Annotated in this window: 107 protein-coding genes and 1 tRNA gene (2 of these 108 running past the window's edge); 60 read left to right on the top strand and 48 right to left on the bottom strand. The window is 66.6% G+C overall.

The annotated features are described in order from the left end of the window. The 3 genes in view from ACP15H_RS09755 to ACP15H_RS09745 are tightly spaced (at most 49 nt apart) and all read left to right on the top strand, a layout consistent with a single transcriptional unit that may run on beyond the window. Positions 1-304 carry the end of a glutathione S-transferase family protein gene (locus ACP15H_RS09755; RefSeq protein ID WP_425065999.1) on the top strand. 371 nt of this gene lie to the left of the window's left edge, so the window shows 304 of its 675 coding nt (coding positions 372-675); its start codon lies beyond the left edge, outside the window; the stop codon is at positions 302-304. 49 nt (positions 305-353) lie between these two features. Further along, complete coding sequence (locus ACP15H_RS09750) at positions 354-1,214, top strand: alpha/beta fold hydrolase (RefSeq protein ID WP_425065998.1); 861 nt, start codon at positions 354-356, stop codon at positions 1,212-1,214. Beyond that, positions 1,211-1,657, top strand: coding sequence for a cupin domain-containing protein (locus ACP15H_RS09745; protein WP_425065997.1), 447 nt, complete (start codon positions 1,211-1,213; stop codon positions 1,655-1,657). Before ACP15H_RS09750 ends, ACP15H_RS09745 begins: the two co-directional genes overlap by 4 nt. Position 1,658: 1 nt before the next feature. Here ACP15H_RS09745 and ACP15H_RS09740 read toward each other — a convergent pair whose 3' ends face one another. Next, positions 1,659-2,987 carry an NAD(P)/FAD-dependent oxidoreductase gene (locus ACP15H_RS09740; protein WP_425065996.1) on the bottom strand — a complete coding sequence of 443 codons (1,329 nt, stop codon included), beginning with the start codon at positions 2,985-2,987 and terminating at the stop codon, positions 1,659-1,661. Between the two features lie 98 nt (positions 2,988-3,085). Between ACP15H_RS09740 and ACP15H_RS09735 the strand changes: the two genes are divergently transcribed. The 3 genes from ACP15H_RS09735 (at position 3,086) to ACP15H_RS09725 (ending at position 6,722) form a co-directional block, all read left to right on the top strand. Further along, positions 3,086-4,297 carry an acyl-CoA dehydrogenase family protein gene (locus tag ACP15H_RS09735; RefSeq protein ID WP_425065995.1) on the top strand — a complete coding sequence of 404 codons (1,212 nt, stop codon included), beginning with the start codon at positions 3,086-3,088 and terminating at the stop codon, positions 4,295-4,297. 109 nt (positions 4,298-4,406) lie between these two features. Then, on the top strand, positions 4,407-5,621 hold the full coding sequence (locus ACP15H_RS09730; RefSeq protein ID WP_425065994.1) for an acyl-CoA dehydrogenase family protein: 1,215 nt from the start codon (positions 4,407-4,409) through the stop codon (positions 5,619-5,621). 12 nt (positions 5,622-5,633) lie between these two features. Next, positions 5,634-6,722, top strand: a complete 1,089-nt coding sequence (locus ACP15H_RS09725) for a hypothetical protein (protein ID WP_425065993.1) — start codon at positions 5,634-5,636, stop codon at positions 6,720-6,722. On the opposite strand, the gene ACP15H_RS09720 is transcribed toward ACP15H_RS09725, so the two are convergent. Then, positions 6,703-7,674, bottom strand: a complete 972-nt coding sequence (locus ACP15H_RS09720) for a MerR family transcriptional regulator (protein WP_425065992.1) — start codon at positions 7,672-7,674, stop codon at positions 6,703-6,705. The genes ACP15H_RS09725 and ACP15H_RS09720 overlap by 20 nt on opposite strands. Positions 7,675-7,813: 139 nt before the next feature. Here ACP15H_RS09720 and ACP15H_RS09715 point away from each other — a divergent pair, with 139 nt between their 5' ends. Further along, entirely contained in the window at positions 7,814-8,836 is a 1,023-nt protein-coding gene (locus ACP15H_RS09715) for an aldo/keto reductase (RefSeq protein ID WP_425065991.1), read from the top strand. Positions 8,837-9,162: 326 nt separating this feature from the next. On the opposite strand, the gene ACP15H_RS09710 is transcribed toward ACP15H_RS09715, so the two are convergent. Then, complete coding sequence (locus ACP15H_RS09710) at positions 9,163-9,573, bottom strand: cupin domain-containing protein (RefSeq protein WP_425065990.1); 411 nt, start codon at positions 9,571-9,573, stop codon at positions 9,163-9,165. A gap of 167 nt (positions 9,574-9,740) precedes the next feature. On the opposite strand from ACP15H_RS09710, the gene ACP15H_RS09705 reads away from it, so the two are divergent. Continuing rightward, the gene (locus tag ACP15H_RS09705) at positions 9,741-10,571 is read left to right on the top strand and encodes a hypothetical protein (RefSeq protein ID WP_425065989.1); all 831 of its coding nucleotides are present in this window, start codon (positions 9,741-9,743) and stop codon (positions 10,569-10,571) included. A 7-nt stretch (positions 10,572-10,578) separates the two neighbouring features. Here the strand turns inward: ACP15H_RS09705 and ACP15H_RS09700 are convergent, their stop codons facing one another. The 4 genes from ACP15H_RS09700 to ACP15H_RS09685 form a co-directional block, all read right to left on the bottom strand. After that, positions 10,579-11,865: a hypothetical protein gene (locus tag ACP15H_RS09700; RefSeq protein ID WP_425065988.1), complete on the bottom strand. Its 1,287-nt coding sequence runs from the start codon at positions 11,863-11,865 to the stop codon at positions 10,579-10,581. 5 nt (positions 11,866-11,870) lie between these two features. Then, on the bottom strand, positions 11,871-12,749 hold the full coding sequence (locus ACP15H_RS09695; protein WP_425065987.1) for a TauD/TfdA dioxygenase family protein: 879 nt from the start codon (positions 12,747-12,749) through the stop codon (positions 11,871-11,873). 13 nt (positions 12,750-12,762) lie between these two features. Next, positions 12,763-13,515 carry an SDR family oxidoreductase gene (locus ACP15H_RS09690; RefSeq protein ID WP_425069877.1) on the bottom strand — a complete coding sequence of 251 codons (753 nt, stop codon included), beginning with the start codon at positions 13,513-13,515 and terminating at the stop codon, positions 12,763-12,765. 118 nt (positions 13,516-13,633) lie between these two features. Continuing rightward, positions 13,634-14,446: an enoyl-CoA hydratase/isomerase family protein gene (locus tag ACP15H_RS09685; RefSeq protein ID WP_425065986.1), complete on the bottom strand. Its 813-nt coding sequence runs from the start codon at positions 14,444-14,446 to the stop codon at positions 13,634-13,636. A 109-nt stretch (positions 14,447-14,555) separates the two neighbouring features. Here ACP15H_RS09685 and ACP15H_RS09680 point away from each other — a divergent pair, with 109 nt between their 5' ends. Next, complete coding sequence (locus tag ACP15H_RS09680) at positions 14,556-16,130, top strand: ABC transporter substrate-binding protein (RefSeq protein ID WP_425065985.1); 1,575 nt, start codon at positions 14,556-14,558, stop codon at positions 16,128-16,130. A 44-nt stretch (positions 16,131-16,174) separates the two neighbouring features. Next, positions 16,175-17,551, top strand: coding sequence for an amidohydrolase family protein (locus ACP15H_RS09675; protein WP_425069876.1), 1,377 nt, complete (start codon positions 16,175-16,177; stop codon positions 17,549-17,551). A 99-nt stretch (positions 17,552-17,650) separates the two neighbouring features. Here the strand turns inward: ACP15H_RS09675 and trpE are convergent, their stop codons facing one another. Together trpE and ACP15H_RS09665 are read right to left on the bottom strand one after the other, a co-directional pair. Next, a complete protein-coding gene (gene trpE, locus ACP15H_RS09670) occupies positions 17,651-19,183 on the bottom strand; it encodes an anthranilate synthase component I (protein WP_425065984.1) in 1,533 nt (510 codons plus the stop codon). A 10-nt stretch (positions 19,184-19,193) separates the two neighbouring features. Then, a complete protein-coding gene (locus ACP15H_RS09665) occupies positions 19,194-21,122 on the bottom strand; it encodes a peptidyl-prolyl cis-trans isomerase (RefSeq protein WP_425065983.1) in 1,929 nt (642 codons plus the stop codon). A gap of 139 nt (positions 21,123-21,261) precedes the next feature. On the opposite strand from ACP15H_RS09665, the gene tpiA reads away from it, so the two are divergent. From tpiA to ACP15H_RS09640, 5 genes are all read left to right on the top strand, one after another. Further along, complete coding sequence (gene tpiA / locus ACP15H_RS09660; protein WP_425065982.1) at positions 21,262-22,017, top strand: triose-phosphate isomerase; 756 nt, start codon at positions 21,262-21,264, stop codon at positions 22,015-22,017. Between the two features lie 52 nt (positions 22,018-22,069). After that, on the top strand, positions 22,070-22,459 hold the full coding sequence (secG, locus tag ACP15H_RS09655; RefSeq protein WP_425065981.1) for a preprotein translocase subunit SecG: 390 nt from the start codon (positions 22,070-22,072) through the stop codon (positions 22,457-22,459). A gap of 99 nt (positions 22,460-22,558) precedes the next feature. After that, on the top strand, positions 22,559-24,187 hold the full coding sequence (locus tag ACP15H_RS09650) for a CTP synthase (protein WP_425065980.1): 1,629 nt from the start codon (positions 22,559-22,561) through the stop codon (positions 24,185-24,187). Between the two features lie 61 nt (positions 24,188-24,248). Continuing rightward, positions 24,249-25,010 (top strand): hypothetical protein, encoded by a 762-nt coding sequence (locus tag ACP15H_RS09645; RefSeq protein WP_425065979.1) that lies wholly within the window; start codon positions 24,249-24,251, stop codon positions 25,008-25,010. 1 nt (position 25,011) lies between these two features. Continuing rightward, positions 25,012-25,929: a peptidoglycan-binding domain-containing protein gene (locus tag ACP15H_RS09640; RefSeq protein WP_425065978.1), complete on the top strand. Its 918-nt coding sequence runs from the start codon at positions 25,012-25,014 to the stop codon at positions 25,927-25,929. Between the two features lie 77 nt (positions 25,930-26,006). Here the strand turns inward: ACP15H_RS09640 and ACP15H_RS09635 are convergent, their stop codons facing one another. Both ACP15H_RS09635 and ACP15H_RS09630 read right to left on the bottom strand, forming a co-directional pair. Further along, positions 26,007-27,083 (bottom strand): tartrate dehydrogenase, encoded by a 1,077-nt coding sequence (locus ACP15H_RS09635; protein ID WP_425065977.1) that lies wholly within the window; start codon positions 27,081-27,083, stop codon positions 26,007-26,009. Positions 27,084-27,096: 13 nt separating this feature from the next. Next, the gene (locus tag ACP15H_RS09630; RefSeq protein WP_425065976.1) at positions 27,097-28,101 is read right to left on the bottom strand and encodes a tripartite tricarboxylate transporter substrate binding protein BugD; all 1,005 of its coding nucleotides are present in this window, start codon (positions 28,099-28,101) and stop codon (positions 27,097-27,099) included. A 100-nt stretch (positions 28,102-28,201) separates the two neighbouring features. Here ACP15H_RS09630 and ACP15H_RS09625 point away from each other — a divergent pair, with 100 nt between their 5' ends. Then, positions 28,202-29,113, top strand: a complete 912-nt coding sequence (locus tag ACP15H_RS09625) for a LysR family transcriptional regulator (RefSeq protein ID WP_425065975.1) — start codon at positions 28,202-28,204, stop codon at positions 29,111-29,113. Positions 29,114-29,213: 100 nt separating this feature from the next. Here ACP15H_RS09625 and nthB read toward each other — a convergent pair whose 3' ends face one another. Further along, complete coding sequence (gene nthB / locus ACP15H_RS09620; protein WP_425065974.1) at positions 29,214-29,831, bottom strand: nitrile hydratase subunit beta; 618 nt, start codon at positions 29,829-29,831, stop codon at positions 29,214-29,216. 15 nt (positions 29,832-29,846) lie between these two features. Then, positions 29,847-30,443, bottom strand: coding sequence for a nitrile hydratase subunit alpha (nthA, locus tag ACP15H_RS09615; protein WP_425065973.1), 597 nt, complete (start codon positions 30,441-30,443; stop codon positions 29,847-29,849). 120 nt (positions 30,444-30,563) lie between these two features. Here nthA and eno point away from each other — a divergent pair, with 120 nt between their 5' ends. From eno to ACP15H_RS09565, 10 genes are all read left to right on the top strand, one after another. Beyond that, positions 30,564-31,841: a phosphopyruvate hydratase gene (eno, locus tag ACP15H_RS09610; RefSeq protein ID WP_425065972.1), complete on the top strand. Its 1,278-nt coding sequence runs from the start codon at positions 30,564-30,566 to the stop codon at positions 31,839-31,841. Between the two features lie 305 nt (positions 31,842-32,146). Next, positions 32,147-33,076, top strand: a complete 930-nt coding sequence (locus ACP15H_RS09605; protein ID WP_425065971.1) for a bifunctional helix-turn-helix transcriptional regulator/GNAT family N-acetyltransferase — start codon at positions 32,147-32,149, stop codon at positions 33,074-33,076. Next, positions 33,073-33,960, top strand: coding sequence for a DMT family transporter (locus ACP15H_RS09600; protein WP_425065970.1), 888 nt, complete (start codon positions 33,073-33,075; stop codon positions 33,958-33,960). The genes ACP15H_RS09605 and ACP15H_RS09600 overlap by 4 nt, the downstream gene beginning before the upstream one ends. A 157-nt stretch (positions 33,961-34,117) precedes the next feature. Next, the gene (locus ACP15H_RS09595; RefSeq protein ID WP_425065969.1) at positions 34,118-34,411 is read left to right on the top strand and encodes an FtsB family cell division protein; all 294 of its coding nucleotides are present in this window, start codon (positions 34,118-34,120) and stop codon (positions 34,409-34,411) included. A gap of 202 nt (positions 34,412-34,613) precedes the next feature. Continuing rightward, positions 34,614-35,657 (top strand): pyruvate dehydrogenase (acetyl-transferring) E1 component subunit alpha, encoded by a 1,044-nt coding sequence (pdhA, locus tag ACP15H_RS09590; RefSeq protein WP_425065968.1) that lies wholly within the window; start codon positions 34,614-34,616, stop codon positions 35,655-35,657. Between the two features lie 4 nt (positions 35,658-35,661). Continuing rightward, positions 35,662-37,035, top strand: coding sequence for a pyruvate dehydrogenase complex E1 component subunit beta (locus ACP15H_RS09585; RefSeq protein WP_425065967.1), 1,374 nt, complete (start codon positions 35,662-35,664; stop codon positions 37,033-37,035). Positions 37,036-37,050: 15 nt separating this feature from the next. Then, a complete protein-coding gene (locus ACP15H_RS09580) occupies positions 37,051-38,349 on the top strand; it encodes a pyruvate dehydrogenase complex dihydrolipoamide acetyltransferase (protein WP_425065966.1) in 1,299 nt (432 codons plus the stop codon). Positions 38,350-38,358: 9 nt separating this feature from the next. Beyond that, positions 38,359-39,771, top strand: coding sequence for a dihydrolipoyl dehydrogenase (lpdA, locus tag ACP15H_RS09575; protein ID WP_425065965.1), 1,413 nt, complete (start codon positions 38,359-38,361; stop codon positions 39,769-39,771). Between the two features lie 6 nt (positions 39,772-39,777). Further along, a complete protein-coding gene (gene lipA, locus ACP15H_RS09570) occupies positions 39,778-40,746 on the top strand; it encodes a lipoyl synthase (protein WP_425065964.1) in 969 nt (322 codons plus the stop codon). Between the two features lie 7 nt (positions 40,747-40,753). Next, on the top strand, positions 40,754-41,236 hold the full coding sequence (locus ACP15H_RS09565; protein ID WP_425065963.1) for a type II toxin-antitoxin system RatA family toxin: 483 nt from the start codon (positions 40,754-40,756) through the stop codon (positions 41,234-41,236). 87 nt (positions 41,237-41,323) lie between these two features. Here the strand turns inward: ACP15H_RS09565 and ACP15H_RS09560 are convergent, their stop codons facing one another. Both ACP15H_RS09560 and ACP15H_RS09555 read right to left on the bottom strand, forming a co-directional pair. Then, positions 41,324-41,815, bottom strand: coding sequence for a CinA family protein (locus ACP15H_RS09560; protein ID WP_425065962.1), 492 nt, complete (start codon positions 41,813-41,815; stop codon positions 41,324-41,326). 7 nt (positions 41,816-41,822) lie between these two features. Beyond that, a complete protein-coding gene (locus tag ACP15H_RS09555; protein WP_425065961.1) occupies positions 41,823-42,986 on the bottom strand; it encodes a bifunctional 2-C-methyl-D-erythritol 4-phosphate cytidylyltransferase/2-C-methyl-D-erythritol 2,4-cyclodiphosphate synthase in 1,164 nt (387 codons plus the stop codon). A 123-nt stretch (positions 42,987-43,109) separates the two neighbouring features. On the opposite strand from ACP15H_RS09555, the gene dusB reads away from it, so the two are divergent. From dusB to ACP15H_RS09500, 11 genes are all read left to right on the top strand, one after another. Next, positions 43,110-44,117 (top strand): tRNA dihydrouridine synthase DusB, encoded by a 1,008-nt coding sequence (gene dusB / locus ACP15H_RS09550; RefSeq protein ID WP_425065960.1) that lies wholly within the window; start codon positions 43,110-43,112, stop codon positions 44,115-44,117. A 29-nt stretch (positions 44,118-44,146) separates the two neighbouring features. After that, positions 44,147-45,226, top strand: a complete 1,080-nt coding sequence (locus ACP15H_RS09545) for a two-component system sensor histidine kinase NtrB (protein WP_425065959.1) — start codon at positions 44,147-44,149, stop codon at positions 45,224-45,226. Beyond that, positions 45,223-46,698, top strand: a complete 1,476-nt coding sequence (gene ntrC / locus ACP15H_RS09540; RefSeq protein ID WP_425065958.1) for a nitrogen regulation protein NR(I) — start codon at positions 45,223-45,225, stop codon at positions 46,696-46,698. Before ACP15H_RS09545 ends, ntrC begins: the two co-directional genes overlap by 4 nt. A 43-nt stretch (positions 46,699-46,741) precedes the next feature. Continuing rightward, on the top strand, positions 46,742-48,934 hold the full coding sequence (locus ACP15H_RS09535; RefSeq protein WP_425065957.1) for an ATP-binding protein: 2,193 nt from the start codon (positions 46,742-46,744) through the stop codon (positions 48,932-48,934). 32 nt (positions 48,935-48,966) lie between these two features. Further along, positions 48,967-50,373: a sigma-54-dependent transcriptional regulator gene (locus tag ACP15H_RS09530; RefSeq protein WP_425065956.1), complete on the top strand. Its 1,407-nt coding sequence runs from the start codon at positions 48,967-48,969 to the stop codon at positions 50,371-50,373. Positions 50,374-50,388: 15 nt separating this feature from the next. Beyond that, positions 50,389-51,252, top strand: a complete 864-nt coding sequence (gene dat, locus ACP15H_RS09525; RefSeq protein WP_425065955.1) for a D-amino-acid transaminase — start codon at positions 50,389-50,391, stop codon at positions 51,250-51,252. Beyond that, the gene (locus tag ACP15H_RS09520; RefSeq protein ID WP_425065954.1) at positions 51,249-51,905 is read left to right on the top strand and encodes an HAD family hydrolase; all 657 of its coding nucleotides are present in this window, start codon (positions 51,249-51,251) and stop codon (positions 51,903-51,905) included. The genes dat and ACP15H_RS09520 overlap by 4 nt, the downstream gene beginning before the upstream one ends. Before the next feature lie 105 nt (positions 51,906-52,010). Then, complete coding sequence (gene hfq, locus ACP15H_RS09515; RefSeq protein WP_068189217.1) at positions 52,011-52,256, top strand: RNA chaperone Hfq; 246 nt, start codon at positions 52,011-52,013, stop codon at positions 52,254-52,256. Between the two features lie 52 nt (positions 52,257-52,308). Next, the gene (gene hflX / locus ACP15H_RS09510) at positions 52,309-53,616 is read left to right on the top strand and encodes a GTPase HflX (protein WP_425069875.1); all 1,308 of its coding nucleotides are present in this window, start codon (positions 52,309-52,311) and stop codon (positions 53,614-53,616) included. A 69-nt stretch (positions 53,617-53,685) separates the two neighbouring features. Continuing rightward, a complete protein-coding gene (locus tag ACP15H_RS09505; protein WP_425065953.1) occupies positions 53,686-53,973 on the top strand; it encodes a co-chaperone GroES in 288 nt (95 codons plus the stop codon). Between the two features lie 5 nt (positions 53,974-53,978). Continuing rightward, positions 53,979-54,812 (top strand): inositol monophosphatase family protein, encoded by an 834-nt coding sequence (locus tag ACP15H_RS09500; RefSeq protein WP_425065952.1) that lies wholly within the window; start codon positions 53,979-53,981, stop codon positions 54,810-54,812. Positions 54,813-54,815: 3 nt separating this feature from the next. Here the strand turns inward: ACP15H_RS09500 and mazG are convergent, their stop codons facing one another. From mazG to ACP15H_RS09450, 10 genes are all read right to left on the bottom strand, one after another. Continuing rightward, the gene (gene mazG, locus ACP15H_RS09495; RefSeq protein ID WP_425065951.1) at positions 54,816-55,646 is read right to left on the bottom strand and encodes a nucleoside triphosphate pyrophosphohydrolase; all 831 of its coding nucleotides are present in this window, start codon (positions 55,644-55,646) and stop codon (positions 54,816-54,818) included. Positions 55,647-55,717: 71 nt separating this feature from the next. Further along, positions 55,718-56,380, bottom strand: coding sequence for a hypothetical protein (locus tag ACP15H_RS09490; protein ID WP_425065950.1), 663 nt, complete (start codon positions 56,378-56,380; stop codon positions 55,718-55,720). A gap of 84 nt (positions 56,381-56,464) precedes the next feature. Next, positions 56,465-57,235, bottom strand: a complete 771-nt coding sequence (locus ACP15H_RS09485; RefSeq protein WP_425065949.1) for an MBL fold metallo-hydrolase — start codon at positions 57,233-57,235, stop codon at positions 56,465-56,467. Then, complete coding sequence (locus ACP15H_RS09480; protein ID WP_425065948.1) at positions 57,226-58,014, bottom strand: TatD family hydrolase; 789 nt, start codon at positions 58,012-58,014, stop codon at positions 57,226-57,228. The genes ACP15H_RS09485 and ACP15H_RS09480 overlap by 10 nt, the downstream gene beginning before the upstream one ends. Before the next feature lies 1 nt (position 58,015). Continuing rightward, on the bottom strand, positions 58,016-59,620 hold the full coding sequence (metG, locus tag ACP15H_RS09475) for a methionine--tRNA ligase (RefSeq protein ID WP_425065947.1): 1,605 nt from the start codon (positions 59,618-59,620) through the stop codon (positions 58,016-58,018). A 169-nt stretch (positions 59,621-59,789) separates the two neighbouring features. After that, entirely contained in the window at positions 59,790-60,920 is a 1,131-nt protein-coding gene (locus tag ACP15H_RS09470; protein ID WP_425065946.1) for a DNA polymerase III subunit delta', read from the bottom strand. Positions 60,921-60,923: 3 nt separating this feature from the next. Beyond that, positions 60,924-61,559: a dTMP kinase gene (gene tmk / locus ACP15H_RS09465; RefSeq protein ID WP_425065945.1), complete on the bottom strand. Its 636-nt coding sequence runs from the start codon at positions 61,557-61,559 to the stop codon at positions 60,924-60,926. After that, positions 61,556-62,848, bottom strand: a complete 1,293-nt coding sequence (locus ACP15H_RS09460; protein WP_425065944.1) for a D-alanyl-D-alanine carboxypeptidase family protein — start codon at positions 62,846-62,848, stop codon at positions 61,556-61,558. Before ACP15H_RS09460 ends, tmk begins: the two co-directional genes overlap by 4 nt. Further along, positions 62,832-63,836 carry a septal ring lytic transglycosylase RlpA family protein gene (locus ACP15H_RS09455; protein WP_425065943.1) on the bottom strand — a complete coding sequence of 335 codons (1,005 nt, stop codon included), beginning with the start codon at positions 63,834-63,836 and terminating at the stop codon, positions 62,832-62,834. The genes ACP15H_RS09460 and ACP15H_RS09455 overlap by 17 nt, the downstream gene beginning before the upstream one ends. A gap of 118 nt (positions 63,837-63,954) precedes the next feature. After that, the gene (locus ACP15H_RS09450) at positions 63,955-64,839 is read right to left on the bottom strand and encodes a lytic murein transglycosylase (RefSeq protein WP_425065942.1); all 885 of its coding nucleotides are present in this window, start codon (positions 64,837-64,839) and stop codon (positions 63,955-63,957) included. Between the two features lie 183 nt (positions 64,840-65,022). On the opposite strand from ACP15H_RS09450, the gene msrB reads away from it, so the two are divergent. The 5 genes from msrB to ACP15H_RS09425 all read left to right on the top strand — a co-directional run bounded on the left by msrB (position 65,023) and on the right by ACP15H_RS09425 (position 67,216). Beyond that, a complete protein-coding gene (gene msrB / locus ACP15H_RS09445; RefSeq protein ID WP_425065941.1) occupies positions 65,023-65,472 on the top strand; it encodes a peptide-methionine (R)-S-oxide reductase MsrB in 450 nt (149 codons plus the stop codon). Then, positions 65,469-65,978 (top strand): peptide-methionine (S)-S-oxide reductase MsrA, encoded by a 510-nt coding sequence (gene msrA / locus ACP15H_RS09440; RefSeq protein WP_425065940.1) that lies wholly within the window; start codon positions 65,469-65,471, stop codon positions 65,976-65,978. Before msrB ends, msrA begins: the two co-directional genes overlap by 4 nt. 75 nt (positions 65,979-66,053) lie before the next feature. Next, positions 66,054-66,599 (top strand): thermonuclease family protein, encoded by a 546-nt coding sequence (locus ACP15H_RS09435; RefSeq protein ID WP_425065939.1) that lies wholly within the window; start codon positions 66,054-66,056, stop codon positions 66,597-66,599. A gap of 208 nt (positions 66,600-66,807) precedes the next feature. After that, a complete protein-coding gene (locus ACP15H_RS09430; RefSeq protein WP_425065938.1) occupies positions 66,808-67,149 on the top strand; it encodes a hypothetical protein in 342 nt (113 codons plus the stop codon). After that, a tRNA-Ser gene (locus ACP15H_RS09425) sits at positions 67,127-67,216 on the top strand. The genes ACP15H_RS09430 and ACP15H_RS09425 overlap by 23 nt, the downstream gene beginning before the upstream one ends. 116 nt (positions 67,217-67,332) lie before the next feature. Here ACP15H_RS09425 and ACP15H_RS09420 read toward each other — a convergent pair. Beyond that, on the bottom strand, positions 67,333-67,887 hold the full coding sequence (locus ACP15H_RS09420; protein WP_425065937.1) for a hypothetical protein: 555 nt from the start codon (positions 67,885-67,887) through the stop codon (positions 67,333-67,335). A gap of 128 nt (positions 67,888-68,015) precedes the next feature. On the opposite strand from ACP15H_RS09420, the gene ACP15H_RS09415 reads away from it, so the two are divergent. The 3 genes from ACP15H_RS09415 (at position 68,016) to ACP15H_RS09405 (ending at position 70,034) form a co-directional block, all read left to right on the top strand. Then, complete coding sequence (locus ACP15H_RS09415) at positions 68,016-68,948, top strand: LysR family transcriptional regulator (RefSeq protein WP_425065936.1); 933 nt, start codon at positions 68,016-68,018, stop codon at positions 68,946-68,948. A 191-nt stretch (positions 68,949-69,139) separates the two neighbouring features. Beyond that, entirely contained in the window at positions 69,140-69,739 is a 600-nt protein-coding gene (locus ACP15H_RS09410) for a TetR/AcrR family transcriptional regulator (RefSeq protein ID WP_425065935.1), read from the top strand. Between the two features lie 10 nt (positions 69,740-69,749). Continuing rightward, positions 69,750-70,034 (top strand): YciI family protein, encoded by a 285-nt coding sequence (locus ACP15H_RS09405; RefSeq protein WP_425065934.1) that lies wholly within the window; start codon positions 69,750-69,752, stop codon positions 70,032-70,034. A 7-nt stretch (positions 70,035-70,041) separates the two neighbouring features. Here the strand turns inward: ACP15H_RS09405 and ACP15H_RS09400 are convergent, their stop codons facing one another. Further along, a complete protein-coding gene (locus ACP15H_RS09400) occupies positions 70,042-70,686 on the bottom strand; it encodes a DUF4303 domain-containing protein (protein WP_425065933.1) in 645 nt (214 codons plus the stop codon). 34 nt (positions 70,687-70,720) lie between these two features. On the opposite strand from ACP15H_RS09400, the gene ACP15H_RS09395 reads away from it, so the two are divergent. Continuing rightward, positions 70,721-72,130 (top strand): carbohydrate porin, encoded by a 1,410-nt coding sequence (locus tag ACP15H_RS09395; RefSeq protein ID WP_425065932.1) that lies wholly within the window; start codon positions 70,721-70,723, stop codon positions 72,128-72,130. Between the two features lie 54 nt (positions 72,131-72,184). Here ACP15H_RS09395 and ACP15H_RS09390 read toward each other — a convergent pair whose 3' ends face one another. The 3 genes from ACP15H_RS09390 to ACP15H_RS09380 form a co-directional block, all read right to left on the bottom strand. Continuing rightward, entirely contained in the window at positions 72,185-72,346 is a 162-nt protein-coding gene (locus tag ACP15H_RS09390; protein WP_425065931.1) for a hypothetical protein, read from the bottom strand. A gap of 158 nt (positions 72,347-72,504) precedes the next feature. Next, complete coding sequence (locus ACP15H_RS09385; protein WP_425065930.1) at positions 72,505-73,389, bottom strand: alpha/beta fold hydrolase; 885 nt, start codon at positions 73,387-73,389, stop codon at positions 72,505-72,507. A 30-nt stretch (positions 73,390-73,419) separates the two neighbouring features. Next, positions 73,420-74,442, bottom strand: a complete 1,023-nt coding sequence (locus tag ACP15H_RS09380; protein WP_425065929.1) for a TauD/TfdA family dioxygenase — start codon at positions 74,440-74,442, stop codon at positions 73,420-73,422. A gap of 235 nt (positions 74,443-74,677) precedes the next feature. Here ACP15H_RS09380 and ACP15H_RS09375 point away from each other — a divergent pair, with 235 nt between their 5' ends. From ACP15H_RS09375 to ACP15H_RS09365, 3 genes are all read left to right on the top strand, one after another. Beyond that, complete coding sequence (locus tag ACP15H_RS09375) at positions 74,678-75,463, top strand: ABC transporter ATP-binding protein (RefSeq protein WP_425065928.1); 786 nt, start codon at positions 74,678-74,680, stop codon at positions 75,461-75,463. Continuing rightward, on the top strand, positions 75,460-76,293 hold the full coding sequence (locus ACP15H_RS09370) for an ABC transporter permease (protein WP_425065927.1): 834 nt from the start codon (positions 75,460-75,462) through the stop codon (positions 76,291-76,293). Before ACP15H_RS09375 ends, ACP15H_RS09370 begins: the two co-directional genes overlap by 4 nt. A 148-nt stretch (positions 76,294-76,441) precedes the next feature. Then, a complete protein-coding gene (locus tag ACP15H_RS09365) occupies positions 76,442-77,332 on the top strand; it encodes an ABC transporter substrate-binding protein (protein WP_425065926.1) in 891 nt (296 codons plus the stop codon). Positions 77,333-77,377: 45 nt separating this feature from the next. On the opposite strand, the gene ACP15H_RS09360 is transcribed toward ACP15H_RS09365, so the two are convergent. From ACP15H_RS09360 to ACP15H_RS09345, 4 genes are all read right to left on the bottom strand, one after another. Beyond that, positions 77,378-78,124, bottom strand: coding sequence for a GntR family transcriptional regulator (locus ACP15H_RS09360; protein WP_425065925.1), 747 nt, complete (start codon positions 78,122-78,124; stop codon positions 77,378-77,380). Continuing rightward, positions 78,111-78,851, bottom strand: coding sequence for an SDR family NAD(P)-dependent oxidoreductase (locus tag ACP15H_RS09355; protein WP_425065924.1), 741 nt, complete (start codon positions 78,849-78,851; stop codon positions 78,111-78,113). Before ACP15H_RS09355 ends, ACP15H_RS09360 begins: the two co-directional genes overlap by 14 nt. Continuing rightward, on the bottom strand, positions 78,848-79,786 hold the full coding sequence (locus ACP15H_RS09350) for an NAD-dependent epimerase/dehydratase family protein (protein WP_425065923.1): 939 nt from the start codon (positions 79,784-79,786) through the stop codon (positions 78,848-78,850). The genes ACP15H_RS09355 and ACP15H_RS09350 overlap by 4 nt, the downstream gene beginning before the upstream one ends. A gap of 185 nt (positions 79,787-79,971) precedes the next feature. After that, positions 79,972-82,545 carry a tetratricopeptide repeat protein gene (locus ACP15H_RS09345; protein ID WP_425065922.1) on the bottom strand — a complete coding sequence of 858 codons (2,574 nt, stop codon included), beginning with the start codon at positions 82,543-82,545 and terminating at the stop codon, positions 79,972-79,974. Positions 82,546-82,717: 172 nt separating this feature from the next. On the opposite strand from ACP15H_RS09345, the gene ACP15H_RS09340 reads away from it, so the two are divergent. Beyond that, positions 82,718-83,710, top strand: a complete 993-nt coding sequence (locus ACP15H_RS09340; protein ID WP_425065921.1) for a Bug family tripartite tricarboxylate transporter substrate binding protein — start codon at positions 82,718-82,720, stop codon at positions 83,708-83,710. A gap of 35 nt (positions 83,711-83,745) precedes the next feature. Further along, complete coding sequence (locus ACP15H_RS09335; protein ID WP_425065920.1) at positions 83,746-85,383, top strand: thiamine pyrophosphate-dependent enzyme; 1,638 nt, start codon at positions 83,746-83,748, stop codon at positions 85,381-85,383. Positions 85,384-85,462: 79 nt separating this feature from the next. Here the strand turns inward: ACP15H_RS09335 and ACP15H_RS09330 are convergent, their stop codons facing one another. Then, a complete protein-coding gene (locus tag ACP15H_RS09330) occupies positions 85,463-86,044 on the bottom strand; it encodes a hypothetical protein (protein WP_425065919.1) in 582 nt (193 codons plus the stop codon). Between the two features lie 15 nt (positions 86,045-86,059). Between ACP15H_RS09330 and ACP15H_RS09325 the strand changes: the two genes are divergently transcribed. Next, a complete protein-coding gene (locus tag ACP15H_RS09325; RefSeq protein ID WP_425065918.1) occupies positions 86,060-87,199 on the top strand; it encodes an alanine racemase in 1,140 nt (379 codons plus the stop codon). A gap of 101 nt (positions 87,200-87,300) precedes the next feature. Here ACP15H_RS09325 and ACP15H_RS09320 read toward each other — a convergent pair whose 3' ends face one another. Then, positions 87,301-88,068 carry an SDR family NAD(P)-dependent oxidoreductase gene (locus ACP15H_RS09320; protein ID WP_425065917.1) on the bottom strand — a complete coding sequence of 256 codons (768 nt, stop codon included), beginning with the start codon at positions 88,066-88,068 and terminating at the stop codon, positions 87,301-87,303. 59 nt (positions 88,069-88,127) lie between these two features. Here ACP15H_RS09320 and ACP15H_RS09315 point away from each other — a divergent pair, with 59 nt between their 5' ends. The 5 genes from ACP15H_RS09315 (at position 88,128) to ACP15H_RS09295 (ending at position 92,727) form a co-directional block, all read left to right on the top strand. Beyond that, complete coding sequence (locus tag ACP15H_RS09315; RefSeq protein ID WP_425065916.1) at positions 88,128-88,889, top strand: SDR family NAD(P)-dependent oxidoreductase; 762 nt, start codon at positions 88,128-88,130, stop codon at positions 88,887-88,889. Positions 88,890-88,939: 50 nt separating this feature from the next. Next, positions 88,940-90,085, top strand: coding sequence for a CynX/NimT family MFS transporter (locus ACP15H_RS09310; protein ID WP_425065915.1), 1,146 nt, complete (start codon positions 88,940-88,942; stop codon positions 90,083-90,085). Next, the gene (locus ACP15H_RS09305) at positions 90,082-90,741 is read left to right on the top strand and encodes a DsbA family oxidoreductase (protein ID WP_425065914.1); all 660 of its coding nucleotides are present in this window, start codon (positions 90,082-90,084) and stop codon (positions 90,739-90,741) included. The genes ACP15H_RS09310 and ACP15H_RS09305 overlap by 4 nt, the downstream gene beginning before the upstream one ends. Positions 90,742-91,048: 307 nt before the next feature. Then, positions 91,049-91,972 carry an IS110 family transposase gene (locus ACP15H_RS09300; protein ID WP_425065913.1) on the top strand — a complete coding sequence of 308 codons (924 nt, stop codon included), beginning with the start codon at positions 91,049-91,051 and terminating at the stop codon, positions 91,970-91,972. 83 nt (positions 91,973-92,055) lie between these two features. Further along, positions 92,056-92,727 carry a TetR family transcriptional regulator gene (locus tag ACP15H_RS09295; RefSeq protein WP_425065912.1) on the top strand — a complete coding sequence of 224 codons (672 nt, stop codon included), beginning with the start codon at positions 92,056-92,058 and terminating at the stop codon, positions 92,725-92,727. Here the strand turns inward: ACP15H_RS09295 and mfd are convergent. Both mfd and ACP15H_RS09285 read right to left on the bottom strand, forming a co-directional pair. Beyond that, the gene (mfd, locus tag ACP15H_RS09290) at positions 92,621-96,118 is read right to left on the bottom strand and encodes a transcription-repair coupling factor (RefSeq protein WP_425065911.1); all 3,498 of its coding nucleotides are present in this window, start codon (positions 96,116-96,118) and stop codon (positions 92,621-92,623) included. The genes ACP15H_RS09295 and mfd overlap by 107 nt on opposite strands. Then, positions 96,118-96,387 (bottom strand): succinate dehydrogenase assembly factor 2, encoded by a 270-nt coding sequence (locus tag ACP15H_RS09285; RefSeq protein ID WP_425065910.1) that lies wholly within the window; start codon positions 96,385-96,387, stop codon positions 96,118-96,120. The genes mfd and ACP15H_RS09285 overlap by 1 nt, the downstream gene beginning before the upstream one ends. On the opposite strand from ACP15H_RS09285, the gene recG reads away from it, so the two are divergent. Next, entirely contained in the window at positions 96,277-98,553 is a 2,277-nt protein-coding gene (gene recG, locus ACP15H_RS09280) for an ATP-dependent DNA helicase RecG (RefSeq protein ID WP_425065909.1), read from the top strand. The genes ACP15H_RS09285 and recG overlap by 111 nt on opposite strands. Here recG and ACP15H_RS09275 read toward each other — a convergent pair whose 3' ends face one another. From ACP15H_RS09275 to ACP15H_RS09235, 9 genes are all read right to left on the bottom strand, one after another. Continuing rightward, entirely contained in the window at positions 98,554-100,587 is a 2,034-nt protein-coding gene (locus ACP15H_RS09275; protein ID WP_425065908.1) for a DUF4139 domain-containing protein, read from the bottom strand. A 189-nt stretch (positions 100,588-100,776) separates the two neighbouring features. Further along, a complete protein-coding gene (locus ACP15H_RS09270) occupies positions 100,777-101,184 on the bottom strand; it encodes an iron-sulfur cluster assembly scaffold protein (RefSeq protein ID WP_425065907.1) in 408 nt (135 codons plus the stop codon). Next, positions 101,181-102,401 carry an aminotransferase class V-fold PLP-dependent enzyme gene (locus ACP15H_RS09265; protein WP_425065906.1) on the bottom strand — a complete coding sequence of 407 codons (1,221 nt, stop codon included), beginning with the start codon at positions 102,399-102,401 and terminating at the stop codon, positions 101,181-101,183. The genes ACP15H_RS09270 and ACP15H_RS09265 overlap by 4 nt, the downstream gene beginning before the upstream one ends. A gap of 10 nt (positions 102,402-102,411) precedes the next feature. Continuing rightward, on the bottom strand, positions 102,412-104,064 hold the full coding sequence (locus ACP15H_RS09260; RefSeq protein WP_425065905.1) for an NTP transferase domain-containing protein: 1,653 nt from the start codon (positions 104,062-104,064) through the stop codon (positions 102,412-102,414). Beyond that, positions 104,061-104,789 (bottom strand): XdhC family protein, encoded by a 729-nt coding sequence (locus tag ACP15H_RS09255; protein ID WP_425065904.1) that lies wholly within the window; start codon positions 104,787-104,789, stop codon positions 104,061-104,063. Before ACP15H_RS09255 ends, ACP15H_RS09260 begins: the two co-directional genes overlap by 4 nt. Positions 104,790-104,793: 4 nt before the next feature. Then, a complete protein-coding gene (locus ACP15H_RS09250) occupies positions 104,794-105,114 on the bottom strand; it encodes an XdhC family protein (RefSeq protein WP_230548836.1) in 321 nt (106 codons plus the stop codon). 3 nt (positions 105,115-105,117) lie between these two features. After that, complete coding sequence (locus ACP15H_RS09245; RefSeq protein WP_425065903.1) at positions 105,118-106,380, bottom strand: vWA domain-containing protein; 1,263 nt, start codon at positions 106,378-106,380, stop codon at positions 105,118-105,120. After that, the gene (locus ACP15H_RS09240) at positions 106,380-108,272 is read right to left on the bottom strand and encodes a tetratricopeptide repeat protein (RefSeq protein ID WP_425065902.1); all 1,893 of its coding nucleotides are present in this window, start codon (positions 108,270-108,272) and stop codon (positions 106,380-106,382) included. The genes ACP15H_RS09245 and ACP15H_RS09240 overlap by 1 nt, the downstream gene beginning before the upstream one ends. Before the next feature lie 12 nt (positions 108,273-108,284). After that, complete coding sequence (locus ACP15H_RS09235) at positions 108,285-109,208, bottom strand: AAA family ATPase (protein WP_425065901.1); 924 nt, start codon at positions 109,206-109,208, stop codon at positions 108,285-108,287. A 107-nt stretch (positions 109,209-109,315) separates the two neighbouring features. Between ACP15H_RS09235 and ACP15H_RS09230 the strand changes: the two genes are divergently transcribed. Together ACP15H_RS09230 and ACP15H_RS09225 are read left to right on the top strand one after the other, a co-directional pair. Continuing rightward, on the top strand, positions 109,316-110,059 hold the full coding sequence (locus ACP15H_RS09230; RefSeq protein WP_425065900.1) for an SDR family NAD(P)-dependent oxidoreductase: 744 nt from the start codon (positions 109,316-109,318) through the stop codon (positions 110,057-110,059). Next, positions 110,059-111,462: an amidase gene (locus ACP15H_RS09225; RefSeq protein ID WP_425065899.1), complete on the top strand. Its 1,404-nt coding sequence runs from the start codon at positions 110,059-110,061 to the stop codon at positions 111,460-111,462. The genes ACP15H_RS09230 and ACP15H_RS09225 overlap by 1 nt, the downstream gene beginning before the upstream one ends. A gap of 79 nt (positions 111,463-111,541) precedes the next feature. Here ACP15H_RS09225 and prpB read toward each other — a convergent pair whose 3' ends face one another. After that, a protein-coding gene (gene prpB / locus ACP15H_RS09220) for a methylisocitrate lyase (protein WP_425065898.1) crosses the window boundary here: on the bottom strand, positions 111,542-112,361 show its 3' portion. Its footprint extends 104 nt past the window's final position; the window shows 820 of its 924 coding nt (coding positions 105-924); its start codon lies off the right edge, out of view; it ends in the stop codon at positions 111,542-111,544.

The raw sequence follows: 112,361 nt of genomic DNA, 5'->3' as shown, positions 1-112,361 counted from the left end.
GTTCGAGGCGCAGCGTCACTGGGGCATCCTCGACGCCCGTCTCGGCAAGCAGCAATTCATGTGCGGCGACAGTTTCAGCATCGTCGACATGGCGGTGTGGGGCTGGTCGCGCCTGATCCCCTTCGTGCTCGGGGCCGAGGCGCCGAAGCAGTTCCCCAACGTCCAGCGTCACCTTGCCGAGATCAACGCGCGCCCGGCGGCGGTTCGGGCGCTCGCGCTGAAGGACAAGCACAGCTTCAAGGCGGAGATGGACGAGGCGGCGAAACTCGCGATGTTCCCGCACCTCGGCAAGAAGGTCGCCTGACCCCGGATTGTCTCTCGACATCGGCACGCGCCGGGCGCAAATCGGTTCGATGACCGAATCGAGCGTACCGGCGCTGCCGGCCGGATTTCGTGCGCAGCAGATCGCCACGAAAGGTGCAGACATCCACGTGTGGGTGGGCGGCAAGGGACCCGCGGTCCTGCTGCTTCACGGCTACGGCGAGACCAGTGAGATGTGGGGGCCGATGGCCGCCGCGCTGATGGCCAAGCGAACGGTGATTGCGCCGGATCTGCGCGGGCTTGGCCTCTCGTCCAAGCCCGACTCCGGCTACGACAAGGCAACCCAGGCGCAGGACATCCGAACGGTCCTGCAGACGCTCGGTGCGGGGCGCACCGAGATCGTCGCGCACGACATCGGCAACATGGTCGCCTACGCCTATGCCGCGCAGTATCGCAACGACGTGGCCAAGCTCGTCGTCATCGATGCGCCGCTGCCCGGCATCGGCCCGTGGGAGCAGATCCTGCGCAGCCCGCTGCTCTGGCACTTCAATTTCCGCGGCCCCGATGCCGAGCGGCTGGTCGAGGGACGCGAGCGCATCTACCTCGACCGCTTCTGGAACGAGTTCTCCGCCGATCCGGCGAAGTTCGGCGAGGCGGCGCGCGAGTTCTACGCCGCGCGCTACGCCCAGCCCGGCGGCATGCGCGCCGGCTTCGCCCAGTTCGCGGCCTTCGCCCAGGACGAGATCGACAACAAGCGGTTCGCCGAGACCAAGCTCGCCATGCCGGTGCTGGCGCTGGGCGGCGAGAAGTCGTTCGGACCGACGATGGCCGCCGTGATGCGCTTCGTTGCCAGCGACGTGACGGAAGGCATCGTGCCGAACGCCGGGCACTGGATCATGGAAGAGAATCCCGACGCGACCGTCGCCCTCGTGACGAAGTTCTTCGGCGTATGAAGGGCGCTCTTCTCGCGACCGCGCTGACGCTGTTTGCGACCGCCGCGCTGGCCGATCCGCCGGTCCAGCAACGCAAGCCGCCGGCCGAGTTCGATTTCTCGACCGCCGCGTCGGCCGGGGCGGGCACCTCGGGCATCGCCGCGATCCAGACGATCGTGCTCAAGGGCGATCCGACCAAGCCCGGCCTCTACACGATCATGCTGCGCATCCCGGCCAACACCCGGATCGCCGCCCATACGCACCCCGACGACCGCATCGGCACGGTGATCTCCGGCACCTGGTACTTCGGCTACGGCAAGGTCTTCGATGCCGCCGCGCTGAAGGCCCTGCCGCCGGGCAGCTTCTACACGGAACCCCCGTCCGACCCGCACTTCGCGGAGACGCGCGAAAGTCCGGTGGTGCTGCAGATCACGGGCTACGGGCCGACCGGCACCACCTACTGAGCTACATCATCCCGGGCGCGCCGAGATCGGTGCCGTCGATCATGCGGCTGTAGCGGAAGGGCGTGGGATCGACGATCGGCGGGTCGCCGGCGATGAGGTCGGCGGCCAGCCGACCCGCGCCGGGACCGATGCCGAAGCCGTGGCCGGTGTAGCCGGTCGAGAGGAAGAGGCCGGGCAGGGGATTGACGGCGGAGATGACGGGGATGCCGTCGGGCGTCGAATCGATCAGGCCGCCCCAGGCGTGTGCCACCTTCAGGCCCTTCAGCGCCGGATAGTGATCTGCGAGGCGCGTGAGGCCGCGCTCGACCAGCAGCGGATCGGCGGCGGGATCGAGCGTGCGCTGGCGTTCGAACGGCGATTCCAGATCGAACGACCAGTTGGCGAAGGATTCAGGTCCTTCGAGGAAGGAGGGGCCGACGCCGAAGGTGAGGCCGGCGCGGCGCTTCCTGAAGGTCGGCCAGAACTGTCGGGCATAGATCAGGCCCTGTGGCGACAGCTCGACGAGGCCGCGGCCGCCCAGTCCGACCGTGTAGCCGCCGTCGAGGCGGCGGCGGATCGTGACGTCGGGCATCGACAGGCCGCCGCCGGTGACCTCGGGCGCCGCCATCGTGGCGAAGGAGGTCGAGCGCACGCTGGCCTGGGCCAGGCGCAGATTGTGGCGGCGGCAGAAGAGGGAGCTCCAGGCACCGCCGGCCAGAAGCACGGTCCGGGTGCGGATGGTCCCATGCTCGGTGATGACGCCGGCGACCTTGCCGGCTTCGATGTCGAGCCCGCGCGCCGCACAATTCTGGTGAAGCGTGGCCCCGAGCTTGCGTGCGGCCTCGGCGATGGCGGGCCCGGCCAGCGACGGCTCGGCGCGGCCGTCGGTCGGCGAATGGACGCCGCCGATCCACTGGCCGGTGCTGCCGGGCGTGAGCTCCTTGGCCTCGGCGCCGCTCAGCACTCGGCTGTGCATCTGGTACTCGCGTGCCTTGAGGGTCCATTCCTCCCACTGCGCGAAGTCTTCCGGGCGATCCGTGACATAGGTGAGGCCGGTGCGGCGAAAGCCGGTCTCGGCGCCCAGCTCACGGGACAGCTCGCCCCAGATCTCCAGGCTCTTCATGGCGAGCGGCAGTTCGCGCAGGTCGCGATGCTGCTGGCGGCACCAGCCCCAGTTCCGGCTGGTCTGCTCGCCACCGATCACGCCCTTGTCGAGTAGCGCGACTCGGTGACCGCGTTTCGCCAGCCAATAGGCGGCGGTGCTGCCCGCGATGCCGGCGCCGATCACCACGATCTCGGCGGAAGGAGGGAGCTTTTCGTCGCTGACGACGGGTTGGACGGGTGGGGACATCGGCTTCCTGGGGCTGTACGCGCTGCGGAACAGTGTATCGCACGCTTTACGCGCCGGAACCCGGCGCGGTACCTTCCGGACCCTAAAAGGAGCCCCCAATGGACCTGACGTTCGGCAAGGAAGAACTCGCCTTCCAACAGGAAGTACGCGACTGGCTGAAGGAGAACCTGACGCCCGAGATCCAGGGCGAGATCAAGGTCGGCCGAAACGCCTACATGCCGAAGGAGCGGCTGATCGACTGGCAGAAGCGGCTGGCCAAGAAGGGCTGGCTCTGCACCGGCTGGCCCAAGGAATTCGGCGGCCCGGGCTTCACGACGACGCAGAAGTACATCTTCGAGATGGAGATGGCGAAGGCCGGCGCGCCCGGCACCTCGCCGTTCGGCCCCAAGATGTGCGCGCCCGTGATCATGAAATACGGCTCGGCCGAGCAGAAGGCGCGCCACCTGCCGCCGATGCTGAACTCCGACCTGATCTGGTGCCAGGGCTATTCCGAGCCGGGCTCGGGCTCCGACCTCGCCTCGCTGCGCACCAAGGCGGTGCGCGAGGGCGACTTCTACATCGTCAACGGCCAGAAGACCTGGACGACGCTCGCCCAGACCGCCGACTGGATCTTCTGCCTGGTGCGCACCTCCAACGAGGGCAAGCCGCAGGAGGGCATCTCCTTCCTGCTGATCGACATGAAGACACCGGGCATCTCGGTCGAGCCGATCATCACCGCCGACGGCAACCGTGCCGGCACGCAGGAAGTGAACTCGGTCTTCTTCACCGACGTGAAGGTGCCGGTCGAGAATCGCGTGGGCGAGGAGAACAAGGGCTGGACCTACGCCAAGTACCTGCTCGAGTTCGAGCGCGGCGGCAATCCCTACAGCCCGCGCCTGCGCTCGGGCTTCGAGCGGCTGAAGCGGCTGGCGCAGTCGATGCCGGAAGGCGACGATTCGATCATGGCCGACTCCGCCTGGCGCGAGAAACTCGCGCGCATGGACATCGAGATCTCCGGCCTCGAGATGTTCGAGCAGGAGTTCTATTCCAAGCTGGCATCCGGCCAGAATCCGGGCCCGCTCTCGTCGATGATCAAGCTGCGCGGCACCGAGGTGATGCAGCAGGTTCAGGAATACGCCGTGGAGGCCGCGGGCTACTACAGCCAGCCGTTCCCCGAGCAGCGCGCCTGGAACGCCAATGTCGAGCCGATCGGGCCCGAGGGCGCCGACGTGCTGGCGCCGCGCTACTTCAACGGCCGCAAGATGACGATCTACGGCGGCTCGTCGGAAGTGCAGCGCGGGATCATGTCGAAAGTGATGCTGGGGCTTTAAACAGTGTCGTCCTGAGCGAAGAAGCGAAGGACCTCACGGAACGATCACAGTACCCTGTCGAAGTGTTAGATCCTTCGCTTCGCTCAGGATGACAAGATAGGGCAAGGAAATGCGTCTAGCCTTCAGCGATCAGGAACTGGCCTTCCAGCAGGAAGTGCGCGAGTGGATCAGCGCCAACATGCCGCCGGAAGTGGCGGAAGAAAGCCGCCGCAGCCGCACCAGCCATGTCTCCAAGGAGCGGCTGGTCCAGTGGCAGAAGAAGCTGGCGAGCAAGGGCTGGCTCTGCCCGAACTGGCCCAAGGAATATGGCGGCACGGGCTGGACCTCGACCCAGAAGTTCATCTTCGAGATGGAAATGGCGCGCGCCGATTCGCCCTATCTCTCGTCGTTCAGCATCAAGATGGTGGCACCCGTCCTGATGAAGTTCGGCAGCGAGGCGCAGAAGAAGCGCTTCCTGCCCAAGATCGCCGCGGCCGAGGAGCTGTGGTGCCAGGGCTATTCCGAACCGGGCTCGGGGTCCGATCTCGCCAGCTTGCGCACCAGGGCCGAGCGGCAGGGTGACCACTACGTCGTGAACGGCCAGAAGATCTGGACGACCAACGCGCATTTCGCCGACTGGATCTTCTGCCTCGTCCGCACCTCCAACGAGGGCAAGCGCCAGGAGGGCATCTCCTTCCTGCTGATCGACATGAAGACGCCGGGCATCACGCTCGATCCGATCTACATGGTCGACGGCACGCGCACGCCGATGCGGCATGAGATCAACCAGGTGTTCTTCACCGACGTGAAGGTGCCGGTCGAGAACCTCGTCGGTGAGGAGAACAAGGGCTGGACCTACGCCAAGTACCTGCTCGAATTCGAGCGCGGCGGCCAGGCCTTCGGCCCGCGGCTGCGCAAGGCCTTCCGCCATCTGCAGACCCTGTCGAAGACCCAAATGACCGGCGGCGAGCCGCTGTCGGCCAATCCGAGCTGGCGCGAAAAGATGGCTGCGCTCGAGATGGAGATCGACGCCGTCGAGATGAACGAGCTGATGTTCTATTCGAGCCTCAAGACCGGCGACGCGCCGGGCAACATGGGCTCGGTCGTGAAGATGCGCGGCACCGAGGTCGGCCAGAAGGTGACCGAGCTCGCGGTCGAGGCGGTCGCCTGGTACGGCACGCCGTTCACCGAGCTGCGGAACTACGACAGCAACATCGTGCCGGTGGGCGGTGAGTATGTCGACGACGTCTCGCCGCGCTACTTCAACACCCGCAAGACCACGATCTACGGCGGCTCGTCGGAAGTGCAGCGCAACGTCCTGGCCAAGGCGATGCTCGGCCTCTGAGTCGAGCGGCACGTGAGCGGCCCGAAGAAGGCGATCTTCTACGCGATCCTGGCGGCCATCGTGCTGGTCGCGCTGGAGATCGGCTCTTCGGCGTTCCTCTACGCCGTCAACAAGGACAGGATTGCCGCTCTGCCGGGGCCGCCGTCGGAGCCGGCGCTTCTGCTCGCGTTGCGCACGGGCCTGAGCTGGCTGCTGCCCGGATCGTTTCCCGATCCGGCGACCTACCGGCGCATGACGCGGCTGCCGGCGGGCTTCTTCGCCGAGGATGCCGAGCAGGGGTATCGCGCCAACCCCGGGCGATACATCTTCCGCTACAGCGGCATGCGGCAGGGAAAGGTCGAGCATCTCGACGCGGTCGTGACGATCAAACCTGACGGAACGAGGTTCACGGGCCACGCGCCCGCCGCTGCGGCGCGCAGGATCTTCGTGCTGGGCGATTCCTACGTGTTCGGCGACGGCGTCAACGACCAGCAGACCTTCGCTTTCCTGCTGCAAACGGAATTTCCCGGCGCCTCCGTGCAGCTCCATGCACTGGCCGGATACTCCTGGGCCAATGCGCTGGTGACGATGCAGCGGATCAAGGACCAGATCCGCCCCGGCGACGTCGTCATCCTGGGCTATGCGCAGTACTACAAGGAACGCCATGTCGCCGCGCCCGCCCGGCTGCGCAGCATCCGCGACTGGATGGCCTCGACTTTCCCCGAGGTCGACCTCGACCCGAAGGACAGGGTGATCCGGGCCCGGCTCGACACGAGCAACCGGCTGGCCCTCGACACGATCCCGATGCACTGCAAGTTCGATCCGGCCTATTGCGCCGGGCGGGAGCCCGCTCCCGACTATGTGGACAGGGTGTCGAGCGAACTCCTGCGGGCGATTGCGGTGAGCACCGCCGAGAAGATCCATCTCCTGCACATGTTCGGCGCGAAGAATGATCCGGTGCTGCAGAACCTGCCCGGCAATGTCGAGATCGTTGCCGCCACCCCGCAGGACTTCAGCTACGTCATGCAGGACAACATCATGGGCCTCGACGATCATGGCGGGCCCTATTGGCACTACGCCATGTACTCGAAGCTGAGGCCGGTCATCGCCGCACGGCAATGACGCCTTCGCTGCGCGCCCGGACTTCCGGTGTCGCCAGGCAGGAAGCCAGCGCCTCGTGGCCCGGCGTGCCGGGGTAGGGCGCGACGCGGAACGGCGGCGCATGGTTGGCCGGGCAGAAGAGGACCATCTCGTCGGGGCCGAGCGCATCGAGATCGAGGATCGAACTGGAGCGCGTCATCACGAACAGCGGCGGCGCGCCGCGACCACGTCGGCGCAGATGGGCGATCACCGCTTCCTGCGTCGCCCTGTCGAGGCCCTGTTCGACGAGGTCGACGACGACGGGCCGGGATGCTTCGAGGCCGGTGAGAAGCGCCCTGAGGGCCGGCGTATCGGTGGCGCCGTCCTGTATGAGCAGGCCGACCGTCAGCTCGATCTTCGACTGAAGCGCTCGATCGGCCGCGCGATCGAGGCCGAGGAAGACACCGTCGAGTTCGTCGGCAATCCGCATCGCCAGCCGGGTCTTGCCGCTGCCCAGGGGGCCGGTGATATAGGTGAGGGGACGGATGTCGCGCAGTTCGAAACGCTCGCCGCCCCATGGCCAGGGAAGCTCGAACGCGAGGTGGAGCCCGGGCGTCGGGACCAGCGTGCGCGCGAGGTCGGATGCGGTCGGCGCGCCGCCGCGCGCGAGGTCGCCACGCAGGGCACGCACGCCCTCCAGCGCCGCGACCACCTCGCGCAGACGCGCCTCGAGCGTCGCCTCGTGGCCGGCCAGCGCCGGCTCCAGGCCGCTTGCATCGCCTTTCAGGAGGCGCGCCACCTGCGCGAGGCTGAAGCCCAGTGCCCGCAGGGCGACGATCTCGGCGGCGCGCTCCAGGTCCGCCGGCCCATAGGCCCGCCAGCCTGCGTCCGAGCGGACGGGCGCGAGCAGGCCGCGCTGCTCGTAGAGGCGCAGTGCCTTGGTGGAGATGCCGAGACGCCGGGCGGCGTCGGATGCGTTCAGGAATTGGCTCACGATCGACCTCGTCTGATGTTGACCGTTCGCCTTATGAGGGCGGTCCCTGGGGCCGGGTCAATATGCTTTTCCAGGCACGCTCATTCCTTCGTCATGGCAGGACGGCGTAGTCTCGGTCTCGGATGACGGAGGAAAGCGCATGGACTACCGCAATCTCGGCCGTGCCGGCCTGAAAGTCTCGGAGATCTGCCTGGGCACCATGACGTTCGGCAACGGCGCCGACCAGGAGGGCGCCACCGCGATGGTGAACGCCGCGCTGGATGCGGGCGTCACCTTCTTCGACACGGCCAATTCCTATGTCGGCGGCACATCCGAGACGATGCTGGGCGTGGCGCTGAAGGGCCGGCGAGCCGACGCCATCGTCGCCTCGAAGTTCTTCAATCCGATGGGTGGCCGGCCCAACGATTCGGGCATGTCGCGGCTGCACATCAAGCAGCAGATCGAAGGCTCGCTGAAGCGCCTGCAGACCGACTACATCGACGTCTACTACATCCATCACGTCGACCATCAGACGCCGCTCGAGGAGATGCTGCGCGCCCTCGACGATCTCGTGCGCGACGGCAAGATCCTCTACACGGCCTGCTCGAATTTCGAAGCCTGGCGCCTGATGGAGGCGCTGTGGATCAGCGACACCAGGGGCTGGGAGCGTTTCGCGGCCTACCAGCCGCAATACAGCCTCGTGGTGCGCGACATCGACGAGGAGATCGTGCCGGCGCTGCAGCTGAAGGGGCTGGGTTGCGTGGCCTGGTCGCCGCTCGGCAGCGGCTATCTCACCGGCAAATACACGCCGGTCAACCTGAAGGTCCAGGGCAGCCGCTCGGCCGAGGGCTGGGGCTTCCAGAGCAAATTCTTCGCGCCCAACCACGGCGAGATCCTGCAGACGCTGATCGACACGGCAAAGCAGCTGGGCAAGCCGCCCGCCGAGGTCGCATTGCGCTGGGTGATGGATCAGCCCTTCATGACCAGCGCCATCGTCGGCGCCCGCAATGTGGAGCAGCTCGGCGAGACGCTGAAGGCGGGCGGGTGGCGTCTTCCGCAGGACGCGTTGGCGAAGCTGAACGAGGTCTCCGCCCAGCCGCATAAATACCCGCGCGCCTTCGAAGACCCGATGCCGGCGCGGCGTGCGGCCGCGTTGAAGATGCCGGGCCGACCGGACCGATAGCGCGGTGACCGAGCCGGGGCTTTCCGAGGTCAGCGCTCGCGCGCGTCCTCGCGCCGGCGGCTTTCGAGTGGCCAGTTGCGTTCGCTACGGTACTGAACGTTGCTGACGTTCGGCCAGAGCGGCTTTGCCATGTATATCCCCCGATCGACCCTTTGCGGGTTCGTGTCGCCAAGGTGACGACCACCGCTTACGGACGCCTGACGCCGGAGCGCGACGACAGCTTTTCTCGATCGGACGTTCGCAGTCGTCCGCCTGCCATGCGGCAGAGGCCGCCGCCGCCGGAGGAGCCAGGGATCGGGCCCCGATCCACGCCGACTGTCTATCTGTCAGTCGCGTTCCGGTTCGACGCGTGACGGATCCTCGGTATCGAGGCGGACATACTCGCTCTTGCCGGGTGTAATGGTCATCAGCGTGATGCCGTCGGGATAGTGGAAGCGGTGCCAGATGCCGGCCGGCACGATCGCCATCTTGCCCCGATCGACATCGATGGATCGCGTGCCGCTCGCCTCGAAGAGCTGCAGCGTCGCGCTGCCTTCGAGGATGTAGACGAGTTCGTCGCCGTCGGGATGACGCTCCCAGGCGCCGCGGCCGGCGGATTTGTTGGCGAAGATCGTGGCGTCGCGATAGGCGGCGAGTCTTGTCGACGAGCCTTTGCGCTCGGCCGGCGTGGATGCGGGCGTGCGGCCTTCGAAGCGCTTGAGCTTCGCCAGTTCCGCCGCGACGTCGATCAATACCAAGGTGCTCTCTCCTGCAATTGCTCTTGCGGGCTACAGAAGCGCGACATCGTTGTGGTTTTGTGACGTCGTCGGTTCGCCGGGCTCGTCACGCTTGTCGCGTTGCCGGAGGCACGTTAAGCCAAGGGCGGCGGGGGTGATCGCAACTCTGTTCGAGGGGCAGGAGCCTGATGGAAAGCGTCTTTCTGGGTGTAACAGTTGCCGCTGCCGCGGCCGCCGCCGGCATCGTGGCCTTGCTGACGAGGAACCGGCCGGGCAGGAACCGCTCGCTGCTGGCGGCCCTGGCGGCGGTGATCGTGGGAGGCGCCGCGATCGCCGCGCGTCCGGCCATCGAGCTGCACTATTTCAATACCAACGAGGACTATGCCTGGTCGCAGATCCGCAGCGAAATCCTGAAGCGCTATCCGCCGGTCGGCGACATGTTCGCGCTCGACGCCACCATCGAGGCTGACCTGCGCAAGCACCTCGTGCCGGTCTTTCGGGCGCATCGTGCGAACATGCGGGATCCCTCGACCCTGCAGGATGTCGCCAAGGCGACCATGGCGGTCTTTCGCGCGAAGATCGTGCCGGTCGCGGTCAAGGGCTCCGACGAGGCGATCGTCGCCTGGGGCGACAAGACGGTGCCCACGCTGCAAGCCTTCAAGAGCGCCTCGCCGGACGCCTGCGGCGATTATGCGATGACCGGCGTCAATCGGGTCTCGAACAACCCCACGCTCGATGCCGCACTCTCCGACAGCCAGCGCGCCGTGATCGCGGCCTACAAGTCGAGCAAGCCGGACAACAGGATGCCGACGGCGGAAGAGCTGGGCGCCGCCTACGAGCAGGCGCGCACACTGGCAGAGCCACCCTTCAGCGACGCCGACCTGCGCGCCTTCCAGGACCTGAGGAGTCAGTCCAAGGCCCGCCAGTGCGATATGATGCTCCGCCTGTTCAGAGCCATCGACCGCCTGCCGGCAAATCAGAAGGCCGCGATCTATCGCTCGATCATGGCGGACAGCTGAAGGCGACCTACTCGATCGCCACCAATCGTCCGTCGCGCACCTGGCAGAGGCCGCGATCCGACGTCGAGGGCCGGCCGGCGAGGGCGAGCACATCCGGCACGTAGATCGGGCGGTTGTTGGCGAAGCCCGCCGTCGCGACGAGGCGCACCTGCTTGCCCGCCTCGGCCTGCGAATAGACGACCGTCACGCCGTTGATCAGGGCGAATTCGTCCGGCCAGGCGAGGCGCAGCACCGCGACGGAACGGCCGCGCTCGTCACGGGCGGTCCAGCGCTCGACCTTGGGCGGCGCGCTGGGCTTGCCGACGCCCTGATGGACGGTGCCGTCGAGCGTGATGCCGGTCTGGGTCATCTGCCCGAGGGGCAGCATCGTGTTGATCTCCTCGCCGTTCTGGCCGACCCAGATTTCCAGATGCGGCTGGTGGATCCACGAGCCGCCCGACGGCGCGGTGGCAGGGACGGGATCGAAGACCTGCACGATCAGCGTGTTGCTGCCCAGGCCGATCGTCCTGATCTCGGCCGTCTGGCCGGCGGGCGCGGGCTTGCCCCAGACCATGAAGCCATTGTCTCCAGCCGTCGTCATGCCGGGCACGCAATTGCCGAGCGCGGTGCCAGCCGGAATCGCAGCCTTGCCGGGCAGGCCCGGCGCCACCACCGGATAGGCCCCGACCGTCTCCGCATCGATTCGCGCCGCGAAGGTCTGTGGCGGCTTGGGCCAGGACGGACAGCCGACGCCGAGATCGCGCCGTGTGCTGTCCTTGGCCAGCGCCCGCACGAGGCGCGTGCGGTAGTCGATGTCGGTCAGCGTGCCGCTCTGCTCGGAGACATTGTGGTAGCTGCAGTCCTGTTCGGTCAGGGCGCGGAAGGGCGCCAGCGAGTAGGTGATATCCATCGACCAGCGCCAGGCCGAGCCGCCAGACTGGCGATGGACGAGGCGGTTGGGGCCGACCTCGACTTCGTCCTCGCCGACACCGGCCATGCCGTAGCCGTCGTTACAGAGCTGCAGGACCTGCTTCGGCGGCGCGGTGCCGTCCAGCACCCAGTATTCGACGCCGCCGTCGCGTGCGTTGCCGGCGAGGCAGCCTTCATCCTGGTCCTTGGGCTTGTCCGCGAGCCCAAGGTGTATCGCGACGACCGCAAGCGGCGCGCCTGCGGGCGACTTGCCGGCATCGAATGTCTTGCCGACCTTGCAGCTCGTGCGTTGACCGCAAATTGCCGCCGTCTGCGCGGAATCGGGGCCGGCGACTGCCGCGACGGGAAGCAACAGAAGTCCGGCGGCAAGGAGCAGGGGCTTCATCGAGGTCAGCCCGCCAGCACGTTCTCGCCGACGATCTGCGTACGATGCATCAGGCGGCGCAGGCTCTCGTCGAACGCATCGCGGCGGTGCATGACGCAGCGATTGTCCCACATCACCAGGTCGCCGGCCCGCCACTTCTGGTACCAGGCGAATTTCTCCTGCGTGGCATGGGCCCAGATCGCGTCGAGCAGCGCCTCGCTTTCCTCGACCTCGAGCCCATGGATATAGGCGCCGGGACGACGGCCGAGGAACAATGCCTTGCGGCCCGTGACGGGATGCAGGCGGACCAGGGGATGCACGGCGCCGGGCGTATGGCGCACGTCGATCGTGCGCTGGAATCCTTTGCGCAGTTCGCCGGCGGAGTTGCGGCTGGAATCGTGGATGCAGGTCTTGCCCTCGATCGCGCGTTTCAACTCGGGCGACAGGGTTTCGTACGCCGCATACATGTTGAGGAAGCCGGTGTTGCCGCCGTCGGCGGGAACCTCCAGCGCATAAAGCAGCGACGCCCGCGGCGGCAGCGCGTTGTAGGACATGTCGGTGTGCCAGACGAGTTCGTAGTTGCCGAGGCTGCCGACGGCCTTGCCGTCCTTCTTGACGCTGGCGATCACCGCCACCCATTCGCGGGCCTCGTCGATCACGTCCGAATCGGCGCGGTCGAGGCTGGCGGCGGCCACGGGCACCCGGTCGAGTTCACCAAAGCGCGCGCTGAACGTCATCAGCATGCGGTCATCGAGCTTCTGGCCCGAAAAGCGCAGCACCAGATGCTTCCCCCAGGCGTCGGCGATGCGGGCAAAGACCTCGTCGCTGACTGGCTGGGAAAGGTCGACACCGTGGACGTCGGCAGCGAGCGCCGCACCCGTCGGCTGGATCCACAATTCGCTCATCGGGTTCGCTCCTTCATCCATGCATGGTGAGACCACCGGAGACGCTGATCGTCTGCCCGGTGATGAAACTCGCATCGTCGCTCGCCAGGAAGCAGACCGCGCCCGGGATATCCTCGGGCTGGCCGACGCGCTTCATCGGGATCGCGCCGACCAGGGCCGCGCGCACCTTCTGGCCGCGCTCGTCGTCGCCGGCGACGGCGGCCAGCAGCGGCGTATCGGTCGGGCCGGGGCAGACGGCGTTCAGGGTGATGCCCTTGCGCGCGACCTCGCGCGCGACCGTCTTGGTGAAGGCGATGATGCCGCCCTTGCAGGCGGAATAGACGGCTTCCTGGGAGGAGCCGACCCGGCCCGCGTCCGAGGCGATGTTGACGATACGACCACTGCCGCGCGCCACCATGCCCTTCAGAACGACGTGGCTCATGTTGAGCGGTCCGCGCAGGTTGATGGCGATCAGCTGGTCCCACAGCTCGGGCGTGGTATCGACGAAATTCGCGAAACGGTCCCAGCCGGCATTGTTCACGAGGATGTCGGTCGGGCCTGCCTTGGCTTCGAAGTCGGCGATGGCCGCGCCGACTGCCTGATAGTCGGCAATGTCGACGCCCGAAGCGTATCCCTCGATCTCGTCAGCGACTTTCCTCGCGCCCTCGAGGTTCTTGTCGAACACCCCGACCCGCGCGCCGTAGCCCGCGAAGCGCCGGCAGATGGCGCTGCCGATGGCGCCGGCACCGCCCGTGACGATGACGTTCTTTCCGTCCAGTCCGCGCATCTTTCTGCCCTTTGTCATCCTGAGCGCAGCGAAGGATCTCCCCTTCGATACGCACCAGGTTTTTTGCGGTCAGTGTCTGATCGTTCCGTGAGGTCCTTCGCTGCGCTCAGGACGACAACTAGATCGGCGAATACGGATCGAACTTCGGCTTGCGCTTCTCCAGGTGGGAGGCGAGGCCTTCCTTCACGTCCGGTCCCAGGAAGCCCAGCATCTCGAGGCCGAGCGACGTGTCGAAGGTCGGGCCCATCATGCGCAGCCAGTTGTTCAGCGCGTACTTGGTGAAGCGGATCGAGGTCTGGGCCCCTTCGGCGAGCTTGGTCGCGACCTCCAGCCCCTTGGCTTCGAGCTGGTCGTCCTCGACACAGAGCGACACCAGGCCGATGCGCTCGGCTTCCTCGCCGTCGACGGCCTCGCAGAGCAGGAGATAGTACTTCGCCTTGGCCATGCCGCAGAGCAGGGGCCAGACGATGCAGGCATGATCGCCGGCGGCAACGCCGAGGCGGGTGTGGCCGTCGATGATCTTGGCCTTCTTCGAGGCGATCGAGACGTCGGCCAGGATGCCGGCGACGAGGCCCGCGCCGACCGCCGGTCCGCGTATCGTGCTGACGATCGGCTTGGAGCAGTTGATGACGTTGTAGACGATGTCGCGCGCTTCCTTCCAGGTGCGCAGCAGCGCGTTATGGTCCCGGATGTTGTTTTCGATGATGTCGAAATCGCCGCCGGCCGAAAACACCTTGCCGCCCGCGCCCTGGATGATGACGCAATTGACCGTGTCGTCGCCGTCGATGTCGCGCCACACGTCGACCAGCTCGCGATGCATGATCGCGTCCGTCGCATTGTACTTCTCGGGCCGGTTCATCGTGACCCGCAGCACCTTGGGGTGAGGGCGGTCGAACAGCAGGCGCTGGTAGCGATTTTGCCAGTCGGACATTGGTTTCCTCCGTTGCCCGCGAGGTTAGCACCGCTCGCGCGGATCGTGGAATGGCATGCTGATTGCGTTCGTTGTGAAGGGTGATGTGGGAACGAACGGAGGATCTGGCATGCGGGCCATGAAGTGGGCACTGGGCGCGGCGGCCACCGCATTGTTGTCGTTTTCTGTGCAGGGAGCGGCGCAGGCGCAGACGATCCGCGCCGTCATGCACGCCGACATCAAGATCATCGATCCGATCTGGACGTCGGCCTACAACGTCCGGAACTACGGCTACATGGTCTACGACACGTTGCTGGCCATGGACGAGAACCTCGTCGTGAAGCCGCAGATGCTCGAAGGCTGGAAGATCAGCGACGACAAGCTCACCTACACCTTCACGCTGCGCGACGGGCTCAAGTTCCATGATGGCGCGCCGGTGACCTCGGCCGACTGCATCGCCTCGCTGCAGCGCTGGGCGCCCAAGGACGCGATGGGCCAGAAGCTCTTCTCGCTGGTGAAAGAGCTGAAGCCGGTCGACGACAAGAGCTTCACGATGGTCCTGACGGAGCCCTACGGGCTGGTGCTGGAGTCGCTGGGCAAGCCCAGCTCCACCGTGCCCTTCATCATGCCCAAGCGGGTGGCCGACACGCCGAACAACGTGCAGATCAGCGACCCCACCGGCTCGGGGCCCTTCGTCTTCCGCAAGGACCTCTGGCGGCCCGGTGAGAAGACGGTCTACGACAAGTTCAAGGACTACAAGCCGCGCAGCGAGCCGGCTTCCGGCCTGGCCGGCGGCAAGGTGGTCAATGTCGACCGGGTCGAATGGCTCAACATCACCGATGCCCAGACGGCGGTGAACGCGCTGCTGAACGGCGAGATCGACTATATTGACCAGCCCGAGATCGAGCTGCTGCCGCTCTTGGCGAAGGACAAGAACATCGTCATCGGCAACTACAACAAGCTCGGGGGCCAGATGAACCTCCGCTTCAACACGCTGCACAAGCCGTTCGACAATGCGAGGATCCGCCAGGCGGCGCTCTATGCCCTGAACCAGAAGGACTTCCTGATCGCGGGCTTCGGCGACGAGAAATACTACAAGGAATGCAAGGCGCTGTTCATCTGCGGCACGCCTTTCGCGACCGACAAGGGCTTCGAGGACAAGCTGAACTCCGACTTCGCCAAGTCGAAGGAGATCCTGAAGCAGGAGGGCTATGACGGCACGCCGGTCGTGCTGCTGTTCGCCACCGACACCCAGACCGGCCGGCTGACGCCCATCGTGAAGTCGCTGCTGGAGCGCGGCGGCTTCACCGTCGACATGCAGGCGATGGACTGGCAGACCGTGCTCTCGCGGCGCACCCGCAAGGAGCCGCCGGAGAAGGGCGGCTGGCACGCCTTCATCACCACCTGGGTGTCGGCCGACCTGCTCGATCCGATCATGATGTCGTACATCGCCGCCACCTGCGAGAAGGCCAATGTCGGCTGGCCGTGCGACCCGCAGATGGAGAAGCTGCGCGATGCGTACTCCCGGGCCACAGTCGAGGCCGAGCGAAAGGAACTGGCGATCGCCATCCAGGTGCGCGCGTCGGAATATCCGATGTACGCCAATCTCGGCCAGTACATCATGCCCGTCGCCATGCGCACCACGATCACCGATCAGCTCGACGGGCCGGTGCCGATGTTCTGGAACATGAAGAAGAAGCAGTAGGGCGGACACCGCCGGGGAAACGTCAGGAGGAACGCTTGACCATCGTGATTCACAACGCCGCCATCGTCACCGTCGACGATGCCGACAGCGTCCACTACAACTCAGCCATCGCCATCGAGGGCGAGCGCATCGCCGCCATCGGGCCCAGCGCCGAGGTGCTGGCGCAGTATCCCGCCGCCGAGAAGATCGACGGCAGCGGCAAGCTCGTGATGCCGGGCTTCGCCAACATCCATACACATTTCACGATGACGCTGGCGCGCGGCGTGTTCGAGGACCTGTCGCCGCCGCACAAGCCGCCTTTCTCGGGCGGCCTGTCGCCGATCCCGCTGCCCGAGATGACGCCCGACGAGCGCCGCGCCTTTGCGCTGCTGGGCGCGCTGGAGGCGGTGCGCAGCGGCACCACGCATGTGCTCGAGGATTCCAACGACGTCGACCACTATGCCGGCGCCCTGGCCGATACCGGGATGCGCTTCCTGCTGGCCGAGCGCGCCTACGACCGCATCGGCACCTCGATCGGCGATCCCGCGCCATACCAGCTCGACCGCGCGCTGGGGCAAAAGCACATCAAGACCATCGAACGCAATCATCGCGACTGGAACGGCAAGGCCGACGGACGGCTGCGCATCGCCATCTCGGCCTGGGCGCCCGACATGTGCTCTCCGGAATTGCTGCAGGACCTGAGCGCACTGCAGAAGCAGCTCGACACGCGGATCACCATCCACCTCAACCAGATCTGGGGCGAGGTGGCGGCCGTGCGCGCCCATCGCAACCGCCTGCCGACCGAGTATCTCGCCGATCTGGGCTTCCTCAACGACCGCATCATCTGCGCCCATTGCCGCTGCATGGAGCCGTCTGAGGAGAAGCTTCTGGGCGAGGCGCAGGTCAACGTCTCGTTCAACTCGGCCATCGCGGCGCGCCGCGGCCTCAGCCCGCGCATCGCCGATCTGGAAGGCTACGGCTGCAACATCGGCATGGGCTCCGACAACATGGCCGAGGACATGGTCGAGGTGGTCCGCACCGGCCTGTTCATGGAGCGCGTCCGCCGCGAGGACGGGCGGGAGCCGACGCCTGAACGGGCGCTTCGCTGGGCGACGCGCAACGGCTACCGGGCGCTGGGCGTGCCCGACGGCGGCTGGCTGGCGCCCGGCAACAAGGCAGACCTGATCATGGTCGATCTGCAGCGCGCCCACCTGATCCCGGTGCTGCGCGTCGTCTCCGACTTCGTCCACAACGGCCAGGCGCGCGACGTGCAGTCGGTGATGGTCGACGGCAAGTGGGTGATGAAGGACGGCGCCGTGCTGACGATGGACGAGGAGAAGATCCTGCGCGACGCCCAGCGCATCGCCAACGAGGCCTGGTCGCGGACCTTCAAGACCCGCTTCAAGCCGCCGGCGGGTTTCTCGCCGGACGCTTTGCCGTAAACACGTGTCGTCCTGAGCACAGCGAAGGACCTGGCCGAACGACCGACTGACTCCTGAGCGGGCGCGAGATCCTTCGCTTCGCTCAGGATGACAAGAGGCTCAACGCCGCGTGTTTCCGGCGCTCCACTGACCCGCGCTGGCGAACCGGACGGCTTCGTCGGCGGCCCGCACGAGGGCGCGCGCCTTCTGAACGCTCTCCTGGTACTCGGCTTCGAGGTCGGAATCGGCCACCACGCCGACGCCGGCCTGGACGTACATCGTGCCGTCCTTCACCAGGCCGGTGCGCAGCAGGATGCAGGTATCCATCGTGCCGTTGGCCGCGAAGTAGCCGGCGCAGCCGGCATAGATGCCGCGGCGGACCGGCTCGACCTCGTCGATGATCTGCATGGCGCGCACCTTGGGCGCGCCCGAGAGCGTGCCGGCCGGGAAGCCCGCCTTCAGCACGTCGATCGCATCCAGCCCGTCCTCGAGCTTGCCCTCGACATGGGAGCTGATGTGCTGGACGTGGCTGTACTTCTCGATGGTGAACTGCTCGACGACGCGGACCGAGCCGATCTTGGAGACGCGGCCGACATCGTTGCGGGCGAGGTCGACCAGCATCAGATGCTCGGCGCGCTCCTTGGGATCGGCCAGCAGCTCTTCGGCGAGCTGCTTGTCTTCCTCGGGCGTGGCGCCGCGGCGGCGCGTGCCGGCGAGCGGGCGGATGGTGACGGTGTCGTCGCGCAGCCGGACCAGGATCTCCGGCGAGGAGCCCACGATGGTGAAGTCGCCGTAATCGAAGAAGATCAGGAACGGCGAGGGGTTGATGCGGCGCAGCGCCCGGTAGAGCGAGAGCGGCGGCAGCTTGAAGGGCAGCGAGAAGCGCTGCGACGGCACGATCTGGAAGGCGTCGCCCGCGCGGATGTACTCCTTGCAGGTTTCGACCATCTTCTTGAAATCGTCCTTCGACATGTTGGCCTGCGGCTCGGGCAGGGCATCGAGGTCGTCGGCGCTGTCGCGGCGGAAGGGAAGGGTGCGCTCGAAGTCGGAGACGGCATCTCCCAGCCGCTCCTGCGCGGCCTCGTAGGCGGCGCGGGCGCTGATGTCCTTCTGCGGCCAGACCGGTGTGACCAGGGTCACGTTGTCTTCCAGCCGGTCGAAGATGCAGATCAGGGTCGGCCGCACCATGATCGCGTCGGGCAGGCCGATCGGATCGGGATTGGTGTCGGGCAGCCGCTCCATGTCGCGGACCATGTCGTAGCCCAGGAAGCCGAACAGGCCCGACGCCATCGGCGGCAGGTCCGCCGGCAGCTCCATCTGGCATTCCTTGATCAGGGCGCGCAGCGTCTCCAGCGGCCGGCCGTCGAGCGCCACGAAGGCCTGGGAATCGGTATGGGCGCGACGGTTGATCTCGGCCTGGCCCTTGCGGCAGCGCCACACGACGTCCGGCTTGAAGCCGATGATCGAATAGCGGCCGCGCACCGAACCGCCTTCGACCGACTCCAGCAGGAAGGAGTTGGCGCGGCCGTCGGCCAGCTTGAGATAGGCCGAGACGGGAGTCTCGAGGTCGGCGACCAGCTTGGTCGAGACGACCTGCGGTGTGCCGGAGTCATAGCGCGCCGCGAAGGCGTCGAAGTCGGGCGAGATCGACATGGGCAGTCTTCTATTGCTGGGTCGCGAAGGTCGCCTGGAAGGCGGCTTCGTCGACGGTCACGCCATACTTGGCGCGGAGCGCCGCGATGAGCTGCAGGATCAGGTCGTTGGCGACCATCGTGTCGAGCTGCTTGCCGAAGCGGTCGAGCTGCTCCTTGTCCTTGGAGAGGTCCGGCGGTTCGACGGACTTCACGCGAACCAGCACGCTGCCTTCGCCGGTCCGCACCGACTGGGTCTTGTCGGGCGCGAGCTTGAAGAGCTCCTGGACCACCGGCTGGCTGAGATAGTTCCCGGCATCGGCCTCGAAGCGGGTGACCGGCTTGGCGATGCGCGCCTCCAGGCCGAGTTCCTTGGCGAGGGCCGCGAAGTCCGTACCGGCATTGGCCTTCTCGACCGCGGCCTTGACCTTCTCGTCGGCCAGCTTGCGGCGCTCCTCGGCCTGCCAGGCGGTGGTGACCCGGGCCTCGACCTCGGACAGCGCCGGCGTGCGGGCAGGGGTGATGCGGTCGGTCCGCACGATGAAATACTCGCCGCGCTGGGTTTCCAGCAGCTCGCTCTCGGCGCTCTCGCGCGTCGCGAAGGCCGCCTGGATCAGTTCGGAAGCCGCGGGCCCGATCACGACCTGCTTGCCGGCGGCGTCCTGGCCGCGCGCATCGACGTTCTCGTAGGTCCTGACCTTGAGGCCGAGATCCTCGGCGGCGGCCTTCATCGACTGGGTCTTGCCCAGCACCCGTTCGAAATCGGTCACCAGCTTGACCAGGAGGTCCGGGGCCTGCTGGGCCTTCAGATCCTTCTCGAGCTTCTCCTTGACCTCTTCGAACGGCACCGACTTGCCGGCCTCGATCTTGTTGATGCGCACGATGTGCCAGCCGAGCGGCGACTGGATCGGCGCCGCCGCGATGCCTTCGGGCAGGCCGAAGATGCCGTCGGCCAGCGGGCCGGGCGGCAGATCCTTCTTGGTCACCGGGCCGAGCTTGATGACACCGTCGGCGTTGCCGGTGACTTCCTTGGCCGCATCTTCCAGCGACTTGCCGCCCTGGACGGCGGCGATGATCGCCTTGGCCTTGTCCTCGGTGTCGGTCATCGCCTGGTCGACGTCACGCTTCTCGGGCGTGCCGAACTCGGCGGCGCGCGCATCGTATTCCTGGCGCAGCGCGTCGGCGGTGACGGCCACCTGATTCTCCACGTCGTCGACCGTGATCATGACGTAGGAGAAGGCGCGGAACTCCGGCACCTGGAACTTGGCCTTGTTGGCCTCGAAATAGGTGTTGAGCTGTTCCGGCGTCGGCTTCGGCACATCCACGACGATGGAATCGGGAATGTAGATCGTCTCGGCGGTGCGCTTCTCGCTCTCGAGCTTGAAGATGTCGTTGCGCAGCGACACCGGCGCGAGGCCGTCGGCGCGCACGACGCCGAACAGCTGGCTGGCGGCAATCTCGCGACGCATGTCGGCCACGAACTGCGGTTCGGTGATACGGGCCTGCTGCAGGCGGTTGCGATAGAGCAAGGGATCGAACGCCCCGCCGGTGCCCTGGAAGGCCGGGTTGCGCGCGATGGCCGCACGGACTTCCTCGTCGCTCACCGTCAGGCCGAACTCCCGCACGGCGTAGTCGAGGACGGCCCGCTGGATCGTCTCTTCGAGGGCGCGCACATGCAGGCCGTAGCGCAGCGCCTGCTCCTGTTCCGGGCGCTGGCCGGTCTGGCGCTGGATCGCCTCGAGCTGGCGATTGAACTGCTCGCGCACCTCGGTCGCATAGACCGGCGCACCGCCGACCCATCCGTACAGGGGAATCTTGGTGCCGCCGACATGCGCCACTTCGGTACTGCGCCCGACCGCCTTCAGCATGTCGCCGACGCCCCACAGGCCAAAGCTGATGATCAGCATGCCGAAGAGGATGGAGAGAACGATGAAGCGAGCGTACTTGCGGAACTGATTCACGGGCCGGACAGGGTTCTTTAAGGGGCGCCATGCCTACCACCCGCCCCATGGACAGGCAACCAAGCGACCTTTGACCGTAAACGCCACCGCCTTTAGATACGCCCGCAATAGATTGGGCGGAACGGGAAGGGGACATTCGATGGCGCGTACGAGACGGCCGCTGATCGCGGGCAACTGGAAGATGAACGGCCTCAAGGCCGACGCCCTTGCCCTCGCCAGGGAACTTGCCGCCGGCGTGAAGCAGGCCGGCTGGAGCGACCGCGAGCTGCTGGTCTGCCCGCCGGCGACCCTGGTCGCCGCGGTCGTCGAGGCCGCTGCGGGAAGCGGCCTACTGGTCGGCGGCCAGAACTGCCACGCCAAGACGAGCGGTGCCCATACCGGCGACGTCTCCGCCGAGATGCTGAAGGATGCCGGGGCGACCCACGTCATCGTCGGCCACTCCGAGCGCCGCGCCGATTGCGGCGAGACGGACGCCATCGTACGCGCCAAGGCCGAAGCCGCCTGGCGCGCCGGGCTGCTGCCGATCGTCTGCATCGGCGAAACCCTGTCCGAGCGCGAGTCGGGCGACACGCTATCGGTGCTCGAGAGCCAGCTCAGGGGCAGCGTGCCGGTCGGGGCGACGGCCGCCAATCTGGTCGTTGCCTATGAGCCGGTCTGGGCGATCGGCACCGGCAAGACGCCGACCGTGGCCGAAGTCGCTGCAGCTCACGCGCATATTCGCAAGGTGCTGGGCGGGCTGACCAGCGAGGCGGCCGGGGTGCGGCTGCTCTACGGCGGGTCGGTGAAAGGCAGCAATGCGGTCGAGCTCCTGGGCGCCGGCGACGTCGACGGCGCCCTGGTCGGCGGGGCGAGCCTCAACGCCGCGGAATTTTTGGCTATCGCCAAGGCCGCCTAAAGGAGCTAGAAGCGCCCGCTTGGCGAAGATGCCCTTCTAGCGCTGGACAAAAATGGACGCCGTAAGACACTTTCTCCACGAATGGCGCCTCGTGCTGCTCGTCATCCACGTCTGTGTGACGAGCGCGATGATCGTCGTGATCCTACTGCAACGCAGCGAGGGCGGTGGTCTCGGCATGGGTGGCCGGTCGGACGCGCTGTTCTCGGTGCGCGGCCAGGCCAACATCCTGTCGCGGATGACCGGTATCTTCGCGAGCATCTTCTTCGTGCTGAGCCTGATCATGGCGTGGAGCATGACCGATCCGGTCCGTGCCACGAGGTCGATCATGGATCGCGCGCCGGTCGGATCGGGTGCGCCTGCCGCCCCCGCTGCTCCGGGCGGCATGGCGCCTGCGCCGACGGCACCCGCCGCCCCGGCGCAACCCGCAGCTCCCACCCGCTAAGGGCCGACATGAAATCAGCTTCCCACCTCCGCCGAAATGTCTCCGGCGGGGCGATATCCCCATGGCTGCGCTCCACAAGCGCTTGTATGCTGTAGGCCCATGACGCGCTTTATTTTCATAACGGGCGGCGTGGTTTCCTCGCTTGGCAAGGGGCTTTCCTCGGCGGCGCTCGGCGCGCTGCTGCAGGCGCGCGGCTACAAGGTCCGCCTGCGCAAGCTCGACCCCTATCTCAACGTCGATCCGGGGACGATGAGCCCCTATCAGCACGGCGAGGTCTTCGTGACCGACGACGGGGCGGAAACCGACCTCGACCTCGGCCACTACGAGCGCTTCACGGGCGTCGACGCCCGCCAGAGCGACAACATCACCACGGGCCGCATCTATTCGACCGTGATCGCCAAGGAACGGCGCGGCGAGTATCTCGGCGCAACGGTCCAGGTGATCCCGCACGTCACCGACGCGATCAAGGAATTCGTCCTCACCGACACCGACAAGGAAGACTTCGTCCTGGTCGAGGTCGGCGGCACGGTCGGCGACATCGAGAGCCTGCCGTTCCTCGAGGCGATCCGCCAGGTCGGCAACGAACTCGGCCGCGAGCGCACGATGTACGTGCATCTCACGCTGCTGCCGTGGGTGCCGACGGCGGGCGAACTCAAGACCAAGCCGACCCAGCATTCGGTCAAGGAACTGCTGAGCGTCGGCATCCAGCCCGACCTGCTGGTCTGCCGCAGCGGCGACAAGGAGATCCCGCAGAACGAGCAGCGCAAGATCGCTCTGTTCTGCAACGTGAAGCCCGAACGCGTCATCGAGGCGCGCGACGTCGACACGATCTACCAGGTGCCGATCGCCTATCACGACCGCGGGTTCGACCGCGAGGTCTGCCGCTATTTCGGCCTGCCGGCGGAGGAGCCGAACCTCGATCGCTGGCGCGGCATCGTGCGTTCGGTGCGCGAGCCCGAGGGCAAGGTGACCATCGCGGTGGTCGGCAAGTACACGGTGCTGCTCGACGCCTACAAGTCGCTGTCCGAGGCGCTGACGCATGGCGGCTTCGGCAGCAACGTGAAGGTCAGTCTCGAGTGGATGGACTCCGAGATCTTCGAGCGCGACGACGCCGTCAGCCATCTCGAGCATGTCCACGGCATCCTGGTGCCCGGCGGCTTCGGCGAACGCGGCACCGAGGGCAAGATCCACGCGGTCAAGTTCGCGCGCGAACGCAAGGTGCCGTTCTTCGGTATCTGCTTCGGCATGCAGATGGCGGTGATCGAGGCGGCGCGGAACCTGCTGGGCATCGAAACCGCCTCGTCGAGCGAGTTCGGACCGACCGATCATGCGGTGGTCGGCCTGATGACCGAGTGGATGAAGGGCAACCAGCTCGAGAAGCGCTCGGCGGACGGCGACCTGGGCGGCACGATGCGGCTGGGCGCCTATCCGGCGCATCTGCGGCCCGGCACCAAGGTCCACGAGATCTACGGCCAGGACGTGATCAGCGAGCGGCACCGCCATCGCTACGAGGTGAACGTCAACTACAAGGACCGGCTGGAGCAGGTGGGATTGCGCTTCTCGGGCATGTCGCCCGACGGCATCCTGCCCGAAATCGTCGAGATTCCCGACCATCCCTGGTTCATCGGCGTCCAGTTCCACCCCGAGCTGAAGTCGCGTCCCTTCGCGCCGCATCCGCTGTTCACCTCGTTCATCGGGGCGGCGAAGACACAGAGTCGCCTCGTCTAGGCAAGGACGGGGCCGCGGCCGGGTCGCATTTCGGTCACCTTTCTCAGGTGAATTCGGTGCCATGTACCGAATTGCCGCCTCTGTCCTGCTCGCCATCGTCTCGCTCGGTCCAATCCTGGGTTCGACCGCCTGGGCACAGTCCTATGGCAAGGCCGAACGGCGCGATCCCATCTTCCTGCGCTTTGCCGAGATGGCGAACCGCTACTGGGTGAATGCGGAGACCAACTCCGCCAGCCACAAGGTCGTGGCCATCCCGATGCCGAAGCAATGCTCCTTCCTCTATGCCGATGCCTATACACGCGGGCAGCAGAGCGAAAGCGAGGTGCAGCAGATTGCCGTATCGAACTGCAACCGTCGGCTCGCCGAGCTCGGCCCGCTGGGCGAGAATTACGGCGTCGACTGCCGGTGTCAGGTCGTGATCAGCGACGAGAAATACATGGTTCCCAGGTCCGACATGCCGGACGACGCCTACGGTCCGACCTCGATCTTCTATCGCGACGATCGCGGCAACATCGCGCGCTTGAACGGCCTCGTGAGATACGGCGCGCTGATCGGCCGGGACCGCTCGGTCACCTTCACGGTCGAGAATCCCCGGGGCGAACAGGTCTGCACCGGCACGATGACCAACGAGAATCCCGGCAGCGGCCAGTTCTCGATCTCCTGCTTCGGCGGCAAGTTTGCCGGCCGCGGCAGCTACGAGAGCAAGACCGGTGCGCCCAACGACCACATCATCGCCCGCGGGCAGACCGGTCGTGGCCAGCCCGTCGTGATGGTGATCGGCCTGCCGGCGCAGCTTGCGGCCAACACCTATGGCGGTATCTGAGATGCGTCTCGCGACGGGCCTCGTCTCCCTGGCGCTGCTGGCGCCGGCTGTCGCATGGGCGCAGAGCGCGGGCGAGGTCGAGCGCTGCTTCCAGAATCCCGGCGCCTGCGCGAGCGGCGGAGGAGGCGGGGGCGCCGCGGCCGCGCCGCCGGCTCAGGCTCCTGCGCCCGTCGCGGCGCGCCCGGCGCCGCCGCCCGACTACACCACGGTGCTCAACAGTCCCGACGCCGACCGAAGGAAGATTCAGGAGTCCCTGCGCACCCTCGACAAGTACAATGGCCCGATCGACGGCAACCTGCAGTCCGAAGCCACGGTCAAGGCGATCGGCGACTGGCAGAAGGGCCGCAACACGCCCGTCGTCGGCAAACTGACGCCCCAGGAGGCAGCCCAGCTCAACGCCGAGGCCGCCCGTGCGCCGATCCGCCGGCTCGAGGCCCCGCCGCCGCAGACCGCCGCGCCGGTGCCTCTGCAGCCGGCCCAGCCCTCCAATGCCGATGCGCTGAAGGCCCTTCAGGCAAGGCTCGCCGAACGCCGCAAGGCCGCCGAGCCCAAGGCCAATGCCGCGGCCCAGGCTCTCGTGCGCGACCTCAAGGCCTACGTTGCCGCCGACGGCAAGGGCGTGGCGGGCGAGCAGTTCACCGCCTTCGCCAAATGGTACGCCGACAACAAGACGGCCGGTCGCAGCGTGGGCGAGATCACGCCCGTGATCGACGACTACGGCGACGCCAAGGCCGGTGCCGCCACGTCGACGGAAGTGAAGTTCGAGACGAAGCAGGGCGACAAGACCTACGGCCAGTGCCTGGTCTTCGCCTGGATCGAAGCGAGCCCGCGCAAGAACCCCCAGGCCTTCACCTGCGACGACGTCGCAGCGGTCGAGAAGTGGAAGACCGACCAGGCGCTGAAGAGCGCCTGGCGGTAGATCATTGGAGCGCGCCACTCCAGTGGCGCAATCATGAGCGCCACGGAGTGGCGCGCTCCGTTGCAATCGCTTCGCCCTTAAATATTCTCCCCATGGATCGCCTCGATCACGGCTTTCGTGACGTCGGCTGTCCGGGCGGTGCCGCCAAGGTCGGGCGTGTGGAAGCGTTTGTCGGCCGTGACCCGCTCGATCGCCTTCATCAGGCGGCCGGCGGCTGCGGGTTCGCCCAGGTGCTCCAGCATCATCACCGCCGACCAGAAGGTGCCGATGGGATTGGCCACACCCTTGCCCATGATGTCGAAGGCCGAGCCGTGGATCGGCTCGAACATCGACGGGAAGGCGTGCTCGGGATTGAGGTTGGCCGTCGGCGCGATGCCGAGCGAGCCCGCCAGGGCGGCCGCCAGGTCCGAGAGGATGTCGGCATGCAGGTTCGTCGCCACCACCGTGTCGATGCTGCCGGGCTTCATCACCATGCGCATGGTCATGGCATCGACCAGCATCTTGTCCCAGGTGACGTCCTGGAACTCCGCGGCGACCTCGCTGGCGATCTCGTCCCACATCACCATGGCGTGGCGCTGGGCATTCGACTTGGTCACGACGGTGAGCAGCTTGCGCGGCCGCGACTGCGCCAGCTTGAAGGCGAAGCGCAGGATGCGTTCGACCCCGGCCCGCGTGAACATCGACACGTCGGTTGCCGCCTCGATCGGCGAGCCCTGATGGACCCTCCCGCCGACGCCGGAATATTCGCCCTCGGAGTTCTCGCGCACGATCACCCAGTCGAGTTCGCCGCCATTCACATGGCGCAACGGCGAGGTGATGCCAGGCAGCACCCGCGTCGGCCGCACGTTGGCGTACTGGTCGAAGGGCTGGCAGATCGCCAGCCGAAGTCCCCACAGGGTGACGTGGTCGGGAATGTCGGGATGGCCCGCCGATCCGAACAGGATCGCATCGTGTTTGGCGATCTGCTCGCGCCCGTCGACCGGCATCATGCGGCCGTGTTTCTTGTAGTAGTCGCCGCCCCAGTCGAAATGGTCGATCTCGAAGGCGAAGCTGCCCTCGCGACGCGCGATGGCTTCCAGCACCTCGACTCCCGCCGACACGACTTCGGTGCCGATGCCGTCGCCGGGAATGGCCGCGATCTTGTAGCTCTTCATCAGTGTCTCCGGTTCAATTGCTGGCCTTGACGCCGGCTGCCTTGATCACGGCATCCCAGCGTTTCACTTCCGATTCGAGATAGGTCTTCAGCGCCTCGGGGCTGACCTGCGACTCCGCGACGGGCTCGGTGCCGAGGCCGGCGAAGCGTTCCAGGACCTTGGGGTCCTTCAGCGCGATCTTGAGCGCGGCGACGAGCTTGTCGGTGACATCCTTCGGCAAGCCCTTGGGCGCCCAGAGCGCGTGCCAGGCCGAGACCTCGAAGCCGGGCAGGCCGCCGCCGTCGAGGGTCGGCAGATCGGGCAGCGACGGAACCCTGGCCTTGGTGGTGACGGCATAGCCCTTGATTCGCCCGTCCTTGATGTGGCCGGTCGTGTTGGTGGTCTGGTCGCACATCACGTCGAAGGTGCCGCTGATCAGGTCGTTCATCGCCGGCCCGGTGCCGCGATAGCCGACGCCCTCCATCTTGATGCCGAGCTCCTTCATCAGGATCAGCATGCAGAGGTGCGACGCCGAGCCGATGCCGGCATGGCCGTAGGTCGCCTTGCCCTGGTTCGCCTTCATCCAGGCGACGATCTCGGCGATGTCCTTGGGCGGCAGGCCGGCCTTGGAGACCAGCGTCATCGGCACGTCTGTGATGCGGCCGAGATGGTCGAAGTCACCCACGACGTCGTATTTGAGCCCGTCATAGAGGGCAGGGGCGGTGGCCTGTGCGATGTGCCAGACGGCGATGGTGTAGCCGTCCGGGGCGGCCCGGGCGACCTTGGCCATGCCGATCGTGCCGCCGGCGCCGCTGACATTCTCGACGACGACGGTCTGCCCGAAGGTCTTGGTCATCGACTCGGCGATGAGGCGCGCCACCGTGTCCGTGGGGCCACCGGCGGCGGCCGGTACGATCAGCGTGACCGGCTTGCTGGGATAGGTACCCTGGGCGAACGAGGTTCCGGCGATCGTGGAAGCGACCAGGGCCGCGGACGCGGCAAGCGCGCCGGTGAGCAGCGAACGACGAAGACAGCTCATGGTTTCACTCCCGGAATTATTCGATTTGAACCCTCCTTAGGGATGCGGGGAGCGTGCCGCAATTGGCGATCGATTATACAAATTTCTGATATAATCAGGCGTGGACCTGCATCAGCTTCGCTGCTTTCTGGCGGTCGCCGACGAACTCCATTTCGGCCGCGCGGCCCGCCGGCTCGAGATGCTGCCGTCGGCGCTCAGCCGCGACATCCGTCTGCTCGAAACCTCGCTCGGCACGCGGCTGCTGGTCCGGACCACGCGCAACGTGATGCTGTCGCAGGACGGCGCGGCATTCGTCGACGATGCCCGCGCGCTGGTGACCCGTGCCGATGCGCTGGCGGCCGAGGTGCGCGAGCGGGGGCGCCGGCGCGCGCGCAGCCCCGTCCGCATCGGCGCGATCGACACGGCGGCGGCCGGACTCGTGCCGGCTCTCCTGCGCGATTTTCGCGAGCTGCACGCGTCGGCGGCGGTTCAGCTGGTCGAGGACAAAACCATCCGTCTGGTGCCAAAGATCCTGTCCGGCCGTCTCGACATCGCCTTCATCCGGCCGCCCGAACGGCTCGACAAGCGGATCGAGCTGATGATGCTCTTCCACGAGACGCCGGTCGTCGCCATGCCCTCGCGCCATCGCTTGGCGGGGCGTCGGCGGCTGTCCATCGAGGCGCTGGCGGGAGAGCCGATGATCGTTCCCGACCGAAGTTCGCGCCCGCACAGCCACGATCTCACGATCAAGCTGTTCGAGCGGGCCGGCCTGCGGCCCAACCTTTCCCAGATCGCCGAGGAAAAGCAGACCATCGTCAACCTCGTGGCGGCCGGGCTCGGGCTGGCCATCGTGCCGCGACGCGCGTCGGGATTGGGCGTGGCGGGCGTGCGCTTCGTGCCGCTCGCCTCGCGCGAGACGGCAGGCCTCGATCTCCTGCCAATGGCCGCGGCGTGGCTGCGCAATTCGCGCGACCCGCTGCGCGACGAACTGCTCGCCCTCCTGCGGCTGCCACGCTACGCGGCGGGGGCGTGATTTCCTGTCATCCTGAGCGCAGCGAAGGATCCAGCATTTGCTCAGGAGTACTTTGGTCGTTCCGCCAGGTCCTTCGCTGCGCTCTGGACGACATTCATAACTACTTCGCGCGCTCCAGATAGCTCTCGAAGACGCCGACATGGACGAAGGCCGGGTCGGCCGAGTCGGACCACAGATCGCGCGCGTCGAAGCGGACGTCGTAGGTGGGTTCGTCTTCGGCCTCGATCCCGTGACCGTGGGCGTCGGGGAACGGGTAGGGCGGGGATACGCCGACCACCACGCCGCTCTTGCCGCGGATGTAGCCCGGCATGCGGACATGGCCCGGCACGTAGTCGGTCTTCACCGTGACCTTGTCGCCGACCTTCAGCGTCTCGCGCGTAGCGACGTTGCTGCGGCCGGGGGCGCTGGGCGAGGAGAGGGGGAACGCGCCCTGGGCGCGGCGCTCCAGCTCCTCCTGGGTGAGGATGCCCTTCTCGACGCAAAGCGTGGCGAGGCTGGTCAGCGAGCGCTCGTAGTAGCTGGCCGACAGATAATGGCGCGGCTCCATGCGCTCGATGGCGTGGCGGTACTCGTCCATGTTGAAGATGCCGAGCTTCACCGCCAGCGAATAGAGCGCGTTGACCCGCTTCTCCCACGGCTCGTGGAAGGTCTGGGCGCGGAGCGAATAGCGGACCCGGCCGAAGCCCTGCTTGCCGCCGAGATCGTGCATGCCGTCCATGATGTCTCTCCGGTCCTAGAGGCGCGAGACGCCGATCAGGGAGTCCTTGGTGACCAGCCCGGCGAGCTTCTCCTCGGACCAGCCCTCCGTGCCTTCCGGGCGTAGCGGCAGCACCATGTAGCGCGTGTCGGCCGTCGTATCCCAGACGCGGATCTCCATATCGGCCGGCAAGTCGAGTCCCATCTCCTTCAACACGGTGCGCGACTGGCGCACGATCCGGGCACGGTACTCCAGGTCCTTGTACCAGTCCGGCGGCAGGCCGATGATCGAGAAGGCGGTGCACGAGCAGAGCGTGCAGCAGATCACGTTGTGGACGCTCGGCGTGTTCTCGAGCACCACCAGGTGCCGGTGATGCGGCGGCATCGAGAGGCCGAGCTCGGTCACGGCCTCGCGACCGTTGGCGAACAGGCGCTCGCGGAAGGCGGGATCGGTCCAGGCCTTGGCGACCACGCGCGCGCCGTTCTCCGGAATCCATTCCTCCTCGGCGAGGTGCTTGAACTCGCGGATGAAGTTGGCGGGCTCCATGCCACGTTCGTGGAAGGCGGCCTCGATGGCATCGGTCCGCGCTTCGACGGACGCGGTGGCCTGATGCTGATGGGTCTGATCGGGCATTGTTTTCTCCCAGGCGGCGGCAATTCTCGCGGGGAAGTATAGGAAGTGCGCGCCATCGCGTCACTTGCTCGCCGCCGTCCGCGCGGGCTAGACAGGCCGCGCCAAACAGGAGTTTTTCTCATGAGCGCCATAGCTGAAGTCCGCGGCCGCGAAATCCTCGACAGCCGTGGCAATCCCACCGTCGAAGTCGAAGTCGAACTCGACAGCGGCGCGATCGGCCGTGCGGCCGTCCCGTCCGGCGCCTCGACCGGCGCGCACGAGGCGGTCGAACTGCGGGACGGCGACAAGAAGCGCTACGGCGGCAAGGGCGTGCTCAAGGCGGTCGCCGCCGTGAACGGCGAGATCATGGACCTGCTGTCCGGCCTCGACGCGCTGGAGCAGATCAAGATCGACCGCGCCCTGATCGAGCTCGACGGCACCCCGAACAAGGGCCGCCTCGGCGCCAACGCGATCCTCGGCGCCTCGCTCGCGGTCGCCAAGGCCGCGGCGATGGACAGCGGCCTGCCGCTCTACCGCTATGTCGGTGGCAGCCAGGCCTCGGTGCTGCCGGTGCCGATGATGAACATCATCAACGGCGGCGCCCATGCCGACAATCCGATCGACATCCAGGAATTCATGATCATGCCGGTGAAGGCCGACCGCTTCGCCGAGGCGCTGCGCATGGGCTCGGAGGTCTTCCACGCGCTGCGCGGCCAGCTCCACGACGCCGGCCACAATACCAACGTGGGCGACGAGGGCGGTTTCGCGCCGAACCTCGCGACGGCCGACGAGGCGCTGTCCTTCGTCATGAAGGCGATCGAGAAGGCCGGCTACAAGCCCGGCGAGGACGTGATGCTGGCGCTCGACCCGGCCTCGACCGAGTTCTTCAAGAAGGGCAAGTACGAGATGGAGGGCGAGGGCAAGTCGTTCGATGCCGCCGGCATGGTCGACTACTACGCCGATCTCGTGAAGCGCTACCCGATCGTGTCGATCGAGGACGGCATGGCCGAGGACGACATGAAGGGCTGGAAGGCCATCACCGACAAGCTCGGCAAGAAGATCCAGCTGGTCGGCGACGACCTGTTCGTCACCAACCCGAAGCGGCTGGAGCAGGGCATCAAGGACGGGCTCGCCAACGCGATCCTGGTCAAGGTCAACCAGATCGGCACGCTGACCGAGACGATGGAAGCCGTCTCGATGGCGCGCAATGCGAGCTACGGCGCCGTCATGTCCCACCGCTCGGGCGAGACCGAGGACGCGACCATCGCCGACCTGGCCGTCGCCACCAACTGCGGCCAGATCAAGACCGGCTCGCTGTCGCGCTCGGACCGCCTGGCCAAGTACAACCAGCTCCTGCGCATCGAGGAGCAGCTCGGCACCCAGGCCCGCTACGCCGGGACGTCGATCCTGCGCGGCTGAGCGCGGAGCAATCGAGACGATCAAGGGTCGCTTCGGCGGCCCTTTTTCATGCCTGGTCATATCTCGCCCGTCATCTCGACCGGAGCGCCCCCTCGGAAGCCCTCGGGGCAGGCTCCGCCGCGTAGCGGAGAGATCTTCTCTCTACCAAGAGCCGGCTAATCGTCGAGAGACGGTCTCTCCACTACGCCTCGTGGAGTTTACCCTGAGGTATTCGAGGGGCGAGGTTCCGGTCGAGACGACGGATTCGTATATAATTGACGAAGGCAACTACTTGATTGACGATGGCAACCATATCGGAGGTTGCCATGGCCGCGTCGTCGCTCGCATCCCGCATCGAGGCGGTTCGCCGTTTCTCGCGTTTCTATACCCGCCGCATCGGCGTGCTCGAGGAAACGCTGCTTCACAGCCCCTTCACGCTGCCCGAGGGGCGGCTGGTCTACGAAATCGCCAATCGCGACGGGCCGACGGCGCAGGAGCTGTGCCGCGATCTCGCTCTCGACCCGGGCTATGTCAGCCGCCTGCTGAAGGGGCTGGAGAAGAGGGGCTGTCTCGCCCGGACGCGCAGCCAGCAGGACAAGCGCGAGACGCAGCTCACGCTCACCGCCAAAGGCCAGCAGCTCTGGGCCGCGATGAACGAGCAGTCGCGGCAGGACATTGCCGGGCTGCTGGCCGAACTGCCGGTCGCGCGGCAGGACAGACTGGTCAAGGCGCTGGAGACGGTCGAGAGGCTGCTCGACGAGCCGCCGGAGAAGCGCACGCCCTTCACCCTGCGGGCGCATCAGCCCGGCGACATGGGCTGGATCATCCGCCGCCAGACCCAGCTCTATGCCGACGAGCATGGCTGGGACGGCAGCTTCGAGGCGATGCTCGCGGAGATTTCCGCGAAGTTCATCCGCAAGTTCGACCCGAGGTCGGACAATTGCTGGATCGCCGAGCGCAACGGCGAGATCGTGGGATCGGTCTTCCTGGTGCGGGCGGGCAAGGCCACGGGCCAGCTCCGCATGCTCTATGTCGAGCCGACGGCGCGCGGGCTGGGTATCGGGCAGAGCCTGGTCGCGGCCTGCATCGAGGATGCCCGGGCCAAGGGCTACCGGAAGCTGATGCTGTGGACCAACGACATCCTGGTCTCGGCGCGCAAGATCTACATCGCCGCGGGCTTCCGGCTCATCAAGGAAGAGAAGCACGAGAGTTTCGGCAAGAAGCTGGTCGGGCAGTTCTGGAACCTCGACCTGTGAAGCGCTCCGGCCCGCTCTGGGCCGCGGCCGGCACCGGCATCCAGGTCGGTGCCGCCATGGTGGCGACGCGCTACGTCGTCGATGCGGCGGGGCCGGGCTCGCTTGGCTTCCTGCGCTATCTGGTCGGGCTGATCTGCCTGGTGCCGGCGTTGTGGCTACGGCCGTGGCGGGGTATCGCCGCCCGCGACCTCCTGCCGATCGGCCTGCTGGGCATCGGACAGTTCGCGGCGCTGATGGTGCTGCTGAACTACTCGCTGCTGCACATCCCGGCTGCGCGGGCCTCGCTGCTGTTCTCGACCTTTCCGCTGATGACCATGATCCTGTCGGCGCTGCTTGGCCGGGAGCGGTTCACGACGGCCAAGATCGGCGGCTCGCTGCTCACTTTCGCGGGCGTGGCGATCGCGCTCGGAGGCGCCGCGATGACGGCGCAGCTGGAGCACGGATCGGCCTGGCTGGGGACACTGTCGGCCCTCGGCGCGGCCCTCTGCGGCGCCGTCTGCTCGATCTTCTATGCGCCCTATGTCGCGCGCAGCTCGGCGCTGCACGTCACCGCCTTCGCCATGTTCGTGGCCGTCCTGGCGCTGGGCGGCGTCGCGGCCACGGAGGGCTTCTTCGCCGCATGGCCCTCGTTCACTGCGGGTGAGATCGCGGCCATCGGCTTCATCGGCGTATCGAGCGGCATCGGCTTCTTCCTCTGGGTCTATGCGCTGGGCAATGCGCCGCCGAGCCAGGTGACGCTGTTCCTCGGCCTCGGTCCGGTGACCGCGGCGCTGGGCGGCACGGCGCTGCTCGGCGAACCCTTGCCCGTCGCCGCTCTGCTGGGGCTCGGCTGTGTCCTGGCGGGGCTGTGGTGGGCGCTGACGCCCGACCGGCGGGCGCCCTAAACGAAATAAACGCAATAAACGAAACAGTCGAAACGAATGTCGCACCCCCGGGCGGTCCTTGGGGGCGGAGCGCCCGGATGTCGCCGCGCGAACCGAAAATTCTTGACGGAAGGCCACAATATGTTGCCATATCTCTGCAGGAACGCAGCATATGTTGTTGAGACCGCGTCAGATTCTGGCTCCCGTCATCTTCGCCACGGTATTCGGATACTTCGGATACCATCTGGTGAACGGTGATCGCGGCCTCTTGGCCATGGCGCATCTGCAGCGCGAAGTCCTGATCGCCGAACAGAACCTCGCCGAAGCCGAAACCACCCGGAAGATCTGGGAGAGGCGCGTCGCGGCCCTGCGCAACCAGAGCCTCGAACCCGACATGCTCGACGAGCGGGCCCGCGTGCTCCTGAACTTCGCGCGCAAGGACGACATCATCGTCTTCATGCCGACGCGCTGACGCTCACGTCACGCGACGATGACGCCTCGTTCAGCGTTCGCCCCGCGGTCATCTGAAAGAAACTGTCCGGTGCGATCCATCGTAGGCAAACAATCGCTCAATTGCTGCGCCGCACCCGCGGCGAGTCTGTTTTTTCCTGCTAGATCAAACACATCGCCCTGAGCGATGCTATAAGCCGAAGCGCGTTCAAGAGGGGACTGCCATGGCGAAGCCGGCCACGAAGCCGAAAGACGATCCTTCTCCCGCCAAGGCGAAGTCGCCGGCGACTCCGGGCGACAACAGCGTGAGCCCCGACGAGCTCAAGGCGCATTACCGCGACATGCTCCTGATCCGCCGCTTCGAGGAGCGGGCGGGCCAGCTCTACGGCATGGGCCTGATCGGCGGCTTCTGCCATCTCTACATCGGCCAGGAAGCGGTCGTGGTCGGGATGCAGGCCAATGTCCGCGACAAGGACGCCGTCATCACCTCGTACCGCGACCATGGCCACATGCTGGCCTGCGGCATGGACCCCAAGGGTGTGATGGCCGAGCTGACGGGCCGCAGCGGCGGCTATTCCAAGGGCAAGGGCGGCTCGATGCACATGTTCAGCCGCGAGAAGAGCTTCTACGGCGGCCACGGCATCGTCGGCGCCCAGGTGCCGATCGGCACCGGCCTCGCGTTCGCGCACAAGTACAATGGCGACAAGAACGTCTCGCTGACCTACTTCGGCGACGGCAGCGCCAACCAGGGCCAGGTCTACGAGGCCATGAACATGGCGGCCCTCTGGAAGCTGCCGGTGGTCTACATCATCGAGAACAATCGCTACGGCATGGGCACCTCGGTCGAGCGCGCCTCGGCCACCACCGAGCTCTACCGCCATGGCGAGGCCTTCGGCATCCCGGGCGAACGGGTCGACGGCATGGACGTTCTGGCGGTGCGGGCAGCCGGCGAGAAGGCGATCGAGCACGCGCGCAGCGGCCAGGGGCCGTACATCCTCGAGATGCAGACCTATCGCTATCGCGGCCACTCGATGAGCGATCCGGCCAAGTACCGGACCAAGGAAGAGGTCGACAAGTTCCGCAACGAGCGCGACCCGATCGAGCATATCCGCAAGCGCCTGCTCGACGCCAAGATCGTCGACGAGGCCGCGCTCAAGGCGGTCGACGCGGAGATCCGCAAGATCGTGAACGACGCCGCCGAATTCTCGCAGCAAAGTCCCGAGCCCGATCCGTCGGAGCTGTGGACCGACATTCTTGTTGAGGCCTGATCACATGAGCATTCAGGTTCTGATGCCTGCCCTGTCTCCCACCATGACCGAGGGCAAGCTTGCGAAGTGGCACGTCAAGGTCGGCGATGCCGTGAAGTCCGGCCAGGTGCTCTGCGAGATCGAGACCGACAAGGCGACCATGGAAGTCGAGGCGGTCGACGAAGGTACGGTCGCCAAGATCCTCATCGAGGAGGGGACCGAGGGCGTGGCGGTGAACACGCCGATCTGCGTCCTGGCCGGCGAGGGCGAGAGCGCCGCCGATGCCGGGGCGCCGGCCGCCAAGGCCGAAGCGCCGAAGGAAGAAGCCGCCAAGGCTGAAGAGAAGCCGAAGGCGGAAGCCGCGCCTGCAGCACCTGCCGTCGTTGCGCCGGCACCCGAGCCGGCATGGAAGGGCGGGACGCAGCACATCACGGTGCGCGAGGCCCTGCGCGAGGCGATGGCCGCCGAGATGCGCGCCGACAAGTCGGTCTTCCTGATGGGCGAGGAAGTCGCGCAGTATCAGGGCGCCTACAAGATCAGCCAGGGCCTGCTCGAGGAGTTCGGCGACAAGCGCGTCATCGACACGCCGATCACCGAGCACGGCTTCGCCGGCCTGGGCGTCGGCGCGGCGTTCGGCGGGCTGAAGCCGATCGTCGAGTTCATGACCTTCAACTTCGCCATGCAGGCGATCGACCAGATCATCAACTCGGCGGCCAAGACGCATTACATGTCGGGCGGCCAGATGACCTGCCCGATCGTGTTCCGCGGCCCCAACGGCGCGGCCTCGCGCGTCGCCGCCCAGCATTCGCAGTGTTATGCGAGCTGGTACGCCCATGTGCCGGGCCTGCGCGTGCTCGCTCCCTGGAGCGCCGCCGACGCCAAGGGCCTGCTGCGTGCCGCGATCCGCGATCCCAATCCGGTGATCTTCCTCGAGAACGAGATCCTCTACGGCCAGTCGTTCGACGTGCCGGAGGATCCCGACTTCGTGCTGCCGATCGGCAAGGCGAAGATCGAGCGCGTGGGCAAGGACGTCACGATCGTCGCCTTCTCGATCATGGTCGGCAAGGCGCTGCAGGCGGCCGAGGAACTGGCCAAGCTCGGGATCGACGCCGAGGTCATCAACCTGCGCTCGCTGCGCCCGTTCGACACCGAGACCCTCGTCGAGTCGGTGAAGAAGACCAACCGGCTCGTCTCCTGCGAGGAGGGCTGGCCGTTCGCCGGCATCGGCTCCGAACTGTCGGCGCTGATGATGGAGCACGCCTTCGATTACCTCGATGCGCCGGTCAAGCGCGTCGCCGGTCTCGACGTGCCGTTGCCCTATGCGGCCAACCTCGAGAAGATGGCGCTGCCGCAATCCTCTCACATCGTCGAGGCCGCTCGCGCGGTCTGCAATCGCTGAGGCGGGAGAGACGGCATGTCCATCAACATCCTGATGCCCGCGCTCTCGCCCACCATGACGGAGGGCAAGCTCGCCAAGTGGCACGTCAAGGTCGGTGACTCGGTCAAGTCCGGCCAGGTCGTCTGCGAGATCGAGACCGACAAGGCCACGATGGAAGTCGAGGCCGTCGACGAGGGCAAGGTCGGCCAGATCCTGGTCGAGGAGGGCACCGAGGGGGTGAAGGTCAACGCCGTCATCGCCGTGCTGCTCGAAGAGGGCGAAAAGGAAGTCGCCAAGTCGGCGGCCCCTGCCGCTGAAAAGCCGGCGCCCAAGGCCGAGGACAAGCAAGCCGAGAAGCCGGCCGCGCCGGCTCCGGCGGCAGCGCCCGCACCGGCGCCCAAGGCGGCCGCGCCCGCGGCTTCGTCCGGCGGGACCCGTATCTTCGCCTCGCCGCTGGCCCGGCGGATCGCGGCGGAGAAGGGCATCGACCTCGCCGGCCTCAAGGGCTCCGGCCCGAACGGCCGCATCGTCAAGGCCGACGTCGAGAATGCCAAGCCCGGTGCCGCGCCCGCGGCAGCTCCGGCCCCGAAAGCCGCGGCCAAGGCTCCGGCGCCGCCCGCCGGCGGCCAGCCGGTCTTCGTGGCGCCCGGCGACAGCCGCGTGCCGCACACCAGCATCCGCAAGGTCATCGCCCGGCGCATGCTCGAGTCCAAGCAGACCGTCCCGCATTTCTACCTGACGGTCGACTTCGAGATCGACGCGCTGCTGACGGCGCGCACCGCGATCAACGCCGTGGTCGAGAAGAAAGGCACCAAGGTCTCGGTCAACGACATGGTGATCAAGGCCTGCGCCAAGGCGCTGCGCGACCATCCCGAGTGCAACGCCTCGTGGACCGAGGAAGAGATGATCCAGTACGGCGCGGTCGACATCTCCGTCGCCGTCGCCACCGATCGCGGCCTCATCACGCCGATCGTGCGCAACGCCGACATGAAGGGCCTGGCGCAGATCTCGATCGAGATGAAGGACCTCGCCAGCCGCGCCAAGAGCGGCAAGCTGAAGCTCGAGGAGTTCCAGGGCGGCGGCTTCACCATCTCGAACCTCGGCATGTTCGGCATCCGCGACTTCGGCGCCATCATCAACACGCCGCAGGCCATGATCCTGGCCGTCGGCGCGGGCGAGGAGCGGGTGGTCGTCCGCAAGGGCGAGATGGTCGTCCGCAACATCATGAGCTGCACGCTGGCGGTCGATCACCGCGTGGTGGACGGCGCCCTGGGCGCGCAATTCCTGCAGACGCTCAAGGCGTATATCGAGCAACCCGCCGCGATGCTGGCCTAGGAGCACGTCATGGCCGAAACCAGTTTCGATCTCATCGTCGTGGGCGGCGGGCCGGGCGGCTATGTCGCCGCGATCCGCGCCGCGCAGCTCGGGCTCAAGACCGCCGTGGTCGAGCGCGAGCATATGGGCGGCATCTGCCTCAACTGGGGCTGCATCCCGACCAAGGCGCTGCTGCGCACCTCGGAGGTCTACGGCCTCATCAAGCATGCCGAGGCCTATGGGCTCTCGGTCAAGGACGTCTCGTTCGATCCGAAGAAGATCGTCGAGCGCTCGCGCAAGGTCGCCAACCAGCTCAGCAACGGCGTCTCGATGCTGATGAAGAAGAACAAGATCACGGTGTTCGACGGCACGGCCAAGCTCGCCGGCACCGACGGCGCCAGGCGCAAGGTCGCCGTCACGCTGAAGGACAAGAGCAACGTCACCCTGACGGCCAAGGACGTGATCCTCGCCACCGGCGCCCGCGCGCGCCAGCTTCCCGGCCTCGAGGCCGACGGCAAGCTGGTGTGGAGCTACAAGGAAGCGATGGTGCCGCCGGAATTCCCCAAGTCGCTGCTGGTCATCGGCTCGGGCGCGATCGGCATCGAGTTCGCGAGCTTCTACCGCACCATGGGCGCCGAGGTGACGGTGGCCGAGGTCATGGACCGCGTGCTGCCGGTCGAGGATGCCGAAGTCTCCGCCTTCGCCAAGAAGGCGTTCGAGAAGCAGGGCATGAAGATCCTGACCAGCGCCACCGTGTCCAACCTGAGGAAGGGCGCCAACGACGTCACGGCGACCATCACGGTCGGTGGCAAGGCGCAGGAGATCACGGTCGACCGCGTCATCAGCGCCGTCGGCATCGTGGGCAACGTCGAGAATATCGGCCTCGAAGGCACCAAGGTGAAGGTCGAGAAGACCCACATCGTGATCGACCCGTGGGGCTTCACCGGCGAGCCGAACGTCTATGCGATCGGCGACGTGGCCGGCCCGCCCTGGCTCGCCCACAAGGCGATGCACGAGGGCGTGCTGGTCGTCGAGAAGATCGCCGGTGTGAAGGGCGTGCACCCGATGAAGACCGAGAACATCCCGGGCTGCACCTACTGCCAGCCGCAGGTCGCGAGCATCGGCCTCACCGAGGCGGCGGCCAAGGCCAAGGGGCTGGAGCTCAAGGTCGGCAAATTCCCCTTCATCGGCAATGGCAAGGCGATTGCCCTTGGCGAGCCCGAGGGCTTTATCAAGACGATCTTCGACGCCAAGACCGGCGAACTCCTGGGCGCCCACATGATCGGCGCCGAAGTTACCGAGCTGATCCAGGGCTACAGCATCGCCAAGACGCTGGAGACCACCGAGGCCGAGCTGATGGCCACTGTGTTCCCGCATCCCACCCTGTCGGAGATGATGCACGAGTCGGTACTGGCGGCGTACGGCCGGACGCTCCATATCTAGGCGATCATGGACGGAACCCTCGACAAGCTTTCCCTGAGCCGGGCGGAGCGCCACCCGGAAAAGGCTCATCGCCCGGACAACCCCATCCAGCGCAAGCCGGATTGGATCAGGGTGCGCGCACCAAACTCGCCGGAATATGCCGAGACGAAGCGGCTGATGCGCGAGCTCAAGCTCACGACGGTGTGCGAGGAAGCGGCCTGTCCGAATATCGGCGAGTGCTGGAAGCAGAAGCACGCGACCTTCATGATCATGGGCGAGACCTGCACCCGGGCCTGCGCCTTCTGCAACGTGGCGACCGGCAAGCCCGGCGCGCTGAACCCGCACGAGCCGGCCAACATCGCCGAAGCCGTCGGCAAGCTCGGACTCGGCCATGTCGTGGTGACGTCCGTCGACCGCGACGACCTCGCCGATGGCGGGGCAGGGCACTTCGCCGAGGTCATCACGGCGCTGCACAAGTCGGCGCCCACGACCACGGTCGAGATCCTGACGCCGGATTTCATGCGCAAGCCGGGTGCCATTGAGACGGTGGTCGCGTCGCGTCCCGACGTCTTCAACCACAATCTCGAGACCGTGCCGCGGCTCTATCCGACGATCCGTCCGGGCGCGCGCTACTTCACCTCGCTGCGGCTGCTGTCGCGCGTGAAGGAAATCGATCCCGCGATGTTCACCAAGTCCGGCCTGATGGTCGGGCTGGGCGAGACGCGCGAGGAGATCCTCCAGGTGATGGACGACCTGCGCGCCGCCGACGTCGACTTCCTGACGATCGGCCAGTACCTGCAGCCGACGCCCAAGCACGCCGCGCTCGACCGTTTCTGGACACCGGCCGAATTCTCCGAGCTCGCCCAGATGGCGCGCGCCAAGGGCTTCCTGATGGTCTCGTCCTCGCCGCTGACGCGCTCGAGCTATCACGCCGGCGACGATTTCGCGCGCCTCAAGGCCGCGCGCCTGGCCCAGCTAGAGCAGCTCAAGGGCTGACGGCTTCTTGGCTACCCGTCATCAGGAACGGCGAGTCGTTCCGTTCCAGCCGCGTCAGTTGTTCGACCTCGTGGCCGACGTGCCGCGCTACCCGGAGTTCCTGCCCTGGTGCTTTGCCGGCCGGATCCGCCGCCGCGAAGGCCCCAACGTCGAGATCGCCGAACTGGCGATCGGCTTCGGCCCATTCCACGAGAAGTTCGTCTCGCGCGTCGAGCTGTCGCCCGACGATCCCGAGGGGCTGCGCATCGTCACGACCGGCACCGAGGGTCCGTTCCGGCTGCTGAAGAGCCGCTGGCTCTTCAAGCCTCACCCCGAGGGCACGCAGATCGACTTCGAACTCGAGTTCGATTTCCGCTCGATCCTGCTGCAGAAGACGGTGCAGCTTCTGTTCGCCGAAGCCGTCCGCCGCATGGTCTCGGCCTTCGAGGCGAGGGCGGCGCAGCTCTATGGTGCGCCCCCAAAATCGGCCGTCGCCAAATTGTCGCCCTGAGCGCAGCGACGGACCTCACGGAACGATCGACGTACGACTTGGGCCGCGCGAGATCCTTCGCTGCGCTCAGGATGACCAAGGTGGCGTCTACCGTTCCGCCAGCTTCGCCAACATGGCCAGCGCCGTGATCACCGTGAGGCGGCGGATGGCGTCGCGGTCGCCGGGGAAGATGTGGTGTTCGGTCACCGGCTCGAAACCCGAGCGGGCGGCGCCGAAATGGACCAGCCCGACCGGCTTCTCGGCCGACCCGCCGCCGGGGCCGGCGACGCCTGTAACCGACACCGAGAGCTGCGCGCCGGAGCGGGCGAGGGCGCCGGTGGCCATGGCGCGCGCCACCGGCTCGCTCACCGCGCCATGGCTCACGATGGCGTCCCACGGCACGTCCAGCATTTCGCGCTTGGCCTCGTTGGAATAGGTGACGAAGCCGCGATCGACGACGTCTGAGGAGCCGGCGATGGCGGTGAGGGCGGCGGCGATCAGGCCGCCCGTGCAGGACTCGGCCGTGACGACCTTGAAGCCGCGCTTGCGGCAGGCGAACAGGACGTGCTCCGCGGCTTCCCGCATTTCATGATCGAACATGTGCCGCTCAGCTCCCTGGCAGTTCAACGGTTGCGATGGCCTGGGCCGCGATGCCTTCGCGCCGGCCGGTGAAGCCCAATCCTTCGGTCGTCGTCGCCTTGACGCTCACGCGTTCGGTCGTAACGCCCGCGATGGCGGCGATGCTCTTCACCATGGCCTCGCGATGCGGCCCGACCTTGGGGGCTTCGCAGACGATCGTGACATCGAGGTGAACGATGCGGCCGCCTCGCGCGCTCACGAGATCGACGGCGTGACGCAGGAAGCGGTCGGAGGAGGCGCCGCGCCATTGCGGATCGGAAGGCGGGAAGTGCTTGCCGATGTCGCCGGCGCCGATCGTGCCCAGCACGGCGTCGGTCAGTGCATGCAGCGCCACGTCGGCGTCGGAGTGGCCGGCGAGCGCATGGGTGTGCGGGATGGCGACGCCCCCCAGCATCACGGCATCGCCCGGTGCGAAGCCGTGCACATCGAAGCCGAGGGCGGTACGCGTTTCCATGTGATCGGCGATGAGGTCGGCGGTCGTGGTGATCTTCCGGTTATCTCCGCTGCCTGCCACCATGACAAGCTTCAGCCCGGCGCGCTCGCCGACGGCGGCATCGTCGGTCAGCGCGGTCGCTTCGTCGGCGCCGAGAGAGGCTGCGGCGCGATGCGCCGCCAGAAGCCGGTCGAAGCGGAAGACCTGGGGCGTCTGTGCGCGCCACAGGTCGCGGCGTGGCACGGTCTCCGAGATCGTCTGGCCCTCGCCCACGCGCTTCAGTGTATCGGCGAGGGGAATGCCGAGGATGGCGCCGTCGATCCCATCGCCCGAAGCGGCGGCCAGACAGGCCTCGATATCGTCAGGCCGCACGAAGGGACGCGCGGCGTCGTGGATGGCGACGAATTCCGGCGCCGTATCGGCCAGCGCTTCGAGGCCCTTCAACACGGATTGCTGGCGGCTGGCGCCTCCGCGCACCGGCGCGGGCAGCCTTAATCCGGCCGTTGCCGCCGTATAGTGTGCGTCATCTGCCGCACCGATAACGACCAGAATCCGGTCGATACCGGGGGCGGCCTGGAGGGCAGCGATGGTCCGGCGCAGCACCGGCTGGCCGCGCAAAAGAGCATATTGCTTGGGCAGTGCGGCGCCGAAGCGGCTGCCGCGGCCGGCTGCGACGATGAGGGCTGTACAATGGGTCACGGCCCCTAAATAACACTGGCATCAGGGAAAGCGCACTTCCGACCCTTGCGCCGTTTGGCGCCACAGGCTATTGCTCGCTCAATTATTGTGCACTGCACAAGATGCCTATAAACTGAACAAAGAATGCAAAACGCACACCGCCTTGCCCCTATAGACATCGGCCCCGTTCGCATCGAGGACCCCGTCATCCTGGCGCCGCTCTCAGGCGTCAGCGACATGCCCTTCCGCCAGATGGTGAAGCGGCGTGGGGCAGGACTCGTCGTCTCGGAAATGATCGCGTCCGCCGCGATGGTTCGCGAGAACCGCAAGACGCTGATGATGGCCAAGACCACGCCGGAAGAGTTTCCGATGTCGGTCCAGCTTGCGGGCTGCGAGCCCGAGGTCATGGCCGAGGCCGCCAAGCTCAACGAGGATCGTGGGGCGGCGATCATCGACATCAATTTCGGCTGCCCGGTGAAGAAGGTCGTGAACGGCCATGCCGGTTCCTCGCTGATGCGCGACGAGGTCCATGCCGCGAAGATCCTCGAGGCGACGGTGAAGGCCGTGAAGCTGCCGGTCACGCTCAAGATGCGCACCGGCTGGGACTCGACCAACCGCAATGCCCCGAACCTCGCGCGCATTGCCGAGGCGTGCGGCATCAAGATGCTGACCGTGCATGGCCGCACGCGTTGCGACTTCTACGAGGGCCATGCCGATTGGGCCTTCATTCGCACCGTGAAGGAGGCCACGAAGCTGCCGGTGATCGTCAACGGCGACATCAACACGCTCGACGATGTCGACCAGGCGCTGGAACAGTCGGGCGCCGACGGGATCATGATCGGCCGCGGTGCCTATGGCCGGCCGTGGTTCCTCAACCAGGCGATCCACTATCTGCGGACCGGCGAGCGGCTGCGCGATCCCTCGATCGCCGAGCAGTACGCGGCAGTGCGGACGCATTTCGAGGCGATGCTCGAACATTATGGTCTCGAAACCGGGGTGCGCATGGCTCGCAAGCATCTCGGCTGGTACTCCAAGGGGCTTCCCGCCTCGGCCGATTTCAGGGCGGCGCTCAACCGCGAGACCGATGCCGACAGGGTGCGGAGCATGCTTGCTTCGTTCTTCCTGCCGGCCGTTGAGCGGCAGGCAGCCTGATGTCCCTGCGCCCTCTCAAACGGAACGGCATGAGCGATCAGTTTCCGGCGGCTCTTCTCGATTCGCTCTCGGAAGCGATCATCGTCGTCGATGCGAACGGCGGGATGCACTACGCGAACCTCTCGGCCGAGCAGTTCTTCGGCGTCGGCCGGGCCCGCCTGGTCGGACATCCGCTGAGTGAATTCATTCCCGAGGACACGCCGCTCTTCTCGCTTCTGGAGCAGGTCCTGGTGACCGGCGGCGCGGTCGCCGAGAACGGGGTGACGCTTGCGTCGCCGCGCATCGGCACGCGCTTCTGTGCGCTGCGCCTCTCGCCGATCGTCGACAGCGAAGGGCTGGTAGCCATCTCTCTGGTCGAGCAGACGATCGCCCGCAGCATCGACCGCCAGCTCTCGCATCGCAGCGCCGCCCGCTCGGTGAGCGCGCTGGCCGCGATGCTCGCGCACGAGGTCAAGAACCCGCTGTCCGGCATCCGTGGCGCCGCCCAGCTCCTCGAACAGTCGGTGCCGGATTCCGATCGTGAGCTGACCGAGCTGATCTGCGAGGAGACCGACCGGATCGTCGCGCTGGTCGATCGCATGGAGGCCTTCGCCGACGGCCGCCCCATCGAGCGCGGGCCGATCAACATCCATCAGGTCCTGAATCACGTGCGCCGCCTGTCGCAGAACGGCTTCGGCAAGGGCGTGCGCTTCATCGAAACCTACGATCCGTCGCTGCCGGACGTGCATGGCGACCGCGACCAGCTCATCCAGGTCTTCCTGAACCTGGTGAAGAATGCCTGCGAGGTCCCGGGCGACGTCGATCGCGAGATCGAACTATCGACGGCCTATCGCCACGGGCTGAGGCTGGCCGTGCCCGGACAGCAGACGAGGGTGAACCTGCCGCTGGTCGTTTCCGTGCGCGACAACGGCCGCGGCGTGTCGGACGAGATCCGCAGTCACCTGTTCGACGCGTTCGTAACCAACAAGCCAACCGGAACCGGCCTGGGTCTTGCTTTGGTCGCCAAGATCATCAACGACCACGGCGGCGCTATCGAGTTCGATAGCGAGCCTGGCCGCACATCATTCAGGGTCATGTTGCCGCTCCAGTTCCCGCAGGCCACGCCATGAGCGAAGGCACCACCATTCTCGTCGCCGACGACGATCGCGCGATCCGCACCGTCCTGCATCAGGCGCTCGGCCGGCAGGGTCATACGGTGCGGAGCACCGGGACCGCTTCCACGCTCTGGCAATGGATCCAGGAAGGCGAGGGGCAGCTGGTCATCACCGACGTGGTGATGCCCGATGAGAACGGCCTCGACCTCGTGCCGCGCATCCGCAAGCTGCGGCCGGACCTGCGCATCATCGTCATGAGCGCGCAGTCGACCCTGCTCACGGCGGTGCGGGCGACCGAGCGCGGCGCCTTCGAGTACCTGCCCAAGCCATTCGACCTCAACGAGTTGATCTCGGTGGTGAACCGCGCGCTGTCGGCGCCGGCTGCCTCGATGCCGCGCTCGGTGCAGCCGCGGGAAGAGGGCGAGCGCCTGCCCCTGATCGGCCGCTCGCCGGCGATGCAGGAGATCTACCGCGCGCTGGCCCGCCTGATGGCGACCGACCTCACGGTCATGGTCACGGGCGAGTCTGGCGCGGGCAAGGAATTGGTGGCGCGCGCGCTGCACGATTACGGCAAGCGCCGGAAGGGTCCGTTCATCGCCCTCAACATGGCGGCGATCCCCCGCGAGCTGATCGAAAGCGAGCTGTTCGGCCACGAGCGCGGCGCCTTCACCGGTGCGGTGCAGCGGTCGGCCGGCAAATTCGAGCAGGCGTCCGGCGGCACGCTGTTCCTCGACGAGATCGGCGACATGCCGCCCGAGGCGCAGACCCGCCTCCTGCGCGTGCTGCAGGAAGGCGAGTACATGACGGTCGGCGGCCGCACGCCGATCAAGGCCAATGTCCGCATCGTGGCCGCGACCCATCGCGACCTGCGCCGGCTGATCCAGCAGGGCCTGTTCCGCGAGGATCTGTTCTATCGCCTGAACGTCGTTCCGATCCGCCTGCCGCCACTGCGCGAGCGTCTCGACGACATTCCCGAACTCGCCAACCACTATCTGCAGGCCGCCACCGCCGACGGTCTGCCGACCAAGGTCCTGTCGCCCGAGGCCATGGCGCGGCTGAAGCAGCATCGCTGGCCGGGCAACGTGCGCGAGCTCGTAAATCTCGTGCGGCGCCTGTCCGCGCTCTACTCCGAGGAAATCATCGGCGTCGAGACGATCGAGGCCGAGCTGGCCGACGCCGTTTCGGCGATGGAGCCGGCGCCCGAAACGTCGGACTCGGCCGAGGACGTGTCGCTGGCGGATGCCGTCGACCGTCATCTTCAGGCGATGTTCAACGCCCATGGCGACCGGCTGCCGCCGGACGGCATGTACGATCGTGTCATTTCCGAGGTCGAGCGCCCCTTGCTCGCCCTGGCCCTGGGAGCTACGCGAGGGAATCAGTTGCGCGCGGCCCGTCTCCTGGGGCTCAATCGCAACACGTTGCGCAAGAAGATAAAGGACCTCGACGTCCCCGTGGTTCGCACGCCGCAGGTCCGCCGAGGCGGGTGATTCAGTGACAGCTGCGCTGGGCGTTTCACGCTTGGGCGACAAGATGAGCGCGGTGCTTCGCAGCCTCAGCGGCCGTGTCGCCGCCGTCTCGTTGGCCATCCTCGCCATGGCCGCCGGCGGCGCCACCTATGCGTGGCTGGCCGGCTTCGTGCCCGAGTCGTTCGGCACCCGCGGCTGGATGACGGGCCTGCTGGTGGCCGACCTGGTCATCGCGATCGCCCTGGTCTCCGTGGTGGCCGTCCGGCTGACCCAGCTCTGGCTCGACCGCCGGCGCGGTGCGGCGGGCTCGCGTCTGCACATGCGGCTGGTGCTGGTCTGCAGCGTCTTCACCATCACGCCGACGGTCATTGTCACCATTATCCTGTCGCTGCTGGTGATCAGCCTCACCGATTTCGTCGTGAAGCCCTCGCAGGCCTCCTACGAGGCGGCGCGCGCCATCGGCGAGCCGGTGCGGCGCGCCCGCGAGCAGGAGATCCTGAACGACATCGAGGCGATTTCCGCGCCGTTACAGGCCGCAGGAATCGACGGGGTACGCGATCCGGAGGCGACCAAGGCGATGCTAGAGCGCCTGATCGAGGGGCGACCGATCATCGAAGCCACCGTCCTCGACGCCGACAAGGGCGTGATTGCCCAAGCCAAGGCGCCCGATGCGACGGGCATGCCCAATCCCGTGCCGCCCGCCCAGTTCCTCTGGCAGGCGGTGAATCAGGCGCGACCCGTCCAGATCGAATCGCCGACCGGCGCCTACTTCGTGATGCAGCTCTTCGTCGGCGAGCCGCTGTTCCTCGCGACCGGCCACGCCGTCGACCTCAGGGTGGTCGACTACATCAAGAGCATCGAGTTCGCGGGCTCGTTCTATTCGCAGATCGAATCGGCGCTGCGGCGCAGCCAGCTGATCATCTTCGTGGTGTGCGGCGCCATCGCCTTCCTGATGCTGCTGGCGGCCGTCTGGCTCGCCATCCTGTTCGCGACACGCCTGACCGAGCCGATCGGCGGGCTGATGCAGGCGGCCGAGAAGGTGCGGGGCGGCGATCTGAGCGCCCGCGTCGAGGAGGGACCGCCCAATGACGAGCTGGGCCAGCTCGCACGCTCCTTCAACCGCATGGCCAGCCAGATCGAACAGCAGCGCGGCGAACTGGTGCACGCCAACACCGAGCTCGACACGAGGCGGCGTCTCACCGACGCGGTGCTGGCCGGCGTCTCCGCCGGCGTGCTGAGCGTCGACGGCGAGGGCATCGTGATGCGCTCCAACCGGTCGGCGCTCGACCTGCTGGCGCTGCCCGAGGACGGCGTGCTGGGAAGGCCGCTGATCGCGGTGATGCCGGAACTGGGACCGCTGGTCGCGCAGGCGGCCGAGCGGCCTGAGCGGATGACGCAGGGGCAGGTCGAGATCCTGCAGCGAGGATCGCGGCAGATCCTGCTGGTCCGCATCAGCGCCGCCTCCGGCGCCGGTTTCGTCGTCACCTTCGACGACGTCACCGATCTCATGTCGGCCCAGCGGATGGCGGCGTGGGGCGACGTCGCCCGCCGCATCGCGCATGAGATCAAGAACCCGCTGACGCCGATCCAGCTCTCCGCCGAGCGGTTGAAGCGCCGCTATCTGAAGCAGATCAAGGAGGACCCCGAGACCTTCTCGATGTGCACCGACACGATCATCCGGCAAGTCGGCGACATCGGGCGCATGGTCGACGAGTTCTCGTCGTTCGCCCGCATGCCACGGCCGACGGTGAAGGAAGAGGATGCGAAGGAGATGTGCCAGCAGGCCTTGTTCCTGCAACGCAACGGCAACCCCGAGATCCGCTACACGGTGAACCTGCCCACCCATCCGGTGACGCTCAACTGCGACCGGCGCCAGGTCTCGCAGGTGCTGACCAACATCCTGAAGAACTCGGCCGAGGCGATCGAGGGCAGGGACGAAACGCCGGACACGCCTTTGCCACAGGGCGAGATCACCCTGTCGCTGATCGAGGACGGCGCCGGCGTGCGGATCGTCGTGGAAGACAATGGCCGGGGACTGCCCAAGGAGGGCCGCGAGCGACTGACCGAGCCCTATATGACGACCCGCAGCAAGGGCACCGGGCTTGGTCTCGCGATCGTGAAGAAGATCATGGAAGACCATGGCGGGTTCCTGTCGCTGCAGGATCGTGAGGGTGGCGGCGCGCGCATCAGTCTGGTATTCCGGCGAGACGCGAAGGAACTCGCGTCGGCTCGACCGCATGCGACAGCCGCACAATGACCCGCCGTTCCATGCGGGCTGCTTGAAGTGACATGGCCCACGATATTCTGATCGTCGATGACGAACGCGATATCTGCACGCTGATCGCCGGCATCCTCGAGGACGAGGGTCACACCGCGCGCCGAGCGCACAACAGCACCGAAGCCATCGACGCCGTGCGACAGCGCCGGCCCGCTTTGGTCATCCTCGACGTCTGGCTGCAGGGCAGCGAGCTCGACGGCTTGCAGATCCTGGAAGTCATCCGTCGCGAGGATCCACCGATCCCCGTCGTGATGATCAGCGGCCACGGCACGATCGATACTGCCGTGTCGGCAATCAAGAGCGGCGCCTACGATTTCGTCGAGAAGCCGTTCAAGGCCGATCGCCTGCTCCTCGTCGTCGACCGCGCCATCGAGGCCGACAAGCTGAAGCGCGAGAACGTGGCGCTGCGCCGGCGCGCCGGCGGCGATGTGACCTTCGTGGGCTCCTCCAGCGACGCCGGGAACGTGCGCGCGCAAATCGAGAAAGTGGCGCCGACCGGCAGCCGCGTCCTCATCACCGGCGCCTCCGGCTCGGGCAAGGAAACGGTTGCGCGGCTGATCCATCAGGGATCGAAGCGCGCCGACGGGCCGTTCGTGGTCGTCAACTGCTCGACCCTGCCGGCCGAGCGCCTCGAGATCGAACTGTTCGGCACCGACGGCGACACTGACGCCGATGCACTGCGCGTGTCGGGGGCCTTCGAGATGGCCCATGGCGGCACGCTGGTGCTCAAGGAAGTGGCCGACCTGCCGCTGGCCCTCCAAGGAAGGCTGGCGCGGGTGCTGCACGAGCAATCCTATGCCCGCGACGGCGGCAAGACCAAGGTTGAGATCGACGTGCGCGTGCTCGCGACGACGGCGCGCGATCTGCAGGAAGCGATCGCTGGCGGCAGGTTCCGCGAAGACTTGTTCCACCGCCTGAACGTCGTGGGCATGCGCGTGCCGCCGCTCAGTGAGCGCCGCGAGGATATTCCCGAACTGGCGCTCGACCTGCTGAAGCGCGTTGCCGACGCCACCGGCCTGCCGGCGCGCGCGATCGGCGAGGATACCCAGGCCGCTCTGCAGGGGCACGACTGGCCGGGCAACGTTCGGCAGCTGCGCAACGTCATCGAGCGGCTGCTGATCCTGGCACCGCCGGGCGGCGCGCCGATCCGCGCCGACGTCCTGCCCAACGACGTGAGCGAGGACGCGCCGTCGGTGCTGCGCTGGGAGAAGGGCGGAGAGATCATGCAGCTGCCGCTGCGCGACGCGCGCGAGGTTTTCGAGCGCGAATACCTGCTGGCGCAGGTGACGCGGTTCGGCGGCAATATTTCACGGACGGCGACCTTCGTCGGCATGGAGCGCTCGGCCTTGCATCGCAAGCTGAAGTCGCTCGGCCTGCACGGTGGTTCGCTGGAGGGCGGCGGTGAGCTGCCGGTCTGAGGAGGAGAGGGCGTTATGGCGCGTTATGCCTATGTCAACGGTCGCTACGTCGACCATCGCGAAGCGAGTGTCCACATCGAGGACCGCGGCTACCAGCTGGCCGACGGCGTCTACGAGGTCGTGGGCGTGCGCGACGGCAAGCTGATCGACGAGAAGCCGCATATCGACCGGCTCGATCGTTCGCTGAAGGAACTGCGGATCGACTGGCCGGTGTCGCGCAACACGATGGGCTTCATCCTGCGCGAGCTGATGCGCAAGAACCGGCTGCGCGACGGCCTGGTCTACATGCAGGTGACGCGGGGCGTCTCCCGTCGAGACCATGGATTTCCGACCACCCCGGTGAAGCCTGCCCTGGTGATGACGACCAAGGCCACCAAGCATATCGAGGCCGATGCGGGCCCGGGTGTGGCCGTGAAGAGCATGCCCGACATCCGCTGGGAGCGTTGCGACATCAAGACGGTGGCGCTGCTGGCGAACGTGCTGGCCAAGCAGGCGGCTCGCGAGGCCGGCGCCTACGAGGCCTGGCTGGTCGACGACAAGGGCTGCGTCACAGAAGGTGCTTCGACCAATGCCTGGATCGTGACCCAGGACGGTGAGCTGGTGACCCGGCAGACCGACAACGGCATCCTCTCCGGCATCACGCGGCAGACGCTGAAGTCGATCTGCAATTCGCTGCAGCTGAAGTTCGTCGAACGGCCCTTCACGGTCGAGGAGGCCAAGAAGGCGAAGGAAGCGTTCATCACCAGCGCCACGTCCTTCGTGACGCCGGTCGTCAAGATCGACGGCGACAAGGTGGGCGACGGCAAGGTCGGCGCCACGGCGCGGCGCCTGCGCGAGGAATATGTCCGCTTCTCGGAGGCGGGCGAGGCCGTGACGTGAGCCTGCCGGAAGGCGTAAAGCCGCCGCGCGCCATCCTGTTCGACTGGGACAACACGCTGGTCGACACCTGGCCGACCATCGTCGAATGCTACCGCGATACATTCACCGCGCTGGGCCTGACGCCGTGGACCGCCGCAGAGGTGCAGGACCGCGCCCATGGCTCCCTGCGCGAGGTCTTCCCGGTCCTGTTCGGCGAACGTGCGGACGAGGCGGAGCGGGTGTTCTACGATACGTTCCGTCGCATCCATCTCGAACGGCTGGCGCCGCTGGCCGGCGCCGACACCTTGCTGGCGCACTGCCACGCACAGGGACTCTACGTCGCGATCGTCAGCAACAAGGTCGGCGACAATCTGCGGGCCGAGGTCGCCCATCTCGGCTGGGGCAGGTGGATCTCACGTTCGGTCGGCGCGCGCGACGCGGCCCGCGACAAACCAGCGCCGGACCCCATCTATCTCGCGCTCGACGGCACGGGAATTGCCCCGGACGACAGCGTGTGGATGGTGGGTGACACCCTCGCCGACCTGAAGAGTGCACACGCGGCGGGGTGTCTGCCCGTTCTCGTGGGGGGCGCGGACGAGTTGTCCGGCTCCCTCCTGGAACATCCGCCGAGACTGCGAGCGCGTAATTGTCATCAGTTGGTGGCATTGCTTTGAGACCAACCTCCCCTATATACGAGGCGACTCGGTAGCGGGGAGAGACCCCGTACCCCCCAACCGGCGACCCTCGGGAAGCCGGCCGCCCACCAAGAGGCCAAGAATATGAGCGAAAAGGCACAGAACGTTCAGGACGTCTTCCTGAACCACCTTCGGAAGAACAAGACTCCGGTCACGATCTTCCTCGTGAATGGCGTGAAGCTGCAGGGCATCGTCACGTGGTTCGACAATTTCTCGGTGCTGCTGCGCCGCGACGGTCATTCGCAGCTTGTTTACAAGCATGCGATCTCGACCATCATGCCGGTTACACCGGTGCAGCTGTTCGACGGGGACAAGGCCGACGCAGGCTGATTTGATCGACGAATTCGAGCAGGACGCACCGGAAAAGCGCGCACGGCAGCCGTTGGAGACCGTGCGTCCGGCAACGGTCGCCGCTGTCGTTTGTCCCTACACGGCCGGGCCGCGCGGTCGCGGCACCGAACGCGGCAGCGAGGCCAAGCTCGAAGAGGCCGTGGGTCTTGCGCGCGCGATTGATCTCGACGTCCGGTTCGAGCAGGTCGCGCCATTGCGCCAGATCACGCCGGCGACCTTGCTTGGCAAGGGCGTCGTCGCCCGGATCGCCGCCGCCGTCGAGGAACTCGGGATCGGCCTGGTCGTCGTCGACGACAAGTTGACGCCCGTTCAGCAGCGCAATCTCGAAAAGGCCTGGCAGGCCAAGGTCATCGACCGCACCGGCCTGATCCTGGAAATCTTCGGTGCGCGTGCCCGCACGCATGAAGGGCGCCTCCAGGTCGAACTGGCCGCGCTCGACTACCAGCGCGGCCGCCTCGTGCGATCATGGACCCATCTCGAGCGCCAGCGGGGCGGCTTCGGCTTCCTGGGCGGCCCCGGTGAATCGCAGATCGAGATCGACCGCCGCCTGATCGGCGAGCGCATCGTGCGGATCAAGCGCGACCTTGAAAGCGTGCGCAAGACGCGCGCCGTCAACCGCGCCGGCCGCAAGAAGGCGCGGCTGCCGACCGTGGCCCTGGTCGGCTACACCAATGCCGGCAAGTCGACGCTGTTTAACCGCATGTCCGGCGCAGAGGTGATGGCCAAGGACCTGCTGTTCGCCACGCTCGACCCGACCATGCGCTCGATCAAGCTGCCGAACGGCAAGGGTTGCGTCCTTTCCGACACGGTGGGCTTCGTCTCCGACCTGCCGACGCACCTGGTCGCGGCCTTTCGCGCGACCCTCGAAGAGGTCATCGAGGCCGACCTGATCGTGCATGTGCGCGACATTTCCCATCCCGACAGCGAGCAGCAGCGCGCCGACGTAGAGGGTGTGCTGCACGAGCTCGGGGCGCTGGACGAGGCGGGGGGCCGCCCCTTCATCGAGGCCCTGAACAAGATCGATGCGCTGCCCGAAGAGGTCCGCCAGACCCTCGAGACGCGGACCGCTACCGGCGCCGAGCGCGCCCGCCAATACCCCGTCTCGGCGCTGACCGGCGAGGGGGTCGACCGGCTGCTCGAGGCAATCGCCGATCTGCTGGGCGCCGCCGGCGAGGCGCGCGAGGTCTCCGTGCCGCTGGCCGACGGCGCGACCATCGCCTGGCTCTACCGGCACGGCGAGGTGCGCAGCCGCCGCGACGAGGGCGATACCGCCTGGCTCACGGTGGCGCTGGACGCCGCCGCGGCCGCCCAATTCGAACGTCGTCAGCAGGCGCGCTGACAGCTCTGCGTTGACACTCAGCGGGCGCCCTTCCTATAAGCGCCCAAACCTCAGGACGAAGGAAACACCATGGCTTTCAAGCCCTTGCACGATCGAATTCTGCTGAAGCCGGTGGCCGCCGAGACCCGCACCAAGGGCGGACTGATCATTCCCGACACGGCCCAGGAAAAGCCCATGCAGGGCAAGGTCGTCGCGGTCGGCAAGGGCCGCCGCCTCGAGGATGGCCGCCTGCAGGAGCTGGGCGTCAAGGTCGGCGATACGGTCCTCTACGGCAAGTGGTCCGGCACCGAGGTGAAGCTCGGCGGCGTGGATCACGTGATCCTGAAGGAAGAGGACCTCTTCGGCGTCGTCGGCTGAAGCCGATGCTCGATTCCGGCGGCTCGGACCGGGTCGCCGAACTCATGCGCGAGACGGCGGCAGCCGAGCTGCTGCCGCGTTTCCGCAATCTTTCGAAGGACGACGTCCGCCAGAAGCGGCCGGGCGATATCGTCACGGTGGCCGATGTCGCGGCCGAACAGCGACTGGCCAGCGGGCTCGCCAAGATCCTGCCGGGCGTACCGGTCGTGGGTGAGGAGGCCGTCGAGAAGGATGCGGGCCTTCTCGACCTTATCGGCCGTCCGGGTGAGGCCTGCTGGATCGTCGATCCGCTCGACGGGACCGCGAACTTCGCGGCGGGCCGCGAGCGCTTCGCCATCATCATCTGCCTGGTACAGGACGCGGCCGCGGTCGCCGGCTGGATCCTCGACGTGCCGAACGACCGGCTGGCCGTGACCCAGCGGGGGGGCGGGGTGACCTTTGACGGCACCCTGGTACGGGGCAGGCCGACGACGGGAGCCCTGAACGGCTTCGTGGGCTACAAGATCGCGAAATCCTTCGACGAGCAGCTGAGCCCCGGGCAACGTGCTCGCCTGGGCAACATCACGACGTTGAGATGCGCAGGGGCCGAATATCTCGAGATTCTCTCGGGTCGCGCAAATTTCAGCCTCTACCGCACGACCAAACCCTGGGATCACGCCGCAGGCACCCTGATGATGCGCGAGGCGGGCGGTGACGCCGTCCAGTTCGGCGCGGCACCCTACACGCCGGCCCAGCCGCATAATGCCGGCCTGATCACCGCCTCGACCGACCAGGCGCTGAACGAAGCGAGGGCGCTCCTCGAAGCCTCGCGCCTGTCGCTGCTGACGCCAAAGGCGTAGCGCTCAAACCCGCGTCTTGGCTTCCTGCCAGAGGGCTTCCATCTCTTCGAGGCTGGCGTCTGCCGGCCTGCGGCCGGTCTCGGCCAGGCGGCGCTCGATGTGGCGGAAGCGCTTTTCGAACTTGTCGTTGGTGGCCCGCAGAGCCACCTCCGGGTCGACCTTGCAGTGGCGAGCCAGGTTCGCGACGGCGAACAGGACATCGCCAAGTTCATCCGCAACCTTGGCCTGTTCGACTTTTCCGGCCTCCAGCTCGACCCGCAGCTCGCGCAGTTCCTCTTCAATCTTGTCGATGACTGGACCGATCGTGGCCCAATCGAAGCCGACCCGGGCGGCGCGCTTCTGAATCTTCTCGGCACGCATGAGGGCGGGAAGGGCCAGCGCCACTCCATCAAGCGCCCCTGGCGTGCCTTCGTTGGCGCCCTTGGCCGCCCTTTCGGCTGCCTTGCGGGCCTCCCAGGACACGGTCTGGGCATCGGCAGTCTTGATGTCCATGTCGCCGAACACGTGCGGATGGCGGTCGACCATCTTGTCGGCGATGGCGGCTGCGACGTCGTCGAAGGCGAAGGCCCGAGCCTCGCTGGCAATTTGGCTGTGATAGACGACCTGCAGCAACAGGTCGCCGAGTTCCTCCTTGAGTGCCGGCATGTCGTCGCGCTCGATGGCGTCGGCGACCTCGTAGGCTTCCTCGATCGTGTAAGGCGCGATGGTGCGGAAGGTCTGGTCGACGTCCCACGGGCAGCCATGCTGGCGGTCGCGCAGCCAGGCCATGACGGCCAGCAGGCGCGGCAGCGGTTCTTTGGGAAGCGATTCCGGGGTGGGCTTGCCTGAACTCATGCCGTCCAACTCATTCCCAATTATCGTATAATATATATTATGACAAATACGGATATTATCGAGATATCAGCCTATTGCCAATCGATCCGCATGTTCTGTGTCAGGAGTGCCAAGAGCTGCAGGCCGCGACCGGCCTCGTTGGCGGGCATGCCGAGCGTGACAAGGAGGCCAACCTTCGGGTTCGCCGGATTGGGATAGACCCAGTCGAACACGGTACGCGGGCCGCCAGTGTCGGACGGCCCCTTCGGCACGTTCTCGTAGACGATCACGAAGCTGCCGTCTCGGAGCTTGCGGGCCTGGGCCTGAACGCCCGGGCGCCGGGCCTTCATGGAGCCGGCCTTGGTGGCGGCGTAGTGCTCGGCGTCCTTGACGCCTTCATAGGTGAAATCGACCCGCCAGATGATCAGCCGGATGCGCTTGTCGAGCGTGTAGGCGACGCCCCGCTCCCCATCCTCGCTGGCCTGCCAGCCCATGGGCAAAAGCAGTTCGACCTTGACCGAGTCGAAGCGCAGCCGGACGGCCTGGGTGGTCGGATCGATGCCCAGGACACGCGTGAAGCTCTGGGTCGTGCCGCCGCCGATGCTCTGTTCGCCGCGGGTGAAACTGGTGCCGTTGTCAGGCGTGCCGAAATCGCGAAACGTGAGCCCGCCGGGGTCCAGCCGGTTGGCCGTCTGGGCTTCGAGCGGCGCCGCCGAGGCGACGAATCCCGTCGCCGCAGCGCCCGCCAAGAACATCCGGCGTCCGGACTCGTTTCGTTTACGCTCTTTCTTCAGATTAGGAATTCCGGGTAACCATCTGGAATAAAACAATTATTCACCCTAGAGGTCGATTTTAAGACCGTCATGGCAAGGCGTCACGTGGGACGGAGTCGTCCGATCGACTTCGGCATAATCCATATCGACATGCAGGTTGGTCAAGAACGCCCGCCGCGGTTTCAGCCGGTCGATCCACTCCAGGGCGCGGTCGAGATGGGCGTGGGTCGGGTGCGGCCGGTAGCGCATCGCGTCGACGATCAGCACCTCGACCCCCTCCAGCGCCTGCAGCGACTCCTCCGGCAGCATCACGACATCGTTGGCATAGCCGACCGGACCGAAGCGGAAACCCGTCGACGGGATCGTCCCATGGTCCTGCAGGAACGGCACGACCGGCAGGCCGGCGGCCTGGAAAGGACCTGAGATCACGGTGTGGCGGTAGATCGGATTGTAGAAGCCGTTGCCCTCGGCGTGGAAACAGTAGCCGAAGCGTCGGCTGAGCACGCCGTAGGTTCGCTCGTCCGACCAGGATTCGATTTCGCCCTGGCGCAGTGCGAAGGGCCTGAGATCGTCGATCCCGTGGCACTGGTCGGCGTGATCGTGCGTCCAGATCACCGCGTCGACCTTCTCGACCTCGGCGGCCAGCAGCTGGCTGCGCAGGTCGGGCGAGGTGTCGACCAGTATGGTCTTGCCCTGGTCCTGCACCAGGATGGAGCAGCGGCTGCGGCAGTTGCGCGGGTCCGACGGATTGGCCGCCCCCCACTCGCCCTTCCCGCCCGGCCCGCCGACACGGGGAACGCCCGCCGAGGTCCCGCAGCCCAGGATGGTCACGCGCACTTCGAACGCTCCGCCTTGGCAAACAGCCGGAAGAAATTTTCGGTGGTTGCGGCCTCCAGCTCGGCCAGACTCACGCCCTTGAGTTCGGCGACCTTGGCCGCGGTATGGGTGACGAAGGCGGGCTCGTTGGTCTTGCCGCGCTTGGGGATCGGCGCCAGGTAGGGCGCGTCGGTCTCAACCAGCAGCCGGTCGAGCGGGACGTCGCGGACGATGGCGCGCAGATCCTCGGCCGCCTTGAAGGTCACGATGCCGGAGATCGAGATGTAGAGGCCGAGCGCCAGGGCCCGTTCGGCCACGGAGCGCCCCGAGCTGAAGCAGTGGATCAGGCCGGGGAAGGCGCCCTTCCCGTATTCTTCTTCCAGCATGTCGCCGGTCTCGGCATCGGCATTGCGCGTGTGGACGATGAGTGGCAGGCCGGTCTGGCGCGCGGCGGCGATATGGGCGCGGAAGCTCTCGGCCTGCTCCTCGCGCGGGCTATGCTCGTAATAGAAGTCGAGCCCGGTCTCGCCGATGCCGACGACCTTGGGATGACGCGTCGCCTCGATCAGGCGATCAGGGGTGTGCTGCCCCTCCTCCTTCGCTTCGTGCGGATGGACCCCGACCGAGCACCAGACATTGTCGTGGCGCTCGGCGATCGCCCGCACCCGCTCGAACTGGTCGAGCCGCGTGCCGATCGTCAGCATGCCGGCGACCCCGGCCGTGCGCGCGCGCGCCAGCACCCCGCTTTCGTCGCTCGTGAGCTCCGGGAAGTCGAGATGGCAGTGGCTGTCGATCAGCATGTCAGCCTGCAGCCTTGGGCGGCTTGGGGGCCTTTGGCGGTTTCGGCGGCTTGGCGACGGGCTCGGCCGCCGGCTCGATGAAGCGTGGGAACACACCCTGCGGCGGCGGCAGCGCGGTGCCGGAGACCAGCTCCTCGTCGAACGCTGCGTAGACGCGCTTCTCGGCCGGCACCGCGAGCTGGTCGAGGATTTTGGCCGTCGACCCGGGCATGAACGGCTGCACCAGCAGGGTGACCCGGCGGATCGTCTCGGCCAGCACCCATAGCACCGTGTCGCGCCGCACCGGGTCGGTCTTGGCCAGCGCCCAGGGCGCCTGCGCATCGACATAGCGGTTGGCATCGGCAATCACTTCCCAGATGGCGGTCAGTGCCTTGTGGAAGGCCTGCTCGTCGAGCTCGCTGCGCACGATGGCCAGCAGGCTCCGCGCCCGCTCGAGCAGCGCCGTGTCGGCCTCGACCAGCTCACCTTTGGGCGGAACCTTCTCGCCGCAATTCTTGGCGACGATCGACAGGACGCGCTGGCAGAGATTGCCGTAGGCGTTGGCGAGGTCGGCGTTCATGCGACCGATCAGGGCGCGGCGCGAGAAATCGCCGTCATTGCCGAACGGCACTTCGCGCAGCAGGAAGTAGCGAACCTGGTCCAGCCCATAGGTCGTGACCAGATCGACCGGATCGATGGCATTGCCCAGCGACTTCGAGATCTTCTGGCCTTCGTTGGTCCACCAGCCATGCGCGAAGACGCGCTGCGGCGGCGGCAGGCTCGCAGCCATCAGGAAGGCCGGCCAGAACACGCAATGGAAGCGGATGATGTCCTTGCCGACCATGTGGAGGTTGGCCGGCCAGTACTTCCACAGCGGATTGTTCTGATTGGGGTAGCCGCACTCGGTGATGTAGTTGGTGAGCGCGTCCAGCCACACGTACATGATGTGCTTCTCGTCGCCGGGCACCGGAATGCCCCAGGAGAAGCTGGTGCGGGAAACCGACAGATCCTGAAGGCCACCCTTAACGAAGCTGATCACCTCGTTGCGACGGCTGTCGGGACCGATGAACGCGGGATTCTTTTCATAGAAGTCGAGCAGCCGATCGGTCCAGGCCGACAGCTTGAAGAAATACGACGGCTCCTCGACCCACTGTACCTCGGCGCCGGTCGATGTCGCGCGTCGCTTGTTGTCCGGCCCGACCTCGGTCTCGCCCTCGACGAAATAGGTTTCGTCGCGCACCGAGTACCAACCGGCATACTTGCCGAGATAGATGTCACCGGCCGCGACCAGCTTCTCCCACAGCGCCTGGCAGGCCGCGTAATGGCGCGGCTCGGTCGTGCGGATGAAGTTGTCGGGGCTGTAGTTCATCACGCCGATCAGGTCGCGGAACGACTGGCTCACCTTGTCGGTGAAGGCCTGCGGCTGCAAGCCGGCGGCGGCGGCGGCGGTCTCGATCTTCTGGCCGTGCTCGTCGGTGCCGGTCAGGAAATGGACGTCATAGCCGTCGAGGCGCTTGAAGCGCGCCAGCACATCGCAGGCGAGCGTGGTGTAGGCATGCCCGATGTGGGGCACGTCGTTGACGTAGTAGATCGGCGTGGTGACGTAATAGGTACTGTTGCCCGACATGATGACTGAACTCCGAACGGCCGCCCCTCCCGGGGCACGAGACTCAAGCGCGTTCAGCCCCGCATTCGTGCGCAGGGGAGCGAGTCTCTGATGTCGGACCGGGGCAACATGGGCGACCTTTTCCCATGCCTATCCCTGTGGATCAAGAGTCGGCGCCGTAGCGGCACGCTCATCTTGTGGCCGCCTGCAGCTTCAGGAAGCTGCCCATCACGGTCTGCTTGCGGTCGAGATTGACCGCGTCGGCCCTGGAAAAAAGGTTGGCTACCTCTTCCGCTGCCGCCATCCAGCGATCGAGGCCGGCCGCCGCCAGCAGGCGTGCCTGCAGGCCGCTTTCCATCGGCACGACGGGTGCAATTTCCGTGGCAAGCGCGGCCTGTCGCATCAGGCCCTTCAGCCAGCCGTCGAACAGGTAGTTGAGCGAGCGCCAGTCGGCATTCGCCTCCTCCCCGCGCTTGGCGAATCGCTCGGCGAACGCATGCAGCCGCGGCATGTCGAGATCGGGCAGGGTCGCCAGCACCTCGACCATCTCGCGATAGAGGTCGAGGCTGCCAGCCGCCCCGAGTTCCAGAGCGCGCCCGATGCTGCCCTCGGCAAGGCGGGCGAGCGCCCTTCTCTCCTCCGGCTTCGTGTCGGGCGCATGGATGCCCAGCAACTCCACGACAGTGTCCTCGGACAGAGGCTGCAAAGCGAGCCTTCGGCAGCGCGAGCGGATGGTCGGCAGCAGCCGGCCCGGCGCATGCGCCACGATCAGCAGCACGGCGTTGGGCGGCGGTTCCTCGAGAATCTTCAGCACCGCGTTGGCGCTGTTGCGGTTCATCTCGTCGGCCGAATCGACGATGGCGACCCGCGCCTTTCCCATCGCCGGCGTCATGTGCATGAAGCCGCCCAGATCGCGCACATCGTCCACGGCGATCTCGGCCCGCATGCGGCCGGTATCGCGGTTCAGCGAACGGCGCAGATGAAACAGGTCGGGATGCGAACGCGCATCGACCAGGTGCCGGCCCGGCGCCTCGGCCGGGACGTCGAGCGATTCCGGGCCGCCGCCGAACAATCCGCCCTGATCCTGTCCCGCCAGCAGGAAGCGCGCGAAGCGCCAGGCCAGCGTCGCCTTGCCGATGCCGCGCGGTCCGGTCAGCAGCCACGCATGGTGCAGGCGTCCGCTCTGTTGCGCCGCCAGCATCGTCTTCTCAGCCTGCTCGTGCCCGAACAGCCGGTCGTTGCGCCACGGCGGCGGCCAGGCATAGGGCCATTCGAGCTTCTCGGCCTCGGCCGGATCGGAGGGCGTCTTGCCGCGCGCCAAGTCTCAGGACCCGAGACGCGTCGAGAGTGCATCGCCGATCGCCCGCGCGATGTCGTCGATCGCGGCGGTCGCATCGATCACGACGCAGCGCTCGGGATCGGCGGCGGCGATGTCGAGGAAACCCGCCCGCACTCGCTCATGGAAGTCGAGCGGCAGCGACTCGTAGCGCGTCTCCTTGCCGCGACGCGACGCGGCACGCGCGAGACCGGTGTCGACCGGCAGATCGAGGATCAGGGTGAGATCGGGTCGGAACGCGCCGACCGTGATGTCGTAGAGCGTGCCCAGGATGGCGCGGTCGATGCCGTGGCCGTAGCCCTGATAGGCCATGGTCGAATCGGCGAAGCGGTCGGACACGACCCAGGCCCCGCGGGCGATGGCGGGCAGCACGGTCGTGCGCAGATGCTCGCGGCGGGCAGCGAAATGGAGCAGCGCTTCCGTCACGCCGTCCCAGCGCTCCGCCGGGCCTTCGACCAGCAGCTTGCGCACCATCTCGGCGCCGGGCGCGCCGCCCGGTTCGCGGGTGGCGATGCACTCGTGGCCGCGCGTCTCGATCAATTCCTTGAGGCGGGCGACCTGGGTCGACTTGCCCGCCCCTTCTCCGCCCTCCAGCGTGATGAAGCGCCCCTGCGTCTCCCTCACGACATCCAGCCGAACATGTAATGCTGCAGCATCGTGGCAACGCGGCTGAATACGCCCATGCGCGCCACGTCGGCGCCGGCCTCCAGTGGGTACTCGATGGTCCGGTTGTCGGACAGGGTGAGGACGGCGGTGCCGATCCGGGTGCCCTTGACGATCGGCGCGGCGATCGGTCCGTCGAAGTTCACGACGACCCTCGGCGACGCGGTCTGACCCGCCGGCACCGTGAGCTGCACGGTCTTCGGGATGACCAGCGGCACCTTGTCCTGGGCGCCCAGCCACACCGGCGCCTCGACCAGCATGTCGCCAGCGCGGAACACCGTGATGTTGGTGGACTCGCGAAAGCCCCATTCCATCAGCCGCGCCGTCTCCTGCGCCCGCTCGGCCATCGAGGTGAGGCCGTTGACGACCAGGATCAGGCGACGGCTGTCGCGCACCGCCGAGGTGGCCTGCCCGTAGCCGCCCTCTTCCGTGTGGCCCGTCTTCAGGCCGTCGGTGCCGGGCGTAATCTTCAGCAGCCGGTTGCGATTCTCCTGGCGGATGTTGTTGTAGGTCCAGTTCGTCTCGGAATAGTACCTATAGTACTGCGGGTAATCGTCGATCGTGTGCCAGGCCAGCAAGGCGAGATCGCGCGCGGTCGTGTACTGGCCCTCGGCCGGCCAGCCCGACGCATTCTTGAATACCGTCCTGGTCATGCCGATTTCCTTCGCGCGCTTGTTCATGCGCTCGGCGAAGGCCTCCTCGCTGCCCGCGAGTCCCTCGGCGATGACGACGCAGGCATCGTTGCCCGACAGGATGATCATGCCCTTGATCAGGTCCTCGACCGTAGCCTCGCTGCCGAGTTCGAGGAACATGCGCGAGCCGCCCATGTTGCGCGCCTTCTCACTGACCCGGAAGCGCGTGTCGAGCTTCAGCCGGCCAGCGGCCAGCTCGTCGAAGACGATGTAGATCGTCATCATTTTTGCCATCGACGACGGCGGCATCGGCGTCTCGGCGTCCTTGAAGAGGAGCACCGTCGAGGTCTGCGGATCGACCATGAAGGCATGGCGCGCCAGCGTGCCGATGCCAACCTGCGACGGCGGCAGCGACTCGACCTTCGGCCCGGCGGGCTCCTTGGGTGCGGCCTTGGCGGTTGCCGCCGCCGGGGCGCGCGGCTTGGCAGGCGGCTTCTGCTGGGTCGCCGGTTTCTTCGGCGGGTCCTGCTGGGCGAAGGCAGAGAGCGAGAGGCCGGCCAGGCCGGCGACGGCGACGAGCGCCAGTCCGGCGCGATAGACCCTATTCAGCGACCACACGGGCATCCCCATAGCCTGAACGCTTGAGCCGGTCGGCGACAATGCCGGCCGCATCTTGAGTGGTATAGGGCCCCAGCCGCACGCGATAAACATCGCGTCCGTTGGCCGAGACCTGGGAAATTTCGGGGTTGCCATAGCTGCGCACGGCGCCGCGCTGCTTCTCGGCATTTTCATGTGTCGAGAAGGCGCCGACCTGCACGAAGAAGCCGCTGAGCTGCGACGAAGGTGTCGCCGTGGCCGTCGTCGCCGAAAGCGACGCGATGGTGGGCGGGACATCGCCCGACGCGGACCGCGGCGCCCCGAACGGCACGGCATTGCGCGGCGGGGTCGCATATACGGTCTGTGCGGGAGCGGCCGGCGGCGGCTCGTAGGAGGCCTGCATGACCGGTGGCGGCGGGGCCTCGACGGGGACAGGCGCCGGTGGGGGGGCCGGGGTCGGCACGGGTGCCGCGCGCTTGCCGCTCGCGAGTTGGGCCACCGCCTGCTGCTGTTCGGCGGGTCCGCCGCCGCTCAAGGCGACGTCCTTCACCGCCAGACTTTCGGCCTGGAGCTGGTCGATGCGCACCCGCGCCGTCCCCTTGCCGACCATGTCGATCTCCTCCGCCGCCGTGCGCGACAGGTCGATGACACGGCTGCGGGCGAAGGGGCCGCGGTCGTTGACCCGCACCACCGTGCTACGGCCGTTCTCGAGATTTGTTACGCGCACGATAGCCGGCATCTGCAGGGTGCGGTGGGCGGCCGTCCGATCGGCCTGGTCGTAGCGTTCCCCGTTGGCCGTCGACTTGCCGTGAAAGCCCGGCCCGTACCACGAGGCCGTGCCGGTTTCGCTGAGGGTGAAGGTCTCCTGCGGCGTGTAGGTGACGCCGTCGATCTTGTAGGGCTGGCCGATCTTGTAGGTGCCGCGCTGGGCCACGCTGCCGCTGGCGCCCGAGCCCCCGCCCTTGCTGGAAGATCCGCAGGCGGCGAGGCTGGCCGCCACGGCTGCCATACCGCAAAAGCGGAGTGCGCCGGACAGGGGAAATCTCAGTTTTACCAACGCTAGCGGCATGATGTTCACATTGTACATCATCTTGGGCGCTTGGAGGAGCACCCTTCCGCCGGCCTCTTCAGGCGGCGATCCGGTCAGACAGGAGACCCACGGCGAGGGCAAAGAAATCCGACTGATTCCAGCGCAGGATCACCTTGAAATTCTCCGTCGTCTGGTAGGCCGGGCCGCCCGCTCCCGCCGGTCGCACGACGCGCCCGCCTCCGCCCCCCTGGGCGGCCGCCGACACCTCGTCGCCCCAGCGCAGTCCCGGCCGCCAGCCGACCTTGCGCAGGTAGTTCACGATCGAGGCGAAGACGTCGAGCTTGTTGGTCCAGATGTCCTTGCGGCCGTCGCCGTCGCCATCGGCGGCATAGGCGAGGAAGCTGGTCGGGATGAACTGGCACTGGCCCATCGCGCCGGCCCACGAACCCTTCATCGCGTGCAGGCCGATATGGCCCTGCGACAGGATCTTCAGCGCGGCGATGAGCTGCTCGCGGAAGAACTTGGCGCGGAAGTTGTTGTGGACCAGCGTGGCCAGCGCCTCGACCACTTCGAAGTCGCCGAGCCGCGTGCCGTAATTGCTCTCGATGCCCCAGAGCGCGACGGCGACCTGCGGCGGCAGGCCGGCCGGTCCGGCGAAGCGTTCGATCGCTGAGCGGTTCTCGGCCAGCAGCGCGCGGCCGCGCTTGATGCGCTCGTCGGAGACCACGAGCCCCTGATAGCGCTCCCACGTCATCTTGAACTCTGGCTGGTTGCGCGCCTGCTCCATTACGCGTGGTACCTCGCGGATGTCGGCCAGCGCTGCATCGAGTGTCCTCTGGTCGACGCCTGCGCGCAGCGCCTCCTGCCGGATCCCCTGCAGAAAGGCGGCCGGGAACCGTCCGTCACCCTGGGCGAAGGCCGGCACGGAGGCCGTCAGTGGCGCCACGGCAGCGCCGGCACACAGGAGTCTGCGAGTGATCATGAAGCGTCCGCTTGTTGTTCGTTGCCCTTACGGGAATCGATATCCGTGTGGCGGCAAATTTTGCGCACACTATGGCGACCTCGTGGAGCGTGCGATCGTCGGCCTGCTGCCTCGTCCCCCTGACATCGCGCCCCCCGCTCCCTATATTCTCCCTACGAAGGCAAGATGCGACAGGAGCGCGAAATGCAGACCTACAAGAAGACTCCCGAAGCCTTGGCGAAGCTCACGCCCGAACAGTTGTACGTTACCCAGGAAAGCGGCACCGAGCGCCCCGGTACCGGCGCGCTGCTGCACAACAAGGAGCCCGGCATCTACGTCGACATCGTGTCCGGCGAGCCGCTGTTCGCCTCGTCCGACAAATACGAGTCGGGATGCGGCTGGCCGAGCTTCACCAAGCCGATCGAGCCCGCCAACGTCGCCGAGCTGCACGACCGCTCGCATGGCATGGTGCGCATCGAGGTGCGGTCCAAGCATGGCGACAGCCATCTCGGCCATGTCTTTCCCGACGGCCCGCGCGACCGCGGCGGGCTGCGCTACTGCATCAACTCGGCCTCGCTGCGCTTCGTGCACCGCAAGGACATGGAAGCGGCGGGCTATGGCGCCTATCTCGATCAGGTGGAGGACGTGAAATGAGCGAAGAACGCGCAGTACTGGCCGGCGGCTGTTTCTGGGGCATGCAGGACCTTATCCGTCGCATGCCGGGGGTCCTCTCGACGCGGGTCGGCTATACCGGCGGCCACGTGGCGAATGCCACCTACCGCAATCATGACGGACACGCCGAGGCGATCGAGATCGTCTTCGATCCGGCGAAGATCAGCTACCGCAAGCTTCTGGAGTTCTTCTTCCAGATCCACGATCCGTCGACGCTGAACCGCCAGGGCAACGACCGCGGTACCTCCTACCGCTCGGCGATCTTCTACACGAACGACGAGCAGCGCCGCGTCGCCGAGGACACGATCGCCGATGTCGACGCCTCCGGCCTGTGGCCGGGCAAGGTCGTCACAGAAGTCACCGAAGCTTCCGACTTCTGGGAGGCCGAACCCGAGCACCAAGATTACCTGGAGCGCATCCCCAACGGCTACACCTGCCACTTCGTGCGCCCGAACTGGCGGCTGCCGGTCCGCACCAAGGCAGCCTAGAGCCCTCGGGCGTGCAGACGCCGCGCGGGGTGCTATAAGGCAGCGGCCCTGAAGATTTGCCGCAAGGTCACGCCTTTGAAAGCCGCTGCCTCCCCCCTCGCTGTCCTCGCCCTGCTTGCCCTACTGGCGGGGGCGGCGGGCGCCGCCGCCCAATCCTCAGACGACGACACGGCGCTGCCGCCGGTGCCGAAGCCCCGCTTCACCGTGGTCGATGGCGACACGGTCAAGTTCGGCCCCCAGGTCGTGCGCCTGTTCGGCATCGACGCGCCCGAACGCAGCCAGACCTGCGACGACGGCCAGTGGCGTGCCGGCACCCTGGCCCGCAAGGCGCTGGAGGAGTTCATCGCCGGCCGTCCGGTGACCTGCCGCCTGGTCGACCCCGACCGCAAGACCCGTCCGCCGGTGGCGCAGTGCTTCGCCGGCGAGGACGACCTGCAGGAAAAGATGGTGTCGGCCGGATGGGCCTGGGCGCTGCCCGTCAACGGCAAGGACCCCTACGGCGTCGACGAACGCGACGCCGCGCTTCGCAAGGTAGGCATCCACGCCCACAAATGCATGCCGCCCGCCGAGTGGCGCGCCATGGTCCGGCGCGAGGCCCTGAAGCGCGAACAGGGCGGTTGAGCGGCCGGCTGCCAGGATAGATCGGATAGCCGGGCGGCCGGTTGGCTGGCGACCATCGCGTTGCCGCGTCCGCTCAGGTGGGTGTTGACGTGGAACGACGCGGCGGCTGGCCCGACCGCGAATCGCGGAAAGGTGTCGACAGTCTGCACCGGCCGCTCGATCAGGTGAGCGCGATCGGCATCCCCAGGTCTGCCGGGTGCCGCCTCACTTGATCGCCGAAGATCTGCTGAAGCTGCGCCGGCCAGGTCTCCGTGTCTCCGACTTCCTCGCCGAACGTGTAGGAATCGCCGACGGCGAGAATCGGCCGCCTTTCACCGGGCCGTCCAGCCCTTCGCCGCAGGGGATTCCATCAGCGTCGATCGTCACGGGCCAGCCGCCTGCCCCGCTGCCGCGAATGCCGGGCTTCGGCGTATATCCGAGGCCGGGATCGTGCATCAGGCAAAAATCATCCGCCATGCGCCGCCGCTACTGGAGATTCGGCTTTGTTGCAATCACGGCGGTGCCTGAGTATCTGATCTCGCTGAGCTGGATGGGTGGCCGAGCGGTTTAAGGCACCGGTCTTGAAAACCGGCGTGGGTTCACGCCCACCGTGGGTTCGAATCCCACCCCCTCCGCCAGTCCGCCCGCCCAAGACCTACAGCGCTGTCCCGTACGCGAAGGAAGATCGTGCGGGCCGACTTCGGTCATCGAGGCCTCGGCCGGAGAGCGCACCTCCGCCGGGCCAGATTCATCGTTACCTAGAAGCCTTCACGGCGTTTACCCCTTTCGCGCGGCGGGCGATGCTCTCGGCGAACAGCGGCGTCTCGCGGCGATTGTGGTCGCTACCGGCCGCTTGGCGGGCCGCAGCAGCATCCGCGTACGCGATGCCGTGCGCATCGATGAAGGCCATGAAGGCGTCGGTGGGGCGGGCGGTGACGCGGTTGGTGTAGCGGGTGCGTCCGTTTCCGGCGTCCTCGGCAATCAGCTCCCAGAGCACATTGACCTGGGTGCGACCGTTCGACGAGAAGGCGTCCGAGATCGAGTTCATCCGCACGTAGGCCGGCGTGGCTTCTTCGGCGACATAGTGCTGGATCATCAGGGTCGTGCCGATCATCTCCACATTGATCGACATGCGTTGGCCATCGTCCGTGGTCGTGGTGCCCACCGCAATGTGATCGGGCACGCAGCAGCGCTGATACTCCGCCTCCGGCAGGTTGAAGAGCCAGTCGGCGATATCGACCTGTGCCAGCGGGACGTCGATCTCATGCGAATAGGCGGATTGCGACAGAATTTGGTCGAGGATCTTCATGGGATTTCCTTTGCCCGTTCGGCGAGATGAATGCGTCTTTCGTTGACCTTGAGATGGCTCGACAATCCCGCGATGATAATGCGCGCTCTGCCACAAACGGTTTTGCGCCTTTCGCAAAGATGGAGCGCATGAAGGATCCCCGCTTCGCCGAGCATCTGGCGGTCTTCGCCGAGGTGGTGAGGCAGGGCAGCTTCTCTGCAGCCGCGCGGCGGCGAGGACAGACGCCCTCGGCGATCGTCCGGCAGATCGACGCACTCGAGCACTCGCTCGGTGTTCCCCTGCTGATCCGCTCCACGCGGGCATTGACCATGACCGATGCTGGCGAACGTCTGTTCGAGCGTGCACGCCCCCTGCTCGACCAGCTTGCCGACACGCATGCGGAGATCGCGGCGTTCGATGGTGCGGTCGCGGGTGTGCTTCGCCTGGCCTGCTTTCCAACCTTCGGCAAACGCTATGTCATTCCCGCGATTCAGCAGGTGATGGCGGACCATCCGCAGTTGACGGTCGAACTGGACCTGACCGAGCGCCTGGCCGATCCGGTCCTCGATCGGCTGGACGCGGTGATCCGGATCGGGCGGCTGGCCGACAGTAGATTGATTGCCTCGAAGCTCGCCGATCAATACCGGCTTCTGGTGGCGAGCCCCGGTTATCTGGTTCGTGCCGGACGCCCTGGATCGGTGGCGGAACTCGCCGGCCATCGGTTGATCGACAAGATCCATGGCGCCGATCTGCTGGGCTGGGGCGACGTGGCGGCCAAGCCGAGAGGCGCCGGACCGATCAGCCAGGCGGTGTTCCGCTGCGACGATTTCGAGGCGATGAGACTGGCCGCGCTGGGCAACGTGGGAATCGCCTTCCTGCCGGATTGGGTGGTGGGCAACGATGTCCGGACACAGGATTTGATACGGCTGCGTCTGGAAGGCGAGCCCTGGAACGCCGCCCCTACCGGGGTCTGGCTTCTGCGCACTCTGGAACAACCGTCGGCGCGTCTTCGCCTCGTCACAACTGCCTTGCGCGAGAGCATTGGCTCCCCGCCTGTCTGGAGTGTCGACAAGGCAAGCTAGGCACTCATCGGTTCGACGCCGATAACAGCACTGTCCGGACGCGGCGGACCCGCGTCTTCGACGCTCGCGCCACGTCTTCGATGGCGCGCCTCTATCCGTTACGGCGGGGCTTCCCCAACCTTCGGTTTGACTCATTTAGGACGTTTGTCCTAATTGCGTAGGGCAGATGTCTCGGGGAAATCAGGCGACGCATGAGTGCGAACGAAACCCGACAACAAATCGTGGAGGCAGCAGATCGGCTCTTCTACGAGCGCGGATTCGAGGCGACTTCCTTTGCCGACATCGCCAGGGAACTCGGCCTGTCCCGGGGCAACTTCTATTATCACTTCAAGACCAAGGACGAGATTCTCGACGCGGTGATTCGGCACCGCTTGGAAACGACGCGCGACATGCTGGACGCATGGGAACGGGACATCCGCTCACCCGCGGAAAGGATCCGCAGTTTCTTCCGCATCCTGATCGCCAACCGGACGAGGATCATGGCGCATGGCTGCCCGGTCGGAACGCTCTGCAACGAGCTGGCAAAACTCGATCATGCGGCCAAGGCCGATGCAGCCCGTCTGTTTGCGCTGTTCCGTAGCTGGCTCAGCGGCCAGTTTTCCGCGCTCGGGCGTGCAGCAGATGCCGACGCGCTGGCTCTTCATGTGCTGATGCGCAGTCAGGGCGTCGCGACGCTTGCGACCGCCTTCCATGACGAGCGCTTCATCAGACGCGAGGTCGCCGACCTCGAAGCCTGGCTGCACGACCAGTGCCCGGATGCGTCCTTGCCCCCGCCTCGCCGATCCCCCTGAAGGAGCAGCCATGTTCGTCATCACCCTCCGCTTCATCAACAAGCCCAAGGCGCCGCAGTTCATGGACGGGCACAATGCCTGGCTGAAGCGCGGCTTCGACGAGGGCGTGTTCCTGCTGGCGGGCGGTCTCCAGCCGAATGTGGGCGGGGCGATCCTCGCGCACGATGTGTCGCCGGAAGCAATCGAAGCGCGCGTTCAGCAAGATCCCTTCGTTGCCGAGGGCGTGGTGCACGCCGAGATACTGGCGATTGCGCCGATCCGTACCGATGAACGGCTTGCCTTTCTGAAAGCCTGAAGCGCACTCATTGGCAGCCATCCACGGCGTAGCGCCGGCGAAAAGCCTCGTAGACCGTGGGTGGGTTCAATGCCCTCGCCGAAACTTCTTCCAACTCCTGTGCCTCCTCGTCGTCGGACGAGGTGATGAACAGGACGAGCCCGCCCCGACGCTCTCCGAAGAAGCCGCCGTCGTCGAGGCGCCTCAACGCCACCGTCATGGCGTGGTGTACTTCGGCTTTGAACGTGGCGAACGTGACCGGGTCACCCGGAAGCATGCTGGCACGTTGGCTCAACTGCTCACAGATTCCGTCGAAGGAAGGCGCCGCGAAACACTCGGAGGCCCAATCGGCGCTCGACCATTTGTAAGCCGCCCGTTCCTGGGGTTCCGTGGCGTCCATCCTCTGCAGAGAGGCGTGATACTGCTCCAGGGAATTCGCCGCGGGCAGGACGGTAAAGCACGACTCATCAGTATAGAGGGCGAACGCATAGAACGTTTCGTCCCTGTGCCGGGTCAGGAGCTCGGAGAACGAACTCCGTGCCGCCCGCTCTATGTCCTCGGTGAGTTTGTCCTGGCTTGCATTCATAGTCTCGGCAAACGCCCCAAATGCACATGCGTTGCAGGGCGTCCCCGCCTGCCAGGGCGAGGAATTCCGGGCAGCGTCCGGCACCATGGTTTCCGCCCCTGAGATCGGGTAGCTGAGGACTATGATCAGCGAGGTCCTCGACATGGCCAGTCCGAGCCTTCGCCGGGGCGCTCTCGCCAGCGTCGGTCGGGCGATGGGCTGGGTCATACCGGGGAGATGGCTGATCAGCGGCGCCGCGGTCGCCTTGTGGTGTGCGTTTCTGGGCGCGACCACGCTGCACAGCCGATCCGCGCGCGCCGACGGACCGCCGGCGGCAGACCCGGGCCTGTCGTCGTGGTTGCGAGGCCAGTACATGACCGGGACTTGGGGCGGGACACGAAGCGATCTCGAGACCAGGGGCGTCACGCTGCGCGCCCACCACATTGCGGAATCCGCAGCCAATCCCATCGGCGGACTGAAGCAAGGCGCGGCCTATACCGAACAGGTCGACGCTGGCGCCGATTTCGATCTCGAAAAGCTGATCGGGTTGCCCAAGGCCAAGCTCCACATGACCTTCACCCAGCGCGCCGGCCAGAGTCTGGCCGCCAACACGATCGGCAGCTTCATCTCCGTGCAGGAAATCTACGGCGCCGGACAGAACGTACGGCTGGCCGAACTGTCCTACGAGCAGTTGTTGCTGGAGGATCGCCTTCGCATCAAGTTCGGCTGGCTGCACGCCTCGGACGACTTCGCGACCTCACCGATCTACTGCTACTTCCAGAACAACGGCTTTTGCGGACAGATCGCCATCGTCGTGAACAGCGGCTTCACCATCTATCCCACCGGCAGCTGGGGCGGCATGGCGAAGGTCAGTCTCTCCGACGAGGTCTACTTCCAGACGGGCGTCTACGAGGTGAACCCGACGCTGGCCGCACCGGCCAACGGCTTCAAGCTGGGGATTTCCGGTGCCACTGGCGTCATCATGCCGGCCCAGCTGGGCTGGCAGCCGCGCCTCGGGACGGCTGGGCTGAAGGGCCACTATAGACTCGGCGGATACTTCGATACGTCCGACGTGCCCTACCTCGGATCCCCCGTCGGCGGACCGCAGGCGCTGGCCCATGGCCGCTGGGGGTTCTATGGCCAGGCCGACCAGATGATCTACCGCACGGCGCCCGGGACCGACCGCGGACTGACGGCCTTTGCCGTGATCGCCTATGCCGCCCCCGACACGGCCATGCTGGAATATATCGGCCAGCTCGGCCTGCTCCTGAAGGGAACCTTTGCGGAGCGAGACGACGACTCGATCGGCCTGGCGGTCAGCTACAGCAAGGTGAGCAGCACACTGGTCGGAGCGCAGAATGTGGCGAACACCGCTGCGCCAGGGGCGGTCAGCGTTCAGTCCGCCGAGACCACCATCGAGTTCAACTATCGTGCGCAGCTGACGCCCTGGTTCTCGTTGATGCCGAACGTCCAGTATGTGATCCGGCCAAACGGCGTGACGACGATTCCCAACGCCCTGGTGTTGGGCCTTCAGGTCAAATTGACCTTCTAAGAAGCGCGTGTTGCCTGGCCGAGCGCCGCAACTTGCTCCCGGGGCGCGCCGCCGTCAGAACGGTCGGACGAAGCGGATCACGGCCCAGATCACCAGCACGATCGTCGCCGCGACCAACCAGACCCGCTGTCGCCGCACCAGCCCGAGCAGGCCGAAGATGACCACCAAGGCGATGGCAATGAGGTCTGTGGACGCGATGTAGTCGTTGAAGAACATGTCGTTTCCCCCTTCTGAATTGGGAGTGCACGCCGTCGCGTCACTCCTTCGTCCTTCATAGGGCTGAACCAAGGAGGGGTTCAATACGAACGATCGGGATGATCCAAACGCTCGAGTCGGCTCCGGATCACGTGTCGCTCGGGGCGGGCATGGCGCCGCTACTTCTCCATTCCCGTGATTGACGTCCTGACAGCGCGCGGGTCGCGCTGCGGCCAGCGGCCGGCCTCGACCTGAACCACGAAGTCCCCGACGAGGCGATTGAACTGGTCGGGATCTTCCAGGTTGATGGTGTGGCCGCAGTTCGGCATGACCGAGAGCGCCGCTGAGGGGATTTCGCGCTTCATCAGGATGCCGGGCGCCAGGCATGGCCAATCTTCGTCGCCGGTCAGGATCAGGGTCGGCACGGTGAGTGCCCGCATCTGTTCGACCAGATCGTAAAGCGAGGGTCTGGCGCCCTGCACGCCGATCTGGGTGTTGGCCGAGCCGAGCGCCGAATGTTCACCCAGCTCCTTCTTGAACTGTGCGAAGCCGCGCGGGTCCTTGTTCTCTAACTGCACACGCGTAGGGCCGTAGGCATATTTTTCGGCAAACTTCTGCATGCCCTCGCCGAGCAGCGTTCTCGCGACCACCTCCGCCTCTCCCTTGAACTTCGTCGTCTCCTGCTTCTCCGCGCCGTATCCGCAGCCTGCCACCACGAGCGATTTCGCACGCTTGGCGTGACGGAAGCCGAAATGGAGCGTCGCAAAACCTCCCATCGACAGGCCGACGATGTGGGCCTGCGCCAGCCCGAGGTGATCCAGGATCGCCACGATGTCATCGGCGGCACGGTTCTGGCTGTAGCTCTCTGGCGTTTCCGGCACGTCGGACGGCGGATAGCCGCGCGCACTCCAGGTGATGCAACGATAGCGCTGCCCGAAATGCCGCATCTGCCCTTCCCACGAACGATGGTCGGCGGCGAACTCATGCACGAAGACGATCGGCGCCCCCGATCCCACTTCTTCGTAGTAAAGCTTCACGCCGTCGTCGGTGGTGGCAAAAGGCATCTTCTTCTCCGAATCCAGGCCTGTCGTCCGTTAGCCCATGTAGCTGCGATGGCCTTCGTCGCGCAGGAATATCCGCGACAGGTGCCGCTTGCGCTCGGGCTCGTCATGATCGACGAACGCGGTGCGCCGGTGCGCGATCCTGGCATTGTTGAGGAACTGCATCTGTCCGGCCTCGAGCACGAAGTCGACATGGTTCTCCGGCTCGGAGAGGATGTCGTGCAGCGCGTTCAGCGCGTCCATGCCGTCCTTGTCGATCTCCTGCCCAATCAGCCTGTACCCGACGGGCTGCAGGGCCCGATTGAAGCGACAGCGCAGCTCCCCGCCGTGATCGGAGAAGATCGGGTTGCTGGTGCAGATCGGGCTACCCTCGGGATGTTCCCCCTGCCGGTTCCAGATGTAGGGCTTGTAGAGCCTTTCGAGCAGACGCGGATCGCGTGCGCGCAGGACTTCGTGCGCGGTATGCAGGCTGCCGGTGGAAGACACGCCTCCCGACAGCGCGGTGCGCAACACCATCAATCCGATGTAAGGTGGCGGATGATTGAAGCCGTAGTCGGTGTGCCAGCTCAAATCCTCGTTCGTCTTGTCCGCACGCACGCGGACGTCGGTCTTCTTCCCGGTATCATGCACGTCATAAAGCAGCGTTCCGCTGAACGCCTGCGCCACCGGCCGCGCCAGCAGTTGGCTGAGCAGCCAGTAGATCGCCAGGCATTCCTCCTTGCTGTAGCTGTCGATCGGCAGGCGGTCGACGACCGCAAAGCCGGCGCCCGATTCGAGCACGCCCTTCAAGCGGGCCGCAAAGAGCCGGCAGGCTGACAGTTCGAACTCGGCCGGCGATAGCACCAGGGTCGGAATCGGGTTCTCTCTCAGGAAGCGAACGATCGCGTCGATCTCGACGAGACAATCCTCCGGCAACCGCAACAGCCAGTCTCTGTCGGTGACATCGTCGCGACGCCAAGCGGTGCTGCGCGGCAGAGGAGCACTGTGCACGGCACTCAACGGCCATCGACGGCTCACATCCACGAGCGAGTCGCTCCGGGTGATCGAGGAATCCATGTTCAAACCCTTCAGCAAGGCGAAAGCGAGAGCGCAAGTCGCTCCCGTCGAAGCAAATATAATGCCGTATTTTTTGGCATTGTGGCCATCTTGTATACAGTGTACACCCCAAATTGCCAACGACCTTGTGGGGACGTCGAATGCACGCAAAGCAAGTGAGCCATGAAGCGAGCACGGAAAAGCCAAGCGCTGCGGGCTTCGCGGGAGGCGGCATGGATCTTGCGCTTGGTCTGTCATGTCGCTGATCACACTCTCAGGCATAGGCAAGAGCTTCCGTTCCCGCGAAGGACGGTCATGGGTTGCCGTCGCCGACTTCAATCTCACCATCGACAATGGCGAGTTCTATTGCCTGCTCGGCCCTTCGGGATGCGGCAAGAGCACCGTGCTCAGCCTGCTGGCCGGCTTCACGCAACCGACGACGGGACGGCTCGAGCTGGCCGGCAAGCCCATAACCGGCGCCTCCCGCGACCGTGGCGTGGTCTTCCAGGGCGACGACTCGCTCTACCCCTGGCTCACGGCCCTCGAGAACGTCGAGTTCGGCCTGCGCCTGCGCGGCATTCCACAAAAGGAGCGCCGTGAGCGTGCGATGGAGTATCTCGAGCTCGTCGGTTTGCGCGGCCAGGAGGACAAGCATCCCACCGAGCTGTCCGGCGGTATGAAGCAGCGCGTGCAAATTGCGCGTGCCCTGGCCAACGAGCCGAAGATCCTGCTGATGGACGAACCGTTCGGCGCGCTCGATGCGCAGACCCGCGGCGGCATGCAGGCGGAGCTGCGCAGGATCTGGGACAAGATGAAGGTGACAGTGGTCTTCATCACCCACGACATCGACGAGGCGATCGTGTTGGCGACCCGGGTTGGCGTCATGACGGCGGGTCCGGGCGGCACTCTCAAGAAGACGTTCCCGGTCGAGATCCCCGGCGACCGGACCCGCGCCGATCCGCGTTACGTCGCCCTGTACGATCAGATCCACACGCAGGTTCGCGAGGAAGTGCTGCGCGCCGCGACACGGAGAGCCGCATGAGCGAAGCATCGACCCGGCCCCTGGGAATGACCGGCGAAGCTCGCGAGATCAGCGCCTCGCCCTCGGTCGTTCGACAGGCGATCAGGAACTGGCTCCCCTACGTCTTCGGCTTTTTCAGTCTGTTCTTCGTCTGGCACGCGGTGTCGACCTATGTCGTCGCCTCGGTCCTGTTCCCTCCCCCTTATGCGGTGCTGCTGCGCTTCATCGAACTGCTTCAGGACGGGGTACTCCTCGAGAATGTCGGCGCCAGCCTGCATCGCATCGTCATCGGCTTCATTCTAGGATCGCTGATCGGCATCCCGATCGGCCTGGTCATCGGCAGCTTTCCGCTGGCGCGGAAAATCCTCGAACCCTGGACGGAGTCGCTGCGCTTCATCCCGTCCGTCGCGATGATCACGATCGCGGTGATCTGGTTCGGCATCGGCGAAGGGTCGAAGATCTTCCTGATCATCTACACGACCGTGTTCATCGTGATCCTGAACACCGCGGCCGGTGTCGGCGCGATCTCGGCGAACAAGATACGCGCCGCGCAGGCCCTCGGAGCCTCTTCGACGCAGATCTTCTTCCTGGTCGCCCTCCCCGCGACGGTTCCGTACATCCTCACCGGCATGCGCATCGCCATGGCGAACTCGTTCACGACGATCGTCGCGGCGGAGTTGGTAGCGGCGAATTCCGGCCTCGGCGTCATGCTCTGGCAGGGCCGGATGTACATGCAGATCGGCGACATCTTCGTAGCCTTGGTGTCCCTCTGCATCCTGGGCTTCGCCGCAGACCGACTGTTCCGCTTCGGCGTGTCTCGCTTCGCGGGTCGCTACGACGTCTCGACTTGAACGGCCGTCGCACGCCGCCGGCCAGCGTATCCATGTTTTTTCACCATCGTGGGAGTGGGCAATGTTTGAAGTAAAGCGTCGATCAGCACTCAAGTTGGCCGCCGCGATGGTGGCCGCTCCGTCACTGGCAAGGGCGCAGAGTGCGAAGATGGTGATCGGGACCGGGGTCGACCCATCGTTCTCCGCCTACTACGTGGCAAAGGAATCCGGCATTTTCGCCAAGAACGGCCTCGACGTTCAGCTCAATACCGGGCCGAGCGGATCGGCAATGGTATCGATGGTGATCCAGAATCAGATCCAGTCGGCGTTCGGCGCCGAACAGGCCGGTCTGCTGAACCATGCGCTCGATCCCAACGTCGTCGTGGCAGCCGAAGGCGCCATGCTGGCGCGGTGGTACGGCATCGTCGGCAAGGGCGTCGCCAACCTGGACGCGCTCAAGGGCAAGCGTCTTGGCATCGCCCGCGGGTCGGGCAGCGAGGTGTTCTGGCTGGCCGTCGTCAACAAGTTCAAGCTTGATCCCAAGGACTACAAGTTCGTGCAGGTCGAGGCGCCGGAAATGGTCGCCGCTCTCGAGCGTGGCGACATCGATGCCTACAGCGCCTGGGAGCCGTGGCTGACGCGCGGCGCCTCGTCGGTGAAGGGCGCGCAGCTGGTGATCGACAATGTCGGCATCATCGAGGGACGTGTCTTCATTTACGTCAACAAGGACTGGGCGACCAAGAACAAGCCCGCCGCGGTGGCGTTCATGCGGAGCCTGGTCGAGGCGACCGACGTCATCAACACCAAGCGCGACCAAGCCGCGGTCGACGTGGCGAAGTTCCTCAAGCTCGACCTCCCCTTGACCAAGCTGCTGATGGACAAGCTGACGTTCGGGGTACACCTGAACCAGCAGTCGATCATCGCCTTCCAGATCGCCGAGGCGGCGTTGAAGAGCATCAACAAGCTGCCCAAGCCGGTGAACTGGAATACGCTCTTCTATCCCGATCTGCTTCGGGAAGTGGCGCCCGGCAAGGTGGACTACACGCTTCCACAAGCCTGAGAGGCATGGGACGCGGCCGGGCCATCCCTGTCCCCGGCTGCGATCCTAGCTCTCGAAGGTGAGGGAATCGGTGTCGCCCGCGATGGCGTAGGCCGATTGTTCGAGCGCCCGGGCGAGAACCCCATGAGCGCGCCGCATGAGCTGCTCGGCACGGCGTCGCGCCAGGGTGGCATCGCGGGCAATCACGGCTTCCGCGACCTCGCCATGCCCCTCCAGCGACATCGACAGCATCTCCTTGGATTGAAGATGCGCAAGGTAGCGGTAGCGCAGGGCCTGCTTCTCGATGCCGGCGACCACGCGAATGAGGGTCTGGTTCTGCGAGGCCACGTGGATGGAACGCGTGAAGGCCACGTTGTACTTGAAGAATGTCGGTACATCGTTGGCCTTGAACGCTTTCTTCATCGCCGCGAGATTGGCCTCGATCGTCTTCTGCGCCTTCTTGTCGAGATGGCGGGCTGCCTGCGCCGCGGCTACGCCCTCGAGGCCGCTCCGGCACGCATATACCTCGTCTAGGTCGCGCCGGCTCATCGGCGTGACCCGCACACCCTTGCGGGCTGCTCGAATGACCAGGCCGTCGGCCTCTAGCATCCGAAAGACTTCACGCACCGGCGAGCGGCTCACCCCGAAATTCTCGCCCACCTCCTCCTCGTGAATGCGGGCCCCAGGCGCAATCTGAAGGTAGACGATCTGATCAGAAAGTATCTGTGCGATCTCGGTGGCAATGAGCGACGGCGCCATGTAGGTCGGCTTGCGTCGGCGCACGGCCGGAACGATCACGTTATCCGTGGACATAACCACCATCGGCAATCAGCGTCTCGCCCGTCACGTAGGACGCGGCATCTGACGCAAGGAACAGGGCCATTTTTGCGACCTCGTCGGCCGTGCCCCAACGGCCGAGCGGCACGCGCGCCAGGCCCCGGTCGCCCGATTTCCCCTCCTGGGTGGTCTGCACCGTCATGCGCGTGAGGGATCTCCCGGGCGCCAGGCACAGCACGCGCACGCCGTGAGGTCCCCATTCGACCGCGGCCGCCTTCGTGATCTGGATGATGGCAGCTTTCGCCGCGGCATAGACCGCGCGGTTTTCACCGCCGCAGAAGGCGGTTTGCGAGCCGATCGACAGGATGACGCCGCGCCTGCGCTCGACCATGCCGCGGCCGACCTGTTGCAGCAGTCGGAGCGCGCCTACGAAGTCGACGTCGATCGTCCGCCTCATCTCTTCGAGACTGGTCTCGAGCAGCGGCTTTGCGACCAGTACACCGGCATTGTTGATCAGGATGTCCACGGCGCCCGCTTGCGTGGCCAGTCGATCGACGGAGGCAAGGTCCGCCTGATCGAAGAACAGTGCTTCGGCATTGTATTTCGCCGCAACCGCGGTCACGGGCTGCTCCTCGATGTCGGCAAGGATCAGCCGGGCTCCGGCCTCGTGGAAGCGCTGCGCCATGGCCGCACCGAAGCCGTTTGCCGCTCCCGTGATCAGAACCCGGCGGCCAGTCAGGTCGAGTTCACGCGTGAGGCTCATACGCAGTCCCTCTGCAGGACCCATTCGCGCGTGGCAATCGCGCCGTCAGCAATCGAAGTGTTCGGGTCGAACCCAAGGTCGCGACGGGCTGCATCTACGACGAGCGGCCCCAGCCCGAACGTATTCCAGCCCTGTCCCTCCGGATCGGCGACGGCCGCCGCACCCGGAACGGCTTTCCTGACCTGGTCGACGATTTCGGGCAGGTCCTGCGCCACGCCGGGGCCAATATTGTAGACGCGCTGTCGCAGGGTCTCCGAGGCCAGCGCGCCGCCTACCGCACCGACGACGTCGTCGATGTAGACGTGCTGCCGCGTCCTGCCCGGCGAGGGGTGGATGCGGCTGACGCGCCCTTTCAGGCCGTCTTCGATGAGCGTTCGGATCATGCAGGACGTCGTACGACCCGGGCCGTAGCAGGATGCTACCCTGAGCGCAACGGCATCCACGCCATGCGCGGCATGGTAGGCATGGACCAGGGCCTCGCCAGCGGCCTTGCTGGCGCCGTACACCGTGTCGGGACGCAGGGGCGTGTCTTCGGAGACCGGCTCGATATCGGGCCGCGAGCCATAGGCGACGATCGACGAGAACCAGACGATTCGCTTCAGATCGTGAATACGGGCTGCCTCGAGCAGGCCCCCCAGGCCGGCGAGATTGATCTCGCACACCCGGCTCGGATTATCGCGCAGCAGCATCGGCCCCGAGACACCGCCGGCATGCACGACCCGGTTCACGCCAAACTTCACGATCGCCTCGTGCCACCGAGACGGATCGGGAAGGTCATGGGCGAAGAAGGGAACCGAGAGGCCCTGAAGATCGAAGTCGGGCGGCGGCGCGCGGTCGGAAGCCACGACCTGATGTCCCTCGGCGACCAGGTGCCGGACCACGGCCGCCCCGATCATCCCGCCCACACCGGTGACAAGCACTGTACCTCGATCCATCTTCCCTTCTCCGCAGGTGACACCCTGCCACAACCGTTCCGTCGCGCTCTCCGTGGGCCGATCACAGCGGCCCATTCCTGTACACTGTATACAACATTGGACGCCCTGAAGGAGTGCCATTTCGGGCATGTCGCCGCGACGGACAGCGCCGGTCGGCGCCCCCGTTCAGCAGTCCCTGGCGGACCTCAGTTTACGCCGTACTTCGTGAACTCGTTGGAGATGCTGGGCTGGATGCCGCTCGCAGCCGACATGTCGGCAATGCCGGCCGGGCTCTCTCCCTTTCGCGACCGGGCAAGGCCGCGCCCATAGAGGGCGCGCGCACGCTGCGGATCGACCTTCAGCGAGGCGTCGTATTCTGCGATCGCCTTGTCGTATTCCTTCCGCTTCAGATAGATCAGCCCGATATTATCGTGGGCGTAGGGGTCGTCGGGGGTCAGTTTGAGGACGCTATTGCAGTCGGCCAGCGCCTCATCGAGGTTCGATCCCATGACCGCCCGCGTCAGGCACCGGTTGTTGAGCGCCGGTGTCATCTTCGGGTCGAGCGCCAGCGCCTCGTCGTAGTCGGCGGCGGCCTTGGCGTAGTCGCCCTTGTTGAACAAGGCGATGCCGCGGTTGAGGAACAGGTTGGCGTCGCGCGGCCTGAGCCGGATCGCGTTGTTCAGATCCTCGATCGCATTGTCGTATTCGCCGATGCTGCTGTAGAGGTTTGCACGGCTGGCATAGATGCGCGGGTTCTTGAGGTCGATGCGCAGAGCCTGGCTGTAATCCTCGATGGCGCGGACGATATCGCCACGGAATGCCAGAACCTGCGCGCGATAGTACAGTGCCGTCGGATTGCCCGGCGACAGGCGCAGCGCATTGTCGATGTCGGAGAGCGCCTGCGGGTAGTTCTTCTTGAGGCCGTAGGCAAAGCCGCGCTGGACCAGCGCATTGATATCGTCGGGGCTGATCAGCAGCGCGGCGTCGAAGTCGGCGATAGCGTCGTCCAGCCTGTCCTTGAAGATCTGCGCCATGCCGCGGTTGATGTAGGCCAGCGGCTCCTTGGGATCGAGCGCGATAGACGCCGTGTAGTCGCTGATCGCATTGTCGTAGTCGTCGATGCGATGGTAGGCGGCGCCCCGCTCGAAGAACGCGAAGGCCATTCCGGGGGCGAGCTTGATCGCATAGTCGAGATCGGCGACCGCCTCCTTTGCCTTGTCCATCTTCAGGTAGGCCGCGCCGCGACCGAGATAGGCGCGAGGCTCCTTTTCGTTGATCTCCAGGGCCGATTCGAAGTCCTTGACCGCGGCCTCGTACTCCTGCTTGTCGATCAGGGCCATGCCACGCTGATAATAGGCGTTGGCCACCTGGTCGGCGGTCTGCGCTACCGCGGGATCCCTCTTCCCGTCCTTATCCTTCTGCGTCAGCTTCAGGATGTTGGCCGTCTGCAGGCCAAGCCGCACCGCTTCGTTGAAGTCGACGATCGCGCGGTCCGGATCGTTCCGCTGCCGCCACGTGACGCCGCGGTTGATCAGCGCGTTGATTTCCTTCGGATTGAGCTTCAGCGCCTGATCGAAGTCGGCCACCGCCTCCTCGAACTTGCCCTTCTTCGTGTAGTAGAGGATGCCACGGTTGACGAGCGGCCCCGGATCCTTGGGCGTGAGCTCGTGGGCAATCGTGTAATCCTCGAGCGCACTGTCGGAATCGCCGATGCGGTGATAGGCGATGCCGCGCTGCATGTGGGCGAAGGCCTGCCCCGGCTTCAGCTTGATGCTCTCGCTGAAGTCGGCGAGCGCCTGCTTCAGGTCGTTCTTGTACATATAGGCGGCGCCACGCCCCACGAAGGGCGCCGGGTCGCGCGGGTTGAGGCGGATCGACTCGGAGAAGTCGGCGATCGCCTTGTCGTAGTCGCTCTTGTCGTACCAGGCGAGACCGCGCTGCAGGTAGGCAAACGCCGCCTGCAACGCCAGACGGTTGGCCTCCTGTTGCGGAGACCTCTCGAGCTGGCCGGTGATGGTGTCGTGCACGACGGAGAACGACACCGGTTGGATCTTCTCGGGCAGAAGCTTGATCGCCGTCGTGAAGTCGGAGATCGCCTGGTTCAGGTCGCCCTTGCGGCGATAGACGATGCCACGATTGGTCCAGGCACTGATTTCCTTCGGGTTGATCTTGAGCGCTGCGTTGAAGTCGGCGATCGCGCCCTCGTTGTTGTCCTTGCGCAGATAGAGCACGACGCCGCGATTGATCAGCGGCAGGGTCTCGCGCGGCGCGAGACGGATCGCGTCGCTGTAATCGATGATCGCGCGGTCGGCCTCTCCGATCGTCTGATGGACGACGCCTCTCTGCATGTAGAGATGCGGGTTGAGCGGCTGCGCCATGATGGCGTCGTTGTACATGCGGATCGCCGTTCGGAAGTCGGCCCTGGATCGCTTGTCGGCATCCGGGCCGGTCGCCGACATGCCGCGGTGCAGGTAGGCCAGCGCCAGGGGACCACCCGACAAGAGTCCCTTGTTGATGGCCTCGGTGCAGGCTGCGACCTTCGTCGGGGCATCGGCGCCGGTCACGCCGTAGCAGACGTCCGCCTCCGACGGTTCGCTCGGCTTCTTTGCCGCCGCTGGCGGTTGCTGGGATTGACTCTGCGGTGGCGGCGCCTTTGCGGCAGGTGGCGCGGCCGGCTTCGGCTGAGCCGCAGCAGAAGTCACGACGACGGCACACACCGCCCCCATCACGGCGCCGCGTGCAACGAGGCGCAAGGCGGCCCCACGCTCAAAACCCAACATGACCGTTCCTCTTGCAAGTGCGGACGGCCCCACAGCCATTCGCACCCGACAGGCGAAAATCCCCAACGCCAGGACTTTTCTGCCATCCGCGCGGCGGTTTCAAGACCACCCCATCGACGCCGAGGGCCTTTTTTGGCACCGTTCCGGCGTCAATCAAGGGAGGAAACCAATAATGACACTCAAGACGCGCCCGATCGGGCGCCGCATCGTCGTGGCCGGGCTCGCCGCGACCACCTTCGCCGCCCCCGCGATCGTCTCCGCTCAGGGGACCTATCCCAATAAGCCCATTCGTTACATCAACCCGTTCCCAGCCGGCGGCGGAACCGACACCCTCTCCCGCATCTTCTGCGCCAAGATGTCCGAACTGACCGGCCAGCAGTGGATCGTCGAGAATAAGGGCGGGTCCGGCGGCAATGTCGGCATGGACGCGCTGGCCCAGTCGGCGCCCGACGGCTACACGCTGGGCCTCGGCGGCATCGCGAGCCACGCCATCTCGCCTACGCTCTACGCTAAGCTGCCGTTCAACGCGAAGAACGACTTTACCTTCGTCACCACGATCTGGGAGCTTCCCAACCTGTTGGTGGTCAATCTCGACCTGCCGGCGAAGTCGGTCCCTGAACTGATCGAATTGCTGCGCAAGAATCCTGGCAAATACTCCTACGGCTCGGCCGGCTCGGGCACGACGCTCCATCTCTCGGGCGAACTGTTCAAGATCATGGCCAAAGTCGACATGGTGCATGTCCCCTATCGCGGCGGTGCCCCGGCCATGCAGGATCTGCTGGCCGGCCAGATCAACATGATGTTCGACAACATCCCGAGCGCGCTCGGCCAGGCGCGTTCCGGCAAGGTGCGCGCCCTCGCCGTGACCTCCGCGAAACGCTCGCCTGTGCTGCCGGATTTGCCGACGATCGCGGAAACGCTGCCGGGCTTCGACATCAGCTCCTGGACCACCCTCACCGGTCCCGCGAAGCTGCCGCCCGACATCATCGCGCGGCTGTCGGAACTGTCGAAGAAGGCGCTCGAGAGCGACGATCTCAAGGCCAAGTTCCTCGAACACGCCTCGGTCGCCATCTGGCGCACGCCGGCCGACACCCTGGCCTACCGCGACGCCGAGGAGGCCCGCCTCGCGCCGATCATCAAGGCCTCCGGCGCGCGCGTCGACTAGCGCGCACCCTGCGACAGGCGTGTACACTGAGGGCCATGCAGACCCTCAACACCGCCCAGACCGTCCTGTCGATGCTGGAAGTGAACGGCATCGACACCCTGTTCTGTCTCCCCGGCGTTCAGAACGATCCGTTCTTCGACGCACTCTACGACCGCACCAACGCCCTCCGGCCCATCCACGCACGCCACGAGCAGGCCTGCGCCTACATGGCGTTGGGCTATGCGATGGCCGCCGGCAAACCCTCGGCCTACGTCGTGGTGCCCGGCCCCGGCTTTCTCAACACGACGGCGGCTCTGGCGACCGCCTACGCCGTCAACGCGCCGGTGCTGGCACTGACGGGCCAGATCCAGCAGTCGATGATCGGCCGCAATGTCGGCCTGCTGCACGAACTTCCCGACCAGCTCGCCATTATGCGCGGCCTGACCAAATGGGCCGACCGCATCCCCTCGCCTACGGCAGCGCCAGGCCTGGTGAACGAAGCCTTCCGCCGTCTGCTGTCAGGCCGTCGCCGCCCGGTCGCGCTCGAATGCGCCATGGACACCTGGGCCAGGCGCGCACCGGTCGAGCTGATCGGCAAGGCGGCCACGGCCGATCCCTGCCCGGTCGACGAGGACGCCGTCGAACGCGCCGCCAAACTTCTGGGCGGCGCCGATCATCCGATGATCGTGGTCGGCGGCGGCGCCCAGGGCGCCGGCGAATACGTTCAGCGCATCGCCGAGCTGCTCGACGCGCCGGTCATGACCGGCCGCATGGGCCAAGGCGTGATCGATGGGCGCCATCGCCTCTCGATCACTGCGCCGGCCGGTTACCGCTTCTGGGGCGAAGCCGATGTCGTGCTCGCGGTCGGCACGCGCCTGCAGCCGCAGCAGCAGAACTGGGGCCTCGACGATTCGCTGAAGATCGTTCGCATCGACGCCGACAGCGAGGAACTCGACCGTCATCGCAAGCCGGAAGTCGGCATCGTGGGCGACGCCACGGCAACGCTCAAGGTGCTGGCCCAGCACCTCGAAAAGCATGCGCGCAAGCACAGCGGCCGGGCCGAGCATGTCGCCGGGATCAAGGCGGCAGCCACCAAGAGGATCCGGGAGACCCTGGCGCCGCAGATCGCCTACCTCGAAGCGATGCGCAAGGCACTGCCGGATGACGGAATCCTGGTCGATGAGCTGACACAGATGGGCTATGCGGCCCGCTTCGCCTGGCCGACCTACAAGCCACGCACCTTCCTGTCGCCCGGCTACCAGGGCACCTTGGGCTGGGGCTACGCCACCGCGCTCGGCGCCAAGGTCGCCCGGCCCGACACGGCGGTCCTGTCGATCAGCGGCGACGGCGGTTTCATGTTCACCGCAATGGAAATGGCGACGGCGGCCCAGCACGGGATCGGCGTGGTGGCCGTCGTGTTCAGCGATGGCGCCTTCGGCAACGTGCGGCGGATCCAGCAGCAGTCCTTCAACAACCGCACCATCGCCACCGAGCTGCGCAACCCCGACTTCGTAAAGCTGGCCGACAGCTTCGGCATCGACGCCGTACGCGTCGGCTCGCCGGACGAGTTGGGCACCGCGATCTCCCGGGGCATCGCCAAGGGTGCGCCATTGTTGATCGACTGCCCGGTCGGCCAGTTTCCCGACCCGTGGCCGTTGGTGACGCTGCCCCGGATCAGGGCTCGGAAGGGCTGACGCCACAGCGGAGCGGCGTCCCCTTCATGTCATGCTGAGCGCAGCGAAGGATCCCTCGCGTATTCAAGGAGTCCGCTGATCACTCCGCGAGGCCCTTCGCTGCGCTCGGGACGACAGATTGCGACACGCTGCCTTTCGCCCTGATCTCGGTGAGCAGCCGCGCGGCGTGTGCCTGGTCGGCGATGCGCTTCGACGTGAAGCGCGGGTCGAGGGCGGGAGAGACAAACAGGAGATGCCTCGCAAGGAAGTCCGGCGGTGGCGGCGGCTCGCTCTGCTCCTCAGGCATCTCGACCTCGGCCATCGCGAAGTAGGTCGAGCCGTCGTCGCGCTTGAAGAAATCGACGTCCCAGTGATAGGCGCCGTCGGTCCACGAATACCGGACCTTCACCAGCGTCTCCTTGCGCTGGGTCCACAGCCGCCCAAAGTCGACGGCGCTCAGGCCGGTTTCGATCTCGACGACCTGGCCGTCGATCGTACGCTTGTACGTGAAGACATGGTCGGTCTTGCCTTCGCCCTCGAGGGAGCGGATGCGCAGGCCTGGCGCGTCGAGATAGGCCTGACGCAACAGATGCCGCGCGACGCCTTGCATGGCGCCGAGTTCCGCTTCCAGGCTCACAGCCTGCTCGTTCAGGACAAACTTGCGCTCGTTTTCGATCGGCATGCTAAAATCGTCACCATGGCCACACAGACAATCGACGATCTGCCGACTCCCGCCCTCATTCTCGACCGGGCGATCCTGCGCCGCAACCTCAAGCGTATGAGCGAGCGCCTGCGTAACGCAGGCGTCATGCTGCGCCCTCACCTCAAGACCGCGAAATCGGTCGAGATCGGCCGCATGGCCGTCGAGGGTCATGACGGCCGCATCACCGTCTCGACCCTGGCCGAGGCGCGCTACTTCGCCGACGGCGGGTTCAAGGACATCCTCTATGGCGTCGGCATCATCCCGTCGAAGCTCGGCGCCGTGACGGAGCTGCGCCGGCGCGGCGTAAACCTGCGCGTCGTCACTGACAATCTTTCGGTCGCCAAGGCCATCGCCGCGGCAGCGACGGACGGCGATACCTTCTCCGTGTTCATCGAGATCGACAGCGGCGGTGGCCGTGCGGGGCTACCTTACCCCACTTTGCCCGGTCTGCTCGACATCGCCCGCGTCCTGCACGAGGCGCCGGGCGTCGACCTCGCCGGCGTCATGACCCATGCCGGCCATTCCTATCACCAGAGCACGCCCGACGGCATCGCGGCCGTGGCCGAGCAGGAACGCCTCGCCATCGTGACCGCGGCCCAGCAGCTGCGGGCGGCGGGCATTCCCTGCCCGATCGTCTCCGGCGGTTCGACGCCGACGGCGATGCATTCGCGCGACTTCACGGGCATCACCGAGATGCGGCCGGGCGTCTATGTCTTCAACGATCTCGACCAGGAATATATCGGCGCCTGCGGCGCGGGAGACATCGCGCTGTCGGTTCTGGCCTCGGTGATCGGCCACTATCCGCATCGCAACCAGCTGCTGGTCGATGCCGGCGCGTTGGCGCTCTCCAAGGACATCAGCGCCCAGGAGTTCCAGCCCAAGGTCGGCTACGGCACCATCGCCGATCCGCCGGCTGCCGGCATGGCGGTGATCGAATGCTCGCAGGAACATGGCTTCGTCGCCGCCGACGATCCGCTGCCCTACGGCAACCTGCCGATCGGCGCGCGCGTCCGCATCCTGCCCAATCACGCCTGCATCACCGCCGCCGCCTACGACCGCTACTACGTCGTCGACAGCGACCTCGATGGCGGCCGGTCGGTGGTTGACGTCTACGACCGCATCAACGGGTGGTGACCTTCCATTGTCATCCCGAGTGAAGAGAAGGATATCGCGTTCGCCAGGGAGTCCTTCGGTCGCTCGGCTAGGTCCTTCGCTTCGACCAGGACGACCTGTAGCTACAGCGAACTCACCGTATGGCCGCCGTCGACGGTGATGATGCTGCCGGTCATGAACGCGCCCGCTTCCGAGGCGAGCAGCAGCAGCGCGCCGTCGAGATGCTCGGGCTGGCCGATGCGGCGCTGCGGGATGCGGTCGATCAGGCGCTGGCCGCCCGGCGTCTTCCAGAAATCGCCGTTCATCTCGGTTTCGATGTAGCCCGGGCAGATCGCGTTGACGCGGATGTGATAGCGCGCCCACTCCATGGCCAGCGCCCGCGTGAGATGGATCAGCCCCGCCTTCGAGGCATTGTAGGGCGCCACCTGGCCGATCGTGCGCAGGCCCAGGATCGAGGCGATGTTGACGATCGAGCCCGGCCGCTTCGCCGCGACCCAGCGCTTGCCCGCGGTCTGCGTCATCAGCCAGGCCCCGCGCAGGTTGGTGTCGACGACCGAATCCCAGTCGGCTTCGGGCATGTCGAGCGCCGGCTTCACGATCGAGATGCCCGCATTGTTCACGAGGACGTCGACTGGTCCCAGCGCCGCTTCGATCTTGTCGAAGGCCGCCGCAATCGACTCCGCCGACTGCACGTCGAGATCGACGGCCAACGCCCTGGCACCGGCCTGCTGCAGTTCTCCCTGCAGGGTGGCCAGTCGGTCCGCCCGCCGCGCCGCGATCGCCACCGACGCGCCCGCTCCTGCCAGAGTGCGCGCGAAGTGAACGCCCAGGCCCGACGAGGCGCCGGTCACCAGGGCCACTTTGCCGCTAAGGTCGAATCGCTTGGACATGCCGGACGCTCCACTGTTTCATGCCGGCCTTATAGGCGAGCGACCCGTTTGGAGGAAACATGGACCTCGGTCTCAAAGGCAAGCGTGTGATGGTGACCGGTGGCACCAAGAGCATCGGACGCGCCATCGTCGACACCTTCCTGGCCGAAGGCGCGGTCGTGGGCTTCTGCGCCCGCGATGCGGCACTGGTGAAGGAGCGCGAGGCGGAATGGCGCGCGCAGCAGGGCCGCGCCAGTGGAACGGTGCTCGACGTCACCGACAATGACGCGCTCAAGGCCTGGATCGACGGCTTCGCGGCAGAGGGCGGCATCGATCATTTCGTGGCCAACGTGAGTGCCCTCGGCACCGACAACACGGTCGAGGGCTGGCGCAAGGCCATCGAGGTCGACCTGGTCGCGACAGTGAACGCCGTGCTGAACGTGCGGCCGCATCTCGAAGCGCGCGGCCAGGGCGCCACCCTCACCATCATCGGCACGACCTCATTGGTCGAGGTCGCGGGGCCGACCCAGCCTTACCGTTCGGTGAAGGCGGCGCTGGTGCCCATGGTCAAGTCGATGGCGATCGAGCTGGCGCCCAAGGGCGTGCGCGTCAACATGGTCTCGCCGGGCACGATCCTCGAAGACGGCAACACCTGGGGCCGCCAGCGCGACGCCGCCAGCGAACGCTACAAGCGCTCGCTGGCGCGCAATCCGACAGGCCGCATGGGCACGCCGCAGGAAGTGGCCAGCGCCGTCGTGTTCCTGTCCGGCGCGCCCGCCTCGTTCATCACCGGCATCAACATGGTGGTTGACGGCGCCATCACCTCGCGGGTGCAGTACTGACGCCAACCCGTACGCCATGGCCGCTGGCCGCGCTGCTGGTCGCGGCCGGCATGGTCGCGGCCTTCCAGGTCGGCAAGGCGCCACCCGCCCTCCCCTCGATCCGCGACGATCTCGGCGCGACCCTCGAGCAGGCGGGCTGGCTGCTGTCCGTCATCAACCTAATGACGGCGCTTGGCGGCATGGCGATCGCGCTGACGGCCGATCGCGTCGGTCACCGGCGGCTGGCGATCTTCGGCACGCTGCTGGCCGGCGCGGCAAGCTTCGCGGGCGCCTTCGCCCCCAACGTCGAATCGCTGCTGGTCGGGCGCATCTTCGAAGGGCTGGGCTTCATCACCGTCGTCGTGGCCGTGCCGACCCTGCTCCTGCGAATTATGCGCCCCAGTGATCAGCGCCTCGCCATGGCGATCTGGAGCACCTACATGCCGGCCGGCTCCGGCACCATGATGGTGATCGCGGCCATCGTGCTGCCCGGCACCTCCTGGCGCACCGTGTGGCTGGTCGCCGCCGGGGCGGCTGCGGTGATGGCGGCCGCGCTCCTCCTGCGCGCTGTGCCGCGGCGCGAACTCGATCCCCTGCCGGTGACGCGCCGCCCGGTCCTCGCGGAGATGAAGGAAGTCGCCACCAGCGGCGGGCCGCTGGCCATCGCGCTCTGCTTCGGCGCCTATGCCTGCTGCTGGTTCGCCATCATCGGCTTCCTGCCGACGCTCCTGATCGAGCGGCTGGGCTATTCCACCTCGACGGCCGCCATCGTCACGGCCGCAGTCGCCATCCTGAACGTGACAGGCAATCTCGGGGCCGGCTGGCTGCTGCACCGCCGGGTGCCGCGGGTCACCGTGATCGTCGGCGCCACCCTGTCGATGAGCCTGTGCGCCGCCGGCATCTTCGTGAACGGCGTGCCGGACCTCGCGCGGCTGGTGCTGGCCGGCCTCTATTCGACGGTGATCGGCGTGGTGCCGGGCGCGCTGTTCACCGCGATTCCAATCCATGCGCCGCGACGGGAACTGGCCGGCGCCTCGACCGGTCTGCTGATGCAGGGCTCCAATATCGGCGGACTACTCGGGCCTCCGATCACCGGTGCCCTGGTTGGCTGGGGCGGCTGGCCCAGCGCCGCCTGGCTGACCACGGTCGCGTTGGGCGTAGCGGCGGCCGCCGGCCTCTTCCTGCACTGGCTGGAAAGGCATAAGCTGGGGGCATGATCTACGTCGACATCGTCTCCGATACGATCTGTCCCTGGTGCTACATCGGCAAGCGCCGCTTCGAGCGCGCGCTGCAGCAGAGCGGCCGCACCGACGTCGCGGTGGCGTGGCGCCCGTTCCAGCTCAATCCCGACATGCCGGCCGAGGGCATGACGCGCGACGACTATGTGCGCGCCAAGTTCGGCGGCGGCGACCGGCCGCGCCAGATCTACCAGGCGATCGCCGAGAGCGGCCGTGAGGCCGGCATCGACTTCCAGTTCTCGCGCATCAAGCGCACGCCCAACACGGTCCTGTCGCACCGGCTGGTCCACTGGAGCGCCCGGAGCGAGCGTCAGGACGAGGTCGTGGCCGAACTGTTCAAGGCCTATTTCGAGGAGGGCCTCGACATCGGCGACCTCGATACGCTGGTCGAATGCGCCGTGCGTGCCGGCATCGAAGAAGACATTACCCGCCACTTCCTTGCGGGTGACGAAGGCCGCCAGGAAGTCGTCGCCTCCGATGTCTATGCCCGCCGCCTGGGCATCAACGGCGTCCCCTGCTTCATCGTGAACCGTAAATACGCGGTCTCCGGCGCCCAGCCGCCCCCCGCCTTCGTCGAGGTCTTCAATCTCGCCGAGCGCGACGCCGCCACGAGTGCCGCGCAGTCGACCGCGTAGCCACCTTAGGCAAATCACCACTGACCTCATCCTGAGGAGCCACGCGCAACGTGGCGTCTCGAAGGATGGGCAACGCACGCCTTGTTCGTAGCGACCCTTCGAGACGCGGCCTGCGGCCGCTCCTTGTATCAAGACACGGCCGCGCCGGCGTAGAGTTGCAGGTGCGGTCTCGGTGGAGAGCCCGCAGGCTCCTGGGGCCTCCAAGCCCGTCCCTGAGCTCGGCGCCTCCACCGTTGATTTTGTGATCCCGAACGGTCGCCTGGGCCGAACCGCGAGCCCGCATGCGCAAGGATGGGAGCCAAGATCCATGTTCGTAGGTATCGATGTGGCGAAAGAGCGCCTGGATGTTCATGTGCGCCCCGCCGGCGAGGCCTTCACCGTTGCCCGCGACGGAGAAGGCATCGAGGACCTGATTGGGCGGCTGAGTAAAATGGCACCTGCTCTGATCGTGCTCGAAGCAACCGGTGGCTTCGAGACGATCGTGGCGGCAGGCCTGGGCGCGGCGGGCCTGCCCGTGGCGGTCGTCAATCCACGGCAGATCCGAGACTTCGCCTGGGCCACCGCACGGCTGGCCAAGACCGATGCGCTGGATGCCGCTGTCATCGCCCACTTCGCCGAGGCGGTGAACCCACCGGCGCGACCGCTCGCTGACGAGCAGTCCAGACTGTTGGGCGAACTGATGGCCCGCCGCCGTCAGCTCGTCGAGATGATCGGGGCCGAGAGCAATCGCCGGCGCATGCTCACAGTTCGACGCACCCTCAAGAGCGTCGATCGCGTGCTTGCCACCTTGAAGGCCCAGCTCGAACAGATCGACGACGACATCGACACCGCCGTCCGGGGAACACCGACCTGGCGGGAAGCGGAGGACCTTCTGATCAGCGTTCCCGGCATCGGGCCCAGGATCGCCCGCACCCTGATCGCCGAACTGCCTGAACTGGGCCGTCTCGGCCGACGCGAGATTGCTTCCCTGACCGGCGTCGCCCCGTTCAATCGCGACAGCGGCACCTTGCGTGGCCGCCGTACCATCGCGGGAGGACGACCCGTCGTACGGGCTGCCCTCTACATGAGCATCCTCGTCTCCATCCGCCGCAAGCTGCCCTTGGCGCTGACCTATCATCGCCTGCGCGCCGCAGGAAAGCCGGCAAAGGTCGCCATCGTCGCTTGTATGCGCAAGCTCGTGACCATCCTCAACGCCATCCTCAGGGACAGAAAACAATGGGCAAACGCTTGACCAACACGACGGTCGCTCAGGGTGAGGCTGTGTGTTTGGCCATTCATATGTCGACTATCATATGATATGATAATCGGCATATCATGCCCATCAGCGCCACCCGAAAGGCCGCCATCCGGTCCGAGATCGTCGAGCATGCGGCACGGCTGTTCCGGCTGCGCGGCCATGCCGGTACCAACATCGACGACATCATGCTGGCGGCCGGGCTGACGCGCGGCGCCTTCTACGCGCATTTCACCTCGAAGGACGCCCTGTTCGCCGAGATCGTCCGGATGGGACACGGGCTTCTGCCGCGGCTGCGCGCGGCCGAAAAGGCCAGCACCGCGCTCGACGAGTATCTCGATAGGGAAAATCTGGCCGCTACCGCGCAGGGTTGCGCCCTCGCTGCGCTCGCCGGCGACGTGGCGCGCGCACCGCTGGCGGCAAGGCTCGCTTATGCCAACGTGCTCCACGGCGTGATCGCCGAACTGGCGCGTGGAAAGAAGCGCTCGCTCGATGCCGATGCGACCGCCGTTGCGATCCTGACGGTCGGCGCCATCACCCTGGCGCGGGCCTCGGGCGATCCACGGCTCAGCGACTGGCTGCTGCGCTGTGCCCGCCGCACGACGAAGGCGCTGATGAAGCCGAAGCCGAAGCCTAAGAAAGCCCCTAAGCGGCGAGCTTCGACAAAGAGGAAACGATCGACGTCACGCCCGAAAGCCGCTGGCGCTCGTCCGTCCAGACCCGCTGCACGATCACGCGGTGGTCGGGCCTGAGCTTCACCAGCGGCGCATTTTTCTGGATCCAGGCGACCAGGCGGTCCGGCCTCGGGAACTTGTTCTGGTGGAAGCTGAAGACGACGGCCTTCTCGCCGGCATCGATCTTCTCGACCTGCGCGGCGCGGCACAGGAGCTTCAGCGACACCGTGCTCAGCAGGAATTCCGCCTCCACCGGCATGCGGCCGAACCGGTCGACCAGTTCGGCGGCAAACGAGTCGATCTCGCCCTGGTTGGTGAGGCCTCCCAGGCGCCGGTAGAGGCCCATGCGGACCGACAGATCGGGCACATATTCCTCGGGGATCAGCACCGGGATGCCGAGATTGATCTGCGGCGACCATTCCGACTTCTCGGCTTCCTGGGAGCGCCCGCGTGCCACCGCGACCGCCTCCTCCAGCAGCTGCTGGTAGAGTTCGATGCCGACTTCGCGGATATGGCCCGACTGCTCGTCGCCCAGGAGATTGCCGGCGCCGCGGATGTCGAGGTCGTGGCTCGCGAGCTGGAATCCCGCGCCCAGCGTATCGAGCGTCTGCATCACCTCGAGCCGCTTGGCCGCCGCCTCGTTCAGCGCCCGGCCCGGCGGCACCGTAAGGTAGGCATAGGCGCGCGTCTTGCCGCGACCGACCCGGCCGCGCAGCTGGTAGAGCTGGGCCAGCCCGAACATGTCGGCGCGATGGATGATCATGGTGTTGGCGTTGCGGATGTCGAGACCGCTCTCCACGATGTTGGTCGAGAGCAGCACGTCGAACTTGCCCTCGACGAAATCCTGCATCGTGTTCTCGATCGTGGTCGGCGCCATCTTGCCGTGCGCCATACCGAGGCGAATTTCCGGCACCAGCTCGCGGATCTCCGTGGCAACGGACGCCAGGTCCTCCACCCGCGGACAGACGTAGAAGGTCTGGCCGCCGCGATACTGCTCGCGCAGCAGAGCCTCGCGGATGGTGACCCCGTCGAAAGGCGTGATGAAGGTGCGTACCGCCAGTCGATCGACCGGCGGGGTGGCGATCAGGCTCATGTCGCGCACGCCAGTCAGCGCGAGCTGCAGGGTGCGCGGGATCGGCGTCGCCGTCAGGGTCAGCACATGGACGTCGGCGCGCAGCTCCTTCAGGCGCTCCTTGTGGCCGACGCCGAAATGCTGCTCCTCGTCGACGATCAGCAGGCCGAGATCCTTGAATTCGATGCTCTTGGCCAGCAGCGCATGCGTGCCGCAGACGATGTTGACGGTGCCGTCCTTCAGCCCTTCCTTGGTGGCCTTGGCCTCCTTGGCCGGCACCAGGCGCGACAGGCGGCCGATGTTCAGCGGCATGCCCTGGAAGCGCTCGACGAAGGTGCGGTGGTGCTGACGGGCCAGCAGGGTCGTCGGGCCGATCACCGCCACCTGCTTGCCCGACATGGCCGCCACGAAGGCCGCGCGCAGGGCAACCTCGGTCTTGCCGAAGCCGACATCGCCGCACACCAGCCGGTCCATCGGCTTGCCCGAGGACAGATCGTCCATGACGTCGGAGATCGCCTGGAGCTGGTCGTCGGTTTCGGCATAGGGGAAGCGCGCGCAGAATTCCTCGTACAGGCCGTCAGGCGGGCTGAGCGTCTCGCCGCGCCGGACCGCACGCTCGGCGGCGATCTGGATCAGCCGGTCGGCCATGTCGGCGATGCGCTGCTTGAGCTTGGCCTTGCGCGACTGCCAGGCGACGCCGCCCAGCCGGTCGAGGACGGCCCCCTCCTCGCCCGCGCCGTAGCGGCTCAGCACGTCGATGTTCTCGACTGGCACGAAGAGCTTGTCGCCGCCGTCATAAGTGAGGCGCAGGCAGTCGTGGCGCGCGTGATGAATCTCGAGCGTCACGAGCCCTTCGTAGCGTCCGACGCCATGCTCGCGATGCACCACCAGGTCGCCGTCGCTGAGCGCCGAGGCCTCGGCGATGAACCGCTCGGACGGGCGGCGCTTCTTGGCAGGGCGCGACAGGCGGTCGCCGAGAATGTCCTCCTCGCCGATCACTTCCAGCCCGTCGAGCACGAAGCCGTGCTCCAGTGGCCAGATCACGACGGCGACGACGCCGGCCGGCAGGGCCTGCACCATGGCGAAGTCGGCGGCGAGCACCGGCGTGGTGGCGCCATGCTCTTGCAGCAGGTGCTGCAGGCGGGTCGTCGATCCGTCGGTGTAGCCGGCGACGACGATGCGACGGCCGGCGTCGTTGGCCGCCTTCACATGCTCGGCCACCTTGTCGAACAGATTCACCCCTTGCGCCGTACGCGCCTGGGCAAAGCCCTCGTGGCGGCGGCCGCCGAGATCGATCGTATTGACCGCGCCGGGCGCCGAATCGAAGCTCGAGAACTTGGCGACGGGACGGCCGTCGAGCAGGCGCTCCCATTCGGACGGTTTGAGATAAAGCCGCTCGGGCGGCAGCGGCTTGTAGTCCGCGCCGCCGGTCATGCCGCCCTTGGCGCCGGTCTTCTTGCGGGCGTCGTAATAGTCGGCGACCAGCTCGTAGCGCGCGCCGAAGGCTTCCGAGGCCTCATGATCGGCTGTGACGACCGCGCCGGGGCAGTAGTCGAGCAGCGTTTCCATGTGATCGTGGAACAGCGGCATCCAATGCTCGACGCCGACATGGCGCTGTCCGGCCGAGACAGCTTCGTAGAGCAGGTCGTCACCCGAGACGTTGCCGAACAGCTCGCGATAGCCGCTGCGGAAACGCTCGATGCTTTCGGGCGTCAGCAGGACTTCGCTGACCGGCAGCAGCACGACCTCTTCGCGGGTTCCGGTCGAACGCTGGCTCATTGGATCGAAGGAGCGGATGGCCTCCAGCGTGTCGCCGAACAGGTCGAGCCGCAGCGGCTCCTTGGTGCCGGGCGGAAAGAGATCGAACAGGCCGCCGCGCACGGCGAACTCGCCCGGCTCCATCACCGTCTCCGACCGGCCATAGCCGTTCTCGCCGAGGAATTTGGTCAGCCAGGCGACGTCGAGCATCTGCCCCTTGCGCAGGATCGTCGCTGCCTCGCTATAGAGGCTCCTGGGCGGCACGCGCTGTAGCGCGGCGCCCACCGAAGCGAGGATGATGCGCGCCGGCGCGCCAGGGGCCTTCGGGGTGGCCAGCCGGCTCAGCGTCTCCAGGCGTTCGGCCACGATGTCGGGATGCGGCGACATGCGATCGTAGGGCAGGCAATCCCAGGCTGGAAAGACCAGCACCTCGCGATCGGGGCTGAAGAAGCGCAGCCCGTCCTGTAGCCGCTCCAGCCGCTGCCCATCGCGCGCCACATGCAAAATGTCCACGCCGCCGGTGGCGCGTGCCAGCTCTGCCAGGACGAGGGCATCGGCGCCTTCCGGCAGCCCGGCGAGGGTCCATTTGATGGCCTTGCGCGGGATCGCAGCCAGTGCACTGACGAACGGCAGCGCCACTAAAACCTCACGCGAAACGCCAGCAGCTTGCGCACCACCGTCGAATCTTGATCGGCGGGAACTTCGACCTTGCCCGAGACCCAGTCGTAGATGTCGTTGTCGCCGACCGAGAGCAGCCGCTCATACTGGTCGAGCTCGGCGGCGCCGAATTCCCCGAGATGCGCGCGCGCGAACTGCCCAAGGAGGATGTCGTTCTCCTTGTTGCCGCGATAGGTGCTGCGGTAGAGCAGGCGCTTCCGCCGCGTCTCCAGATCCGTCTCGCCAACCATGTTTTCCCCAGTCCCGGACCCAAAAGGGGCGTAGCATATAGGCGGCGGCGATGGCGAAGTCACGCAGCCCAGATCCAGCCAACGATGCGCCCTCAAGCCCTCACCCCCCTCTTTGCCCATGTCACGTCGCTCCCCGGAATCGGGCCACGGCTGGGCACTCTCGTGGAGAAACTTGCAGGCAAGCTGGTCGTCGACCTGCTCTGGCACCTGCCCTTCGCCGTGATCGACCGGCGGAACGCGCCCGACGTGGCCCAGGCGCGCGGCGGCGAGGTCGCGACCCTGACGGTCAATGTCGACGAGCACATGGTCCCGCACAGTCCGCGCCAGCCCTACAAGATCTGGTGCAGCGACGAGAGCGGCCGAATTTGTCTCACCTACTTCAACGGCCGCGAGGACTATCTCAAGAAGCTGCTGCCGCCGGGCGAGACGCGCGTGGTGAGCGGCAAGGTCGAAATCTACCAGGGCGAGGTGCAGATGACGCACCCCGACCATGTCGTCCCGCTGACCGAGCGCGAAGCGATCCTGCGGGTCGAGCCCCTGTATGGCCTCACCGCTGGGCTCACCCAGAGGCCGGTGCAGAAGGCCATTGCGGCCGCTGTCGACCGCGCGCCGGCCCTTCCCGAATGGCAGGACGCCGCCTTTCACCGAAAACAGGGCTGGAGCGACTGGAAGACCGCCGTTGCGCGTGTCCACGCGCCCGAGGAGATGGGCGATCTCTCTCCGTCCCACCCTGCCCGCGCCCGCCTCGCCTTCGACGAGTTGCTGGCCAGCCAACTCGCCATCGCGCTGGTGCGCCATCACAACCGCACCCTGGCCGGTCACGCGACCAAGGGGGACGGCCGCCTGCGAAAGACCGCCCTCGCCTCGCTGGGCTTCGAGCTGACCGCCAGCCAGACCCAGGCCATCGCCGAGATCGCCGACGATCTCGCCAAGGAAGAGCGCATGGTGCGGCTGCTGCAGGGCGATGTCGGCAGCGGCAAGACCCTGGTGGCGCTGCTGGCCATGCTGATCTGCGTCGAGGCCGGCGCGCAGGCCGCGATGATGGCGCCGACCGAACTGTTGGCGCGCCAGCATTTCGCGACCATCGCGCCGCTCGCGGAAGCGGCCGGCGTGAAAATCGCGTTGCTGACCGGGCGCGACGGCCAGCGCCAGAAGAAGCAGACCTTGCAGGGCCTGGCCGACGGCACGATCCAGCTCGTGGTCGGCACGCATGCGCTGGTGCAGGAGGATGTCGAATTCGCCGACCTCGCCATGGCGGTGGTCGACGAGCAGCACCGGTTCGGCGTGCATCAGCGCATGGCGCTGTCGTCGAAGGGCCATGCCGTCGATCTGCTCGTCATGACCGCGACGCCAATTCCGCGCACGCTCATGCTCGCCGCCTACGGCGATCTGGATGTGTCCAAGCTCACGGAGAAGCCCAGGGGCCGCCAGCCGATCGACACCCGCACCATCCCGCTCGAGCGGCTCGGTGAGGTCGCGCAGGGGATCGGACGGCAGATCGCCGCGGGCGCGCGCGTCTACTGGGTCTGCCCGCTGATCGAGGAATCCGAGGAAATCGACCTCGCCAACGTGACCGAGCGCTTCCAGCTGTTGAACGACCGCTTCCCCGGAAAGGTCGGTCTGCTGCATGGCCGGCTGAAAGGGGCCGAGCGCGAGGCCACCATGGCCGCCTTCGCCGATGGCCGGCTGTCGATCCTCGTGGCCACCACCGTGATCGAGGTCGGCGTCGACGTGCCGGCCGCCACGGTGATGGTGATCGAACACGCCGAGCGCTTCGGCTTGGCGCAGCTCCACCAGCTGCGCGGCCGGGTGGGACGCGGCAGCGCCAAGTCGACTTGCCTGCTGCTCTACGCGTTGCCGCTCGGCGAGACCGCCAAGTCGCGCCTGGCGATCATGCGCGAGACCGAGGACGGATTCCGCATCGCCGAGGAGGATCTGAAGCTGCGCGGCGCCGGCGAGCTTTTAGGCACCCGCCAGAGCGGCCTGCCCGACATGCGGCTGGCCGACCTTGCCGTTCATAACGAGCTGCTCGAAGCCGCCCGCGACGATGCCCGGCTGGTGATCGCCCGCGATCCCGACCTGCAAACCGAGCGCGGCACGGCGCTGCGCGCCCTCCTCTACCTCTTCCGCCGCGATGACGCGGTGAGGACGCTGCGGGCGGGTTGATCAGCCCAACTGGCTCACAAACGTCCGCAGAGCCTCGCGCGCCGCTTCGGCCGACTTCTCGGCGTCGGTGCGGCGATTGGCGAGCGCCTCCAGATCGGTTTCCTGCTTGTCGAGGGTCGCGAGATAGCGGCGCTGGAGGTCGCTGGTGGGCGGCACCCTCGCTAGGTTCTCGCGCAGGCGTGCCTGCTCCTGCACGATCGCCTGCCGCTCGGTATCGACCTGCGCCACCTTGCGCTGGGCCTCTGCGGCCGCCTGCTGAAGCTGCAGCACGCGGGTGAGCTGCTCGCGCGTCTTCGCATCGAACTCGCGGGCCTGGGCATAGACGCGGATCTGCTCGGCCGCGCTTTCGACCAGCCGGATTTCCTGCTGTTGCGTCTGCTCCTGCACGACCTCGAAGGTCTGGGTCTGCTCACCGCCCGGAAGCTGGAACGGGATGCGATAGTTGCCTTCGCTGAGCTCTACGTCCTTGGACTCCGGCCTGGTCAAGGTCCAGCCCGGCAGGCGCCGTTGCACGACGACCAGCTGGCGCGGCTCCTTGGCCGGGCCACGCACGCGATAGACCGTCGTCTGTCGCACGACGCGCGACAGCCGCAGCGCGCCATTGGCGATGGTGCCGGACGCCACCCGATCGGTCTGCGCCACGTCGCGCTCGATGATGATCTTCTCGTCGAGCGCATAGGCCAGCAGGCGGGTTTCGCCGACCGGGAAGCCCGAAAGACGCGCGTCGCCGACATAGGACACGTAGCCTCCCTTGTCGCGCTCGTAGAGGGTGATGATGCCGGGCGGCAGGCCCGACTCGCCATCGTTGGTCAGGCGGATCGCGGCCAGCGGGTTACGCGCGGCGGTGTCGGCCTGATAGAGCGCGAGGCGCGCCGCCGGCACCTGCCGGTCGACGATCGGGATCGACAGCGTACGGCCGTTCTCGACACTGACCGCGCGCGGGAACTTGAAGATCACCTGCGTGGCGGCGTCGCTCGCCTCGATCTGCTCGGCGGCAGTTGCCAGTTCCGCGGGCGGCGGCGGAGGGGGTGCCATGGCCGGCGCGCCGACCGAACGCTCCTGCTGCGCGCGATACGGCGCGGGCGCCGGCATCGCCAGCGAGGATTTCGCTCTCTGCTGGTCGGCCGTGACGCCGCCGCGATCGATACCCGGCATCAGGCGGCCGGCAATCTCGACCGGTACTTCGGGGCGGGTGACGTAATAGGCGTTGTAGAGAGCCTGATGGAAGGCCACCGGGCGGCCCGACACGAGCGTCAGCTCGACGTCCTTCCAATCCTGGCCGCTCAGATTCTCGACCACGGCCCACCCCTGCAGACCCGAGCGCGCGGCGGCCGGATCGGCGCCGAGAGTCAGACGGTAGGAGGCCTTCCAGACCGGCGCCTCGACGATGTAGGCCACGCGCACCGTGCGCTTGCCCTGCCCGCGCATCGCGAGGTCGATGGTGCGCGCGTCCTTGGCGCGGTTGCCCTGGATGGCGATCAGTGCCTGACCGACCTTGTCGCGCAAGGCCGTATCGGCGAACTGCAGGTTCTCCGCATCCTCCAGGATGAACTGCTGCAGGCCGCGATCAGTGTAGAGCGTGACCCGCGTGCGCTTCACCATGCCCTTGTTGTCGGGCAGCGCGACGCTGTCCTCCTCGACCGACACGATGCGGCCGGAGATCGAGCGACTGCCGCCGACCGTGACCTGCGCACCCTTCAGGGTCTGCAGCAGCTCGGCCGGCGAGCCCAGCGAATTCTGGTCGAACGGAAGATCCTTGAACGCCTGTGCCAGCGGCTCGCGGCCCGGCAGGCTGAGCCCGCCCACGCTGCCTTTGTCGTCATAGACGACGAGGCTCTTCAGCACGTCGTCCACCTGTCCCAGCGACACGGTGAGCTTCAGGGTCGCGTCGCCGTCGACGCTCGCCTCGTATTCGAAATAGCCGAGACCGCCCGAGGAGAGCATGACCCTCTTCAGCGCGAGGTCCTGGGCGAAGGCGAAGCTCGGGAACGCGATAAAGCCCACCAGGGCCACGACGTTCATCAAAAAGCGCATGGTCTCTCCCGGTCGATGCCCGCGCACCGTGCACAGCGACTGTGACACAAGCACGGCAGCGGCACGACGAAACTACGGGGTGGTACTGAGCATTCTCAATGGTTGCTGAGCGCAGCGAAGGATCTCGCGCCAGCAACACAGTGCTTGGTCGCTCTGTCAGGTCCTTCGCGGCACTCAGGATGACATGACCTAGGAAAGCGCATCCTTCAGCGCTTCGAGCGGCAGCAGCACGCACTCCTGTCGCGACTTGTGCGCGGCGACGGGCGCGAAGGCGTCGAACGGCTCGTGCGTCTCGCCGGGCTCCCGGCCCAGCGCACGGTCGGCATCGTGGCGCAGCTCGGCGATGCCGGCGGCGTCGCGGCCGACGGCGACGGCGGAGAGCGCGGAAGCCGAGGCCTGGCAGAGCAGACAGCCGCGCACCTGATGACCGATCTCGGTGATGCGCCCCTCTCCGTCGAGGCGCACGTCGAGGATCACGCGATCGCCACAGAGCGGGTTGTCGCGCCGCGCCGTCCTGGTCGGATTCTCGAGCTTACCGGCACCGGTCTTCGCCTTGGCGAGAGCGACGATGCGCTCCTGGTAGATCTGGTCGCTCATCGCAGCGTCTTCGCGGCGTGCGCGACGCCGGCCAGCAGCGCGTCGATGTCGCTGTTGTCGTTGTACGGCGCCATCGAGACGCGCGTCGTGCCGTCGAGATCGAAGCGGTCCATCAGCGGCTGTGCGCAATGGTGGCCAGCGCGTACGGCGACGCCGAACGAATCCAGGGTCTGCGCCACGTCGTGCGGATGCACGCCATCCAGCATGAAGGACACGACAGGATAGCGGTTCTGCAGACTCGCCGGTCCGAAGAGCTGCGTGCCGTCGATCTTCAGCAGTCCATCCATCAAGCGCTGCACCAGCGCCATCTCGTGATCGTGTGCACCCGCCCAATCAAGCGCCTGCATCCAGGCACAGGCGGCGCCCAGACCAATCGCTGGACCGATCGGGGGCGTCCCCGCCTCGAAGCGGCGCGGCGACGGCGCCCAGGTCGTTTCCGCAAGGCTCACTCGCCCGATCATCGAACCGCCGCCCATGAACGGCGGCATGGCGTCCATCAGCTCGGGGCGGCCCCACAGGGCGCCGATGCCGTTCGGTCCGTAGGCCTTGTGGCCCGCGAAGGCGTAGAAATCGATACCGAGCGACGGCAGGTCGAGCGGCCCGTGCGGCGCGCGCTGCGCGCCGTCGAGCATCACCATCGCGCCCACCGTCCTGGCGGCTTCGACGACGGCACGCACATCGAGCAGCGCGCCCGTCACGTTCGAAACGTGGGCCAGCGACACCAGTTTTGTGTTCGGCGTCAGCAGGCGCGGTAGAGCCGAGAGATCGATGCGGCCGTCGGTCGTGACCGGCAGCATGTCGAGCTCGATGCCCGAACGCGACCGCAGCAGCTGCCACGGCACGATGTTGGAATGATGCTCGAGTTCCGACAGCAGGATGCGGTCGCCCGGCTTCAGCAGTGAACCGTACGAGTAGGCGACGAGATTGATGGCCGCCGTACAGCCGCCCGTGAAGACGATCTCCATGGTTGGGACGCCGAGGAACGACGCGACCTGGGCGCGCGCGTTCTCATAGGACTCGGTAGCGCGTTCGGCCAGCCGATGCACGCCGCGCAGCACGTTGGCGCGACCGGTCGTCTCATAACGGCGCACGGCGTCGAGCACCGCGAGCGGCGTCTGTGCCGAGGCGCCATTGTCGAGATAATGGACCGGCAGCCCGTCGATGATTTCGGACAGGATCGGAAACTGGCCGCGGACGGCGGCGACGTCGAAGCTCATGCCACAATACTCATGCCGGTACCCTCGCCCGCCACGCGGCCAGCGCCTCGGGCGTGTCGATGTCGGTGATCGCCGCCTCGCCGGTCATCTCGACCTCGCAGACGAGATCGGCATGCTCGCCGATCAGGTGCTTGGCGCCGCTATCGCCGGACAGTTTCGCCATCTCGGGAAAAAAGCGCCGCGCCCACAGGACGGGATTGCCGCGCTTGCCAGCCACGGTCGGCACACAGATCGCGCGGCCCTCGACGGGGCTGAAGGCGGCCATCAGGCGATTGAGCAGCGGGCCACCCACTCCCGGCATGTCGCCGAGCTGAACGACCGCCGCATCCACCGCGGTCGACAGCGCGCCGATGCCCGTGCGCACCGAGGTGCTGAGGCCCTCGGCAAAATCCGGATTGGTGACGAAGCGCACGCGCGAGCGCGGCGGCACGGCTTTCTCGACCGCGGCGCGGACGTCGTCGGCCATGTGCCCCAGCACGACGACGACCTCGACCGCCTGCGAGGCGAGCGCCGCCGTCACCGCATGGACGACCAGGGGCGCGCCCTCGGCTTCGGCCAGCAACTTGTTCGGCCCGCCCATGCGCGTGGAGCGACCGGCTGCCAGAACCAGTACGGCAACCCTCGGTGCCTGCTGCGGCCCCGCTTCTTCCGAATCGCTCTCGTCGCGCGGCTGCGGGCGGCTGGGAATCTCGGCCAGCAGGCCACCCGATCCCATGCGCACGATCTCGGCGCGACCGACCGGCAGGCGCGCGGCGAGACGCTCCAGCACCATGTCGAAGCCGTTGTACTTGGGCGACTTGGCGCATCCCGGCAGGCCCAGCACCGGCTTGCCGTCCAGCTCGGCGGTGAGCAGCAGGTTGCCGGGATCGACCGGCATGCCGAAATGGATGACCTTGCCGCCCGCCGCTTCGATTCCGGCCGGCACAACGTCGTGGCGATCGACGATCGCCGAGGCGCCGGCAATGAGGAACAGGTCGCAACCCTCGGACTTCAGCTCGGCCAGCGCCTCGGCGATGGCGCCTGCCTCGTGCGCCACGCGGCGCTCGCCGTTGAGGGTGCTGCCGAGCGAGCTGAGCCGCTTGGTCGTCGTGTTCACTGCCTTGTCGAGGACCTTGTCGCGCGTGCCCGGCAACCGTGTCTGGACGAGGCCGGCGCGCATCGCCCGAAAGGGCGCCACGGAGATCATCGGGCGGTTGGCGGTCTTGGCGACGTCGACGGCGCGCGCGACGGCGGGGCGCGGTGCGCCGTAGGGAATGATCTTCACCGTTGCCACCATCTGGCGCGGCTCGACGCGCGCGAAGGGCGGCAGCGTCGCCACGGTCACCGATTCGTCCAGCTCGTTCAGCGCGTCGATGCGCTCCTGGTCGAGCACGGCGAGGCCGGCCTCGCGGGCGAAATGATTGCAGCGGCCGGTGAAGGCTGCGGTGACGTCGATCCCCTCACCCGCCAGCGCCCGTGCGACCGTCGCTGCGGCCTCGTCCTCGTGCATGTCATCGGCATCGAGGCGCGCGGCCACCACCGTCGAAACACCGGCTTGCTTCAGGCGCGCGATATCCTCGTCGGAGAGGATGCGACCCTTGGCGAAGTTGATCCCGTCGGCACGCCGGCTGTGCGCCAGGATGGCGCCGGCGGCCTCGTCGACCGGTGTCTCGCCGAATCTCACGCTGCAGCGACCTTCGGCGCCGAGAGCGCTTCGAGGCGGCGCGCGCGCACCTCGATGATCTGGCCCAGGATCGATACGGCGATCTCGGCCGGCGACTTGGCCCCGATGTTGAGGCCGACCGGCCCGTGCACTCGGGCGAACATTTCCTCGGTGATGCCGACCTCGGCCAGGCGCTCCTTGCGCTTGGCGTGAGTGCGCCGGCTGCCCAGCGCGCCAATGTAGAAGACGTCGGACTTGAGCGCCGCTTCGAGCGCCGGATCGTCGAGCTTGGGATCGTGCGTCAGGGTGACGACCGCGGTCGACACGTCGAGGCCCATCGCCTGGAAGGCCTCGTCGGCCCAGTCCTGGATGACCTTCACCCCGGGAAAGCGCTGGGTCGTGGCCCAGGCACCGCGGGGATCGACGACGGTGACATCGAACTCGAGCATGGCGGCCATCGGCGCCAGCGACTGCGCGATGTGCACGGCGCCGACGATGATCAGCCGCGGCGGCGGCACGTAGACGTTCAGGAAGATCTTGGCGCCGGCGACATCGATGGTCTCGCTCTTGCCGGTGTCCATGGCGCGGCGGGCTGCCGCCAGGATCTCGGCGTCGCTGGCCAGCTCGCCTTTGGCGCCGTCGCGATAGACCAGCGCTTCGGCGGCGTCGCTGAGGCGGGTGGCGAGCGTCACGGCCCGGCGCTTGACGCGTGCGTCCTGAAGGGCGGCGAGGGTTTCGGCTTTCATCGGATCAATTCACCTTCTCGACGAAGACCTGGACCTTGCCGCCGCAGGCGAGACCGACATCCCAGGCCTGCTCGTCGGTGACGCCGAAATCGAGCAGCCGCGGCTTGCCGTCCTTGATGGCGTCGAGCGCCTCCTTGACGACCGCGCCTTCGATGCAGCCGCCCGAGACCGAGCCCACCATGTTGCCGGCATCGTCGACGCCGAGCTGGCTGCCGACAGGACGCGGCGAGGATCCCCAGGTGACGATCACGGTGGCGACGGCGACGCCCTTGCCGTCGGCCTTCCACTTGCCGACCTGATCGAGAACTTCCAGCGCATCGCTCATGGTCTACTCCTTGCGAAGTTCGGTCTGCCAACCGGACAGGCGCTTGTCGGCGCCGACGGTCCGGGAACCCAGCGCCGCGATCAGGCCGGACAGGCTCTCCAGATTGTGGACGGGCCGGAATTCGTCGACGTGCGGCAGCATGGCCTTGTTGCCCTGAGACTTGGGCTCGTAGCCCCCGTACCGCAAGAGCGGGTTGAGCCAGATCATGCGTGAGCAGGACTTATGCAAGCGTTCCATTTCCTCATCCAGGCCGCTCGCGCCCTCGCGATCCAGCCCGTCGGTGATGAGAAGGACGACCGCACCCTGCCCCAGCACGCGGCGCGACCACTTGTTGTTGAATTCGTGCAGCGCCTGCCCGATGCGCGTGCCGCCCGACCAGTCCTCGACCTGCGCCGAGGCCTTCTGCAGCGCGATGTCGACGTCGCGGTTGCGCAAGGCCCGCGTCACGTTCGACAGGCGCGTGCCGAAGGTGAAGCAGTAGACGCGGTCGCGGTCGTTGGTGATCGCATGCATGAAATGCAGGAACATCCGCGTATAGCGGGCCATCGAACCGGAGATGTCGCACAGGATGACCAGCGGCGGCGGCCGGCGGCGCGGCTCGCGGCGGGCAAGCTCCGTTAGCCCCTCGGGCCGCATCGCGCGGCGCAGCGACGCCCGGAAATCGATCCGCGGTCCGCGCCGCGCCGGCTGATAGCGGCGCGTCCGCCGTTCCGGCACCGGCAGGCGCAAGCGTGAGATCGCCCGCAAGGCTTCGTCGATCTCGGCCTGCGACATCTGCTCGAAGTCGCGCGTCTGCAGAACTTCACGGTCCGACACGGTGAAGGTCGCCTCGACCTCGACTTCCGGCGGCTCCTCGGACTGTTCCGGCGGGGCTTCGCCCTGCCCCGGCTGCAGGGCTTCCTGCAGGCGGCGGCTGAGCTGCTTGCCCTTGTCCTGCTGCGCCGGCGCGTCGATCTGCGGCAGCAGCATGTCCATCATCTTCTCGAGCAGGCGCGGATTGCGCCAGTAGACGTGGAATGCCTGGTCGAAGATCTCGCGCTGGTCGCGGCGGTTCACGAAGACCGAATGGAGCGTCCAGTAGAAGTCGTCGCGATTGCGCAGGCCCGCGGCCTCCACCGCCTCGATGGCGCGCAGGATCTGCCCCGGACCGACCCGCAGGCCGGCCGTGCGCAAGGTCCGCGCGAAATGCACGATGTTGTTCGCGAGCTTGCCGTCGCGCGGCTCGCGTCCTGGAAGCCCGGCCGGCGGATCGGGCAGCGTGTCCATCACTTTTCTCTGTCTCTCGTCGCCAAGGTCCGCACGCAACCCACGCGTTGGTCTCGGGTCGCGGTCGGATCCATCAGAAGATGGCACGCCTCGATTTCCTGCGACACAAATCCCGCATTTCGCGGCAGATCGAATTTCTCTGACGCGGCGTGCGAGGACCAGATCAACTTGAGCCGGTTTCCTTCGGCCATTGCCAACGCCAGGTTGCCAACGATATCCAGCGAACAATGCTTGGACACACTTCCCCACGACCTTGCGATGCTGCCGTAAATCAACTCTCCATCGCTCTTGCGATAGTAGAGTTTTGCTGCCTCCGTAGGTGTGAAATGCGGAGGAGAAAAGGACACGAAGCGCTCTTCATTGGGCTCGGCAGTTTGCCGCGCCTCGGCATCAAGTATTTCCTGCGCTGCCGGATCGACCTTGAGATCGGGCACCGACTGCGGGCCGCCGATGACAAAGAGGATGTCGTGCTTCTCCGGTGTTCCCATGGCGAACACTGTCCTCCCTATCGCGCGATTGAAGCGCGCTAAGCTGCTGGGGATGGAGCCGACGATGGCGCTCCGGCAATTTGGCGGACTTTCCTGAGTACTATCTTCGAAGGCGAGGACAGCGACGCGCAGCGGCCACCTGGCCGGATCTGGTCGCGCGACACCAACCGCAGACCGCAAATATTCCTTTCTGAAAAGCTCGAGGAACGGGCCTTTGCTCGCGGGGTTCTCAAGGACCTCGGAGCGGCCCGGAACCGGCCCATTCAAAGCAAAGTACTCATACATCCTATTCAGGACTGCGAATGAGTCATCGACGACCCTCGCTGCCGCGTGGCCAACCGTCTCCGGTGGATTCAGCTTCCTGAATTTGCCTTGCTGGCGCTCCCACCGCTCCCAGTCTCCGGGCTTCCCCAGCTCTTGGGCTCTGGCGAACTCGGCATCGGCGTCTTGCCCGGCCGCCTCGTTGATCATGGCGAGCATATAGTGCTTCTCACCGTCACCGGGATCGGCACGAATCGCTGCTTCAGCACTCGCTCGCGCGTCGGCAAGTTCGCCAAGCTGCAGATATGTCAGCGCTAGTGAGTCCAGAAGATTTGGGCGATCCGCTACGTCCGAGGAGCAGTTTCCGGCCAGCACCGGTTCGCCGCGCCAGTATTTGGTCAGCGCGTCCCCGGTCTTGATCTCTTCCAGCGGCCCACCTCTAAGCGCATACAGCCAGCAGAAATTGTCCCTAACATCGTCGCATCGACTATAGGACAGGGCGTCAGCAGACTTGGTGTCCACGTAGGCGTGGTTGTCCTCGCCCTTGTCGAGCCAAGCAGAGGCGCGCAAACCGTATGCGCGAGTCCTATCGTCTCCCCATAGATTGAAATCATTCACAATTACATGATTGAAGTCTTCGATCGCTCGGTCATTGCGTCCGGCATGGAAGTTCGTGAGCCCTCTTTCGATGCGGGCACGACTGAAGCTGGGAGAGTCTCGCAGGGCCGCATCAAGGTCGTGCTGCGACTTCGCGTACTCGCCGATCTCTCGATATGCTGCTCCACGCTCTGTAAGCAGCAACGCTCGGCTGCTCGGATCCTCGGGGCGAGAGAAGCCGGATTTTGGATAGCCACTCCGCTCAAATTCTGCCTCGGCCTCGTCGAAATCGCGGATAGCCTGGAGCCAATCGCGCTTTGCTTTGTAGAAGCGGCCGCGCTGTTGGAGAGCGTTTCCCAGGGCAGCTTGGGCCTGCGAAGTCTGGATTTGAGAGGAAAGCCGTTTGATCTCGCCTTCGCCGGCCGTTGCGGCCTCCGAACGAGGCAATTTGCCTGAGACGCATAAATCAGCATCGGCATTCATCCGCGCCGCCACTGCACCGCTAAACGTCATCACAAACAGGAAAACGAGCGCAAACGGTCGCATGATTGCGCTCGCCTACCCCAGTGGCTGGGCGGCGATGTCGGACTTCACCTTGCGCAGGATCTCGGCCGCTTCCGAGCCCTGCAGGCGCTGGATGTCGTCCTGATACTTGAGCAGTACGCCCAGCGTGTCGTTGATGGTGCGTGGATCGAGATCGAGCACGTCGAGTTCGGACAAGGCCGTCGACCAGTCGATCGTCTCGGCCACGCCCGGCGCCTTGAACAGGTCGAGCTTGCGCAGTTCCTGGACGAAGCCCACGACTTGGCGCGACAGGCGCTCGCTGGCGCCCGGCGCCTTGACCTTCAGGATCTCCAGCTCGCGCTTGAGGTCGGGATAGTCGACCCAGTGATAGAAGCAGCGCCGCTTCAGCGCGTCGTGGATCTCGCGCGTGCGGTTTGACGTGATGATGACGATCGGCCGTTCCGCCGCCTTGATCGTGCCGAGTTCCGGGATCGTCACTTGGAAGTCCGACAGGACCTCGAGCAGATAGGCTTCGAACGGCTCGTCGGTGCGGTCCAGCTCGTCGATCAGCAGAATCGGGGCGCCGCCGACATGCGGCTGCAGCGCCTCGAGCAGCGGACGGCGGATCAGGAACTTCTCGTCGAAGATGTCGGCCGAGAGTTCGCCACGGTCGTGCACGCCCTGCGCTTCGGCCAGGCGGATCTCGATCATCTGGCGGGCGTAGTTCCACTCGTAGACCGCCGAGGCGACGTCGAGGCCCTCGTAGCATTGCAGGCGGATCAGCGGCCGCTTCAGGGTCTCGGCCAGTACCTTGGCGATCTCGGTCTTGCCGACGCCGGCCTCGCCTTCGCAGAACAGCGGACGGCCCAGCTTGAGGGCGAGGTAGAGGACCGTGGCGAGGCTGCGGTCGGCGATGTAATTGCCGCCCTGCAGCAGCTCGACAGTGGCGTCGATGGACGCCGGAATGGGCGAAGGCATGAAACTCCCGCGAAAACTCGAGGCACCGAAGGGCTCAGTGTAGCGGATGCCCCGGCGCGCCGATATGCTGGGAATTGCCAGATAATTCAAGGATTTGGGAGGAAGGCATGGAGAGCGAACCGTTCCGGGGCCGGATCGCGATCGTCACCGGCGGCGCACGGGGTATCGGCCTCGCCTGCGCCGCCAAGATTACCGCAGGCGGCGGGCGGGTCGCGCTGTGGGACCGCGATCCCGAGCGCGCGATGCAGTCCGCCGAGACGCTCAAGGGCGCGGTCGCCATCGCCGTCGACGTGACCAGCGAGGCGGACGTCGCCAGGGCACTGGCCGAAACCGAGCAATTGCTGGCGCCGCCGGACATCCTGGTCGCCAGCGCCGGCATCACCGGCCCCAACACGACCGTGGCCAAATATCCCGTCGATGCCTGGCGGCAGGTGATCGACATCAACCTGACCGGTGTCTTCCTGACCAACCGCGTCGTTGTCGACGGCATGGTGCAGCGCGGCTGGGGCCGAATCGTCAACATCGCTTCGGTGGCCGGCAAGGAAGGCAATCCCAATGCCTCGGCCTACTCCGCCTCGAAGGCCGCCGTCATCGGTCTCACCAAGTCGCTCGGCAAGGAACTTGCTACGACCGGCGTGCTGGTGAACTGCGTCGCGCCGGCGGTGGTGAAGACGGAATTGTTCAGCCAGATGACCGAGCAACACATCAACTACATGCTGTCCAAGATCCCGATGAATCGCTTCGGCGAGGTCGAGGAAGTGGCCGAGATGGTGGCCTGGCTCGCCTCTTCCCATTGCACCTTCGCGACGGGTGCGGTTTTCGATCTCTCTGGCGGACGGGCTACCTACTGATGTCTCTTCATGAACTCACCCTGACCGAACTCTCCGCCGGCCTCGCCGGCAAGCGCTTCTCCTCGCGCGAGGTGATCGACGCATTGCTGGCGCGCATCGAGAAAGCCGACGGCAAGCTGCACGCCTTCACGGAGGTCTACGCGAAGGAAGCCCGTGCGATCGCCGACGGCGCCGACACCGCCCGCGCCTCGGGCTTCCCGCTGCCGCCGCTGCATGGCCTGCCCGTCGCCTACAAGGATCTCTGCGACATTGCCGGCCGTATCGGCACCGGCGGTTCCAAGATGTGGGAGAAGCGCGTCGCGACCGAGACCTCGAACACGGTCGAGCGCCTGACCGCGGCCGGCATGATCCCGCTCGGCAAGCTGCACATGGTCGAGTTCGCCTTCGGCGGCTGGGGCACCAACCCGCTGATGGGCACGCCGTGGAACCCGTGGGACCTCGAGACCCACCGCACGCCCGGCGGCTCGTCGAGCGGCACCGGGGTCGCCGTGGCCGCTCGCCTCACGCCCGCGGGCATCGGCAGCGACACCGGCGGCTCGGTGCGCATCCCCTGCGCCTTCAACGGGCTGGTGGGCCTCAAGGTCACGTTCGGCCGCATCGGCCTGCACGGCACGATGCTGCTGTCGTGGACGCTCGACTCGATCGGGCCGATGGCGCGTTCGGTCGAGGATTGCGCCCTGATGCTCAATGCGCTGGCCGGTCCCGATCCGCGCGATCCGACGACGCTGGGTCAGCCGCTCGAGGATTTCACCGCCGCGACCAAAGGCGGCTCGATCGAGGGCCTGCGCATCGCCCTGCCCGACGTCTCCGCGCTGCCGGCCTGCGATCCCGACGTGATCGAGGCCTGGCAGGCTTCGGCGAAGAAACTGGAGGAGCTCGGCGCCATCGTCGAGCCGGTGAAGATCCCCGAATGGTACTTCAATCTCGGCGTTGGCGCGGGCTCGATCTCGGCTTCGGAACTCTGGTCGCTGCATCGCGGCTGGATCGAGGACATGAACCAGCCGATCGGTGCGGGCGTGCGCGGCCGCGCGATGGCAGTCAAGACTTTCCCCCCGGCCCTCTATGCCGAGGAACTGCGCCGCATGGCCGCCCGCCGTGCGGCCTTCAATGCCTGGATGGCGCCCTACGACGCGCTGCTCACGCCGGCGCTGGCCTCGGGTGCGATTCCCGTCACCGAGGTCGACGAGACCTCGCCCGCCATCTCGCTGATGACCCGCCCCGGCAACTATCTCGGCCTGTGCGGCCTCTCGCTGCCGAACGGCTTCTCGAACGGCCTGCCGATCGGCCTCCAGCTGTTAGGCAAGCCCTATGCCGAGGGCACGGTGCTCAAGATCGGCAAGGCGCTGCAGGACGCGACGGACTTCCATAAGCGCACGCCCGACCTGTCGGCGCTGGGTCTGTAGCCGGGGGCGCGCCACTCCAGTGGCGAGTCTTCTGTTGCGACACCGCATGAGGCGCCACTGGAGTGGCGCGCCCCCAGCGTCAACGCCGCTGCGGCATGCCCTGTGGCACGACGGTCTGCACGAGCGAGGCGTCGAGCGCTTCGTAGTCGTGGTAGCGGATCGTGTCGTAGAGTTCCTGCCGCGTCTGCATGCGGTCGATCACGTTCTGGGTGCCGCCGTCGCGCTGGATCGCCGCGTACACTCCCTCCTGAGCCTTGTTGGCGGCGCGCAGGGCCGAGACCGGCCAGATCACCATCCGGTAGCCCATCGCCTCGAACTCGGACGCGGTGAAGAACGGCGTGCGGCCGAACTCGGTCATGTTGGCCAGGAGCTTCACACCGGGCATGGCCTTGGCAAAGGCACGGAACATGTCGGCGTTGGTGAGCGCCTCGGGGAAGATCGCATCGGCGCCGGCTTCGAGATACAGACGGGCACGGGCCACCGCGCCGTCGATCCCCTCGCTCGCCGCCGCGTCGGTGCGGGCGACGATCACGAGATTGCGCCGGGCCTTCCGCGCAGCCGCGACCTTCGCCGCCATGTCGTGCGGCGCGGCGAGCTTCTTGTCGTTGAGGTGGCCGCACTTCTTCGGCAGGAGCTGGTCCTCGAGATGGACGGCGGCGGCACCCGCCTCCTCGAACGCCCGCACCATGTGCATGACGTTCAGCGCCTCGCCATAGCCGGTGTCGCCATCGACCAGGACCGGCAGGCCCGAGGAGCGCGCCACCTGGCGGATGAAGAAGCACACCTCGTCGACCGTGATGACGCCGAGATCGGGCAGGCCCATCGAGGACGACATGGCGGCGCCCGAAAGATAGAGCGCCTCGAAGCCGGCGCGTGCCGCCTGGAGGGCCGCGATGCCG

It is taken from the genome of Reyranella sp. (assembly GCF_965249915.1).
GTDB lineage: Bacteria > Pseudomonadota > Alphaproteobacteria > Reyranellales > Reyranellaceae > Reyranella.
This window is presented reverse-complemented; position numbering and strand designations above follow the sequence as displayed.

Bases quoted from the DNA above. Each gene is read 5' to 3' on its own strand.
- ACP15H_RS09750 (WP_425065998.1), top strand. From the start codon at position 354: ATGACCGAATCGAGCGTACCGGCGCTGCCGGCCGGATTTCGTGCGCAG.
- ACP15H_RS09745 (WP_425065997.1), top strand. From the start codon at position 1,211: ATGAAGGGCGCTCTTCTCGCGACCGCGCTGACGCTGTTTGCGACCGCC.
- ACP15H_RS09740 (WP_425065996.1), bottom strand. From the start codon at position 2,987: ATGTCCCCACCCGTCCAACCCGTCGTCAGCGACGAAAAGCTCCCTCCT.
- ACP15H_RS09735 (WP_425065995.1), top strand. From the start codon at position 3,086: ATGGACCTGACGTTCGGCAAGGAAGAACTCGCCTTCCAACAGGAAGTA.
- ACP15H_RS09730 (WP_425065994.1), top strand. From the start codon at position 4,407: ATGCGTCTAGCCTTCAGCGATCAGGAACTGGCCTTCCAGCAGGAAGTG.
- ACP15H_RS09715 (WP_425065991.1), top strand. From the start codon at position 7,814: ATGGACTACCGCAATCTCGGCCGTGCCGGCCTGAAAGTCTCGGAGATC.
- ACP15H_RS09705 (WP_425065989.1), top strand. From the start codon at position 9,741: ATGGAAAGCGTCTTTCTGGGTGTAACAGTTGCCGCTGCCGCGGCCGCC.
- ACP15H_RS09700 (WP_425065988.1), bottom strand. From the start codon at position 11,865: ATGAAGCCCCTGCTCCTTGCCGCCGGACTTCTGTTGCTTCCCGTCGCG.
- ACP15H_RS09695 (WP_425065987.1), bottom strand. From the start codon at position 12,749: ATGAGCGAATTGTGGATCCAGCCGACGGGTGCGGCGCTCGCTGCCGAC.
- ACP15H_RS09690 (WP_425069877.1), bottom strand. From the start codon at position 13,515: ATGCGCGGACTGGACGGAAAGAACGTCATCGTCACGGGCGGTGCCGGC.
- ACP15H_RS09685 (WP_425065986.1), bottom strand. From the start codon at position 14,446: ATGTCCGACTGGCAAAATCGCTACCAGCGCCTGCTGTTCGACCGCCCT.
- ACP15H_RS09680 (WP_425065985.1), top strand. From the start codon at position 14,556: ATGCGGGCCATGAAGTGGGCACTGGGCGCGGCGGCCACCGCATTGTTG.
- trpE (WP_425065984.1), bottom strand. From the start codon at position 19,183: ATGTCGATCTCGCCCGACTTCGACGCCTTCGCGGCGCGCTATGACTCC.
- tpiA (WP_425065982.1), top strand. From the start codon at position 21,262: ATGGCGCGTACGAGACGGCCGCTGATCGCGGGCAACTGGAAGATGAAC.
- secG (WP_425065981.1), top strand. From the start codon at position 22,070: ATGGACGCCGTAAGACACTTTCTCCACGAATGGCGCCTCGTGCTGCTC.
- ACP15H_RS09650 (WP_425065980.1), top strand. From the start codon at position 22,559: ATGACGCGCTTTATTTTCATAACGGGCGGCGTGGTTTCCTCGCTTGGC.
- ACP15H_RS09645 (WP_425065979.1), top strand. From the start codon at position 24,249: ATGTACCGAATTGCCGCCTCTGTCCTGCTCGCCATCGTCTCGCTCGGT.
- ACP15H_RS09640 (WP_425065978.1), top strand. From the start codon at position 25,012: ATGCGTCTCGCGACGGGCCTCGTCTCCCTGGCGCTGCTGGCGCCGGCT.
- ACP15H_RS09635 (WP_425065977.1), bottom strand. From the start codon at position 27,083: ATGAAGAGCTACAAGATCGCGGCCATTCCCGGCGACGGCATCGGCACC.
- ACP15H_RS09630 (WP_425065976.1), bottom strand. From the start codon at position 28,101: ATGAGCTGTCTTCGTCGTTCGCTGCTCACCGGCGCGCTTGCCGCGTCC.
- nthB (WP_425065974.1), bottom strand. From the start codon at position 29,831: ATGGACGGCATGCACGATCTCGGCGGCAAGCAGGGCTTCGGCCGGGTC.
- nthA (WP_425065973.1), bottom strand. From the start codon at position 30,443: ATGCCCGATCAGACCCATCAGCATCAGGCCACCGCGTCCGTCGAAGCG.
- eno (WP_425065972.1), top strand. From the start codon at position 30,564: ATGAGCGCCATAGCTGAAGTCCGCGGCCGCGAAATCCTCGACAGCCGT.
- ACP15H_RS09605 (WP_425065971.1), top strand. From the start codon at position 32,147: ATGGCCGCGTCGTCGCTCGCATCCCGCATCGAGGCGGTTCGCCGTTTC.
- pdhA (WP_425065968.1), top strand. From the start codon at position 34,614: ATGGCGAAGCCGGCCACGAAGCCGAAAGACGATCCTTCTCCCGCCAAG.
- ACP15H_RS09585 (WP_425065967.1), top strand. From the start codon at position 35,662: ATGAGCATTCAGGTTCTGATGCCTGCCCTGTCTCCCACCATGACCGAG.
- ACP15H_RS09580 (WP_425065966.1), top strand. From the start codon at position 37,051: ATGTCCATCAACATCCTGATGCCCGCGCTCTCGCCCACCATGACGGAG.
- lpdA (WP_425065965.1), top strand. From the start codon at position 38,359: ATGGCCGAAACCAGTTTCGATCTCATCGTCGTGGGCGGCGGGCCGGGC.
- lipA (WP_425065964.1), top strand. From the start codon at position 39,778: ATGGACGGAACCCTCGACAAGCTTTCCCTGAGCCGGGCGGAGCGCCAC.
- ACP15H_RS09560 (WP_425065962.1), bottom strand. From the start codon at position 41,815: ATGTTCGATCATGAAATGCGGGAAGCCGCGGAGCACGTCCTGTTCGCC.
- dusB (WP_425065960.1), top strand. From the start codon at position 43,110: ATGCAAAACGCACACCGCCTTGCCCCTATAGACATCGGCCCCGTTCGC.
- ACP15H_RS09545 (WP_425065959.1), top strand. From the start codon at position 44,147: ATGAGCGATCAGTTTCCGGCGGCTCTTCTCGATTCGCTCTCGGAAGCG.
- ntrC (WP_425065958.1), top strand. From the start codon at position 45,223: ATGAGCGAAGGCACCACCATTCTCGTCGCCGACGACGATCGCGCGATC.
- ACP15H_RS09535 (WP_425065957.1), top strand. From the start codon at position 46,742: ATGAGCGCGGTGCTTCGCAGCCTCAGCGGCCGTGTCGCCGCCGTCTCG.
- ACP15H_RS09530 (WP_425065956.1), top strand. From the start codon at position 48,967: ATGGCCCACGATATTCTGATCGTCGATGACGAACGCGATATCTGCACG.
- dat (WP_425065955.1), top strand. From the start codon at position 50,389: ATGGCGCGTTATGCCTATGTCAACGGTCGCTACGTCGACCATCGCGAA.
- hfq (WP_068189217.1), top strand. From the start codon at position 52,011: ATGAGCGAAAAGGCACAGAACGTTCAGGACGTCTTCCTGAACCACCTT.
- ACP15H_RS09505 (WP_425065953.1), top strand. From the start codon at position 53,686: ATGGCTTTCAAGCCCTTGCACGATCGAATTCTGCTGAAGCCGGTGGCC.
- ACP15H_RS09500 (WP_425065952.1), top strand. From the start codon at position 53,979: ATGCTCGATTCCGGCGGCTCGGACCGGGTCGCCGAACTCATGCGCGAG.
- mazG (WP_425065951.1), bottom strand. From the start codon at position 55,646: ATGAGTTCAGGCAAGCCCACCCCGGAATCGCTTCCCAAAGAACCGCTG.
- ACP15H_RS09490 (WP_425065950.1), bottom strand. From the start codon at position 56,380: ATGTTCTTGGCGGGCGCTGCGGCGACGGGATTCGTCGCCTCGGCGGCG.
- ACP15H_RS09480 (WP_425065948.1), bottom strand. From the start codon at position 58,014: ATGCTGATCGACAGCCACTGCCATCTCGACTTCCCGGAGCTCACGAGC.
- metG (WP_425065947.1), bottom strand. From the start codon at position 59,620: ATGTCGGGCAACAGTACCTATTACGTCACCACGCCGATCTACTACGTC.
- ACP15H_RS09455 (WP_425065943.1), bottom strand. From the start codon at position 63,836: ATGGCAGCCGTGGCGGCCAGCCTCGCCGCCTGCGGATCTTCCAGCAAG.
- ACP15H_RS09450 (WP_425065942.1), bottom strand. From the start codon at position 64,839: ATGATCACTCGCAGACTCCTGTGTGCCGGCGCTGCCGTGGCGCCACTG.
- msrB (WP_425065941.1), top strand. From the start codon at position 65,023: ATGCAGACCTACAAGAAGACTCCCGAAGCCTTGGCGAAGCTCACGCCC.
- msrA (WP_425065940.1), top strand. From the start codon at position 65,469: ATGAGCGAAGAACGCGCAGTACTGGCCGGCGGCTGTTTCTGGGGCATG.
- ACP15H_RS09420 (WP_425065937.1), bottom strand. From the start codon at position 67,887: ATGAAGATCCTCGACCAAATTCTGTCGCAATCCGCCTATTCGCATGAG.
- ACP15H_RS09415 (WP_425065936.1), top strand. From the start codon at position 68,016: ATGAAGGATCCCCGCTTCGCCGAGCATCTGGCGGTCTTCGCCGAGGTG.
- ACP15H_RS09410 (WP_425065935.1), top strand. From the start codon at position 69,140: ATGAGTGCGAACGAAACCCGACAACAAATCGTGGAGGCAGCAGATCGG.
- ACP15H_RS09405 (WP_425065934.1), top strand. From the start codon at position 69,750: ATGTTCGTCATCACCCTCCGCTTCATCAACAAGCCCAAGGCGCCGCAG.
- ACP15H_RS09400 (WP_425065933.1), bottom strand. From the start codon at position 70,686: ATGGTGCCGGACGCTGCCCGGAATTCCTCGCCCTGGCAGGCGGGGACG.
- ACP15H_RS09395 (WP_425065932.1), top strand. From the start codon at position 70,721: ATGATCAGCGAGGTCCTCGACATGGCCAGTCCGAGCCTTCGCCGGGGC.
- ACP15H_RS09390 (WP_425065931.1), bottom strand. From the start codon at position 72,346: ATGTTCTTCAACGACTACATCGCGTCCACAGACCTCATTGCCATCGCC.
- ACP15H_RS09385 (WP_425065930.1), bottom strand. From the start codon at position 73,389: ATGCCTTTTGCCACCACCGACGACGGCGTGAAGCTTTACTACGAAGAA.
- ACP15H_RS09380 (WP_425065929.1), bottom strand. From the start codon at position 74,442: ATGGATTCCTCGATCACCCGGAGCGACTCGCTCGTGGATGTGAGCCGT.
- ACP15H_RS09375 (WP_425065928.1), top strand. From the start codon at position 74,678: ATGTCGCTGATCACACTCTCAGGCATAGGCAAGAGCTTCCGTTCCCGC.
- ACP15H_RS09370 (WP_425065927.1), top strand. From the start codon at position 75,460: ATGAGCGAAGCATCGACCCGGCCCCTGGGAATGACCGGCGAAGCTCGC.
- ACP15H_RS09365 (WP_425065926.1), top strand. From the start codon at position 76,442: ATGGTGATCGGGACCGGGGTCGACCCATCGTTCTCCGCCTACTACGTG.
- ACP15H_RS09360 (WP_425065925.1), bottom strand. From the start codon at position 78,124: ATGTCCACGGATAACGTGATCGTTCCGGCCGTGCGCCGACGCAAGCCG.
- ACP15H_RS09355 (WP_425065924.1), bottom strand. From the start codon at position 78,851: ATGAGCCTCACGCGTGAACTCGACCTGACTGGCCGCCGGGTTCTGATC.
- ACP15H_RS09350 (WP_425065923.1), bottom strand. From the start codon at position 79,786: ATGGATCGAGGTACAGTGCTTGTCACCGGTGTGGGCGGGATGATCGGG.
- ACP15H_RS09345 (WP_425065922.1), bottom strand. From the start codon at position 82,545: ATGTTGGGTTTTGAGCGTGGGGCCGCCTTGCGCCTCGTTGCACGCGGC.
- ACP15H_RS09340 (WP_425065921.1), top strand. From the start codon at position 82,718: ATGACACTCAAGACGCGCCCGATCGGGCGCCGCATCGTCGTGGCCGGG.
- ACP15H_RS09335 (WP_425065920.1), top strand. From the start codon at position 83,746: ATGCAGACCCTCAACACCGCCCAGACCGTCCTGTCGATGCTGGAAGTG.
- ACP15H_RS09330 (WP_425065919.1), bottom strand. From the start codon at position 86,044: ATGCCGATCGAAAACGAGCGCAAGTTTGTCCTGAACGAGCAGGCTGTG.
- ACP15H_RS09325 (WP_425065918.1), top strand. From the start codon at position 86,060: ATGGCCACACAGACAATCGACGATCTGCCGACTCCCGCCCTCATTCTC.
- ACP15H_RS09320 (WP_425065917.1), bottom strand. From the start codon at position 88,068: ATGTCCAAGCGATTCGACCTTAGCGGCAAAGTGGCCCTGGTGACCGGC.
- ACP15H_RS09315 (WP_425065916.1), top strand. From the start codon at position 88,128: ATGGACCTCGGTCTCAAAGGCAAGCGTGTGATGGTGACCGGTGGCACC.
- ACP15H_RS09310 (WP_425065915.1), top strand. From the start codon at position 88,940: ATGGTCGCGGCCTTCCAGGTCGGCAAGGCGCCACCCGCCCTCCCCTCG.
- ACP15H_RS09305 (WP_425065914.1), top strand. From the start codon at position 90,082: ATGATCTACGTCGACATCGTCTCCGATACGATCTGTCCCTGGTGCTAC.
- ACP15H_RS09300 (WP_425065913.1), top strand. From the start codon at position 91,049: ATGTTCGTAGGTATCGATGTGGCGAAAGAGCGCCTGGATGTTCATGTG.
- ACP15H_RS09295 (WP_425065912.1), top strand. From the start codon at position 92,056: ATGCCCATCAGCGCCACCCGAAAGGCCGCCATCCGGTCCGAGATCGTC.
- recG (WP_425065909.1), top strand. From the start codon at position 96,277: ATGCGCGCGCGCGAACTGCCCAAGGAGGATGTCGTTCTCCTTGTTGCC.
- ACP15H_RS09285 (WP_425065910.1), bottom strand. From the start codon at position 96,387: ATGGTTGGCGAGACGGATCTGGAGACGCGGCGGAAGCGCCTGCTCTAC.
- ACP15H_RS09275 (WP_425065908.1), bottom strand. From the start codon at position 100,587: ATGCGCTTTTTGATGAACGTCGTGGCCCTGGTGGGCTTTATCGCGTTC.
- ACP15H_RS09270 (WP_425065907.1), bottom strand. From the start codon at position 101,184: ATGAGCGACCAGATCTACCAGGAGCGCATCGTCGCTCTCGCCAAGGCG.
- ACP15H_RS09265 (WP_425065906.1), bottom strand. From the start codon at position 102,401: ATGAGCTTCGACGTCGCCGCCGTCCGCGGCCAGTTTCCGATCCTGTCC.
- ACP15H_RS09255 (WP_425065904.1), bottom strand. From the start codon at position 104,789: ATGAAAGCCGAAACCCTCGCCGCCCTTCAGGACGCACGCGTCAAGCGC.
- ACP15H_RS09250 (WP_230548836.1), bottom strand. From the start codon at position 105,114: ATGAGCGATGCGCTGGAAGTTCTCGATCAGGTCGGCAAGTGGAAGGCC.
- ACP15H_RS09245 (WP_425065903.1), bottom strand. From the start codon at position 106,380: ATGGACACGCTGCCCGATCCGCCGGCCGGGCTTCCAGGACGCGAGCCG.
- ACP15H_RS09240 (WP_425065902.1), bottom strand. From the start codon at position 108,272: ATGCGACCGTTTGCGCTCGTTTTCCTGTTTGTGATGACGTTTAGCGGT.
- ACP15H_RS09235 (WP_425065901.1), bottom strand. From the start codon at position 109,208: ATGCCTTCGCCCATTCCGGCGTCCATCGACGCCACTGTCGAGCTGCTG.
- ACP15H_RS09230 (WP_425065900.1), top strand. From the start codon at position 109,316: ATGGAGAGCGAACCGTTCCGGGGCCGGATCGCGATCGTCACCGGCGGC.
- ACP15H_RS09225 (WP_425065899.1), top strand. From the start codon at position 110,059: ATGTCTCTTCATGAACTCACCCTGACCGAACTCTCCGCCGGCCTCGCC.